Below are 114,212 nucleotides of genomic sequence, written 5' to 3'. Positions count from 1 at the left end.
GGTAAGCCTCACCCTTCAGAACCGGGAAATGGATCAGCCCGCCAAATGGGACGCGACACGAGAGGCCGTCGATACGTTGATGGAAATCATCGCCGCGACGCGCAATGGCACGCGCGGCACCTCATGAGCGAGATCTTCGGGCGCTGGCAAAGCCCCGATCTGTCGCAATGAACCGCTCCAGCATCGGCACAATCAGCCTGACAGGATCGGCAGCGGGCTGGCCGGTTTCGCGAGCCAGCACTTCGGCATAGGCGGCAAGATCGCGGTGCAGCGGCCCCGGCAGTTCCACCGCCACCTTCACGGGTTTGTCTTCGATGAGAGGCCCGAGCTTCAGCTTCGTCATGGTCAGTTCCTATAAGGTTCGAGTACGAGATCGCGGGTAACGATGACCCTGACCGGGTAGCCCGGCCGGATCGTCAGGGTCGGCGCGACCTGCAACTGGCGCTGGACGATCTGTTGTCCTGCCTGATTGATGGTATCCTGCGCTCCGTCGCGGATGGCCCGGATCAGACGATCCTCGTCGTCGGTCGCCAGTTCCGTGCCGATGCCGAGCAGCGTGGACAGCCCCGCCGCCTTCATGAGATCCCACCAGTGGTAATCAACGCCATCTTCCAGCCCGGCATAGCCGGAAGCGTCCGCACCGGGCTGGCGCTCCAGCACGATAGAGCGGCCGTTGGGCAGGATCAGGCGGTTCCAGACCAGCAGCACGCGGCGCTGACCGAACTGCACACCGGCGTCATACTGACCGATGATGCGCGTTCCCTGCGGGATTAGCAGCAGGCTGCCGGTCGGGCTGTCATAGACATTTTCCGTGACCTGCGCGGTGATCTGGCCGGGAAGGTCCGAGCGGATACCGGTAATCATCGCCGCCGGGATTACGGCCCCTGCCTGAAGGATGTAGGGCGAGGCTGGCGCCATGATCCGATCCATGGCAACGGTCTGCCGTTCCACCGGCCCATTCAGAAATGCCGTGTGGCGGTCCTGTGTTGCGGGCTGGCCACCAAGGTCAAGGCCAGCAAGGCCCGGCATATTGGAGCCAGGCGTCGTCGCCACTCTTGGCCCGGACTGGAAGAACACTGTACTGAGACGCGCAGCTTCTTCTTCGGCAAGCCGGCGCTCTTCGGCAGGATCGCGGGCAGGCGTCGCCATGGCGGGCGGCGTGACGGGCTGACCCCGGTTCTGGGCATCCAGGATCGGGCCACCGAGATCGCCCGGCAATGCCGGCCCCAGGACCGGCCCGGTATAATCCTTCGGCAGACCCGCCAGTCCATCTGCCGTGGCGCGATTCTCGGTCGAATAGAGTTCTTCACCGTTTCCGCTCATGTCGCGCGTCTGGAGCGCATAGATCAGCGCCCCGCCGATACCGAGGAGCGCAACAGCCCCGGCACCGGCCAGCATCTTGCGCGACAGGCGCGTGACGCGCGGCGGCTCGGCACGCAGACGCATCGGCGTTGGGTTGGTGGTGGCCTCTTCACTCATGACGGTTGCTCCCCGGTTTTGGCGGGCTGGGCAGCTTGCCTTTGCTCGATGCGAACGATCCTGACCGTCTGCTGCTGCTTGCCGCTACCAAGACGCAGCTCAGCCGCTCCGAACAGCCGATCGACGATCAAGATGTTCTGGTGAACACGGGAATTGACGATCTGGGTCTCGCCCTTGGAACCGATGACGAAGATCGGCGGCATCTCTCCCTGCACGATGCCGCGCGGGAAAACGACATAGACACGGCGGCCATCGTCGAAGACGGAAATCGGCCGCCATGGCGGCGTATCTCCGGTCAGGCCGTAACGATAGTTGCGTGCCGCCTCGACCGGGATGATGGGTGCTGCGGGAACGGTCTGGCGCTGACCGGCAGGCAGCGCCGGATAAGACCAAGATACGGACGGCATATAGAGCGCCTCGCGGGCGCGCAGCTCGATCATATAGGTGCGTCGATCGGTCGTCACCACGAGATTGGTTGAGATGTCGGATCGGGATGGTTTGACGAGAATATGGACCCGGCGCGACGTACCGCTCCCGCTCTCGGTATCGCCAATGATCCAGCGAGCGGTGTCTCCCGCCGCGATCGGTCCCGCGCCGGTCAGGCTTTCGCCCGGCTCCAGCGCGATATTGGTGATCTGTCCTGGTGCTGCATAGACCTGATAGAGCGCGCCTTCCGACCAGGGATAGATCTGGATGGCGTTATAGTAACCCTCGCGGCGCGGTTCGACGCGGGCGGCGGCATTGGCGTTCTCGACCCGGCCTGCCGGTGTTCCCGCTGCGGTCCCACCACGCGCAACCGTCCAGGCTGGCGGCGTGTGAAGCGGTCGGGGCCGATCATCCGTAACGGTGGCCTGCACGGTCGGTAGAGCCGGAACATTGGCATCATAGCTGAACTGCGGCGTCTTGTTGGTGGCGCAGCCTGCCAGCATGGTGGCCGAGAGCATCAAAGCCGCGAGGGCGGGCTTACGGAAAACCGGCAAGGCGGAATTGCGGGGAAACGCGATGGTCATTGGCTCATCTCCCGCGACCATGAAATTGCATTGACGTAGATGCCGAGCGGATTGGCGCGCAGACGCTCGGCATCGCGCGGCGTCTGGATCACGATGGTCAGGATCGCGGTCCAGCGCTCGGTCCTGGAAAGCTGCCCGTTCTCATAGTGACGCTCGGTCCAGGCAACGCGGAAGCTGTCGTTCGAGGCGCGTATGACGCTGGAAACCTCGACTGCGATCTGCTGGCGGCCGACACGGGTGAACGGATCGTTGGCGCGGGCATAGTCGTTGAGCGCGGCCGCTCCCCTATCCGTGGTGAACTCATAGGCGCGCAGCCAGTTCTGGCGCACGATGATGGCGTCCGCCGGGATCGAGCGCGTCTGCTCGATGAAGCGGCCAAGATGGAAGGCGATCTGCGGATCGGTCGGACGGTAATCGGCCGTGGCTGAGGCGACGGTCTGGGCCTGGCCGAGATTATCGACCTGCACCACCCAGGGCACGACGGTCCCTCGCGCCGATTGCAGAACGAGCGCGGCAGCGAAGCCCGCCGAGAGGATCAGCGAGCCGAAGGCCATATAGCGCCAGTTCTTGGCCTGCGCGCGAGCCGTGCCAATACGCTCGTCCCATACTTGCGCGGCTTTCTGGTAAGGCGTCTCGGGTTCGGGCGATTTGCCGTAATGGGTCGCTGGACGTCTGATGATGTTCATGAGCGGTCACTTTCGGAAATGTTGACGGAAGAGCCGCCGCCGTGGCTGTCACCGGAGCGGACGGCATGGGCGGCCATGGTCGTGCCGTGATTGAGCGCCTGGCGGCGGTGCATCTGCTGCGCCCATGCAGGCGGTCCACCCGCCGGTGCGGAGGCGGGTGCGGCACCGGCCACGCTCGCACCACCAATGGTTCCCTGCGAGGACGATCCACCGGTGACGCCGAGCCCGGCGCGCGCGCCATCGGAGAAGCTGGATTTGACGTTTTCCGCTGCTTTCGAGGCCGTCCGTTTCAGGGGCGATGCGGCGGCGGAGCCTGCCGCGCGGGCAACACCGCCGAGGCCGGAGGCAACACCGGCAGCCCCTGACTGGCCGAGCGATCCGACACTATAGGCGGCGCTCGCCGCCCCTGCGGCAGCAGCACCGCCACGGACGGCAGCAGATCCACCCGACAGCGCCGCTGCCCCTCCCTTCGCGGCCATGCCAGCGGCAGCGCCGCCAGCAAGCATCATGCCGCCAGCGGCGAGACCGGTTCCAACTGCTGCACCTGCGCCAAGCTGCGGGCCGCCAGAAACCAGACCGGAAGCGATGCCGGGACCGAAGATGCCGAGGCCGAGAAGGGAAAGGGCCGCAAGCACGATCGCCATGGCGTCGTCGATGGTCGGCGTCACGCCGCCGAAGCCTGCCGTGAATTGGCTAAATAGGGTTGATCCGATGCCGATGATGACGGCCAGGACCAGCACCTTGATGCCGGAGGAAACGACATTGCCAAGAACGCGCTCGGCCATGAAGGCGGTCTTGCCGAAGAGGCCGAAGGGAATGAGGACAAAGCCCGCCAGCGTTGTCAGCTTGAACTCGATCAGCGTGACAAAGAGCTGCACGGCGAGAATGAAGAAGGCCAGCAGTACCAGCGCCCAGGCGAACATCAGGCAGGCGATCTGGATGAAGTTCTCGAAGAACGACCAATAGCCCATCATGTCCGAGATGGATTCGAGCAGCGGGCGACCGGCATCGAGGCCAGTCTGCGCCACCTTGCCGGGCCGCAGCAGATCGGCGGCGGAAAAGCTGGTGCCCGAACCTTTCAGGCCAAGACCGGCGAAGCTGTCGAAGATGATCTGGGCGAGATTGTTCCAGTTGCCGATCAGGTATGCGAAGACCCCGACGAAGAGCGTCTTCTTGACCAGCCGGGCGATGATGTCGTCATCCGCACCCCAGGACCAGAAGAGTGCGGCCAGCGTCACGTCGATGACGATTAGCGTGGTGGCGATGAAGGCGACCTCGCCGCCAAGCAGGCCGAAGCCGCTGTCGATGTAACTGGTGAAAACACCCAGAAAGTTGTCGATGACGCCGGTGCCGCCCATGGTTCACTGTCCCCCGTTCTGATGCGGGGCGGCGGGCACCGGCGTCCGGCCGAGGAACCGGTCGCGGCTCTCGGCCCAGGTGGCGAGGCAGCCGGGATCGTTCACGGCGGCCTCGCCTAACTGCTGGCAGTGGCGCAGGCTCTGGCGCAGCGGATCGGCAGGCGCCTGAAGCGCCGGCGCCGCGCGGGGCTGTGCTGGTTCGTCCTCGCGTGTCATTTCGATCACCGTCGCGGTGATGGCGATGGCCACGAATATGATCGCGCCCAGCCGGGCCAGCATCTTGCCGTCCATGTCGCGCCCCTCTTGTCCGGTCAGTTGTTGCCGTTGCCGAACATCCGGGCATTGCCGGGCTGATAGCCCGATCCCGGCGTCAGAAAGCGCTCGCGCTGGATGCGGCCTTGTTCGGCGGCGGTGGCACGCTCGGCTTCGATCAGGGCTTCGGAGCGACCATTGGCGGACATCAGCGCGATCAGGTCGGAAAGCTGCTGCGACTGGAGCGCGAGAAGCTGATTGCCCGCCTGTGTCGCCTGTAACGCGCCGGTCGCGTTCTGGCTCTGCCCGACAAGGGCGGACATTTCAGCGCGGTTGGTGTCGATATTTCCGACGACACCAGCCTGCACGCGCATGGCGTCCTGCAAACCGCCGACCGTATTCTGCCAGCGGGACCGCGCATCGGCGACGAGCTGGGCGTCGGTCGCGGACAGCGAAACCTTGCCGTATTTCTGTTGGAACATTTGATCGACGTTCTGCACGTCGAAGGCAATGTTCTGCGCCTGGGCCAGAAGCTGCTGCGTGCGCTGGACATTCTGCTGCAAAGTCTGGAGCGAGGAATATGGCAGACTGGCGAGATTCTTCGCCTGATTGATGAGCATCTGCGCTTCATTCTGAAGCGAGGTGATCTGGTGGTTGATCTGCTCCAGCGTACGTGCGGCAGTCAGAAGGTTCTGCGCATAGTTGGTCGGATCATAGACGATGCGGCCGAAGCCAAAAGCGTGAGCGGGGCTTGCCAGCATGGGCGACAGTGCAACAGGCATGGCGAGCGTCAGCGCCAGCACGGATGCACTGACATATCGGGAAACGGGGATACGGATCATGGCAGGGTCTCCTTTTCTTGGCTGTCATCTGGATGGATTTGGTCTGGCGCGACCGGCCGAGCGGGCTCTGTCCGTTCGACAAGATTTGTGAGGTTCGGGATCAGATCGACGGCCCATTCGACGCCGCGATGGCGCAGCCAGGCCGCGAGAAAACCGTCCTGCCCATGCTCGGCGACGAGTTCGGCGATACGGGTCTGATCGGATTTGGATGATGCGGCGCAGAGCGCGAGGCCGACTTCGCTGAGGCCAAGCTCGAACAGGCGATTGCCGCGCCGCGATTGGCAGTAATAGTCCCGCTTTGGCGTGGCCCGCGCGAGGATCTCGATTTGCCGGTCATTGAGGCCGAAGCGGCGGTAGATTGCCGTGATCTGCGGCTCGATGGCGCGTTCATTCGGGAGAAGCAGCCGCGTCGGGCAGCTTTCGATGATGGCGGGCGCGATATTGCTGCCGTCAATGTCCGAGAGCGATTGCGTGGCGAAGATGACGGAAGCGTTCTTCTTCCTGAGTGTCTTCAGCCATTCGCGCAGCTGGTTGGCGAACCCCTCGTCATCGAGCGCCAGCCAGCCTTCGTCGATGATGAGCAGGGTTGGCCGACCGTCGAGCCGGTCGCCGATCCGATGAAACAGATAGGACAGGACGGCAGGCGCAGCCCCAGTGCCGACCAGCCCCTCGATCTCGAAGGCCTGTACATCGGCTGATCCGAGATGTTCGGCCTCGGCGTCGAGCAACCGGCCATAGGCGCCGCCAATGCAGTAAGGGCGCAACGCCTGTTTCAGATCGTTGGATTGCAGCAGCACGGCAAGGCCGGTGATGGTCCGTTCCCCCGCCGGGGCGGATGCCAGCGATGTCAGCGCCGTCCAGATGTGCTCCTTCACCTCCGGCGTGATGATCATGCCTTCACGCATCAGGATCGCGGCGATCCAGTCAGCGGCCCATGACCGTTCATAGGCATCATCGATCCGCGCCAGCGGTTGCAGGGAAACGGAAACCTCCGATCCCTCGGTCAATCCACCGCCGAGATCATGCCAGTCGCCACCCATGGCGAGCGCGGATGCCCGGATCGATCCCCCGAAATCGAAAGCGAAAATCTGGCTGCGATCATAGCGGCGAAATTGCAGCGCCATCAGCGCCAGCAGCACGGACTTGCCCGCGCCGGTCGGGCCGACGACGAGGGTATGGCCCACGTCGCCGACATGAAGGGAAAGCCGGAACGGAGTCGAACCTTCGGTCTTGCCGTACAGCAAGGGGGGCGCTCCGAGATGTTCGTTCCGTTCCGGCCCCGCCCACACGGCCGATAGAGGGATCATGTGGGCGAGGTTGAGCGTCGAGATCGGCGGCTGCCGGACATTGGCGTAGGCATGTCCGGGGATCGAGCCTAGCCAGGCATCGACGGCATTGACAGTTTCCGGCATGGCCGTGAAGTCACGGCCCTGAATGATCTTCTCGACCAGACGCAGCTTCTCGTCGGCGATACGGGGGTCGGCGTCCCAGACGGTGACGGTTGCTGTGACATAGGCCATGCCGGCGACGTCAGCGCCCAGTTCCTGCAAGGCCATGTCGGCATCGAGCGCCTTGTTGGACGCATCGGTGTCCACCAGCGCCGATTGCTCGTTGGTCATCACCTCCTTGAGGATCGCGGCGATGGATTTTCTCTTGGCGAACCATTGACGGCGGATTTTGGTGAGGAGTTTCGTCGCGTCCGTCTTGTCCATCAGGATGGCGCGGGTGGACCAGCGATACGGGAACGCGAGCCGGTTCATCTCGTCGAGCAGGCCGGGCGTGGTCGCTGTCGGAAAGCCGATAATGGTCAGGACGCGCAGATGCTTGTCACCAAGGCGCGGTTCCAACCCGCCAGTCAGCGGCTGATCGGCCAGCAGCGCATCGAGGTGCATGGGCACTTCGGGCACGCGAACACGATGGCGGTTCGTGGAAATCGTGGAATGGAGATAGGTCAGCGTGCCCGCGTCATCGATCCAGTGGCATTCGGGCATGAAGCCGTCGAGCAGCGCCAGCACGCGGTCGGTGCGGTCGATGAAGCCGCGCATCAGCTCCCATGGATTGACGCCGGATTGCTCACGGCCCTCGTAGAGCCAGGTCTCGGCGCGAGCCGCATCTTCGGCGGGTGGCAGCCAGAGGAAGGTCAGGAAGTAGCCTGACACGAAATGCGTGCCCGCTTCCTCGAAGGCAGCTTTGCGCTCGGCATCGAGAAGAGCGGAGGCCGGATCAGGAAATTGGCTGCCGGGATAGGTCGCGGCTTCGCTTCGTTGTGCCTCAACAAAGATCGACCAGCCGGAGCCGAGGCGGCGCACGGCGTTGTTGATACGCCCGGCGACCGCGACCAGTTCGGCGGCAACAGCGGAATCCAGATCCGGCCCGCGAAACTTCGCAGTCCTCTGGAAACTGCCGTCCTTGTTCAGCACGACGCCCGAGCCAACCAGCGCGGCCCAGGGCAGGAAATCCGCGAGGCGGGTAGCGGTACGGCGATATTCGGTGAGGTTCATCATGGCCGCGCCCTCACACTGACAGATGACCGGGTATGCGCAGGTGCCTGCGGCCCACCTCGACAAAAAGCGGATCGCGTTTGGCAGCCCATACCGCGAGGAAATGACCGACCGCCCAGATGGCGATGCCAACCAGCCAGAGACGAAGGCCGAGGCCGACGGCGCCGGCCAGCGTGCCGTTGACGATGGCAATCGAACGCGGTGCGCCGCCGAGCAGGATATGCTCGGTCAGCGCCCGGTGAACCGGGATGGAGAAGCCCGGCACCGCGTCGAGCTGTTCGAGGCCACCCGCCATCAGATGAGCGCCCCGCCGCCGAACGAGAAGAACGACAGGAAGAAGCTCGACGCGGCGAAGGCGATGGACAGGCCGAAGACGATCTGGATCAGGCGGCGGAAGCCGCCGGAGGTATCACCGAAGGCCAGCGCCAGGCCGGTGGCGATGATGACGATGACGGCGATGATCTTGGCGACAGGACCCTCGATCGACTGGAGGATCGACTGAAGCGGGGCCTCCCAGGGCATGGAGGAGCCGGAGGCGTGTGCGGCAGGCGCCAGCATCAGACTGATGGAAACAGTGGCAGCGGCGGTTGCCATGATGCGGCAGCCGCGTGAAATCGTGCGGATCATGAAGGGTTTCCTTTCGGGGTGGTTGCCAAAGTGATGGGATGCGTGATGGCGTAATCGCCGTCCGGCCCCAGCCCATCGACGCGGGCGAGTTCGACCAGCCGGCGGGAAGAGCCGCGTCCGGCAAGAACGGCGACGAGGTCGATTGTCTCGGCAATCAGGGCGCGCGGGACGGTGATGACGGCTTCCTGGATGAGCTGTTCGAGGCGTCGCAGCGCGCCAATGCCGGAACCGGCATGGATGGTGCCGATCCCGCCCGGATGGCCGGTGCCCCAGGCTTTAAGGAGGTCGAGAGCTTCGGACCCGCGCACCTCGCCGACCGGGATGCGATCCGGGCGCAGGCGTAGCGACGAACGCACCAGGTCGGAGAGCGTCGCCACGCCATCTTTGGTGCGCATCGCGACCAGATTGGGCGCGGCGCATTGCAGTTCGCGCGTGTCTTCAATGATCACGACGCGGTCCGAAGTCTTGGCGACTTCTGCCAGCAGCGCGTTGGTCAGCGTGGTTTTTCCGGTCGAGGTGCCGCCCGCGACAAGGATATTGGCGCGCGTGGCGACGTTCAGGCGCAGCACCTCGGCCTGAGCACTGGTCATGATCCCGGCGTTTACATAGTCGTCGAGCGTGAACACCGCGACGGCAGGCTTGCGGATGGCAAAGGTCGGCGCCGTGACGACAGGCGGCAGCAACCCTTCGAAGCGCTCTCCGGTCTCGGGCAGTTCAGCCGACACACGCGGATTGCGGGCATGAACCTCGGCGCCGACATGATGGGCGACCAGCCTGACGATCCGCTCGCCATCGGCAGCCGACAGCCTCTCCCCCGTATCGGCCAGCCCTTCGGAGAGCCGATCCACCCAGATGCGGCCATCGGGATTCAGCATCACCTCGACCACAGCTGGATCTTCCAGAAACCGGGCAATCGATGTACCGAGCGCGGTGCGCAGCATCCGCGCACCACGCGCAATCGTCTCGGGTTTCTGATGTGATGCGGTCATGGCGGCCCCGTTCATGGCGGGACGCGCAAAAGACGGACCCCGGATTGGGGTCGATTAAAAGAACCTGATTTAGGGCCGTTTCAACAGATGTTTACGCGTGTGCGGGCATCGGCGGCGCAGGGCGGTAAATAGGATGGATCGAAAGTTCAGGGCTGGTTTCCATCGGCTTCAGACTGGCCTTGTGACGAAAGATCGTGAAGCGAATCCATATCCCGCGACAACTCTTTCAGGAACCTGTCGCCGGAAGCCAGGCGCTTGCCCAGCGTCTGCATGAAGCCTTCGAAGCGCTCGTTGCCCTTGATGCGCGCCGATTGTTTCGCGCTATCTGACAGCGGCGGCGTCATGGTGAGCCAGAATTGTACGAACAGCGAAAGCGTCTCGCCGAGGATGGCGACATCTTCGTCCAGCATATCGAACTGGCGGCCAAGCTTATCCAGGCGTCGCGACATTGCGGCTTCCAGCCGTTCGGTCGTGTCACCGGACAGGAAGGATGCTACCGCAGCCTCGATCACTGCGGATTTTGAAACATTGCGACGCAGCGCCAGACCCTCGACCTGCTTCAGCAGATCCGGGGAGAAGTAGACATTCATGCGGGTGCGACTCGTCATGCCTGTCTTCCTTCTCAAAGCTCGATGCCGTCATTTGGGTCGAGTGACGCCTGCCGCGCGACCATGCGCATCCGCTGACGCATGGCACGGGCTTTGGCGGCATCGACGTCGGGCTCATCATCGAGAAAATCGAACTCCTGCGATGGCGGCGGTGGCGGCGGGATGATTTCCTCATGCTCGGGAAGCTCCGGCTCACGACGGATACCGGCATTGGCAGGATCGTCGTCGGACGTGTTCGACGTGGGGCCGTGGCCGGCCGCGGCCGCAACAACACGGCTCGTCCAGTCGTCTGGCGCCGATGTTGCCATCTTCACCGACGGCTTGCGCAGATCGGGCGGCGGCAGCACCCGTTCCTGAAGCCGCGCATCGGCATAGTAGCGCGCCTTGGCGGCGCGGATGGGCGGCACACCCGCTACCATGACGATCTCGTCGGTTGGCGGAAGCTGCATGATCTCGCCCGGTGTCAGGAGCGGCCGCGCTGTTTCCTGCCGCGAAACCATGAGATGCCCGAGCCAGGGCGCGAGGCGATGACCGGCATAGTTGGTGGAATCGCGCATTTCTGTCGCCGTGCCGAGCGCGTCGCTAATCCGCTTGGCGGTGCGTTCATCGTTGGCAGCAAAGGCGACACGCACATGGCAGTTGTCGAGAATGGCGTTGTTCTGCCCATAGGCGCGCTCGATCTGGTTGAGCGACTGCGCGATCAGGAACGCTTTGAGGCCGTAGCCGGCCATGAAGGCGAGCGCCGATTCAAAGAAATCAAGCCGCCCGAGCGCGGGGAACTCGTCCAGCATCAACAGGAGACGATGGCGTTTTCCGGTGGTTTCCAGTTCCTCGGTCAGCCGCCGCCCGACCTGATTGAGGATCAGACGGATCAGCGGCTTGGTCCGGTTGATGTCCGAGGGCGGTACGACGAGGTAGAGGCTGACCGGTTCTTTTGCTCCGACCAGATCAGCAATGCGCCAGTCGCAGCGGGCCGTCACGCGGGCCACGACCGGATCTCGGTAGAGACCGAGAAAGGACATCGCCGTGGACAGCACGCCGGAGCGTTCGTTCTCGGACTTGTTAAGCAGTTCGCGTGCCGATGAGGCGATGACGGGATGCACACCGGCTTCGCCCAGATGCGGCGTGTCCATCATGGCGCGCAAGGTCGCCTCGACCGGACGGCGCGGATCGGACAGAAAGCTCGCGACCCCCGCCAGCGTCTTGTCCTTCTCGGCATAGAGAACATGCAGGATGGCGCCGACCAGTAGCGAATGGCTGGTCTTTTCCCAATGGTTGCGCTTGTCGAGACTGCCCTCGGGATCGACCAGAATATCCGCGATGTTCTGGACATCGCGGACTTCCCACTCCCCCTGACGGACTTCCAGCAGCGGGTTGTAAGCTGCGGAATGCACATTGGTCGGATCGAACAGCAGGACGCGGCCGTGATGGGACCGGAAGCCGGCCGTCAGATTCCAGTTCTCACCCTTGATGTCGTGCACGATGCAACTTCCCGGCCAGGTCAGCAGCGTCGGCACAACGAGACCGACGCCTTTGCCTGATCGGGTGGGCGCGAAACAAAGGACATGCTCGGGGCCGTCGTGCCGGAGATAGTCCTTGCTATGCCTGCCAAGGACCACGCCATCGGGACCGAGCAGTCCGGCAGCATGGATTTCCTTGTCCTCGGCCCATCGCGCAGAACCGTAGGTGGCGACGTTGCGCGCCTCGCGCGCCCGGATGATCGACATGAAAAAAGCGGCGGCGATAGCGAACAACGCCCCGGACGTGGCGATGAACGCGCCTTCGGTGAAAATACCGGGCGCATAGGCGTCATAGGAAAACCACCACCAGAAGAAGGCCGGAGGATAATAGACCGGCCATCCCGCAACATCGAACCATGGATTGCCGAGCTGGGGCTGAAAGCCAAGGCGGAAGGCCACCCATTGTGTCGAAGTCCAGACCATCACCAGGACAATGGTGAATACGACAATGATCTGGCCCCAGAGTATTCGGCCACCACGCATACAGGCTCCAATCGGCAAGAGAGTCGGAGCCGATCAAAGAATAGACGTTTTCGAAAGCGGCAACAGGAAAAGCAGGGGTGCCGTGTTGCCGGATACTATCGGCGGCACATCGGACAGGCCCTTTCAGATGCCGATGTCGACAGAACAATTTGCGAGGTGCCAGATCGGCAAAGGCTCAAATCCCGAGTCCTCGTGTTCGCCCCATTTGCCACGATACCGATCCACCCTGCACGATGCCCGCAACCTCGCGGCCGAGCTGGCGGTCGATCACTGGCCGCCATGGGACAAGAGTGAACTCGTGGCTCTTTTCGACAATGGCGAACTTGCCGCTCGATAGATGTGCGGTCCCGGTGAACTTGCCGCTGATATTTTCGCCATCGGCAGCCGCCCGGAACGGCAACGCCTTGCTCTCAGCCATCTCTGCACCGACGCGGGCCACTTCCCGTTCCCGCAGATTGGCGAGCAGGTTGCGCCGATAGAGAATGCGTCCATTCTGCTGCCGCGTGGCATCGCCCTGTGCGATATGATGCTCGCGGCGCTGGTCCATCGCCTCTCGTACCTGTTCCCCGAACCCTGCCGGGGTAATATCCGAGGCGTCCGACGTAACCAGTCGCCGGTCCAGCCAGGTCGCACCATCGGCGCCGATCTGCTTTTCCAGGTCGAAGGTCGAGACGACACGGATGCTGGCCTGCCGGTTGCGACCGGCATCATAGGCAGTGGCGCGGCTTTCGAAGTCTTCCGGGATGCGATACCGGTCGGCGTCGATCCGCTCGGCAATCCCGGCCCGGCGCAACGCCTCCAGCCGCCGGACATGGGCATCGACATAACCCTCGTAATCCCCGCCCGGCACACGCCCCTCGAACTTCGCCTGTTCGAGGTGGCGGCTCGGGCGATAAATGCCATTCTCCGAGATCGCAGCGATGGTGCGATCGGATGGGCGCTGTGCTGTATCGGCGGGACCGACCTCGATGATGCTGCCAATCCGGGCGTCTTCGACGCGGGCCGGATCAATGCCGGGAAGATGGTGTGTTCGCCCGTCGATGCCGTCGACCACGAGGGTCAGGTTCTCGCCCATCTCGTCGGTGAGATATTTGTCCACGACGCGGCCGGTGATGGGCGCCGCGGGTGCGGCATGGTGAAGCTGGAAGGTCATCGGATCACGTTCCTGCCCATCGGCCTTCAGCGCCTTGTGCATGTTGCGGATGATGTCACCGCGCTCACCGAGTTCACGCAGCGCCGGTTCCATCTTCGCGCCAAGCTCCCAGACGCCGGGTGCATGTTCCGTAGCCAGCCCCATCTTTTCCAGCTTGGCGAGACGGCGCAGGCGAAGTGTGCGGTTGAACTGGCGGCGTGCATCTGCCGGTTCGTGGCGCAGATCGAGGAACCTTTCGTCGGCTTCCTCGGTCATGGCGCGGTCGATGCGCGTGAAGCGGTCCTGATCGATTTCGGCAGACAGCTTGCGGCTCTGCTCGATCTCGGTCACGGGGCCGAGTTCCAGCGTGGTCAGTTCGCTCGCCCGCTCACGAATGCCATTGGCGAGATAGTCGCCATTGATGACCAGGTTCTCGCCCAGATCGTCCTTGCCCCGAACGATGACATGGACATGGGGATGGCCGGTATTGTGGTGATTGACAGCCACCCAATCGAGTTTCGTGCCAAGGTCGGCCTCGATGCGGCTCATCAGATCGCGGGTGTGTTCGGTGAGGTCGGAAAGATCGGCGGCATCTTCGGGCGAGACGATGAAGCGGAACTGGTGGCGGTCATCCTTGCCGCGTTCAAGGAACGCATCACCATCGGCGCGGTCCTCGGTCGCCGAATAGAGCTGACCACGCTCGCCATCACGTGAGGTTCCGTCGCGCTGGATGTAGCGCAGATGGGCAGCCCCTTTTCCATTCTTTCCCGCGCTCTGGACATAACGGGTTTTGACGACGACGCGGCGCACGCCGGCCGCACTGTGCCGCCAACCGCCCGACAGGGTTCGGGCGCGGACATAGGCCGCGCCACGGCCACGCTTGACGCCCGGACCTTTGCCAGCGCGCGATGCCTTCCCGCTCTTTCCGGCCGAACCCGATGAGGACGACGAGGACGTCCGTGATGCGAATGACGATGATCTACTAGGGCTGTTGCTAAGCTGACGCGCCAGCTTCTTCGCCTGCGTCAGAAAGCTCTTCGCCTTGCCTGCCTTCGGCACGTCCGACCTGATGCGGCCTGGCTTCGGGCGAAAGCGATTCTCGTCGTCGGCGCTCATGAGCCCATTCCCTGCCGTTTAGACACGGAAACGGCAGATATTAGGCTATAGTGCCGGTCAAAACCCAACAAAGCCAAGGCTTTGCGCCATATCGCGGCACGCGAGACCCAAAAGCAGGGTGCCGTGCGCCGCGCCCCAAAACAATGTGCAGACAAGGGCTTGCCCAGAAACCGGCCCGACAGGGTGCCGGTTTCCTTTATCTTGCCCTCCGCCTTTCCTTCCCTTTTTGCCCTTCCTGCCGGGAATGCTGCCAGGCGCACCCAAGCCTGACTGCACACCGGAAATGGACCGAACGAGCGCGTAAACGCCATGCTCATGGCTTGTCGCCATCGCTCGCAAGGGCCACGAATATGCCGCTGTCCTGCGGCTCCTGAACGGCGGGATCGCGCAGAGAAGCGGTTGCGTGGATGTCGCTCGATGGCTGATTAACCGCCGCTGAAATGCCGCCGGATTGCGCAACGAAGAGCGGGGCTTCGCGCCAATCCGGTGGCGGCGGCGGCACGATCGTCGGCACATCAGGCGCAGTCGCCCTGCCGAGAACAGGTGCGAGCGTGGCGACATAGGCGCGTGTTTCTGCGGGCAAAGTGCGACCTGTCGCCAGATGCTCGTCATAGCGACCGGGACCGGCATTGTAGGCGGCAAGCATGGCCGCGACATTGCCATAGCGGTCCCACATCTCCCGCAGATACGCCGTACCTGCGAGGATGTTGTCACGCGGATCGTAAGGATCGCGCCCGAGGCCATGGCGGCTGCGCAGGCCCGCCCAGGTATCGGGCATGACCTGCATCAGTCCCATCGCGCCCGCCGATGAAATTGCGCGCACATCGCCCGCGCTTTCCACGCGCAGCACGGCTCGAATCCAGTGCTCTGGAATGCCGAAACGCTGTGACGCCTCGGCAATGAACGCAGCATGGGGATGCGCGGTGACAGGCGCAGGTTGCAGCGTGACCTGCGCCATGGCCGGCATCGAGCCGCTGCCAGCCGACAGCAGGGCCGTGAAGAGAAGAAAGGTGCGGGATCGCATGATCTCAGTCGCGATCTTCGCGGGGCCGCGGGCGGCTCCAGTGCAGCGACCATGACGAGCCTGCATCGTCGTCGCGGAACAGGTTGGCGCGGATCGGGTGCGGTAAGGCGGGATCGTCGAGCAGCACCGAGAGATATTCGCCAGCCTTTTCGCCGGTGCGTTTCCATGCAGCACCGACCTCGGGACCGTCATGCTCAATGTAATGGACGCGATAGTCCGGCGCATTCTCCGCATCGGAATGTTCAGCGGGCACGATGACGAGATCGCGCTTCATGGTGAGCGTGACGAGCTGACCGGCGAAGCCGGATGCGTCACGCGCAAATTGACCGATCTGTGGCATGGTATGTCTCCTGTGTTGGTGGGTTTGGCGTGGGTTCAATGCGTGACCGCCCGCCATTCGTAGCGGCCATCGCCTTCCTCATCGGTCCAGAGCGGAAGCGCCCGGCCGATGACGGAACTGGCGGGAACAGGTCCGAAGTAACGGCCGTCGAGGCTGTCCCGGATTTCCCAATTCATGAGGAAGAGTTCGCCGTCGCGGATGATGCGGCAGCCCTGCCAGACCGGCAGATCGCGTCCCATCCGGTCGCGCTCCAGTGCATCGCCCATCTCGACGTTATCGACGGTGATCGTCGCACCGCTGCGACAGACGCGCTGTCCCGGCAAGCCGAGGACGCGTTTCAGCAGCGGCACGCCCCGCCCGATATAGCCGCGCTCGACCATGAACCGCTCCAGCGGTTCGGGCGGCGCGATGACGACGAGTTCAGGAACTTCGACCACATCGGCAGGAACAACTGTGTAGAAGCCGATGGGCGCGCTGGCGGTCGCATTCCAGATCAGCCTGGTTGGCGGATCGGCAACGGCCGTGGCGACAAGCGTACCGACGGCCAACATGGACACGGCGAGGATATGACGGCGGCTCATGGTGCGATCCTCCGGCGGCTGACCCATGCGGCATGGCGTTCCGGCGTGTAGGGGTTGGGGTCCTGACCGGCGATCATGCGGTTGTGGACGTGCCGCCAATGGTCCGGCGCAGCATCCGCAGGATCGACGCCAAGCGCGTCCACGGCGTCGATGGCGGCCAGCGCTTGCTGCACCTTTGGCCAGCCATCAATACGCAGCAGGATCTCGCCGCCGGGGCGAACGAAGGGCACGGTCTGGAACGGCTCGCCACGCCCGACAGCGCGCAGTATGTCGAGCCGCGAGACGATGGTGCCGTAGTCGTTGGAGGCCCAGCGGACGAAGGCGAAGATGCTTTCGGGTGCGAAGCCGACGAGACTGCGGCGGCGGTCGATGATCTGCTCAAAGCTCTTGTGACCGAACCTGATCCAGCGCTCGACCTTCTTCTTCTGGAAGGTCAGTTCGACCAATGTGGTGAACGGAGCTGGTCCGCCCGGCCGCGGATGTTCATGCACTGCACACGCGGTCTTGCCGGTCATGGCTGATCTCCTTCGGTGGGTGGAAACTCGCGGACCAGCAGCTCGCGCAACATCACGGCGACCGTGACGCCGCGCCGGAAGGCAGCGACCTTGATGCGCCCGCGTAGCTCGGGCGTGATGTCGATGGTCAGGCGGGCGGTAAACGCCTCGGTAGCCATCTTTCCGGTTGCCGGCGCATCGGCGGCCCTGACCCAGCTATCGGGATTACCCGGACGCGATGCGAAGCCGGATTTGGCGGGTGGACGTGTCATCGCACAATCCTCCCGAGCCCGAGGCTATCGATCTCGGCCACCAGGGCTGTGACCTCCAGTGCAGCCCGTTCGCCGCCATCGGTCTCTGAGACCAGTCGCCCGGTTTGTGCGGCTTCAGCGAAGGCGACGCGCTGGCCGATGGTCGTGGCCAGCAAGGGTGGATCGTGGTCCGCTAGTGTTTGGGCCGTTTCGCGGGCGATGATGGTGCGCGCACCGCATCGGTTCAGCAGAAAACGGGCGGCAAGCTCGGGACGATAGATGCGTGCTTCGCTCAGAAGCGCCAGCATCTCGGCCGAGGCCCAGCCGTCGAAGGGCGATGGCTGCACCGGGATCAGCGCCAGATCGGCTGCAAGCAGCGCAGAGCGCATCAGACCAGCGACACGGGGCGGACCATCAATGACGACATGATCCGCGTCACGCGCCAGTTCCGGCGCCTCCCTGTGCAGGGTATCGCGGGTAAGTCCGATGACGGTGAACAGCCTTGGCAGCCCTTCATCGCTGCGCCGCTCCGACCAGTCGAGTGCGGAGCCTTGCGGGTCGGCATCGATCAGGATGACGCGCTTGCCTTCCGCGGCCCAGGCTCCGGCGAGATGCAGCGCCAGCGTCGTCTTGCCCACGCCGCCTTTCTGATTGAGGAGCGCGACAATCATCGCCGTCCTCCCGGTTTGCCGAGAGGAAGTTCAGGCGTGCTTGTTGACGCGGGCGATCCTTGCTTTGGGGGTGTCAGCTTGACTTTATGGGCACCCGATCTGAGGGCCGCACCAGCCTTCGCGATGAGCTTTTCCACATCGCGCTGCCGCTCTTCAAAGTTAGATTCTGTGTTAGACTCTAAGTTAAGGGCGCGATTTTCGCTTTTGTTACCGAAGGATAGGAGGTGTTTGGGTTCCCGATAGCACGAGCCTCCGGTTCCTGATGGCACGATAGTCCGGGTTCCCGATAGCACGAGACTATCCACAGGTTTTCCACAGGCCGGGACAGGCTCGAAAGCGAGCAGCATCCGGCCGCCGGTTTCGACCTCGGCGAACAGGGTGTAGCCGGGCAGTGGCTGGCGGCGGATAATGTCGCGCAGCTCGAAGGCGAAGCGCTTGAACGGCGACAGACTGCCCGATTTCTGGTGCAGGTGACGGAAGTCGAACCGCCAACCGTTTTTCTGCCGCCCACCATGCTTGCGCACCAGGCGATAGAGCCATCGATCCAACCCGCCGGTCAGATTGAAATAGGCCCGGTCGATGGTGAGGATCAGGGCGTCATCCAGAACCGCACTGTAGAACCAGTCGGGCACGATCATCTCGATGCCGTCCGGGCGGCCATTGGCATCGGTCCGCTCGTGCCATTCGTTGATCCACGAAAAACGATGTCGCCGTCCATTCGCGCGCTGGCGGATCGAGGTTGCAACCGTGGTCGATTGCAGCCGGTCCAGCGCCGCCTTCAGGCGCTGATAGTCCCTCAGGGAGGTTCCGCGCCCTGTGAATGTCAGGATTTCATAAGGCGTTGCCGCCATCAGGCGCGACGTGCGCAGACCGGCGTCCCGCGCTTCCACGATCTGGCTGGCCGCCCAGATCAGTATATCGGCGTCCCAGATCGTCGCCATACCGTGATCGGGAACAGCTTCGACACGGATCGAGACGTTGCCCAGCGCAAAGTCAATTGGGCGGATACGGTGCGATTTGGAAAGGGAAAAGAAAGGATAAGCCATGAGATCCTGCGCGTCTCGTGGCGCGAGTTCACCGGGAAGCGCCCGAAACAGATCGAGTTGCCCGCGTTCCGAGGCGGATGGGTGCTGCGCTGCCATAGAGGGCTGACCGCCGTGTTCAGCGCGTAATGCGCTTGGGCGAGGTGAATGCGGTCGGCGGCAGAGGTTTCGCCGGGAGAACCTGTCCGCGTGGGTCCGACGTGGAGGTAACCGATCCGCGTGCAACCCAGGCTGCGAGATCCTCGACCGAATAGACAACGCGGCCGCCGAGCTTGTGATAGGCAGGTCCCGTTCCGTAGGTTCTGTGCTTTTCCAGCGTGCGCGCGGACAGGCTGAGGAAATCGGCAGCTTCCTTGGTGCGCAGGTAGCGTGGCGGCAAGGCGGCGAGATCAGGTCGCATGGGGTGGCCTCCGTGGTTGTGCAGGATGCCGCTGACGATCAACGGCATGACATGCGCACGGTGGCGAAGGCGCGGCGGCAAGGGGGATGAGGAAGATCGAAGGGGTAGAATCCTCACCCTCGATCAGACGTCAGTGTCAGGGTTTGCGACGATGGCGCAAAAGGTCCTGATAACCGCCGTCGATCAGCGCGGCGGCAGATCGGACAAGGGCGATGACAGAGGCGCGCAAAGCCGATGTCTTCCACGGCTCAGCGCGAACGCGCGCCTCTCCGTAGATGGCGATGGCAATCTCACGATAGGTCGCGTGGTTGGCGTTTCCGTCGGCAGCTTGCATCATCAGGCGAAACCGCCGGCGCTGATACGGCGTCATCCTGGGGTCGCGGCGCGCGGGTTTCCCGGCCAGCATGTGCCAGAGCCTGAGAATGGCTTCGAGCCGATCCGGCAGATTTTCGTCAAGTGGCAGAATGATCGCCGGCTGCGAATTGGCATCGGTGTCGGCGAGGATCAGATATTGAACGCCGTCTCTGGCGTCACAGACACCATATACCCCCTCTGGTCCGCAGATGGCATCAGCAAGATCTACCGATAAGGCGGACGGAGAAGGCGGAAGAAAATCGGGCGCTGCCCCGAGCATCAGCATGTCCGGATTGGCAACAGGCGACCAGATGACCGGTTGGTCGAGCGCGGAAAAGCCGGGGTCTGCCGGGAAATCGCAACCCCCAGCGATGTTGGACGTGATCCGCAAGGGGAAGATGCCCGGCGCCTTGCGCTACAAGGTCATCGAAACAGGCCTGATAGGACGCGTTACGGCGCAGGCATTCCCAGGCGACGCCCTCAACGGGCAGCGCATCGTAGAATTCATACTGGTCCTGGTCTCGCCAGCGGGATGTATCCGGCTTCATTGCTCCGCTCCTGGTTGAAACTGCACAGGTGGAGCGTGAAAGAATTGCGGTGCCTCTACCGAGATGGAAGCCAGAACAAGGACATAGGGTGATGCTCTGAAGGCATCACTGGTGCGACGGCGGCGAGGTCAGGTCCGATCTGTCGGATGACGCAGCAGCTGACGATAGCCGCTCTGTGTCATCCAGCGCGCCCGTCCCAGATGGCTGTCATGGACCTGCCGGGCGCGTTCAGGTTCCCGAACAGGATCAATTCCGAACAAAACATTAACGACTTCGGCCCATTCCGCCCCATCATCGGCCGCATCGAGCAGCCGCATATAGAGCTTGATATGCGCGCGGTCATATTCGGTCAGCTCGTCGCTAACAGGCGCGATGTCGTCGAAGGGGGCGACCGCGGACGTCATGTCGATGGTCGCCACAAGCCACAGGCCGCAGCAGCGGATCGATGATGGCGCCTGCGCCGATCAGACGTCGCGGATCTGTCGGTGTCTCTTCTCGTCTTGGTCATGAACCAGCAACACTCCTTGCCCGCGATCCGTGGACAGGAGAACGATCCCTGCTGCTTCAAGCGCCCGGCGCACCTGATCCCGCGTTGTCTCATACACCTCCAGCCGGTTCTCGGACTCGAGGCGCTTCAGGGCAGTTAACGATATTCGGGCCTTGTCAGCGAGCGTCTCCTGCGTCCAACCCAGTAACGCGCGCGCGGCCCGCGACTGTCGAGCGGTGATCATGCATGATCACCTCCCATCGCGACCGGCGCGCATTCCAGAACTACGGCTATTTTAGTCGTCTTCGCCCGATACGCCATACGAAATCGTCGAATCTGGCCAAGGCGTTATTTGCACGGCTGAGCACGCAGTCCGACTGATTCGCCTGTATGCCGCAATTGCAGCACTTGTGCTGGCGGTAGCGCCGACCATCGCAAGATGATCCCCAAACGCTCCATGGAAAATGATAATGATATGTTTGGAGATCATTTTTGTTGCATCCCACACCTGATATGATACCTATCCAGATCAATGCAGCAGAAATGATCCGTAAAGGCATCACATGAAGGCGGAAAAAGAAACACTGGGGCTGATCGGCGACCATTTTCGCCGCGCGCGTCTTGCAGCGGGGTTGACCCAGGAGCAGGTGGCCGATCTTGCGGGCATTTCGCGCCCGCGCTACCGCGACATCGAGACGGGGGCAGCAGCCGCGCGCACCACGACTTTGATCAACATTGCCAGGGCGCTTGGGCTGGAAATGATACTGGTCCCGCAGGCAATGGTGCCCGCCATCGAGACGCTTTTGCGCCCCGATGCCGAGGATGATCATCCGGCCTTCAGCCCGCAACCGGAGAGCGACGATGACAGCCGTCCGCACCGCTGAGACCATTACCGCGCTGGACGTGTTCCTGAACAGTGCGAAGGTTGGCACGATCGTCAGGACGCCGGGTGATTTCAACGCCTTCAGCCTTGATCCGGCCTATCGCGCAACCGGCGGCATTCCGGTTCTGAGCCTGTCGCTGCGCGCGGCATCAGGGGGCCTGCGCAAGGATCCGCGACCTGTCGCAGGCAGCCTGCCGCCCTTCTTTGCCAACCTGCTGCCCGAAGACCGGCTGCGCGAGGCGATGGAAAAACACCATGCGGGTAATGTGCGGCCGGGGAATGATTTCGATCTCCTGGCCACCCTTGGTGCGGATTTGCCGGGGGCCGTTCGGGTGCTGCCCAGTGACGGTCAACCCGGCATCGGGGCGGCGCCAACCCAAGGACGGCCCAAGGCCCGCTTCTCGCTGGCAGGCGTGCAGATGAAGCTCTCGGTGATGAAGAACACCGGCAAGGGCGGCGGGCTGACCTTGCCGCTCGGGGATGATGAGGGCCAATATATTGCGAAATTCCCCTCGACCGCCTTTCCGGGCGTGTCGGAAAACGAGTTCGCGAACCTCGCACTTGCCGAAGCAATCGGCATGGACGTGCCCGAGCGGGAACTGGTCAGACGGGACCAGTTCGAGGGGATTCCCGAAGAGTTCGAAACACTTGCCGAGGGGCTGGTCCTGCTCGTGCGGCGTTTTGATCGCGGGGCAGATGGGCAACGCATCCATATCGAAGATTTCGCGCAGGTTTTCGGCCTGTACCCGGCACGTAAATATGATGGCGCCGCCTCCCACGACATCGCCTCTGTGCTGAATGTGGCAATCTCGCCGTTCGCCGCGCTGGAGTTTGTCCGGCGGCTGACCTTCTCGGTGGTCATGGGCAATGGCGACATGCATCTCAAGAACTGGTCGCTGATCTATCCGGGCGACGGCGACACGCCCACTCTTGCACCGATCTACGACATGCTTTCGACCGTTCCCTACATTCCGGCAGATGGGCTGGCGTTGTCACTGGGCGGCGAGCGGGCCTTCAAGGGCCTGGCCCCGGCCCGCTGGAAGACGTTTGCCAATCGGGCAAGGCTTCCCGAGCCAGCCGTGCTCAAGGCCGTTGTCGAGACGGTGAAACGCATCGATGCGAAATGGTGGACACTACCGGAACGCGAGGTGGTCCCCCCGCCCGTGCTGGAACGGATCGACGCCCATGTGAAAACCATGATCCCGATCCTGACCGGCTGAGCAGTTCCAGCCCGGACAGGTCACCGGGCCTGGCGGCTTTCCCGCGGGCACGGGAAAGGCCCCGACCTTGCGGTCGGAGCCTTTGTTCCGCGCCTCAGTCGCCGCGGCGACCGTTGGGGCGGGACCAGATGAGCGAGAAGGTTTCGCCGTCTTCTTCGTCGAAGAGGTTGGCGTAGATCGGAGCGTTGAAGCTCGGATCGTCCAGCTTGAGGCCCAGATAGTCGCGGCCCTCGTTGGAGCGCTTTGACCAGGCGGCGCCGATTTCGGCGCGGCCGACCAGAACGCGGTGGCTGGGGGCGTTCTCGCCGGTGGCGCGCAGGTCGGGGACGATGCGCACGCCCTTGGCCTGGACGCTGAGGGTGACGATTTCGCCGGTGAATTCGTTCGAGCCGGTCTTCTTGAAGGTGCCGATGGTTGCCATTTTAAGTCTCCGATTTCCGTTTCCGAGCCCGCACCATTGCGGCCTCTATGGCGATCGTCCGGCCGGAGACGAACGCTGGCGCACCCCAAAGGGGCTGGACAGCACAGGAGAAACTTTCTTGTTCCGCGCGGAATGTCGGCTTTGCCGGCAGGGGAAGAAAGTTGTGACGACGCTGTTGCGCTAGGGCGGTCGAAGCGCATCGCGCTGGTCTTCGGCCAGATCAGGCCATTGAAGAGGCCGTTTGGAGCGGTCGAGACACGGGGGCTGAACGGAGATGTGGCAACCTTGAGGCTCCATCAGGATGACCTGACCGGCAACACCGGCCTTTCCTGTCACCATGCGTCTCAGATCATGCGCATCTCTGCTTCCGGCCTGTTCCACCGGCATGCCACCACCCGCGGGTTCCCGTCAGTCTGCACGCGCTGGTGCCGACCGTCCTGCGCTCCTATGGGCCGCGTCTGTGCCCCAGGTTGATCCGGTGATTGGCCGCTGTCTGTCACCATTTTCCTGACGAAGACGGAAAACGATCAGCATCCGCGTCTGGTCGCCATCAACGGATCATTGCGATTCAGGTTCGTGCAAAGCCGCCGTCCGCGTGGTCGGTTGCCGCCATGCCCGTAACGCGCAGGAACGCCGTCACGCCCACCGCAACCGCTCCGATCACCGAGAAGATGAGTTGCCATATCTCCGAGGGCATCATGTGCTTGACAATACCGAGCGTGGCGTAAAATCCGGCCATTCCCGCCGGAGCGACGAAGGCCAGAGCAATCAGCAGACGCGCCCACATCGGGCGGATCAGCATGAGCAGGCCCTGACCAACAGCCAGCGTTAGACCGGCGGCGAGAAGACCAACGACGATGCCGCCGAGCCAACCAGCCCCAGTATCATAGGCCAAGGCGCCTGCATTCAGGCCAATAAAGAATGGCAAAGCGAATACGGCGAGATTGAACAGCAGCCAGCACATGGTGCCGATGGCTGCGATGGAAACGAGGATTCCGAGAACGATCATGGTGGTGTCTCCGTGCAAAAGGTTGGACGGTTGCGCCTTCCACCACCACCACGGCGCAGCCACAGAATAGCAGCATTCCTCTCACCGGGCGAGATGAGATAGTTTGTAAGGTCAAGCCTCTCTGTAAACTTGCCGCTTGAACAAGAAAGCTGATGCGTCTGGTAGACCAGTATCGGCTCTACCTCTACGGTGGTTATATTGTTGGGTGGTGGAAGGCTGCGGGTTAAAGTCTATGGCAGAAATCGATTGGTCAGATCGAGCATTTTACGACGATGGCGAATGGGTAAGCTGGTCAGACATCGATGAGCAGCTTCGTCACAAGGAGTGGGGAGCGAAGTATCCAAACGCCATCCGATCAATGATCCCATATTTTGAGGACCTGATCTCACTCGCTGAGAGCTACCATCTGGAGACTGGCCTGCATTTGTCCGTGTATGGCGACATCGGCGAATTGTTCGGGGCCATCACCTACGGCATCAAGTTGAACAAGACCTACGCGCAGGGTTCGGACGGCAGGCTCGAAAACGATCATGTCGAAATCAAAACCATCACACCTTTCAAGACCAAGGACGTGGTGATGGTGGATACATCGAGGCATTTCAACAAGTTGCTCGTGGTCAAAATAAATGCGGAGTTCCAGGTCTCCGGGCGAATGGTCAGCCGCAAGCAATTGCCAAAGCGCTCAGGCCGTTATCTCCGGATTCGCTGGGAGGACCTGGCGCTCTTGCAGTAGTGCGGAATGGCGTTATGCCGAACCGGCAGCGCTCACGCGCTGCCGGTCCCGAAGCGATAAACTGGGATGCCCATCTTGCGAGCCTTGTCGGCCAGGTTGTCCTGAATACCCGTGCCGGGGAAGATGATGACCCCGATCGGCATGATGCCGAGCATCTGGTCGTTGCGCTTGAACGGTGCTGCCTTGGCATGTTTTGCCCAGTCAGGTTTGAAGGCGACCTGTGCGACCTTGCGGTTATTGGCCCAGGTGGCCGCGATGCGTTCCGCGCCCTTGGGCGATCCGCCGTGCATCAGCACCATGTCCGGGTGCTTGGCGTGGACCTGATCGAGCTTGGCCCAGATCGTCCGGTGATCGGTGGTGTCGCCACCCGAGAAGGCGATCTTTGGCCCGGCGGGCAACAGCACCTCGTTGTCGGCACGGCGCTTTGCGGCGATGAAGTCACGGCTGTCGATCATGGCCGAGGTCATCTGGCGATGGTTGACCCGTGAGCCGGAGCGTTGCGACCAGGGCGTGCCGGTAGTGCGCAGATAGATGTCGGCGGCGGTTTCACGGAAGGTCTCCATGCTGTCGCGGCGTTCGATCAGGCTTTGGCCTGCACCGATCAGGGTTTCGAGCTGGACGGATTTAACTTCGCTGCCGTCCTGTTCGCGTTGAAGGCGTTTCTGCGCCTGCTCGTTATCGTCGAGTTTGTGCTCGATCCGCTCGACAGCGCGGTGGAAGGTGTTGACGGTGGACCAGAGGATTTCGTCGAGGTCGAAATCGAGGCTGGTGTCGGCCATGGTGGAAATCAGGGCGTCGAAGATGTCGGAGACTGCGCCCTGGATGACGTGATCTTCGGGTGTGATCCGGGGATCGGCCTCGTCTTCGGAGGGGCGGTAGCCGTAGAGTTCGAGTTCCTCGATGGCATGGCCGGTCGGGGACGTGCTGTGATCGGGTTCGAAATCGTCGTGCGCGTACATGGGATGCTTCCGTCAGTTGGACCGCGACCGTCGCGGCCTTCATGGCGACGAAAGCGCACGGGCGCTCCGGTCTGGCAGCGCGAGCCTCTGGCGAGTGCCTTGATGGCAAAGCCCGGCTGATTTGTTTCGCGCTGTAAAGGCGGCTCCGCCGCCGACGGAAATCAGTCGGGCGCCGCCATTGCCTGACCGGAGCGTTTGTGGGCCGATCGCCCTCTCGGAAGGCCAAGGCGCGGTCCTCTGCTGATGACAGGATGCAGCCTATGCGCATGACAGGATCGGAACGCCCCGATCACGGATCCGTACCGGCTATGCACTTGAAGCCGTGAAACGGCTGACGTCCTCGGGAGCGATTTGCACCCGGATCTCTGCCCGAACGGCATCCAGCCCGTGAGTTGCGAGATCTTCGTTGAAGTCCCCCATCATGGGCGAGAGCGTGATAGCCTTGATCCCGGCCTCGTGCGCCCGGTTCACCAGGCTATCACGGGCGCTGTCACCTGCCGGATCGTTGTCGCGGACGATATAGAGCGTGCGCAGTTGCGGCGGAAACAGGATGGCAGCGAGATGTCCGGCCGAGAGCGCGGAAACCATCGGCATGGTGGGCAAAGCCTGACGCAGCGACAGGATGGTTTCGATACCTTCCCCCGCTGCCATGGCATCCTTCGCATCCCCGAAACGAACCGCGTGTCCGAGCAGGTCGCCCATTGCCTTCCTCGGCGGATCGACAGGTGCTTTGCCCGAGCCGTCCGAGGCCAGCCATGTGCGGTGTGCGCCGGTGATCCTGCCATCGAGGTCGGTAACGGCGGCGATCATGGCGGGCCAGGTTTGCGTCGGGCCATCGTCCTCGGGGCGCCAGTAGCAGTTGGGATGGAAGCGCAGATTTGCGGTTTGGCGTAAATCCGTAATGCCGCGTCCGCGTAAATACGCTTCTGCGATGCTGCCGATCAGCGGCTGTGTCATGCGCCAGAGGCGACGTGCCGCCTCGGATGATCCCGATGGTGCAGGCGTTCGGGACGGACGGGATGACGGCTGCAGTTCAGGATGCGGCAGGCTGAGGAAGTGCCGGGCTTCTTCGGCAACATCTGCGAAGTCGATGAGACCGAGCGAATCCCGGATCACATCCAGCAGATCGCCATATTCACCCGTGGCCGAGTCCTGCCATTTACCGGCAATGCCTTTCACGCTGTCGTGCAGCCGGACGAACATGGAGCGGCCAGCCGTGTTTCGGACATCGCCAACCTGCCAGTAATTGCCCTGTTTGCGACCATTCGACAGATAGTGACGGCACACCGCCTCGGCCTCTCGGCCGAGACGCTGCGCCAGTTCGGAAGCGTTGAGACGCGCCATTATGCGGCCTCCCGCTCACCGATGCGCTCAACCGGGAAGCGGTCAAGCAGTTTACCGGTGATCTCCGGTCCCGTTGCATCGACAGGCACGAAGAAGCGCAGTTTCCACGAGATGATCTCGCTGAAGAGGCCATAGGCCCGCAACCGGTCGCGCATCGCGTCAGTAAAGCCGGTCAGTTCGATCCGGTTGGCGCCCATGACCCGGACGCGGCGCAGTTGCAGCCCCTCGGCGAGATCAAGGATCGTGCGACCTTCGATCAGCGCGGCATAGGCGGCATCGGGTGTCAGGCTGCTGGTAACGCCACTGGTCGAGGCATTGGCAGCCCATGCCGGCGATACCCGGCGACCGATGATGCGTTCGCCCTCGTCGGTCTGCAGCCGATAGACGCGGGAGGAGTCCTGCGGCAGCCGTTTCCAGATCGGCAGAAGCAGCCCAGTCACCATATGCAGAATGCTGTCGGTGAACTCCGGCACCTCGGCCAGTTCTGCCTTCCAGGCCACGGTGAAGTCGGCACGGTCGGCCTCGATCCAGTGGGTCTCGCCCATCGCCCGAACCGGAATGTTCATCGCCTCCATGGGCCGGATCAGCCGCACGCGCCGTTCGATCTCGCCATCATCCAGCATGACGCTGGTGGTCGGGATCTGCACGGCGGCACGACCGGATCGCTCGTTGATGAGCAGTTTGGCACGCGGATCATCCAGTTCAGCGACGGCCGCATCGAGCGTGACCGGCTGATTGCGTTTGCGCTCGGTGAGCGTCAGGAGCCGGGTTTCCGCGCCGGTGCCCGGATGGGTGTGGATCACTTGCCGGTCGGTGACGATGAAACTTTCGGCCTTCAGCGTTTCCAGCCCCATATCATAGGTGCCGGATGCAATCGCCCCGTCGATACGCGCCTGCAGAAGCTGCTCGAAGGCCGAGAACAGGATGCCCTGCAACTCGATGGTCAGCGCCAGCAGGCGGTTGAGGAAGGTGGTGATCGGCGGCAGGTCGTCCTTGATGCCGGTCGAATCCATCAGCTTCAGGCCGGTGGCGGCTTCAAACCGCTCCAACGAGCAGCCCTCGACCTTGCCGCGCACGATCAGCAGATAGAGCTGGCGCAGCGCATCGCGGGCATAGGCGGATTCCAGATTATCCTCGGGACGGAACAGCCCCTGACCGCCGGTCTGACGCTGGCCGCGTGTGATCGCGCCCAGCGTGTCGAGGCGGCGGGCGATGGTCGAGAGAAAGCGCTTCTCGGCTTTGACATCCGTGGCGATGGGTCTGAACAGCGGCGGCTGCGCCTGATTGGTGCGATTGGTGCGGCCCAGCCCCTGAATGGCGGCATCGGCCTTCCAGCCAGGTTCCAGCAGGTAATGCACGCGCAGCCGCTGGTTTTTCGCAGAGAGTTCGGCGTGATAGCTGCGCCCCGTGCCACCGGCATCAGAGAAGACCAGAACGCGCTTCTGGTCATCCATGAAGGCCGAGGTCTCGGCAAGGTTGGCAGAAGGCGCACGGTTCTCGACCGCAAGACGTGCCGATACCCCGTCACCCTTGCGCACGATCCGGCGTGAGCGGCCTGTGACCTCGGCCACCATATCCGTGCCGAAGCGCTGCACGATCTGGTCGAGCGCTCCGGGGACAGGCGGAAGCGAACCCAGCTGCTCCAGCATCTCGTCGCGCCGCGCCACGGCTTCGCGGCATTCCACCGGCTGACCATCGCGGAAGACGGGGCGTGACGACAGGTTGCCCTCGCCATCGGTGAAGGGTTCATAGAGCTGCACCGGGAAGGAATGCTGCAAATACGAGCCGACATACTCCCTCGGCGTGACATCGACGGAAATATCGTTCCATTCCTCGGTCGGGATCTCGGACAGCCGCCGTTCCATCAGGGCTTCGCCAGTCGAGACGATCTGGATGACGGCGGCATGGCCCGCTTCCAGATCGGCCTCGATGGACCGGATCAGGGTCGGGGTTTTCATGGAGGTCAGCAGATGGCCGAAGAAGCGCTGCTTCGTGCTTTCAAAGGCCGAACGGGCAGCAGACTTCGCCTGCCGGTTCAGCGTCCCCTCGCTGCCGGTGATGTTGGCGGCTTCCATCGCCGCGTCCAGATTCCCATGAATGACGGCGAAGGCGGCAGCATATGAGTCGTAGATGTGCCGCTGTTCGTCCGTGAGCTGATGCTCGATCAGTTCATATTCGACGCCATCATAGGAGAGTGAGCGGGCGGTATAGAGGCCGAGAGATCGCAGGTCGCGGGCCAGCACTTCCATGGCCGCAACGCCGCCAGCTTCGATCGCCTCGACGAACTCGGCACGCGTCTGGAACGGAAAATCCTCACCACCCCAGAGGCCGAGGCGCTGCGCATAGGCGAGATTGTGGACGGTGGTGGCGCCGGTTGCCGAGACATAAACCACGCGGGCGTCGGGCAGCGCATGTTGGAGCCGCAGGCCCGCACGTCCCTGCTGCGAAGCGGCGACATCGCCGCGTTCTCCTTTTCCGCCACCGGCATTCTGCATGGAATGGCTCTCGTCGAATATAATGGCTCCATCGAAATCGGAGCCCAACCATTCGACGATCTGCTTGACGCGGGAAACCTTCTCGCCCCGGTCGTCGGAGCGTAGCGTGGCATAGGTGGTAAAAAGGATGCCTTCCGACAGCGTGATCGGCTTGCCCTGCGGGAAGCGTGACAGAGGCGTGACAAGCAGCCGTTCCATGCCAAGCGCCGACCAGTCGCGCTGCGCGTCCTCGATCAGCTTGTCGGATTTGGAGATCCAGATCGCCTTGCGCCGACCGCGCAGCCAGTTGTCGAGAATGATGGCGGCGGACTGGCGGCCTTTGCCAGCGCCGGTTCCGTCACCGAGCATGAAGCCCCGGCGAAAGCGGATCGATCCGGCAGCATCCTCGGGTGCAGCGCTCACATTGTCGAAATGCTCGTCCACGGTCCATGCACCCGCGAGATGATCGGCATGGGCTTCACCAGCATAGATCACCGTTTCAAGCTGGGCGTCCGACAGACGCGCGCAGATGTCAGCGGGCAGCATGGGCCGGTAGGAAGGCTTCGGCGGTGCGACCGAGGCCATGGCGGCGGATTGCACCAGCTTGGTCGGATGCGGCTGCGCGCCAGCAATGCGCAGCGATTGCAGCGCATACTCCTCATAGATCGCGTCGGACAGGCGAGTGCCTTCCGGTGGCGACCAGTCCACGGTTTCATAGGCAAGTTCGACGCCCTCGATATCGTTATCCGGAGCAGCGGCAGGCCGCGGTGCTGTCACACGGGCCAGATAGCCGCGCACGGTTTTCGGAGCGGCGGTCAGAGCGGGTGCCACGATCTTCGGCAATGATACCGGCGAACGCTGCGGGACATGCGCCTCGATCCATCCGATCAGCGTGGCAACATCAGGCGCGATCCCCGGTGAGGCCGGAAAACTCGCCGGATCCTCGGCGGGCAGTTTGTCGATCACGGTCAGCCGCGTGTCGATCGTGGTGCCGTGCTTTGCATAGACCGCACCATCAACGGCAGCGCTGAACACCACGCGACCACGGGCCTGCAAGCAGATGAAAGCCTCCCGCCATGCCGGAGCTTCGGGGCCGAAGCCAGAGCCGGTGATCGTCACCAGCCGGCCGCCCGGAGCAAGACGGGCCAGTGCCGAGGCAACATGGCGATAGGCCGCATCAGCGACACGCCCGCTGACATTGGCCATGACCGAGAATGGCGGGTTCATCAGCACCACGGACGGCACCGCATCCGGGGCCAGATGGTCGTCGATCTGGGCGGCGTCGAACCGGGTGACGGCAAAGGCCGGAAAGAGTTGAGCAAGCAGATCGGCGCGGGTCTCGGCGAGTTCATTGAGGATCAGCGAGCCGCCGATCGTCTGCGCCAGGATCGCCAGAAGGCCGGTGCCTGCGGACGGTTCCAGCACCCTGTCATCAGGCGTGATCGCGGCAGCGGTCAGAGCGGCAAGGCCGAGGGGGATCGGCGTCGAAAATTGCTGGAAGTTCTGGCTTTCCTCGGAACGCCGGGTCTGCGTGGGCAATAGTCCCGCGATCTTTGCCAGCACGGAAACCCGTGTAGCCGGAGACGCGGCTTTACGGAAAAGCGCCTTTCCGTATTTGCGCAGGAAGAGAACGGTAGCGACTTCGCAGGCCTCATAGGCCAGCTTCCAGTCCCAGGCGCCTGTGGCATCGGACGCGCCGAAGGCCGTTTCCATAGCACCGCGCAATGTCACGGCATCGATGCGCTGGCCGCGTTCGAGATGGGGGAGCAGAAGACTGGCCGCAGCCAGGATCGCGGGCGCAACCGCCAGCGGCGTGACCGGATCGGCCACGGGAAACACCATGTTCATGTCGGAAACCTCAGGAGAGCAGAAATGGAAGAGCCCGGACAGCGCGCTCTCTTGACCGCCCGGACTCAACCCGTTCCGGCCCGCCTCTGACTCTCAAAGCGCAGCATGCAAAAAGCGCCCCGACCGGATGGCGGGGCGCTTGTCGTCATCAGCCGAAGCGGCGACCGGCTTCGGTGAAAGTGTATTCGTTGGCGGCGATGGTTTCATCGACCGCCTCGTCCGAAGACAGATGATCATATTCGCGCTCAAGCTGGCGGTAGAGCCAGCGGGCCAGATCGCGCAGCGCCTCGATGATCGTCTCCTCGGCATCGCCGGTCATGTCCTGGTATGTCGGACTATCGCGCTCGACCGAGATCGACATGCAGTATTCGTGGTAATAATGGCCGCGATGGCTGGCATCGGCGCGAAGCTGATAGAAGTTGCGGCGCTGGACCGCCTGAAGGGCATCGGCGATACGATGCAATTCGGTGTCCTGCGGTGCGTGCTCCCGGATAAGGCGCGGAGCATGTTTCCGGTAGGAATACCACGATTCAAAGCACGCACCGTCACCTTGCGACCAGAAGCCCCGGAACCAGATGCAGGGTTCCTGCCGGGTGCCGCCGCCCATCAATCGGACGGTGCGGGTCTTGAGGTTCAACCCGAGGATTTCCGCGATGCGCTGGAAATCCTCATAGACGGCATCGTACCAGTCATAGTCGAAGCCGCCCTCACGATACCAGGCACGGGCCTTGTCCTTTGCCGCATCAGACAATTCGTTGAGGCGATAGACGGTGGTTTCGATGACCTCAGGCATAGGGGTCTCTCCCTTCCAGAACCGAGGAAAGCCAGCCATCGGTATAGATCCAGTCCACTGTCTCGCCGGTGGCGAGATCAAGGACATGCGCCCCACCACCAAATCCGTCGATGCGCGGTTTCGAGCAGCTATTTGCGTACTGGAAACCCCACAATCCACTCAGGCCAAATTCGGCAGCGCAGCGTTTGACGAATTGGATGACATGCTCAGGGTCACCCGTGACATCATCGCGCATCCAGAGTTGCGTACCGCCATGCTCTGGCTGGATGGAGAGCAGGAAGCCATCCGAGGGCGGATCTTCGGCGGCATTGTCATCCGCCAGAGCGTTGTAGAGATTGAGCGCGCGGGCAGCGTTTTCGGGGGTGCCTACGTCGAGGAGGCAGGAAAAGTGCGTGTAATAGTCGGCCATGACGGTCTCCGAACATGACATGGCCCGGCGTATGGCCGAGCCGAATGTGATGGAAAGGGTGAAGCTCAGGCGGCCTGCGGCAGGCGGAGCAGATCGGCCGAGGTTTCGCGCCAGAAGGGATCGACCAACCGGGCCTCCAGCGCAGCGGCGCGGTAACGCAGCCGTCTCGCATCACCGGGGTCCGAGGCCCGGAATGCCATACCGCGCAGGCGGCTGGCCTCGGTCACGATCCTGCGTGCCTCGGCATCGGATGCGACCGGTTGTTGCCAGAGGATAATGCCGGCGCGGATTTCACCGGCGAGGACCAGGCGCTGATCTCGGTCCTGAATGAGCATGATGCGCGGCTGAAAATACGGGAAGCTGTCCGGCCCCGTGCAAATATCACCGCGCGCCACGCGCAAGGCTGCGGCCTGGATGGCCTCTTCCGGTGACGGGCATTCCCCAAGCGGGATCATGCGGTCGAAGCTGTTCGCCGCGTCACTGGCGTCATAGTTGGCGACGCCCAGGCAAGAGATGCGCAGCGGCAGCTTTTGCGCTCGATAAAGCGCGGGCAGAACATCGGCAGCCAGAATCTGACCGATGGAACGGAAGGTTTCGGAACGGACAAAGGTCATCGGGATCACTCCATGACGGGCGCCGGTGAGCCTCTCTCTCCGACCCTCAACCCGTCACGGCCGAACGGCCCGCACTCTTCCTCTCTGACCGGGGCAGCCCGGTTCCGCCGTCGGCGATGGGCAACCATCGCGACGCGCTGAAGGCCCGGTCGCGGGCTTGTCGCGGCCAGGCCGTCGGGGATGAGGCGCGGTCGCGCCTTACCCCCAAGGATCCAGCTCCAGCTTCACCATGTCGTCGTCGCCGTCGAACTCGGCGGCGGGACAAGCGGCGTGGGTGCCGTCCCCGGCCTGGAACACGACGATCTCGACCATCAGCGTGGCGGCGAGGCTGGCGGCGAAGGCGGTGGCATCTGCATAGGACATGGGTTCCGGCTCCTGTCTTTGGAGGCGGGGGACCATCCCCCGCGCGACAGGCGCCCGAAGTGTCTGACCGGATCTGCAATCACCCTCGGGCGTTCGGACTTTTTCCGAATCCCCGAGGGCGGCACGCTCGCGTAAGCCGACCCTTTACGGGTTGATTGTCAAAGAGACGGATCGGACCAAGGTTTGCGAATGGAAGCGGGGGTGGTGCTTTGCATCTGACAGGATGCCGGATACCCGCCCGCAGATGCTCTGCCGCGCCAGCCTTGCCGCCATGCGGGCATCAGGATCGTGTTCCCATCAGGCTGGAAATGGCCGTCGCTTGCCCATGTGCAGGGATGGCCGGGTTTTGTGGTGAAGCTGGAGGTGGACCTGTGGGGTGAACAGCTATCATCCTCACGGCCCGACACCCCGCGATCGGGTCTTCAGGTCCAAAGCCCATCGGCGATCTCACGCGCGATCATAACGCGGGCCTTCATCATCAGATCGTCGCCTGATGTGTCGACATGACCGAAGAAACGGGCACGAGCGCCATGAGCCGTCCAGTCGGCGTAGCGGCAATATTCACGCGCACTAAGCCGAAAAACCCGCATGTCTTCGGCCCAATGGGGCTTTGGCTCCACAACCACGGTGATGCCGTCGCGGGTTTCCTCCCACGGCAAGCTGCGCTCCGATGGGGGATGTTCGTGATCCTCAAGAAAGATTTGATTGACGTCGATGATGGCGGGCATGGAAGCGCTCCAATGAAAAAGCCCGATCACAAGGACCGGGCGCGTTGCGGAAACGGAGGGTGCAAACGGGGCAGCCGAAGCCGCCCCGCCTGAGAACTATTCAGCAGCGACGATATGCTGTTCTTCCTCTTCGTCAGCCGGGTCGTCATCGCCATCGCCGGAGAGGAAGTCGGGCAGATCGTCGGCTTCTACGTCAGCGCCCGTGGCCGAATCTGTCCCGATTCCGTCATCCACCATGCGCAGCGGCTCGGGCAGCCAGCCGGTTTCGGCCAGCAGGCGTTCGGCCTCTTTCGCCATGTCGCCCTTCTTCAGATGCCCGATCAGATCGGCGGCCCGATCACCGGCCCCTTCGCGCACGGCTTCAAGGATACGGGGCTTGGTCACGCGACCGAGATAATTGCCAACCGTCGGCCGCCAGCCCACGGCTACCATGTCAAGGTCGGTCGAACGGGCGAGCCGGTCAGCCTGCGACAGGCGGATGTCCAGCCCGTGCTGACTAACGCCCGCGCCGCTGTAAGGGTTGGGCTTTTCATAGAGCGCGTTGACACCGAAGCTGACGCAATGGGCGAGCAGATCCATGCGCGAACCGTCGTCCAGATCGGTCAGCCAATCCCAGAGGGCGGCATCGTCTGCCGGGACATGATCGCCCCAGCGTTCGTGGCGGTCAGCGATGGCCTTGGCCGAAGCGCTATCGCGCAGATCCTCGGCCTGAGCGGGCAGATGAACCTCCCGGACCTGGGCTTCGAGGCATCCCTTGCTGGAATGCGGCATGAAGCAATCCATGACCAGCCTGTGCAGCAGTGCCGTCATAGCGACATGCGGGTTTACTGCCACCGCATCCCGCAGCGCCAGCGTCCGATGCGCGGTCAGCTCGCTGACCAGGCGATCGGGCAGCGGCTTGATGATGTCGGCCTCGTCTTCCTCCTCAGTTTCGACCGCCTGGCCGCCCAGCGTGATAACTGCACCCATGCGGCTTACCTCCGGTTCTGCCCGCTGGATCACCTCGCCGGTTTCCGGGTCAACGATTTCAGCTTCCGGTTCCGCAGGCGTTTCATCCTCGGCGCGAACATAGCCGCGCTCGATCAGCAATGCGCCATCGGCGTCGATGCTGATGAAGACACCCGCCATGCTGATCTGGTCCGGCTCGAAGGTCATCGGACGGCGCTCGAAGGTTTCCAGAGCCAGTTCGATCTCACCCAGGCGGGCGTCGATCTCGTCAGGCAGCTCGTCCGCCTCGCCATATTCGACTTCAAGCCGGTCATACTCGTCGCGCAATGCTTCGCGGGTGGCGCGTTCCTCTTCGCTCAGATCGACCGTGGTGCCGACAATCTGGCGTAGGCCATGGTCGTGACCATAGGGGAAGGTGATGGCGACCTCGATCCATTTCCAGCCCTCGGCGGCGATGGCTTCGCCCTCGGCCTTCAGTTTTTCGCCCACCAACCGGTCGAGCAGCACCGGATCTTGCAGCCAGCCACCATCGTCCTGCTGAAAGAGATCACGCAGCACGCAGCCGCCAGCCTCTTCATAGGCATCGATACCAACGAACACCGCCCGTTTGTCGGCGGCGCGGACTGTGGTTTCGGTCAGCAGGCGGCGGATGTGGTAGGGTTCCTTCTGCCAGCCATCCCTGATCGCTTCCCAGACCTGCTCCTGACGGGCATGGTCAGAACTGACGCTGAAGGCCATGAGTTGTTCCAGCGTCATGCCGTCCTCGGCATAGACGTCGAGCAATGCCGGTGAGACGGAAACCAGACGCAGGCGCTGTTTCACCACCTTGGAGTCCACGAAGAAGGCTGCAGCGATTGTTTCCTCGGTCATGCCCTTTTCGCGCATGGCCTGGAAGGCGCGGAATTGGTCGAGCGGATGCAGCGGTGCGCGCTCGATATTCTCGGCGAGCGATACCTCGTCGATCAGCACATCGGCGCTGGCCTCCGACACCACGCACGGGACCGGCGCGATCTTGGCGAGGCGCTTCTGCTTGACCAGCAGTTCCAGCGCCCGGAAGCGGCGACCGCCGGCGGGCACCTCGAACATGCCGGTTTCCTTGCCCTCGGCATCCACGACCGGGCGGACATGCAGGGACTGGATCAGGCCGCGACGGGCGATAGACTCGGCCAGCTCCTCAACAGAGATCCCGGCCTTGACGCGCCGGACGTTGGACTGGCTGAGCACCAGTTTGTTGAAGGGAATGTCGCGCGAGGATGACAGGGTGATCTTTTGAACGGCAGTGGCCATGTCAGTTGCTCCATGACGGACGCCGGTGAGCCTCTCTCTCCGGCTATCAGCCCGTCACGAAGCGAAGCGCCGCCCTCTTCCTCTGAAGAGAGCGACGCCAGCCGCAGAACCTGAAACCCGGAAATCAGGCACTCCGGTTTTCCGTATCGGCGGATGTACGGGAAAAGCTCGCGCCGACGCGGTAGAGCAGACGTTCGGCGGCGCGGATGCTTCCGGTCTCGCGAGCCGCCTCGGCCCAGACCGAGATCGGGAAATCGCCGGTGAACAGCAGATCGCGCTCGATGCCCATGCCGAAGGGCAGCCGGACTGACTGCATCTCGCCAAGGCTCCACGAACCCAGTTCGGGATAGCCGAGATCAGCCAGGCCGAACATGATGTCGCCATCCTCATCCAGTTCGGTAGCGAGCCAGACGCCTTCACCGAGGGGATTGAAGAACTTCACGACCGGGATGTGATCCTGATCGCGCTGGCGACCATTCACCAGCAGGCGGTCTCGCTGTGCGCCGGTCAGGAGGATCATGCCGCAGCCCTCCGCTCAGTTACGCTCGCATCCGGCTCTCCGGTGTCCTCGGCAGGCAGATACGACAGCAGCCAGTCCGCCGCCTTGCTGGCCTGCGAGGCCGCGCGGACAATGGCGCGGGAATCCTCGCGCATGACCTCCAGCCACGATCCGATGTAATCGGCATGGCGGACGGTCGGCACGATCCCGAGCGCGGCGCAACTGAAAGCTGCGGTCTGTTCGGCAATCATCTCCTCGAAGGCGTATTTCTTCGAGCCGAACGAGCCGGTCAGATCGCGGTTGAGACGGCTATGATGGCCGCTGGCGTGACCCAGCTCGTGCAGGGCTGTGCGGTGCCAGTTGATCGGCTCGAAATAGGCTTGCGGAGGCGGCACCTGCACATAGTCGAGGGACGGCATATAGAAGGCGCGATTGCCACCGATACGAAAGTCGATGCCGGTGGCCCGGATCAGCGCCTCGACCCGAGGCTCGATCAGGCCCGGCGGCGGTGGCGGCGCGACTGCCGTGATGTCATCGGGCAGGCCATCGCATTGTGCGGCATTGAAGACCGTGAACCGCTTCAGGAACGGTATGGCATGCGCATCCTCACCCGTCTCACGGGCACGGCGTTTTTCGTCCTCGGGGGTGAAACGGTCGGCATAAACGACGGTCGTGCCGCGTTCGCCCTTCCTGACATTGCCGCCAAGCGAAAGCGCCTGGCGGAACGTCAGCCACGCCTGAGCGGGGAAACCATGCTGGATGACAGCCCCCCAGAGGATGAGAATATTGATGCCGGAATAGGACCGGCCGGTTGAAGCATTTCTCGGCAGGCCCAGCGGGGCGGTATCAGGCGACGCACCCCAAGGCTGGACCCATGGCAACCGCCCTTGCTCCAGCTCGGCGATGATCTTGTTGGTGATGTCGTCGTAAAGGTTGCTGCGCGCGCCACCTTCCGCGAGGTTACGACCCTGTCTGGCCATCGGGATGATCTCCGCGACGGGCGCCGGAAGCCTCTCCTCCAGCCCTCAACCCGTCACGGAAAATCCGTCCGTACTCTCACTCTGAAGGGGGCGTTGCGGGGATCTCCCCGCAGAAGGGGTAGGCAGAGACCAAGGCTCGGCCGCAGGGGAAGGCGTTCCCCTATCCGGACTTCCTTGAAAACTGTCAGAAACTCGCGTATATTTCCAACAGGAGAAAGACGATGACACGGCTGACCGAACAGATTCTGGCACATACGACGGGACTTCCCGAAGGGATGCCCGTGTCCGCCAAGGGCTTGCTCCACCTCGGAAACCGGGCGGCCGTGGATCAGGCATTGTCGCGTCTGTCCGAGCGCGGGCAGCTCATCCGCGCCGGTCGTGGCGTCTATCTGCGTCCCATCGCCAGTCGGTTCGGCACGCGCACGCCTTCGGTCGAGCAGGCTGTCGAGGCTCTTGCAACCCAAAAAGGGGAGATCATCGTTTCGAACGGAGCCGCCGCGGCGAACGCGCTTGGCTTGACGACGCAGGTGCCCGTCCGCTCGGTCTATCTGACCTCCGGACGCAGCCGAAAGATGCACCTCGGCAAGCAGGTCGTCGAATTGCGGCACGCGCCGCGCTGGCAACTGGCCCTGGCCAACCGCCCCGCAGGGGAGGCCGTGCGGGCGCTGGCTTGGCTCGGCCCCGAAAGGGCGGAGGCCGCGCTCACGACATTGAAACGGAAGATGCCGCCCGGCGTGTTCGGCGAACTGGTCGCCGCCGCGCCGCAGTTTCCGACATGGCTCGCACAGAGCGTCGGAAAGGCGGCCTATGGCTGACGTTTTCCTCCAGCTTTCGGCCGAGGATCGGCGTGATGCACTGGGCGTCGCTGCCGACCGTTCGGGTCGCCCCACCCATCTTCTCGAAAAGGATGTGTGGGTGGTGTGGGCGCTGGCGACCCTCTACGCGGCACCGCTCGGCGAGCATCTGGTGTTCAAGGGCGGCACGTCGCTGTCGAAAGCCTATCAGGTCATTCGCCGGTTTTCGGAGGACGTGGATCTGACCTACGACATTCGGGCGATTGCGCCCGATCTGGTTGGGGACAATGGCGAGGGTCTGCCGAAGACACGAAGCGAGGAAAAGCGCTGGTCCAGCGAGGTCCGTCGGCGGTTACCGGCATGGGTCGCGGAAACCGTGCAGCCTGTGATCGAGACCGCACTGGCCGTCGAAGGTCTGGCGGCGGCCGTCCGGGTCGAGGATGAGAAGCTCTTCATCGACTATGAGGCGACCGCAGCCGGGTCCGGCTATGTGGCTCCAAGCGTCATGCTGGAGTTCGGCGCGCGCTCGACGGGCGAACCCGCGAGCTTGCGCGACGTCGTCTGCGACGCGGCCGGCCTGATCGACGGCCTGGTGTTTCCGACGGCGCGGCCGCGCGTCATGCACGCGGAGCGGACCTTCTGGGAGAAGGCGACCGCCATCCACGTCTTTTGCCTCCAGGAGCGGCTGCGCGGCGACCGCTTCGCGCGACATTGGCACGATGTTGTCCGACTGGACGAAGTCGGCTTTGCGGAAGCCGCTTTTGCCGATCGCGACCTGGCCAACGCTGTCGCCCGGCACAAGTCGATGTTCTTCGCAGAGAAGGCTGCCGACCGCACGCCGATCGACTATGCAGCGGCTGTCAGCGGCGGCTTGCAACTCGTGCCGGTCGGCGATGGCGCGAAGGCGTTGGAGGATGACTATGCCCGCATGGTTGAGGATGGACTGCTCTTCGCCGACGAGGAGCCGTTCGAAGCGCTCATGGCGCGGTGCGCTGATATAGCCGCGCGCGCGAACAGAGCAGCCAAGTAAGAAACTGGGAGGACCGGGGGTATATGAGCGAAGTCGAAGAAGAGCGAAAATTCCAGTTTCTGCGGGACGGCGATGCCGAGCCATCTGAACTGGACTGGAACAAGGGGATCGAGAGCGCCCGCAAGGCGATTTCTGAGGCCATGAACGCCAAAAATATCGCATTTCTGCTCGGCGCCGGATGTTCTTCCCTGATGAAGGACAAAAAGGAACTCGGCATTGCGACCATGGCGCCGCTGGCCAAGGAGTTTTGCGGCGAAACCATCGAGGCACGCGCGGCGGGATTCTACAGCGATCCGCCAACAGCCGGCGCTGTACCGGCGCCGTGGCGGCTAACCAAAGACGAACTCGACTATCTCGATGCGCTCGGGGTCGACCTGGCGAAGGATTACAGCCGTAACCTGGAACGCTTGATGGAGGTGCTGTTCGCGCAACGGTTCGTGCTGCGCCAGAGCGAGAATCCCGATCTTCACCCCTATCGCGCTGTTCTCGACGGCATCATCAAGAAGGTCCAGGACTTCCTATGGACCCGTGTCACCCAAGGGGCCTTCGCCACGGAGGGCGACACGACCGTGCGCGACCTCTACGAGCGTTTCTACAAGAAACTGGTCCTACGCGATCGGTCCTTGCCCCGGCCCTGGGTGTTCACGACCAACTACGATCATTTCAGCGAATTGGCGATGGATCGCCTGGGCATTCCCTATGCCAACGGTTTTTCCGGCGTCGTAGAACGCCGCTTCAACCCGGCGATCTTCCGCTATGCTCTGGCCGAGCAGCTCGACGTCGCCAGCCGCAAATGGACCGCCGTCGACGCCTTCGTCTATCTCTGCAAATTGCATGGTTCGGTCACTTGGACCGAGGACGATCATGGCCTGTTCCCGATCAAGGAGGTCTGGCCGCCGGAATCCTCAAACCAGATGCTGATCTATCCGACGCCGGCGAAGCAGAACTCTTCGCTCGGCTCGCCCTACGCAGACCTGTTCCGGGAATTTCAGTCCCGGATCGTGCGCGAGCAGAGCGTTCTCATCACGGCCGGCTACGCCTTCGGCGACGAGCACCTGAACAACATCATCTATCAGGCTCTGACGATCCCGACCTTCCGCTTGGTGATCTTTGCGGCGCCCGACACGGAGGGAGAGATCGCCAAGCTGCGGGCGCTGCGTGATCCGCGCATTTGGATCATTGGAGGCAATGGCCCTGCCGACGGGACGAGGGCGCACTACTTCGACATGATCGTCGAGCATTTCATGCCCCAGCGCCCCAGCGACAGGATTGATGATGCCGTCCGCAAGGTGTTGTCGGAGCTGGCGCCGAAAAGGGACGACGAGACGAAGGATGGCGAGGCATGAGCCACGACGATCGCAAGCGGGCGATCGGCAAGGTGGTCTCGGTTGCGGCCGACCGCTTTGTCGTCGAGATGCACGTCGGCACCGATAACTTCACGGTCGTCGGCTTCGACGACGTGCATTATGTGGCGCGACTGGGATCATTCCTGATGATTCCGTCGCAGTCGGAATATGTCGTGGTCGAGGTTGTCGGCCTGCGTGAGCGCGACGCGAGCACGCCTTCCGAGCGGGGCGATTTCGACCGGGCCGGCTCCTCGAAATATCTGGACGTGGTGCCCGTCGGCATGTTGCCGATGCGCGGCGGCGCGTTCCGCTTCGGTGTGTCGGTTTTCCCGTCTCTGTATGCGGACGCACTGTATGCGCTGGATGGCGAGCTCGATCGCATCTTTGAGACCGAGGCCGCCGTCGAGCCGTCAGTCGGCCCGGATGGCGGCGCCTGCCAACCCGAAGGGGCCACGCGCTATCGGGTTCTACCGATCGGCAAGTCGGTGGTGTTCGAGGACTACGACGTCAAAGTTCGTCTGAACGAGTTCTTCGGCGGTCATGTCGCCGTCCTGGGCAATACCGGCAGCGGTAAATCCTGCACGGTCGCCTCGGTCTTGCAGTCCCTTTTCAGCAAGCCGGACGAACATCACGCTCGCGGAGCGACGTTTATCGTCTTCGACGTGAATGGCGAGTATCACGAGGCGCTTTCTCCTTTGGCAAAAGACGGCGGCATCGGCGTCCATCGCGTAATCCTTGATGGGACAACCGCTGGCTTTCGGATGCCGCATTGGTTCCTGGAAATGGCAGAGTGGGAACTGCTTTTGCAGGCGAGCGAGCGAACGCAACTGCCGGTCCTTCGGACGGCGTTAGGTCTGACAAGTCTCTTTCATGCCAACACGCCAGACGCTCTGGCTCTGCGCGAGCACTTTGTCGCCACTTGCATCATCGAGTGCTTTCGAGGTGCGGATGGCGACTCCCCAGTGTCGAAGTTTCAGCGCGTCGTTTCTCTTCTTCAGAAGTATCCGACGAACGATCTGAATATGGCGTTGTTGAACCGCTTCAATCCGAATTTTCAATACGGAAATTTTTCTGGCAACAACCAATCGGCATTTCTGGATGAAGTAAGGAAGAAGCTCCGGGAGGATGCTCCCTTACCAGCCTACAATCGGACGCCGTTCTCTTTCGATGAGCTGCACGAATGTCTGGATTTCGCGATCCTTTATGAGGAGGCTCACGGCAACCGCCAAATCCGAGATTACTGCTCTTCCATGGTCACGCGGCTCAGATCTCTCCAGGAGAGGGCCGAATATGCCTTTTTACGTCACGAAGGAGCTGACGTTGGTGCGGCTGTAAGCGATCTGGAATTCTTGACCAACATCGTCGGTCTGGGAAGGGTTGTTGGCGAAGCGTTCACCAAACGCAATCAAGTCATTATCATTGATCTGAACTCCGTCGAAGATGAAATCGTTGAGTTGGTCAGTGCGGTCATCGCACGCATGCTTTTTCGGTTCCTTCGCCATGCGGAACCAAGAAACCGTTTCCCGATACATCTGCTCCTCGAAGAGGCTCACAGGTACGTTGCCTCAACGCCCTCCCGGTTTTCCATCGACGCAACCAAGATATTCGAACGCATCGCCAAGGAAGGGCGCAAGTACGGCATGTTCGTGCTCTTGGCATCGCAACGCCCGAGTGAACTGTCCAAGACGGTTCTCAGCCAGTGCTCCAATTTCCTGGTTCACCGCATCCAGAACCCCGACGATCTTTCTCAGATTCGGCAGATGACGCCGTTCATCTCGGATTCGGTCTTGAAGCGGTTGCCGTCATTGCCTCGGCAGCACGCGCTGGTGTTCGGAACATCGGTCAATCTCCCGACGACATTCAAGGTGCGGGAGGCATCACCGCGGCCGCGCAGCGACGATACCGCCGTGGTCGATTTGTGGTTCCACGAAGAAGGTCGAGCCGCCGACATTCGAATCGCTCCGGCCGATACCGCTGGAGGGGAGCCGATGGCAGTAAACGAAGCGTCAGACGATGACATCTTCTGACCATCTGGAGACCCTGGCGCAGACGCTGGAGGCCACGGGAGACTACCGGGTCGTCCGGCGTCTCAAACCGCGCCCTCGCATCGTTCCTCCGCCAGGCACGCCGCTGCGCCTCGGCCTGGTGGTCGATGTGGAGACCACGGGGCTCGACCATCAGCGCGACGAGATCATCGAACTCGCCATGACGCCATTCAACTATGGCTTGGATGGCACCATTTTCAGCGTGGGTGACAGCTTCCAAGGGCTGCGTCAGCCGAGCGAGCCTATCGCCCCGGAAATCACCGCGATCACGGGTATCACCAACGAGATGGTGGCCGGCCAGATTATTGATCCCGCAGCGGTAGCCACATTCGCAGCGCCGGCTTCACTCGTCATCGCGCACAACGCGGCGTTCGACCGCCGTTTCCTTGAACGATTCAGCGAGATATTCTCGACCAAACCATGGGCCTGCTCGCTCAGCCAGATCGATTGGGCAGCGGAGGGGTTCGAGGGCACGAAACTCGCCTATCTCGCTCAAGCCGCAGGCTTCTTCTACGACCGTCACCGCGCAATGCACGACTGTCTTGCTACGGTCGAGTTGCTGGCAATGTGGCTGCCCCGATCTGGCGTTACAGGTCTCAGCCGTCTCCTGGACGGCGCTCGTGCCGTTTCTTGGCGAATCTGGGCGGAGAACGCACCCTTTGACCTCAAGGATGTCCTTAAAGCGCGGGGGTACCGCTGGAACGGCGATCCCGGCCCGCAGCCGCGCGCATGGCATATTGACGTTCCCGAGGCTCAGCTCGAGGCCGAGCTACGGTTCTTGAGAACGGAAATCTATCGGTATGAGGTCGATCCCCCGGTTCGGCGGATCGATGCCTATGATCGGTTTTCAGACCGGATCTGAGTACCGTCGAAGGCCGGGCTATTGCATGCCCTCCGGCGCTTGCCGACACTTCTTGGCAAGCGTGGCGCAGACGAACCTGTCCCGTTTCGTCATGCCGGCGCGCTTTTCCACTATGTAGTGTCTCGCGGTCTTGGTTCTCGCAGCTGGCATCCTGCAACGCATGGTTCTGGAGGCGGAAGCGGATTTCCTTCGAGATCCTCGCCTTGCCGGTCACCGTCTTGAATGTCCGGCGCAGGTCCTTGCCTCAAATTTAGCAAGGAAGACGTCCACGAAACATCGGGCCATTCACCTTCCAGCCTCACGGAGCGACGCAGCAATATCGCTGATCGAGCGAAACAGGACCAGTCCATCATCTCTGGCAGGCTCAAATCCTCGGCGCTGCCAGAATTCGGCAGCCTCCCCGTCGACGGCGTTGACCATCAATGCTCGCCCACCGATCAGCGATGCGGCCTGAACGCAGCGTTGGAGGGCATGCTTCACAAGGCCAGTCCCGATGCCCAACCCGGCCGAGCCGATGTCGGTCGCGAGCTGGCCAAGCAGCATGCAGGGAACTGGATTAGGCGGCTGCCCCGTCCGGATGGAGCGCGGTAGCACCGATGGCACAACGGCTGTTGGTGCAAGGCCGTAATATCCCACCACACGCCCTGCCTCATGCACGACGAGAACGGCGGTAAAGCCCTTCTGCTGATTGGAGAGCGCGCGGGTTTTCAGCCAGTGGTCGAGCGTCGGCTTGCCACAGGAAAACTGGGAAACATCGTGGGCGGCGGAAAGCGGCTCGGGTCCTGAAAGCAGCAAGGGGTTACCGCTTCGCCGCGTAGCCGGGCTCCCACGGCGCAGGCCGCTTCAGCACTTCAACCATCTCCGGAACAGGAGCGGCCGGGCGCGACAGCACATCCATGAACTGAGCAAAGCCTTCCGGGCTCATCCGGATCAGGCCCTGCTCCATGACGACCTCCTCGGCCGCGCGCACAGCGGCATCTCGCACGAAATCGGTGCGCGAACGGCCGCGCAGGCTGGCGGCACGATCGATCATGGCAACATCGGCCTCGGGCAGACGCATTGAGATCGGATATTCCTTGCGTTCGGCAGTGTTGGCCATGGCGATTCTCCTTGGTCGGAAGATGGCATCTTGTATCTCTAAATACAATACGATAAAGTCGCATCCACAAGCAACAGCTTCCGATGGGGTAGTATCGAGGCGAAAGATGACGGCGACAGCGATCGATTCCGACAGGTCATTTCACTATGCCACGGCACGCCAGATCACGCCGCCGCACGCCATGACACGCGTCGGCATACTGATCGCCGCCAAATGTTCGCCCGTAAATTCCATTGCTTATACCGGGCACGGGACGAATGCTGTCAGTTATGACCTTGCGAGCCTCACAAAACACAGCAAAGATGACAGGAGCCGAGCGCGAAGCGCTGCTCGAATCTTTGCTGCTGGACGCGCCGGAGTTGACGTTTACGCCGCGCGGCAGTCCCGACCCTCGCCTTCTGCGTCTGGTCGGCATCCTGGCAAAGCAGGCGGCACGGGAATGCTTTGCCGAGGAAGTGAAGTTATCCAGGCAAAGGAGGAAGCGCACCTCCTGATGCGGATGGGAGCAATGTTTTGAAAGTCGCGATCTACGCCCGTTATTCTTCTGACAATCAACGCGACGCTTCCATCGCCGACCAACTTCGCATGTGCCGCCTCCATGCCGAAAAGCAAGGCTGGCACGTCATCGAAGAATATACCGACCACGCAATCTCCGGCGCTTCGCTGATCCGTCCGGGCATCCAGGCTCTGATGACCGACGCCATGGCTGGTCGCTTCGACGTGATCCTCTCAGAGGCTATGGATCGCCTCTCGCGTGATCAGGAAGACATCGCCGGAATCTTCAAACGCGTGTCCTATGCGGATGTGAAGATATTCACCCTGTCGGAGGGCGAGGTCAGCCATCTGCATGTCGGCCTCAAGGGCACAATGAATGCCCTCTTCCTCAAGGATCTTGCCGACAAGACCCGCCGCGGCCAGCGCGGCCGTGTCGAGGCTGGCAAATCGGGTGGCGGCAATTCCTATGGCTACGATGTGGTCAAGAAGCTGGATGCCAATGGCGAACCCATTCGCGGCGACCGCACCATCAACGAAGACCAGGCCGCCGTCGTTCGCCGCATTTTCCGCGACTACGCGGCCGGCAAGTCGGCCAAGACCATAGCCTTTGCACTGAACAAGGACGGCATTCCGGCCCCTTCGGGCGGCGACTGGGGTTTCAGCACGATCAACGGCAACCCGAAGCGTGGCAACGGCATCCTCAATAATGAGATGTATGTCGGCAAGATCGTCTGGAACCGGCAGCGCTTCGTAAAGGACCCGAACACCGGAAAGCGGCAGGCGCGCCCCAACCCGGAATCGGAATGGGTCATCCAGGAGACACCAGAGCTCCGGATCCTCGACGATGATCTCTGGAATGCTGTGAAGGCACGGCAGGAGAAGAACAAGCTCACCCGCGACGACAACGGCTGCACGGATGTCCGCACTGTCAATCATCGGCGGCGCCCAAAATACCTCTTCTCGGGCCTCACCAAATGTTCATGCTGTGGTGGCGGGTACTCCGCGATCTCGGCAACGCTGATCGGATGCTCTACAGCTCGCAATAAGGGCACCTGTAACAACCGCGTCAATATCCGTCGCGACGAGTTGGAATCGCGCGTGCTGAATGCGCTGCGCACCCGACTCGTTGACCCTGAGCTGTTTGCCCATTTCTGCGAGGTGTTCACGCAAGAGATGAACCGCCTACGAATGGAAGGCCGCGCCGGTATTGCCTCAGCGGAAGCCGAGATCGCGAAGATTGATCGGGAACTCGAAACCCTGCTCAACCTGATCCTTAAAGGCGGCGCTGCCGACGCTCTCAATGCGAAGATGGTGAGCTTGGAAAAGCGGAAGAAGGAACTGGAACTGTTCCTGGCCGAAGCTGACGAGCCGCCGGCCCTGTTGCACCCGAGCATGGCGCTGCAATACCGCAAGCGCATCCAGCAGCTCTACGACTCGCTTCAGGATGAAGAAGAGGGCAAGCGGGTAGAGGCAGCCGACACCATTCGCTCGTTGGTAGATCAGATCGTGCTGACGCCTGTTGAGGGCAAGGTGGAGATCGACGTTCAAGGCGATCTTGCTGGAATCCTTACGATTTCCGCACAAACGAAAAACCCCGCCTCGGGGGCGGGGTCTTCGCAAGTAAAGATGGTTGCGGGGGCAGGATTTGAACCTGCGACCTTCAGGTTATGAGCCTGACGAGCTACCGGGCTGCTCCACCCCGCGCCAGTGAGGGGGTAGGTATAGCGCCTGACCGGGAACTGCAAGGGGGCATCCGGCGCTTTGTAAAAGTTTTTCGAACTTCCGGATCTTTCCTCAAGACGCCGCTTCGTCGCCCGCGGGGAGCGGGGTGCAAGCGCCGCCTTGGTTGGGGTTCGGTCAGAGGTTCGGCAGCCCCACCGCACGTTCCAGATCGCGTTTCACGTCGTTCAGCAGCGTGCTGAGCTGGGTGCGCAGGGCATCCGTGCGCATGGCGGTCGGGTAGGAGAGCGCAACGCCCAGAACCTCGCCGGTGTCCGGGTCGCGCAGGGCGATTCCCTGAGAGGACACGCCTTCGTGCAGCTCGTCCGAAGAACTCGAGATGCCGGTGCGGCGGATCTCGTCGATCACCACTTGCAGGGCGGCGTGGTCCGCCGGGGTCTTGGGAGAGACATAGCTCATCGGTTCGGGCACCCGTGCGCGCCATTCCTCGTCGGGCAGCAGGGCCAGCATCGCGCGGCCGTTGGAATTGCAATGCGCCGGCACGCGGAACCCCGGCGTCGACGAGATCGCCACCGGACTCGTGCCGCGAATCATCTGGATGACCACGAGGTCCGGCCCGTCGAAGGTGGTGATATAGGCCGAGTGACCGCCGACTTCGCAGGCGACCTGCAACCGTTTCTGAAGCAGATCGAGGAAATTGCGCCGCGCGCGAAAGATCTGCCCCAGTTCGAAAAGCCGGACGCCGGGGGAATAGAGCCGCGTTTTGGGATCGTAATAGAGCAGTGAGCCGTCGCGCATCGTGCGCATGACGCGCGACATCGTGGCCTTGGGGCGCCCGAGCCGGCGAGTGATCTCGGCCTGTGAAAGCTCTGATTCCTTTAGAGAAAAACAGCCGAGAACGGCGATGGCATCGTCTAGGGAACTCATGGGGGCAACAATCTCCTTAAAGGCGAACGCCTGAGAATTCATCGGCGAGACACTATATTTGTTCCACTATTGGAACCTAATGTCAATTATGGAACTTTTTACTCGACAAGGTTTTTCCCCTCTCCTAGCCTCCGGTCTTGCAGGTGCCCTCTTCGGCACCGCGAGACGCGAACAGGACAGAGCGGCAGGCCGGCCCGTGGGGCAGGCGGGTCGCCCTTTGGGACAGACCGCAATGCCGCACGCCTGACAGCGTGCGCGGGCAAGGGCGCGCCGGATGCTCCGGACGCGAGCGGTCGCTCTGTGCCGGGATAAAGGAAGGGAACCGATGAGCGCTCAGCGCAAAGGGTACAGGGCCGGGATCGACATCGGCGGCACGTTTACCGATTTCATCCTGCTTGATGAAGGGGCGGCAGAGATCCGTCTGCACAAGCGGCTGACCACGCCCGAAGATCCGTCGAGCGGGGCGCTTGGCGGGCTGGACGACCTGATGCAGATGGCCGGGATCGGCATTTCCGATCTGGACGAGATCGTGCATGGCACGACACTGGTCACCAACGCGGTGATCGAGCGCAAGGGCGCCCGGCTGGGGATGATCACCACGCAGGGGTTCCGCGATGTGATCGAGATCGGGACCGAGCAGCGCTATGACATCTACGACCTGACGCTCACCTTTCCCGAGCCGCTGGTGCCGCGCGCGCGCCGTCTCGAGATCGCCGAACGGATGGGCGCCGATGGCGATGTGATCGCGCCGCTCGACGAGGCCGGTGTCGCCGCCATGGCCGACAAGCTGGCGGCGGATGGTGTCGAGGCCATCGCGGTCTGCCTGATGCACGCCTATCGCAACAATGCGCATGAGCGGCGGGTCCGTGAGATCATCGCCGAGCGTCACCCCGGGATCGCGGTGTCGATCTCGTCCGAGGTCGTTGCCGAAATCTCCGAATATCAGCGGTTCGTGACGACCTGCGCCAATGCCTATGTGCAGCCGCTGATGGCGCAATACCTGGCGAAACTTCAGGCCGCACTGGCCGAGAAGGGCTTTCACGGGGCCTTCCGGCTGATGCATTCCGCGGGCGGGCTGGTGTCGGTCGATGAGGCGCGCGCCTTCCCGATCCGGCTGCTGGAATCCGGCCCGGCCGGCGGGGCGCTCGCCACCGCCTGGTTCGGCAAGAAGGCCGGGCATGAGAATGTCATCGCCTTCGATATGGGCGGCACCACCGCCAAGACCTGTCTCATCGAGAACGGCATGGCGCATATCGCGTCCTATCTCGAAGCGGGCCGCGTGGCGCGCTTCCGGGCCGGTTCGGGTCTGCCGATCAAGGCGCCGGTGGTGGACATGATCGAGATCGGTGCCGGTGGCGGTTCCATCGCCTCGATCGACAAGGTGGGGCTCCTGCAAGTGGGGCCGCGCTCGGCAGGGGCAAGCCCGGGCCCGGCCTGCTATGGCAAGGGCGGCACCGATGCGACGGTGACCGACGCCTCGGTGGCGCTTGGCTATTACGATCCGGGGTTCTTCCTCGGCGGGCGCATGACGCTCGATCTGGAGGCGGCGGAGACCGCCCTCGATGCGCTGGCCCGACCGCTGGGCCTCAGCTCGGTCGAGGCGGCCTGGGGCATTCATCAGGTCGTGGGCGAGAACATGGCCTCGGCGACGCGCATCCATCTGGTGGAAAAGGGCAAGGACCCGCGCGGCTACGCGATGATCGGTTTCGGCGGCGCCGGTCCGGCCTTTGCCGCCCGTGTGGCGCGGATTCTCGGCATCCGCGAGGTCATCATCCCGCAGGCCAGCGGTGCCGCCTCGGCCTTCGGCTTCCTGACCGCGCCGCTGTCTTTCGATCTGGTGCAGTCGCGTCCCATGGCGGTGTCGCAGGAAGTGCAGGATCTGGCGAGCGATGCCGGGTTCGAGGAGCTGGTCGCCGATGGCTGCGCGCGGCTCGTCGCCTCGGGCGTGGCGCCCGAAGACATCACCGTCGAGCGCAGCGCCGACATGCGGCTGATCGGCCAGGTGCACGAAATCACCGTGCCGGTGCCGCAAAGCGGCGGCTACGACGCGATCCGCAAGGCGTTCGAAGAGGTTTACGAGGCGCGCTACACGCAGGTTCCGGGCGAGGCCGAGCTGGAAATCCTGTCCTTCCGCGTGCGGGTCAGTGGCCCGGTGCCCGAGCCGACGATTGCGCAGGCGGGCAGCGACGGGGCGGCAGGGCCGGCGCTGAAAGGCACCCGGCAGGCCTATTTCGACGAGGGGTTCGTGGAAACGCGGATCTATGACCGCAAGGCGCTGCGCGGCGGCGACCGCTTCGAGGGGCCGGCGATCATCGAAGAGCCGGAATCCACCACCATCGTGCCGCCGGGCGACGAGGTGTTCATCGACGGCGCCGGCAATATCTGCATCACCATCGGCGCGGCTGCCAAGGCCCGGACGGCCATTGCTCCGGACACGCCGCAGGCGCAGGCGATGGCCCAGATCGAGGCCGACCCGATTTCGCTGGAAATCATGTGGTCGCGTCTGGTGACGGTGGCCGAGGAGATGTGGCAGACCGTCTGCCGCACGGCCTATTCTCTGATCATCTCGGAAAGCCAGGATTTCGGCTGTTCGATCCTCGATGCCAATGGCGACAACCTCGCGCATTCGGCGCGGGTGATGCCGGTCTTCAACCTCACGCTGCCGCTGGTGGCGAAGGCGATCCTCGAACGCTACCCCGCCGACACGCTGCAACCGGGCGATGTGCTGGTCTGCAACGACCCCTGGCTCTGCGCCGGGCATCTCTTCGATGTGGCGGTGATCACTCCGGTGTTCAAGCAGGGTCGGGTGGTCGCGTTGATGGGCACCGTTGGTCATGTGGGCGACATCGGCGGCACGCGCAACGGCATGAAGGCGACCGAGCTTTACGAGGAAGGGTTGCAGATCCCGCCGATGAAGCTGGTGCGGGCGGGTATCGAGAACGAGGATCTGTTCCGCATCATGGGCGAGAACATCCGCGACTCGCAGCAGGTGCTGGGCGACATCCGCTCTCTCATCGCGGCGAATGCCACCGGGGCGAAGCGGCTCGAGGGGTTCCTCGACGAATACGGGCTGCCGGATCTGACCGCGCTCGCCGGGGTGATCCAGAGCCGTTCGGAAAAGGCCATGCGCGATGCGATCTCGGCGCTGCCCGACGGGCGCTACGAGGCGATGGTCAGCTACAACCCGCTCGGCACCACGATGGATGTTCCCGTTGCGGTGACCATCGACGGCGACGCCTGCGAGATCGACTTCGAAGGCGCGCCGGCGGAGGTGCCGTTGGGCGGCATCAACTGCACCATGTCCTACACCACGGCGCATTCGACCTATCCGCTGAAATGCATGCTCACCCCCGGGGTGCGCGGCAATGCGGGCTGCTTCCGGCCCTTCACGGTGAAGGCGCCGCAGGGGTCGGTTCTGAACTGCAACAAGCCCGCGCCGGTCAGCCTGCGCACGCGGACCGGCTGGTATACCTCGCCGAACCTGTTCCGGGCGCTGTCGGATGCGGCGCCGGACAAGGTGATCGCTCATACCGGCCTGCCCAGCCTGATGACCGTCTACGGCAAGACCTCCGATGGGGCGCTGTTCTACGATCACCTGCTCTCGGGCGGCGGGCAGGGCGCAAGCCAGGCGCAGGACGGCAAGTCCTCGTTGCTCTGGCCCACCTCGGCGGCGACCTCTTCGGTCGAGCTTCTGGAAAGCCGTTCGCCCGTGGTGGTGCATGAAAAAGCCTTTGTCCGCGACAGCGGCGGTGCGGGAGCGCATCGCGGCGGGCTGGGCGCAAGAATCCGGCTGGCCAAGCGATATGACGACGGTTCCCCCGTGACCGTTTTCGTGTCGCCCGAAGGGGTGAACGCTCCCATCACTGGTCTCTTTGGCGGCCAGCCGGGCCTTATGGCGCATGGCTATCTCTGCGATCCGGACGGGACGGTCGTCGAGGATTGCGGGTCCGGCGGGCTGTTCGTGATCGACCGCGCCGACCGTGTGGTCGAGTTGCAGCTCGGCGGCGGATCGGGGTTCGGCGATCCGCTGGAGCGCCCCGTCGCGGCGGTCGAGCGCGATCTGGCCGAGGATTACATCAGCGCCGAGGCCGCCGAGGAGGTCTATCGCCTGTCCGAGCGGCGCGTCGGTGCCGCCGCAGAGGAGGCGCTGACCGACGTCATGGACCGTTGATCCGTTTCCCCGGGCCTGTCTGCAAGGGCGGGCCCGGGCCCAGAATAAAAACCACAAAGATCCAGCAAGGGAGACCAACATGTTGAAACTGAACAAGCGGCAATTCCTTCAGGGCGGCCTCGCGGCGGCGGCCTTCGGCGGTGCGCTGCCGATGCCCGTGCGCGCCGCCGGGCGGAACATCCTCGTGCTTGCAAGCACCGTGGACATCCCGAATTTCGACCCGCACACCGCCACCGGCTATGCGCCGCAATGGCTGTTCCGCAATACCTATGATCCGCTCGTGCGCGTCGTGGGCACGCCGCCGACCCCGACGCCGGGTCTGGCGAAAAGCTGGGCGCAGTCCGAAGACGGGCTGACCTACACCTTCGAGCTGGACCCTGCCGCGAAATTCCACGACGGCACCCCGGTCACCGCCAGGGATGTGGCCTACAGCTTCGCCCGCCTGCTGCGGCTCAAGCAGGGTCCGGCCTGGATGCTCAGCGGGATTCTCGACGAAGAGAGCGTCGCTGCCGATGGCGAGGGCACCGTTGTGATGACGCTGCGCAAACCCTTCGCGCCGCTGCTCTCGGTGCTGCCCTGGATGTTCGTCGTCAATGCCGCCGAGGTCGAAGCCAATCTGGGCAGCGACGACGGTCAGTCCTACCTGATGAGCAACATCGCGGGGTCCGGCGCCTTCAAGATGGGGCGGGTGCTGCCCGGCGACCGCTACGAGCTGATGCGCGTCGAGGACGACTGGCATCAGGGCGGCAACCTGGATGCGGCGATCTGGAAGATCGTGCGCGAAAGCTCGACCGCGCGGCTGATGCTGGGCCGGGGCGAGATCCATATCGCGCTGGACATGTTCGCCGAGGATATGGAGGCGATCAAGGACACGCCCAATGTGGTGCGCATCATGGAGCCGGATTACCGCAGCTTCACCATCAAGATGAACACCGCGCACGGGCCGCTGATGGACAAGAATCTGCGCAAGGCGGTGTCCTATGCCTATAACTACCAGGCGATGCTGGAAAGCTCGGGCCCGGCCGAACTGATGCACGGCCCGCTGCCGCAGGGCATGTTCGGCCATGCCGGCGATCTGCCCGTCTACCGGCAGGATCTGGACAAGGCCAAGGAATATCTTGCGCAGTCGGCCTATCCCGAGGGCGGGCTGACGCTGTCGATGCACCACGCCTCCGGCTACGAGAACCAGCGTCGCTGGGCGCTGATCATGCTGGAATCGCTCAAGCCGCTGAACATCGAGGTGGACATCCGCGCCATGGTCTGGCCCGATGTGGTGGCGATGGTGAAATCGCCCGAGACCACGACCGATTTCTTCTCGATCTTCCAGTCGCCCAACTACGGCGACCCGGACAACACCGCCTTTGCCGCCTATCACAGCTCGCGCAACGGTCAGTGGCAGAACCCGACCTATGCGAATCCCGAGGTGGATGCGGTGATCGAGGCGGCGCGGTCCGAGGTCGATCCGGAGGCGCGCAAGGCGCTTTATCGCAGCTTCCAGGAGCTGGTGATCGACGACGCGCCGGATGTGTTCGGCGTCATGGAGTTGCGCAAGTTCGCCATGCGCGACAATGTCGAAGGCTACGAGTTCTGCCCGGTCTCTGCCAACACCATGGAGATCTGGCCGCTGTCGCTCGGCTAAGACATCGGGGCGGGTGCGGATCTGCCGCGCCCGCCGTCCGGGACATCCGCGAGGGGTCATGCTTTTCTACTTTATCCGCCGCGTGGCAATGCTGGTGCCCATGCTTCTGGGGTTGTCGCTGCTGCTTTTCGTGGTCGCCCGGCTGCTGCCCGGCGATCCGGTGGGGCTGGCCGCCGGTCCCAATGCCACGCCCGAACTCATCGAACGCCTGCGCGCGGAATTCGGGCTCGATCAGTCGTTGCCCATGCAATACTGGACCTATCTCACCGGTCTGGTTCAAGGCGACTGGGGACAGTCGGTCTTTACCCGCCGCCCGGTCTTCGAAGACCTCATGACCTATCTGCCCGCGACGCTGGAACTGGTCATCGCGGCGCTGGTGATTGCCATCGTCCTCGGCATCCCGCTGGGGCTGCTGACCGCGGTCTACCGCAACGGCGTGCTGGATTACGTGACCCGCACCGTGGCGCTGGGCGGCATCGCCATGCCGCGCTTTTTCCTCGGGCTGCTGCTGCAACTGGGTTTCGCGGCCTGGCTGGGCTGGCTGCCGCTGGCGGGGCGCTTTCCGCTGATCGGGTTCCCGCCCGAGCATGTCACCGGGTTCTATACCGTCGATGCGGTGCTCTCCGGAGACTGGGAGGGCCTTCGCCTTGCGCTTGCGCATCTGGCGATGCCGGCCTTTGCCATGTCGCTGTCGCCGCTGGCGACGATCATGCGCATGATGCGTGCCTCGACCATCGAGGTGCTGCAACAGGATTATGTGCTGACCGAACGCGCGCTCGGCCTGTCGAGCCGGCTCATCCTGTTCAAATACGTGCTCAAGAACGCCATGACCTCGACACTCACCATCATCGGGCTTTACGTCTCGTGGCTGCTGGGCGGCACGGTGCTGGTCGAAACCGTGTTCGACTGGCCGGGCCTCGGGCTCTATGCGACACAGGCCATTCTGACGCAGGATTTCATGCCGGTGATCGGCGTGACCATGGTCATCGCGATGATCTATCTCGTGACCATGCTGCTGGTCGATCTGCTCTATGGCGTCTTCAATCCCAAGGTGCGCTACTCATGAGCGATCTGACCCAGACCACCGCGGTTCCCAAACGCGACCGCTCCGCCCGGGCGGAAAACTGGGCCCGCGCCTTCTATCGCTTCCGCCAGAGCTGGCTGTCGCTCATCGGGCTGGCCATCGTCGTGACGCTGATCGTGCTTGCGGTGATCGCGCCCTGGATCGTGCCGCATCCCGATCATGTGGCCGGCACCACCAATACCGGCTTTCGCTTTCAGCCGCCTTCCGCTGCGGCCTGGTTCGGCACCAACGAGCTGGGGCAGGACGTGTTCTCGCTGGTGCTGGTGGGCGCACGGGTCTCGCTGTTCTCGGCCATGGTGGTGATCGCGCTGGCAATCGTCATCGGCACGCTGGTGGGCGCCATCGCGGGGTATTTCGGCGGCTGGATCGACGAGATCCTGATGCGGTTCACCGATCTGCTGCTGACCATCCCGAGCCTGATCCTTGCCATGGCGGTGGCGGCGGCGCTGGGCACCGGTGTGTGGAACATGATCATCGCGATCACCGTGACATGGTGGCCGGCCTATGCCCGGCTCGTGCGCGGCGAGGTTCTGGTGAAGAAGCAAGAGCAGTTCGTTGTCGCCTCGGTGGCGTTGGGGGCCGGCTGGCCGCGCATCCTGGGGCTGCATATCCTGCCCAACATCGTTTCGCCGCTGGTGGTCAAAGCCTCGCTCGACATGGGCTTTGCCATTCTCACGGTGGCGTCGCTCGGCTTTGTCGGCATCGGGGTCAAGCCGCCGACCCCCGAATGGGGCACGCTGCTGTCCGGTGCGCGGGCCTATATGCCCGATTACTGGTGGACCGCCGTGGCGCCGGGCACCGCGATCTTTCTGGCCGTGCTGGCCTTCAACCTGCTGGGCGACGGGCTGCGCGACGTGCTCGACCCCAAGGCGCGCCGGTAGGGAGGGGATCATGGCACTGCTCGACATCGAGAATCTCGGCCTGGCGATGACCAGCTTCGAGGGCGAGACGCAGATCCTGCACGGCATCGACCTGACCATCGAACGCGGCGAGATCTGGGGCATGGTGGGCGAGACCGGCTCGGGCAAGTCGCTGACCGGCCTGTCGGTCTCGCGGCTGATCCCGTCGCCGCCGGGGCGTTATACCTCGGGCGCCATCCGCTTCGAGGGGCAGGATCTGTTGCAGGCGGACGAGCCCGCCATGCGCCGGCTGCGCGGGCGGCGGATCGGGATGATCTTTCAGGACCCGACGACCAACCTCAATCCGGCGTTCCGCGTCGGCACCCAGCTTGTCGATGTCGCGCTGCATGCCGGCCGCGCCGATCCTTCGGTGCTCGGGCTCGCGCCCGGGGCCTCGGCGCGCGCGCTGAAGGCCGCGGCGAAGGCACGCGCGGTCGAGATGCTGGACCATGTGGGCATCACCAACCCCGCCGAGCGTATCCGCTCCTACCCGCACGAGCTGTCGGGCGGGATGAAGCAGCGGGTGCTGATCGCCATGGCGATGATCGGCAAGCCCGATCTGCTGATCGCCGACGAACCGACCACCGCGCTCGACGTATCGGTACAGGCCCAGATCCTGCGGCTGATGCACGCGCTGGTGCACGAGCGCGACATCGGCGTGCTGCTGATCACCCACAACCTTGGGGTGGTGGCGCAGATCTGCACCCATGTCGCGGTGATGTTCCGGGGCCGCATCCTCGAGAAAGGGCCGGTGCGCGCGGTGCTGAAACATCCCTCCCACGCCTATACCAAAGCTCTGCTCGATGCGGTGCCGCGCGCCCATACCAAACGCGGAGAGCTGCGCGGTCTCGGCGGCATCGACATGGAGGCGGCGGAATGAGCTTTCTGCGGATCGAGAACGTTTCGAAGGTGTTTCCCGGCGCCCGCCAGGGGCTGTTCGGCCGGGCCGAGGGGTTTCGCGCGCTTGATGACGTGAGCCTGTCGATCCCTCGGGGCGCGAGCTTTGGGCTGGTGGGCGAATCCGGATCGGGCAAGACCACGCTCACCCGCTGCATCCTGCGGCTCGAAACGCTGAGCGCGGGCAAGATCTGGTTCGACGGCACCGATCTTCACCAGCTTCCGCCGCAGGCGATGCGGCGCCTGCGCTCGCGCTTGCAGATCGTGTTTCAGGATCCCTACGCCTCGCTCGATCCGCGCATGACGATCCATGACATTATCGCGGAACCGATGGTGATCCATGCCGACACCATGCCGCTTTCCGCCCGCCAGCGCACCGAGCGCGTGCTCGAACTGCTGCTCCAGGTGGGGCTGCGCTCCGAACATCTGTTCCGCTATCCCCACGAGTTTTCCGGCGGTCAGCGCCAGCGCATCGGGATCGCCCGTGCCCTGGCGGCAAAGCCCGAATTCCTGATCCTCGACGAGCCGACCTCGGCGCTGGACGTGTCGGTTCAGGCGGATGTGCTGAACCTGCTGCATCGCTTGCAGGACGAGCTGGGGCTGACCTATTTCTTTATCAGCCACGACCTTGGCGTCGTCCGCTATGTCTGCGACGATGTCGCGGTGATCTGGCGGGGCAAGCTGGTCGAACAGGGGCCTGTCGAACGCATCTTCGACAGCCCGCAGAACGACTATACGCGCATGTTGCTCGATGCGATGCCCGACCCGGATCCGGACCTTTCGCCCTTTCGCCGGGCGCAGACCACAGGAGAAATCGCTTGACCGCCGCCGACGACCTCACCCGCATCGCCCAGGACGCCACAGGCTGGCGGCGGGCGCTGCACGAACAGCCCGAACTGCTCTACGATCTGCCGAAGACCTCTGCCTTCGTGGCCGGGAAGCTCCGGGCGTTTGGCGTGGACGAGGTGGCGACGGGCATTGCCGGGACAGGGGTTGTCGGGCTGATCCGGGGGGCGAAGGGCGCCGGCCCGGTGATCGGGCTGCGCGCCGACATGGACGCGCTGCCGATGGATGAAAAGACCAACCTGCCCTATGCGTCCAAGGTGCCGGGCATGATGCATGCCTGCGGTCACGACGGCCATACCGCGACCCTGCTGGGCGCGGCGCAGCACCTTGCCGCGACCCGCGATTTCGCCGGCACGGTGGCGCTGATCTTCCAGCCGGCGGAAGAGGGCGGCGCCGGCGCGCGCGCGATGATCGAGGAAGGGCTGCTCGAACGCTTCGGGATCGAAAGCGTCTATGCCATGCACAACCAGCCCGGCCTGCCCGTGGGGGCCTTTGCCACGCGTCCCGGGGCGCTTCTGGCCGGCGGCGACCGCTTTGTCGTGACGGTGTCGGGACGGGGCGGTCATGCCTCGGCGCCGACCAAATCCATCGACCCGGTGGTTGCGGCAAGCCATCTGATCGCCGCCTGCCAGACGCTGGTGTCGCGTTTTTCCGACCCGTTCGACCAGGTCGTGGTCTCGATCACCTATCTCGACGCGGGGTCGGCGGGGGCGCTCAACGTGATCCCCGATAGCGCGGTCTTCGGCGGCACCATCCGCACCATGAACAACGAGACGCGCAAGGCCATCGAGGCGCATCTGCGGCGGATTCTCAAATCCGGCGCAGAGCAGTTTTCCTGCGAGGCAGAGCTCGACTGGCGGCCGGGCTATCCGGTGACGGTGAACGATCCGGGCAAGACCGCGCTTGCGGTCGAGGCCGCGCAGGCCGTGGCCGGCGCGGCGCAGGTCGAGACAGCCTGCGACCGGCAGATGGGATCGGAGGATTTCTCCTACATGCTGGAACAGCGCCCGGGGGCGATGGTCTGGTTCGGCAACGGCGAGTCCGCCGAGCTGCACAACCCGGCCTATAACTTCAACGACGACGCGATCCTGCCGGGCATGCGCTATTGGGTGACGCTGGTCGCGCGCGAGCTGGGGGCGGCGGCATGAGTGAGGTGCGGATGCCCTTCGCCGAACTGGTGGCGCTGCTGACGCGGATCTTTCTGGGCCAGGGTCTGCCCGAGCGGACCGCGCAGGTTCTGGCGACGAATTGCGCCACCTGCCAGCGCGACGGCGGCTTCAGTCATGGGGTGTTCCGCATCCCGGCCTATGTCTCGACGCTGCAAAGCGGCTGGGGCAACCCGCAGGCATTGCCGGTGATCGAGGACGATGGCGGCACGCTGATCCGGGTCGATGCGCAGGGCGGCTTTGCCCAGGTTGCGCTGGACGAGGCGCGGCCGCTCTTGCGCGCGCGCGTCGAGGCGCAGGGCGTGGCCGTACTCGCCATTCGCAACTCGCAACATTTCAGCGCGCTCTGGCCGGATGTGGAACCCTTCGCCGAAGAGGGGCTGGTGGCGCTGAGCGTGGTCAACTCCATGGCGGTGGTGGTGCCGCCGGGCGGCAAGACACCGGTGTTCGGCACCAACCCGATGGCCTTTGCCTGTCCGCGCGCGGGGCAGGCGCCCTATGTCTGGGATCAGGCGTCGAGCGCGCTGGCGCATGGCGATGTGCAGATCGCGGCGCGCGAAGGGCACCGGCTGGCGCCGGGCACCGGCGTCGATGCCGAGGGCCGGCCCACCGACGACCCGGGTGCGATCCTGAACGGCGGGGCTCTGCTGCCCTTCGGCGGCCACAAGGGCGCGTCGATTGCGATGACCATCGAGATCCTCTCGGCCGCCTTCACCGGCGGCGCCTTTTCGACCGAGGTCGACTGGTCGCAGCATCCCGGCGCCAAGATCCCCCTGACCGGACAGTTCCTGCTGGTGGCGGACCCGGACCGGGGCGGGGATCTGGGCTTTGCGCAGCGCGTTGCGGCGCTTTCGGACACGGTGCGCGACGCGGGGCAGGATCGCCTGCCCGGCGACCGCCGCCAGCGCCTGCGGGCCGAGTCGGCGGCGAAAGGCGTGCCGCTGAGCCAGGCCGATCTCGACATGCTCAACGGCTATCTGTGATGCGCAGCAGCAAGGTCATCCATGTGGTGGGCTGCCATGCGGAGGGCGAGGTCGGCGATGTCATCGTCGGTGGCGTGGCGCCGCCGCCGGGAGAGACGATCTGGGAGCAATCCCGCTTCATCGCCAGCGATGAAACGCTGCGCAACTTCGTGCTGAACGAGCCGCGCGGCGGGGTGTTCCGGCATGTGAACCTGCTGGTCCCGCCCAAGGATCCGCGCGCCGATATGGGCTGGATCGTCATGGAGCCCGCCGACACGCCGCCGATGTCGGGCTCGAATGCCATCTGCGTTGCCACGGTGCTGCTCGACAGCGGCATCCTTCCCATGACCGAGCCGGTCACCCGGCTGGTGCTGGAGCCGCCCGGCGGCGTGATCGAGGTCGAGGCGGAGTGCCGCAATGGCAAGGCCGAACGGATCCGCGTCAGGAACGTGCCCTCCTTTGCCGACCGGCTGGATGCGCCGCTCGAGGTCGCAGGGCTGGGAACGCTTCGCGTCGACACGGCCTATGGCGGGGACAGCTTTGTCATCGTGGATGCGGCGGCGCTTGGCTTTGCCATCGCGCCGGACGAGGCGCGCGACATCGTCGATCTGGGCATCCGGATCACGGCGGCGGCCAATGAGCAGATCGGGTTTCGCCATCCCGAGAATGCCGGCTGGGATCACATCTCGTTCTGCCAGTTCGCGGCGCCGGTGAGTACCGGGGACGGCCCGGCGGTGGGCGCCAATGCTGTGGTGATCCGGCCCGGCAAGATCGACCGCTCGCCCTGCGGCACCGGGGTTTCGGCGCGTCTGGCGGTGATGCACGCGAAGGGCCAGATCGGCGTCGGGGCGCCGTTTCTCGGCCGGTCGATCATCGGCTCGGAATTCCTCTGCCGGATCGTCGAAGAGACCCGCGTGGCAGACCGCCCCGCGATCCGCCCCGAGATTTCGGGACGGGCCTGGATCACCGGCACCCGGCAATTGATGCTCGATCCCGAGGATCCCTGGCCGCAGGGCTATCGTGTCGCCGATACCTGGCCCACCGCGCTCTGAGCGATCGCTCTATTCCACGCTGCGGGTTGCGATGCGGGCGCCGTCGCTCAAATCGGCGGTCGGGTAGAGCACGACACTGTCGCCCTCGGCCAGACCGGACAGCACCTGCGCCATGGTGCCGTTGCCCGGACCCAGCTCGACCGGGACCTGCACGGCGCGCCCGTCCTGCATGCGGAACGCGGCCCAGCCGTCGCCGCTGCGGAACAGCGCGCTTTGCGGGATGCGCAGCGTATCCTCGGCGTCCCAGGTCACGATCCGGGTCACCACGCGATAGCCATGCCCCAGCGCCGCGCGCTCTGCGACGGGCCCGGTAAAGCGGATGGTGACGCCGACACGCTGCTCCTCGACCCCCAGCGCCGACACTTTCGTTTCGCCCAGCGGGGCGATCCGGGCGACTTCCCCGTCCAGCAGGCTGTCGCCGCCCCAATCGTCGATCATCACCCGGTCGCCGAGCCGGACCTGCACGGCGTCCGACGAGATCAGGTCCACCTCGATTTCCAGATCATGCGCGATGTCGCCGATTTCCAGCACGGCGGTGCCCGCGGTGAGGATCGTCTCGCTTTGTTGCAGCACCTGAAGGATCCGTCCCGACACCGGCGCGACCAGCGAGATGTCGGAGGCATGATCGCCGGCCACCGCCGCCGCCAGCCCCAGATCGTCGAAACTGATCAATTGCGCGCGGGCATTGGCCAGCTCCGCCTCGCGCATCGACACCGCCGCCTTGGCGGTCTCCAGCCGTGCGGCGGCGGCGCGTGTCTCGGAGCGCGACCGGTCGAGCGTCGCCGCGCTGACCGTGCCGCGCTTGGCGAGGGTCTGGTTCCGTTCGTATTCCGATTGCGCCAGATCGGCATCGGCGGCGGCGACATTGACTTCCGCCTCGGCGACCTTGAGCGCGGCGCGCGCCGCATCCACCGCCGCCGAGGCCTGTTCGCGGGTGCGGATGTCCAGGGCGTCGGGGTTGGTCGGGCGCATATGCGCCACCGTTTCGCCTTGCGCGACGGTATCGCCCGCCAGCGCCCGCACGCGCAGCAGGCGGCCCGCGACGGGGGTCGAGACCACATAGACATCATGCACCTGCGTGCGGCCCTCTTCGTCGATGGTCACGGTGAGCGGGCCGCGGGTGACCGTGCCCAGATCGACCAGCGTGGCGCGCGGCCAGAAGGCGACGACCAGCGCGCCGCCCAGCAGCAGCGCGGCGAGGCTCCAGAGAAGCAGGCGGGTGCGGTTGCGGGGGTCTGCCATATCGTCAATCCCGTGTCTTGAGCGCCGCGACCAGATCGGTCCGGTCGACATCGCGTTTCACCAGAAGCCCGGAAATCGCCGCCCCGGCAAGCACCACCAGCGCGGCGCTGCCAAAGGTGGCAGGCTGGAAGATCACCGGGACCGTGTAGAGTTCCGAGGAATAGGCGGCGGCCAGCACATGCGCAAACCCCGCGCCAAGCGCCGCGCCGAAGGGCAGGGCAAGCAGCGTCACCACTCCCAGCTCGCCCAGCAGCACATAGGCCGCCTCGCCGCGCGAAAAGCCGATGACGCGCAGCGAGGCGAGATCGCGGGACCGTTCTGCCAGGGCGATGCGGGCGGCGTTGTAGACGATGCCGAAGGTGATGACGAAGGCGATGGCCGACATGATGAACCGGGTCCAGCCGGCGCCCTGATTCATCATCCGCTCAAAGGCCGCGCGGCTTTCGCGTTTGAGCGTGACTCCCGCCACCGTGGGCAACCCCTTCAGCCAGACATAGATTTCTTCTGCCCGCGCCTCGTCGAGCCGCAGCGCCGCGCCGGTGACGCGCCCGGGTTCGCCAAGCGCGCGGTTCAGGCCCTCCAGCTCCATATAGGCGGGCGCGCCCATCACCGTGTCCGAGATCCCCAGCACCGGCAGCTCCAGCACCGGCTGTGCCCCCTCGCGCACCTCGGCGAGCAGGGTCTGGCCGGTTTCCAGCTTGAGCTTTGCGGCCAGCGCGCTGCTGAGAATAAGCCCTTCGCGGCGCATGTGGATCGGCTCCAGATCCGGGGTCAGCGCGCGGTTCAGCACCGGGTTCTCCGGCAGGCCGGTGATGCTGCCGCGATGGATCTGCCGCCCGTTGCTGAGGATCACCGCCACGTCGCGCCGCCCTTCCACCCGCTCGATGCCGGGGTGGCGGGCCAGTTCGAACAGCACCTTGTCGGACACCGCATGGGTGAAGCTCACCGACGCCTCGGAGCGGTCCATCACCTCGAAATTCAACGCGATGGCGTAATTGAAGCCGCTCTGGATGGTGATCACCCCCACCGACAGGGCCATGCCGAAGGTGATGCCGACGATGGCGCCCGCCATGCGGAACGGCGTGCGGGTGAAGCGGCGCAGCACCATGCGGCTGGGTTGGTCGAGCCAGCGGGTGAGCCCGCGCCAGCGCCCGGCGCGGGAATAATCGGCGGGGGCGGGCGGGCGCATCGCCTCCGCCGGGTCGAGCGCGAAGATCCGCCGCAGCACGATGGCGCCGCCCGCCGTGGCCGCCAGCACGCTGACCGCGATGCCGATGGCGAAGGAAGCGGGGTCGAGCCGGAAGACGAGGAAGGGGAATTTGAAGTAGTTGAGGTAGAGCTGCACCATGGCCCGGCCCGCGAGGATACCGAAAAGACAGCCCATCAGCGCGCCCAGCAGGGCGATGGCCAGCACCAGTTTCAGGTAATGCCCGCCGATCTCACCCGACCGGTAACCGAAGGCCTTGAGCAGCCCGATCTCTTCGCGCTCGGCCTGCACCATGCGGGCGATCACGATGTTCAGCAGGAAGGCCGCGACGGCCATGAAGATCGGCGGGATCGAGGTGGCGCTGTCGCGCAGCCCGTCGATCTCCTCAGACACGAAGCGGTTGGAGAACATATCCTCGCGCCCATAGGCGCCGGTGGAGCCGTAAGGTTCCAGCACCCGGTCCACCGCATCCGTCACCGGCTGCGCGCCCGCGCCGCGCGCCAGCCCGATCAGCAACTCGTTAAAGGCGCCGTCCATGTCGAAGGCCGCCGCCATTGCCGCCGGCGACAGCCAGAGCACGCCGAACCGCGCGTCGTCGGGAATGCCCTCGCCGGGGGCGGCGCTGTAGAGGAATTCCGGCGCGCGGGCGAGCCCGGTGATGCGGAAGCTGTGCCGCGCGCCGTTCATCGTCGCCTTCAGCGTATCGCCGGGGCGGAGCCCGTGGGCGGCGGCGAAACTGTCGAGCAGCACGGCCTCCTCGGGTTTGCCGCGCTCGAAGAGCCGCCCCGCCTCCAGCCGGATCGCGTTCAGCGCCGGATCGCCGTCATAGGGCAGGGAGAGCGCCTGCGCCTGCACCGGCACCGCGCGGTCGGGCAGGTCGATGAGCGCCGCGCCGCTGACCCGCCCCTCCACCGCCTGCACCCCCGGCAGCGCGGCGATCCGGTGCAAGAGGTGATCGGGCGCGCGCACCACCGAGGCGGCGAGATCGGCCAGCCGGTAACGCTCGTAATAGCTGCGGCGGGTTTCGTCGAGCGAGGTCACCAGCCCCGACATCATCACCTGCATCATCACGCCAAGCGCCATGACCACGGCAATCGCCAGCGCCTGACCCTTCATCCGCCACAGATCGCGGGTGAGTTTGCGGTCGAGCGGGCTCACCACTCGATCTCCCCGGCGGGCAGCTTGTGGCTGTTGCGCTCCTCGGACCGGATCGCGCCATCGGCAAAGCGGATCACCCGGTCGGCCATGGCGGCGGTGGCGGCGGCGTGGGTGACGATCAAAACCGTGGTCCCCAGCGTCTGGTTGAGATGCTGGAGCACCCCCAGAACCTCACGCCCGGTGGTGCTGTCGAGCGCGCCGGTGGGCTCGTCGCAAAGCAGCACATCCGGTTTCTTGGCCACCGCGCGGGCGATGGCCACGCGCTGCTGTTCGCCGCCCGACATCTGGCTCGGGAAATGCCCCAGCCGCTCCTCAAGCCCCACCAGCGCCAGCGCCTCGGCGGGGGTCATTGGATCGCGGGCGATTTCGGTCACCAGCTCGACATTCTCCTCCGCCGTGAGCGAGGGCATGAGGTTGTAGAACTGGAAGATGAAGCCCAGATGATCGCGCCGGTAGCGGGTGAGCTGCCGGTCGGTCATGGCGGTCAGCTCGCGGTCGCGGAACCAGGCGCGCCCGGTGCTGGGCCGGTCGAGCCCGCCGAGGATGTTGAGCAGAGTGGATTTGCCGCTGCCCGAGGGGCCGAGCAACACTACGATCTCACCGGCGGGCAGATCGAGATCGACCCCGCGCAGCGCATGCACTGCCGAGGCGCCCTCGCCATAGGTGCGTGTCAGACCTTCCGCCCGATAGGCGCTTTCCGCCATGGATCTCCCTCCATGGCCGCAACCCTAAAGCGTTTTTGCGACGCTTGTCTTGCGCGGGATCAAGCTTTTTCGGAGGGCGCGTGGATATGCGCCGCCGCAGCAGCGGCCAGCGGATGCAGTCCCTCGCCGCCCTGCGCCACGTAATCGAGATACTGCGCCCGCATCCGGGGTTCCCAGAAATCGTTGATATGCGCGGCCACATCCTCGGCGCCGGTCTCGCCGGGCTGGGTGGCAAAGAAGGTGGCGATCTGGTTGGCCATCATGACCATCTTTTCAGGCGACATGCGTCTCTCCATCGACGATCCGCTCGGGCGCGGCGTAAAGGTCGAACCCGCCGGAGCGGGCAAAGGCGGCAAGCGTAAGCCCCGCCTCTTCGGCCATCCGCAGCGCCAGCGCGGTGGGGGCCGAAACGGCGATCAGGATCGGGCAGCGCGCCAGCACGGTTTTCTGCACCATGTCGACCGAGACCCGGCTGGTCAGCACAAAGGCGCCTTCGGCCGGGTCCATATCCTGCCGCGCCATGGCGCCGATTAGCTTGTCGAGCGCGTTGTGCCGCCCGACATCCTCACGCGCCAGAACGATGCCCTTGCCGGGCCGCAGGAACCCCGCCGCGTGCACTGCGCGGGTCTGGTCGTGCAGCGGCTGGTGGGCGCGCAGCGCGTCGGTCGCGCGCGCCACCTCGGCACGGGTGAGGCTCGGCCCGCCTTCGGGCAGCGGCGGCAGGGCGCGCAGCGCCTGATCGAGCGAGTCGATGCCGCAGAGCCCGCAGCCGGTTGGCCCCAGCAGGCTGCGCTGCCGCTCCTTGAGTGCGGCGCCGCGATCCTCATGCAGCCAGAACCGCGCTTCGATGCCCTGCGGATGGGTCACCGCATCGAACTCGGCCACCTCGCGCGGATGTGCGATGATGCCCTCGCTCAGCGCGAAGCCATAGGCGAAATCGGCGATGTCGCCGGGGGTCGCCATCATCACGGCCTGCGTGGTGCCGTCGAAGACCAGCGCCACCGGCACCTCTTCGGGCAGCGAGCGCACGACAGAGCGCGTGCCCTCGCGATGCACGGCGAGGCCGGGGCGGCTGTGGCTCTGGCGCGGCGCCATGGCTTACTCCGCCGCCGGCAGGATGCGCCGCGCGCGCTCGGCCTGCGCAGCGTAGTCTTCCTGCCAGTCGGACGGCCCGTTCGAGGGCGCGACCTGCACCGCCGTCACCTTGTATTCCGGGCAGTTTGTGGCCCAGTCCGAGAAATCGGTGGTGACCACATTGGCCTGCGTGTCCGGGTGGTGGAAGGTGGTATAGACCACGCCGGGCGACACCCGGTCGGTGATCTTGGCGCGCAGCGTCGTCTCGCCCGAGCGGCTGGCGAGTTTCACCCAGTCGCCCTCTTTCAGTCCGCGGTTCTCGGCATCGTGCGGGTGGATCTCCAGCAGATCCTGCTCGTGCCAGACGCTGTTCGCGGTGCGCCGTGTCTGCGCGCCGACGTTGTACTGCGACAGGATCCGCCCGGTGGTGAGCAGCAGCGGGAAGCGCGGGCCGGTCTTTTCATCCGTCGCCACATATTCGGTGACGATGAACCGCCCCTTGCCGCGCACGAACCCGTCCACATGCATGAGCGGCGTGCCCTCGGGATGCTCTTCGTTGCAGGGCCACTGCACCGAGCCCTTCTCCTCCAGCAGATCGTAGGTCACGCCGGCAAAGCTCGGCGTGGTGGCCGCGATCTCGGCCATGATCTGTTCGGGATGGGTATAGGCCCAGCCGGCACCCATGGCATTGGCGAGAAGCTGGGTGACTTCCCAGTCCTCATAGCCGTTCTTCGGCGCCATGACCTTGCGCACGCGGTTGATGCGGCGCTCGGCATTGGTGAAGGTGCCGTTCTTCTCCAGAAAGGACGAGCCGGGCAGGAAGACATGCGCGTAGTTCGCGGTCTCGTTCAGGAAGAGGTCATGCACGATGACACAGTCCATCGCCGCCAGACCCGCTGCCACATGCTTGGTGTCCGGGTCCGATTGCAGGATGTCCTCACCCTGGCAGTAGAGCCCCCTGAACGTCCCGTCCACGGCGGCATCCAGCATGTTCGGGATGCGCAGCCCCGGCTCCGGGTCGATCGGCACGCCCCAGGCGTCTTCAAAGACCTTGCGCACCTCGGGCAGCTTCACATGGCGGTAGCCCGGCAGCTCATGGGGGAAGGAGCCCATGTCGCAGGAGCCCTGCACGTTGTTTTGCCCGCGCAGCGGGTTCACGCCCACACCCTCGCGACCGATATTGCCGGTCATCATGGCGAGGTTGGCAAGCCCCATGACCGTGGTCGAGCCCTGCGAATGCTCGGTCACACCCAGCCCGTAATAGATCGCCCCGTTGCCGCCCTGCGCATAAAGTCGCGCGGCCGCGCGCAGCTCCTGCGCGTTCACGCCGGTGAGCAGCGCCGTGCTCTCGGGCGCATGGCGTTTTTCAGAGACGAACTCCGCATAGGCCATGAACTCGTCCCAGTCGCAGCGCGCGCGGATGAAGGCCTCGTCATAGAGCTTTTCGGTCACGATCACATGCGCCAGCGCGGTCACCACGGCGACGTTGGTGCCCGGCGTCAGCGGCAGGTGATGCGCCGCCGCGATATGGGCCGATTTCACCAGGTCGATGCGGCGCGGGTCGATGACGATGAGCTTGGCGCCCTGACGTAGCCGTTTCTTCAGCCGCGAGGCAAAGACCGGGTGGCCGTCGGTCGGGTTGGCGCCGATCACCACCGCCACATCCACCTGCTCGACCGAGTCGAAATCCTGCGTGCCGGCAGAGGTGCCATAGGTCTGCCCCAGCCCGTAGCCGGTGGGCGAATGGCAGACCCGCGCGCAGGTGTCGGTGTTGTTGTTCATGAACACCGCGCGGGTGAGCTTCTGCACCAGATAGGTTTCCTCGTTGGTGCAGCGGCTGGAGGTGATCACGCCGACGCTCTTGCGCCCGTGTTTCTCCTGAATGGCTTTCAGACGGTCCGCCGCAAAGGACAGCGCCTCCTCCCAGCTCACCTCGCGCCACGGATCCTCGATGCGTTCGCGGATCATCGGGTTGAGGATGCGGTCGGGATGCTCGGTATAGCCATAGGCAAAGCGGCCCTTGACGCAGCTATGGCCCCGGTTCGCCTTGCCGTGTTTCCACGGCGTCATGCGCACCAGCTCGTCGCCGTTGAGCTCCGCCTTGAAGGAACAGCCGACGCCGCAATAGGCGCAGGTGGTCACCAGCTCGCGGTCGGGCGTGCCGAGCTCGGCCACGCTTTTTTCCTGAAGCGTCGCGGTGGGGCAGGCCTGCACACAGGCGCCGCAGCTCACGCAGTCGGAGCTCAGGAAATCATCGCCTGCCGCGCCCGCCGACACGCGGCTCTCAAAGCCTCGGCCTTCGATGGTCAGCGCAAAAGTGCCCTGCACCTCCTCGCAGGCCCGCACGCAGCGCGAGCAGACGATGCATTTGCCGGGATCGTAGGTGAAATACGGGTTGCTCTCATCCTTGGGCGTATAGCGCGGATTGGCCTCGCCCTCGGGCATCCGCAGCCGCGCCTCGGATTGCGAGCGCGCGCCGCTGCCCGACGGGTCGAAATGGTTGTCGCCGGGCGTGTAGCGCACGTCGCGCAGCCCGACCATGCCGGCCATGTCCTGCAATTCGCAATCGCCATTGGCGGCGCAGGTCAGGCAGTCCAGCGGGTGGTCGGAGACGTAAAGCTCCATCACCCCCTTGCGGATCTTCTTCACCTTCGGGGATTGCGTGTGCACCACCATCCCCTCATGCACCGGCGTGGTGCAGGAGGCGGGCGTGCCGCGCCGCCCCTCGATCTCGACCACGCAGAGCCGGCAGGAGCCGAAAGCGTCCAGGCTGTCGGTGGCGCAAAGCTTCGGCACCGTCACCCCGGCCTCTGCCGCCGCCCGCATCACCGAGGTGCCCGCAGGCACCGTCACCGCGATGCCGTCCACGGTCAGATGCACCGGCTTGCCCGATTTCGCGGGCGTTCCCATGTCCCGGTCGTCCCAAGGAATGATGAAATCCTTCATCGCAGGTCCTCCCGCTTCTTCTCTTTGCAAATACGCACCCGATCCGGGGACGCAGTCCCCGGACGGTCGCCTCGCGCCAGCGAGGCGAAACCCCTCGTCACAGGCCCCGCGCCGCTCATTCCGCCGCTTCCTTCACCGCGCCGAACTCTTCCGGGAAAAGCCGCAGCGCGGACATCACCGGATAAGGCGTGAAGCCGCCAAGCGCGCAGAGCGATCCGTCCTTCATGGTCTCGCAGAGATCGGTCAGCAGCGGGATCGCCGCCGCGTCACCCGCCGCGATCCGGTCCAGCGTCTCGACGCCGCGCACCGCGCCAATCCGGCAGGGCGTGCATTTGCCACAGCTCTCCACCGCGCAGAATTCCATGGCGAACCGCGCCATGCCCAGCATGTCGGCGGTATCGTCGAAGACCACGAGCCCGGCATGGCCGATCAGCGCGCCCTGGCCGTCGAATTCCTCATAGCCGAAGGGCGTGTCGAACTGATCCGGGCTCAGATAGGCGCCCAGCGGCCCGCCCACCTGCACCGCCTTGACCGCGCGGCCCGAGGCGGTGCCGCCGCCCAGATCCTCGACGATCTGGCCCAGCGACATGCCGAAGGCGGTCTCGAAGAGCCCGCCATGGCGCACATTGCCGGCGATCTGCAACGGGATCGTGCCTTTCGAGCGGCCCAGCCCGAAATGCGCGTAGTGCTCGGCGCCTTTTTCGAAAATCACTGGCACGGTGGCCAGCGAGATCACGTTGTTCACCACCGTGGGCTTGCCAAAGGCGCCTTCCAGCGCGGGCAGCGGCGGCTTGGCGCGGACCACGCCGCGCTTGCCTTCGAGCGAGTTCAAAAGCGAGGTCTCCTCGCCGCAGACATAGGCGCCCGCGCCGGTGCGGACCTCCATGTCGAACGTCTTGCCGGAGCCCAGCACGCTGTCGCCCAGTACACCCACCTCGCGCGCGATTTCGATGGCGCGGGTCAGCACCGCGATGGCATCGGGGTATTCCGAGCGCAGATAGACATAGCCCTGCACCGCGCCGCAGCCGATCCCGGCGATCGCCATGCCTTCGATGAGGCAGAAGGGATCGCCCTCGATGATCATGCGGTCGGCAAAGGTGCCGCTGTCGCCCTCGTCGGCGTTGCAGACGATGTATTTGCGGTCCGCATGCGCCATGCGCACCGTGTCCCACTTGATTCCCGTCGGGAAGCCCGCGCCGCCACGTCCGCGCAGGCCCGAGAGCTTGACCTCGTCCACGATCTGCTCGCCGCTCATGTCGAGCGCCCGGCGCAGCCCGGCGAGACCGCCATTGGCCTCATACTCCGCCAGCGACAGCGGGTCGGTCACGCCGCAGCGGGCGAAGGTGAGGCGCGTCTGGCGCTTCATCCAGTCGAGCTCTTCGGTCAGCCCCAGCGCCTTGGGGTGGGTCTCCTCGAAAAGCGCCGGCACATCGGCGGGGCTCATCGGGCCAAAGGCCATGCGGCCCTCGGGCGTTTCCACCTCGACCAGCGGTTCCAGCCAGATCATGCCGCGCGTGCCGTTGCGGACAAGCTCGACCTCCACACCGCGTTTTTCGGCCTCGATACGGATCGCCTCGGCGACCTCATCCGAACCCAGCGCCTTGGCGGCGCTGTCCATGGGCACCCAGATCTTCATGCCGCGCCCTCCAGTTCCGCCGCCAGCCGTGCCGCGTCGGCCCGGCCGATCAGCTTGCCGTCGACCATCGCCGCCGGTGCGCAGGCGCAGAGCCCCAGGCAATAGACCGGCTCGACCGTCACCGACCCGTCCGCCGTGGTGCCGCCCCAGTCCAGCCCGAGCTTGTCCAGAACCGCCTGGCTGAGCGCATTGGCGCCCATCGACTGGCAGGCCTCGGCCCGGCAGATCTTGACCACATGCCGCCCGGCGGGGGCCTTGCGGAAGTCGTGGTAGAAGGACATCACCCCGTGCACCTCGGCGCGGGTCAGGTTGAGCGCCTCGGCAATCAGCGGCAGCGCCATCTCGGGCACATGGTCATAGGCGTGCTGAATCGCGTGCAGGATCGGCAGGAGCGGCCCTTCGCGGTGCAGCTCGGCGTCGATCAGGGCGCGGATCTCGTCCGGCGTGGGGTTTGAGTGGCGCATGCGGGCTTCTCTCCCAGAAATGTGCCCCCTTGTGCCAGACCCGCGATTGTTGATTCAATATCGTTGTTCCGTCAAACGATAGAGATCTTCAATCAATCTTTCTCCGCCGTCAGCCCCTCCGCCTCGCTCAAAAGCGCTTGCAGCACGGGGGTATAAGGCTCTTGGTGCGGCGCGATGAGCCCCACGGAGGGCGCCGCGCCGCTCTCGCGCAGCGGCACCACCGCCAGCGGCTTGCCCTCGCAGAGAAACCGCGCCAGATCGTCGGGCAGGATCGTGACCCAGTCGCCGTGCAGAACATTGGCGGCCAGCATCACCGTGGAGTTCGATTCGATGAGCGCGGCGGGCCCCACGCCCGCCTCCATGAAATGCCGGTTGATGATGCGGCGGTTCTGCATGTCCGGCGTCAGCAGGCAAAGCCGGGCATCCCCCAGCGCGTCCCAGCCGATGGCCTCGCCCTCGGCGAAGGGATGATCGGGGCGGCAGACCAGCGTGTAGGATTCGCGGTAGAGCAGCCGCGTGGTCACCCGGCCCAGCGGTTCGTTGTCGAGATAGGAAATCCCTGCGTCGATCTCGAGATCGTCGAGCATCGACAGGATCTCGGCGGAGGCGCGCGACAGCACGGTGAAGCTCACATTCGGGTGCCGTGCGGCAAAGCCGGTGACCAGCCGCGAGGCCCAGGTCAGCGCCGTGGGGATGACCGCGAGCCGCAGATGCCCCGCCAGCCCCTCGCGCGAGGCGCGCATTTCCTCGCGCAGCCGCCGCGTGTCGCCGACGATCTGCCGCGCCCGGATCAGCGCGCGCTGGCCCTCGGGCGTCAGCCCGCCAAAGCGCGAGCCGCGGCTCACCAGCTTGACGCCGAGCTGCTCCTCGAGCTGCCGGATTCCGGTCGAGAGCGTGGGCTGCGTGATGCCGAGGCTTTCGGCAGCGCGGCCGAAATGCCGTTCCCGTGCCAGCGCGATAAGCATTTCCAGTTTTGCGATCATGATTTTCTATCGAAAATGGTCCTGACGATCTGTAACAGGAAAGTCACATCCGGGCCAATGCACTGACATGTTAATAGGGGGCAAAACGAGACAGCGCCGTGATCGCTAACGAAGGACGGTTTTCCGGGCGCGAATATTGAAGAATCTTTCAGAATACATAGTAACTCCTTAACAAGACGATACCGGGACAACTTCCGCCCCTCGGCCCCCGGTCAGGCGCAGGCGGACAAGACGAAGGAACAGGGATGGTGTCAGGCAGCGGACTTCTGCCCGTAATGGTCTTATTGCCCTTCATCGGCGCGCTGGTGCCGGGGCTGATGATCCGGGCGGGGCGCAACGCATGCGCCACCTTCACCGCGGTTCCGACCGTCCTCGCCCTCGTGTTCCTCGGTGTCATGGCGCCCGGCGTGCTGGACGGCGGCACCGTCACCGCAAAGATCGACTGGCTGCCGGCGCTGGGGCTGAACGCCAATTTCATGCTCGACGGGCTGGGGCTGCTGTTTGCGGGTATGATCCTCGGCATGGGCCTGCTGATCACGCTTTACGCGCGGTTCTACCTCTCGGGCGACGATCCGATGGGGCAGTTCTACACCTATCTGCTGCTGTTTCAGGGCGCGATGCTGGGCATCGTGGTGTCCGACAATATCCTGCTGCTGCTGGTGTTCTGGGAGCTGACCTCGCTGTCCTCCTTCCTGCTCATCGGCTATTGGAAGCACCTGCCCGAAGGCCGTCAGGGCGCCCGGATGGCGCTGACCGTGACCGGAGCAGGGGGGCTTGCGATGATCGCGGGCATGCTGATCCTCGGCAATATCGCGGGCAGCTACGACCTGTCGGTGATCCTTGAGCACCGCGAGGCGATCCAGGCGTCGGAGTACTATCTCCCCGCGCTGATCCTGATCCTGCTCGGCGCCTTCACCAAATCGGCGCAGTTCCCGTTCCATTTCTGGCTGCCGCATGCCATGGCCGCGCCGACCCCGGTGTCTGCCTATCTGCACTCGGCCACCATGGTGAAGGCGGGCATCTTCCTGATGGCGCGCATGTGGCCGGTGCTGGCGGGGACCGAGGAGTGGTTCTACATCGTCTCGACCGTGGGCCTGATCACCATGGTGATCGGCGCGCTGATCGCGCTCTTCAAGGACGATCTCAAGGCGCTGCTGGCCTTCTCGACGGTCAGTCACCTCGGGCTGCTGACCATGCTGCTGGGGCTCGGCTCCAAGATGGCCGCGGTGGTGGCGGTGTTCCACATCCTCAACCACCTGACCTTCAAGGCGGCGCTCTTCATGAGCGCGGGCATCGTCGACCACGAGACCCACACCCGCGACATCAAGCGGCTGGGCGGGCTGGCGAGCCTGATGCCGGTGACCGCGCTGATCGCCGTGGTGGCGGCGCTGTCGATGGCGGGGATCCCGCCGCTCAACGGGTTCATGTCGAAGGAGATGATGCTGGAAGAGGTCGCTCACACCCATTGGTGGGGGGGCGAATGGCCGATCATCATTCTCGCGACGCTGGGCGCGCTCTTGTCGGTGGCCTATTCCTTCCGCTTCATCGGCCACACCTTCTTTGGGCCGGTGCGCGACGACTATCCGCATCACCCGCATGATCCGCCCGTGGGCATGCTGCTGGCGCCGGGTTTCCTCGCGGTGCTGGTGGTGCTGATCGGCCTCGCGCCGATGACCTTCGCGGCACCCATCGTCGAGGCGGCGGGCCTGGCCGTCACTGGCTCCGAGCCGCATGTGCACCTGAAGCTCTGGCACGGCGTCACCCCGGCGCTCTTCATGTCGATGGTTGCCGTGGGCGGCGGTGCGGTGCTGCTCTGGCTGCACCGCCCGCTCGACCGGATCTGGCTGTCGACACCGCGCCCCGAGGCGAAGGTGATGTTCGACGCGCTGATGCGCCGGGTGGTGCTGGGGTCGCGCTTTATCACCGAAGTCGCGCATAACGGCGCGATCAGCCGCTATCTCGCGATCTTCACCGTGGCGACGATCCTGCTGGGCTATGCGGCCTTCCAGGGCGGCGGCATGCCCGCGCCGACGCGGGGCCTGTTGCCGGTGCCGCCGCTGGTGGGAGTCGGCTTTGTGCTGCTGATGGTGGCGACGGCGGCGACGGTCACCATGCATCGCAGCCGTTTCCGGGCGCTGATCCTGACGAGCGTGGTGGGGCTTATGGTCTCGGCGGGCTTTGTCTATCTCTCGGCGCCGGACCTCGCGCTGACGCAGATCTCGGTGGATACGGTCACCGTCATGCTGATGCTGCTGGCGCTGCACTTTCTGCCCAAGGAGACCCCGCGCGAAAGCCCGATCGGCCTGCACATCCGCGACGGCGCCATCGCCATCGCGGCGGGGGTGGCCGTGGCGTCGCTGGCCTATGCCTTCCTGCTGCGCGACATCGACACGATCTCGGGCTACCACCTTGCGAACTCCTACAAGGGCGGTGGCGGCAACAACGTGGTGAACGTGATCCTCGTGGACTTCCGGGGCTACGACACCTACGGCGAGATCATCGTGCTGGGCATCGCGGGGCTGACGCTCTACGCGCTGATGGAGGCGCTGCTGAACGGCCCCGCCTCGCGCCGCCTGCGCAACTGGACCTTCCCGCCCGACCGCTCGCGCGACCGGCACCCGCTGATGATGGTGGTCGCCACCCGCGTGATGATGCCCATCGCGGCGCTGGTCGGTGTCTATATCTTCCTGCGCGGTCACAACCTGCCCGGCGGTGGCTTTGTCGCGGGCCTCGTGATCTCCATCGCGCTGCTGATGCAATACATGGCCTCGGGCTTTGCCTGGGCGCAGGACCGCAAGCGGTTCGAGTATCACTCGATGATCGGCTGGGGCGTGGTGGTTGCGGGTCTGACCGGGGCGGGCGCCTGGCTGGCGGGCCAGCCCTTCCTGACCAGCGCCTTCGGCTATTTCCGCATCTGGCCCTTCGAGGAATTCGAGCTGGCGACCGCGGCGCTCTTCGATCTCGGCGTGTTTCTGACGGTGCTGGGGGCGGTGATGCTGATGCTCTATTCGCTGTCGCGGCTGGCGCGCTATGCGGGCGAGACCGTGAACGTCGACCCGATGGATTACGACCCGTCCCGGCGCGAGGTCGCCGACTCCGAGCAGAAGGACGCGCGCTGATATGGAACTGATCGTGGCAACCTCGCTGGGCGGGCTGACCGCCGCCGGGATTTACCTGGTCCTGCGGCTGCGCGCCTTTCCGGTGATCCTCGGGCTGACTCTGCTGTCCTACGCGGTGAACGTCTTTGTCTTCGCCACCGGGCGGCTGACCGTGGGTCTACCGCCGGTGCTGAACGACGATGCCAGCGCCTATACCGATCCGCTGCCGCAGGCGCTGGTGCTGACCGCCATCGTGATCTCCTTCGGGATGACGGCGGTGCTGGTGCTGATCTCGCTCGGCGCCTTTCTCGAGGCCGGGGACGACCGCGTGAACATCAAAGACGAGACGACCGGGGAGAGCGACGCGTGAACCACTGGATCATCGCCCCCGTCGTGCTGCCGGCCATGGTGGCACCGCTCATCGCCTATGTGATGCGCCATGACATCGTGCTTCAGCGCACCGCGTCGCTGCTGGGCGCGGTGCTGCTGACCGCCGTCGCAACCGGGCTTTTCGTGCTGTCGGCCGATGGCAGCGTGCATGTCTACCGCCTTGGCGACTGGCCCGCGCCCTTCGGCATCGTGCTGGTGCTCGACCGGCTGTCGGCGCTGCTGATCCTGCTGACCTCGGTGCTGGGGCTGATCGTGCTGATCCATTCGGTCGCCAGCGGCTGGGACACGCGGGGCAGGCATTTCCACGCGCTGATGCAGTTCCAGCTCATGGGGATCTGCGGCGCCTTCCTGACCGGCGACGCCTTCAACCTCTTCGTGCTGTTCGAGATCCTGCTCATCGCCTCCTACGGGCTCACGATCCACAGCGGCGGCAAGGCGCGGCTGCAATCGGGTCTGCAATATGTGATCATGAACCTCGCGGGCTCGACCCTGTTCCTGATCGCGCTCGGCACGCTTTACGCCACCACGGGCACGCTCAACATCGCCGATCTGTCGGTGAAAGTGCGCGAGATCCCGGTGGAGGACGCGGCGCTGGTCCGGGTCGCCGCCATGCTGCTCATGATCGTCTTTGCGGTGAAGGCGGCGCTGTTTCCGGTGCAGTTCTGGCTGCCCGGCACCTATGCCAACGCGCCCGCGCCGGTGGCGGCGCTGTTTGCGATCATGACCAAGGTCGGCGCCTATGCGATCCTGCGCATGCACACCATCGTTTTCGGCCCGGATGCCGCCGCCATCGGCACGCTGTCGCAGGACTGGCTGATGCCCGCCGCGCTGATCACCATCGCCATCGGCGCCTTTGGCGTGATGGGCGCGCGGCGTCTGATGCCGCTCATCGCCTTCGCGGTGCTGAGCTCCACCGGCACGCTGATGCTGGCGGTCTCGGCCTTCACGCCCTATTCCGCGCAGGCGGCGCTTTACTATCTGCTGCACTCCACCTTCGCCGCAGCGGCGCTGTTCCTCTTCGCCGATCTGCTGCTGGCGAAGCGCCGGACCGGCGATCTGCTCAAGGTCGCGCCTGCCACGGTTCAGAACGGGCTTCTGGCCTCTCTCTTCTTCGCGGGCGCCATCGGCATCGCGGGCATGCCGCCGCTCAGCGGGTTCCTCGGCAAGCTGCTGGTGCTCGATGCGCTGCGGGTGTCGGATTACACCTGGCTGGTCTGGACGGTGGTCCTTGCGGGCTCGCTGCTGACCATCGTCGGCTTTGTCCGGGCGGGCAGCCTGCTGTTCTGGAAATCCACCTCGGCGGATCTCGCCGGCCCGATCGAACCCGAGCCGGAGGACGAGGCGCCGCCGGTGACCAAGCTTGGCCCGCTGGTGGTGGCGCCCACGATGATCATGCTGGCGATGCTGGGTCTGCTGACCGTCTTCGCCGGGCCGGTCTCGCGCCATATGGAAGCGACGGCGGGGCAGCTTTTCGACCCCTCGGCCTATATCGGCGCCGTGCTGGAGGACCAGCCCGACACCAAGGATCTGTCCGCGCATGGGGAGGCGCATTAAGCCATGCTGAAACGCCTTTTTCCCCACCCGCTGCTGAGCGTCACGCTGACCATCGTCTGGCTGATGCTGGTCAACAAGGTGACGTCGGGCAATCTGGCGCTCGGCATTCTGCTGGGCATCGTGATCCCGGTGATGACCGCGCCCTACTGGCCCAACCGGCCAAAGCTGCGGGCGCCGCTGATGGCGGCGGAATACGCGCTGGTCGTGCTCTGGGACATCATCGTCGCCAATATCGTCGTCGCGGGCATCGTGATGTTCAAGCGCAACGCCGACATCCATTCGCAATGGGTGGTGGTGCCGCTGGAACTGACCTCGCCCGAGGCGATCACCGTGCTTGCGGGCACCATCACCATGACACCCGGCACCGTGTCGGCGACACTGTCGGCGGATGGCGGCTCGCTGCTGGTGCATTGCCTGCACACCGACGATCCCGATGGCATCCGCGATGACATCAAGACCCGCTACGAGCGGCGGCTGAAGGAGATTTTCCGATGATCACCTACGCCCTGATCTTTGCCTTCGCCTGTTTCGGCTTTGGCCTTCTGGCGACGCTCTGGCGGCTGCTGGCGGGGCCGACCGCGGCGGACCGTATCCTGGCGCTCGACACGATGGTGATCAACTTCATCGCGCTGCTGATCCTCTACGGGATCTGGCGCGGCACCGCGATCTATTTCGAGGCCTCCATGCTGATCGCCATGGTGGGTTTTGTTTCGACCGTCGCCTTCTGCCGCTTCATCCTGCGCGGCGACATCATCGAATAAGGAGACCGGAATGGACCAGGACATGACCTTGCTTTCCGAACTCCTCGTATCGGTCTTTTTGATCGTCGGCGGGATTTTCGGGCTGGTGGGCTCTTTCGGGCTGCTGAAGCTGAAGCAGACGATGCAGCGCCTGCACGCCCCCACCAAGGCGACGACGCTGGGGGTGGGCGGTGCGCTCATTGCCTCGATGCTCTATTTCCTGATGATCGAGGGTTCGGTTTCGTTCCACGAACTGCTGATCACGCTGTTCCTCTTCCTCACCGCGCCGATCACCGCGAATTTCATCGCCAAGACCTTCATGCAGGGCGATGTGCCGGAAAACGAACTGCCGCAGACCGGGCGCGAGTTCGGCTGGGCGGTCTATGACGATCCGCCCTCGGAAGAGGATGAGGAGAAGTAGCGCGGCTCAGGCCTCGCTTTCCTCAAGCAATTCGCGCGGAATGACAAAGGCGCGCGGCAGGCCAGTGCCCGGCCGCAGCTCCGGCCAATCGGCAATGTCGAACTCTGCCACCAGCGTGGCGCCTGTGGGGTAGTCGGCGAACCTCGCATGTCGCGGCGGTGTGGCGAGGATCTCCTGCGCAAATTCCGCGATGCCGGGGTTGTGCCCCACCATGAGCACCGTCTCGCCCTCCGCCTCGCTGAGCGTGTTCAGCATGGCGACAGGCCCGGCGTGATAGAGCCGGTCCTCGTAGCGCGTGGGGATGTCGAAGCCCAGCAGAGCCAGGGTTTCGCGCGTGCGGGTGGCGCTGGAGCAGAGAGCCTGATCGGGCAGCAGGTTCTCGCGCCGCAGCCAGTCCCCCAGCGCCTTGGCGCTGCGCCGGCCGCGCTTGTTGAGCGGGCGATGGTGATCGACCGTGCCCATCGTCCAGTCGGATTTGGCATGGCGCATGAGTATCAGCCGTTTCACGCGGATCCTCCCTCTCTGCCGGACCAGTTTTTCATGAAGGAGGCCATGTGAAAAGCCGCCTGTGCGCTTTGCCGCCGCATTCCCTGCGAGCGCGGGCAGGCGCGCCGCGCGCGGCAGCCGTTGTCGCGGCAGTCCTGTCCCGCGTCGCTGCGCAGGAAGCTCTGGCAGGTGGCGACGTCATAAGGCTCCCCGGCATGGAGCGCACCCACAGGGCAGGCGGTGGTGCAGGGCTGTGCCTCGCAGGACCGGCAGGGCGATTCCGGCGCAGGTGGCAGGTCGATGTGCCGGGGCAGGGCGATGGCGCCGCGGTAGCTGACGAGGAGCCCCGCCGTATCATGCACCAAGAGGCCGAGCGGGGAGGGAAAGGCGCGGCCCGAACGCTGGGCCCAGAGCAGGAACGGCGGCCAGGGCGGCCCGTCGGAGGGAAAATGCGCCGAGCCTCCCCAGCGGCTGGCCAGCGCACCGATGACGCGTTTCGACCAGCGGTCGAGCGGGTCGGGCGCGCCGTCCTGCGCTTCTCTCGAGGCGTGGAACGCGGGCCAGAATTGCGGCTCGTCGGGCCCGATCAGCAGAAGCGTGCCTGTCCCCTCGGGCGCGCCGTCGTCAGGAGAAGGATGAAAGGCGCCGCGCAGGGCCAGGGCCTGCGCCCTGGCCTCGGCTGCCAGCGCCGCGAGACTCACGCGGGGACGGGGGGCAGGTCGGCGGAGCGGATCAGCGAGCCTGCACCGTGCTCGGTGAAAAGCTCCAGCAGGCAGGCATTGGGCACCCGCCCGTCGAGGATCACCACGGCGCGGACGCCCTCCTCGATGGCCTTGAGTGCGGTTTCCGTCTTGGGGATCATCCCGCCCGCGATGGTGCCGTCCTCGATCATGTCGCGCACGTCTTCCGGGGTCATCGCTGTGACGACCTCTCCGGCGGCGTTCTTGACGCCGGTGACATCGGTCAGCAGCAGCAGCCGGTCGGCCTTGAGCGCACCCGCCAGCGCGCCAGCGGCGGTGTCGCCGTTGACGTTATAGGTTTCGGTCACGTTGCGCCCGGTGGCGACCGGGGCGACCACGGGAATGATGCCCGCGGCAAAGAGATCGCGCAGCACCTGAACGTTCATCTCGACCGGACGGCCGACAAAGCCCAGCTCGGGATCGTCGGGCTCGCAGACGATGAGATCGTCGTCCTTGCCCGAGAGCCCCACGGCGCGGCCGCCCTCGTCCATGATCGCCTGCACGATGCGCTTGTTCACAAGCCCGGTCAGCACCATCTCGACCACTTCCACCGTGGCCTTGTCGGTGACCCGTTTGCCGCGCACGAAGCTGCTTTCGATGTTCAGCCGTTTCAGCATGTCGTTGATCATCGGACCGCCGCCATGCACCACGACCGGGTTAACGCCGACCTGGCGCATCAGCACGATGTCGCGGGCGAATTCCGCCATGGCCTCGTCATCGCCCATGGCGTTGCCGCCGAATTTCACCACCACGACGGCGCCGGTGTAGCGCTGCATGTAGGGGAGGGCTTCGTTGAGGGTGCGGGCGGTGGCGATCCAGTCTCGGTTCATCTTCTGCTGCTTCATCTCTGGAGGCATCCTTCCGATGCGGTCGGGGTTGCCCCTTTGTTTTTCGGAAGGCCACGCAGGACGCAAGATTTTTCGTGCGAAAAATCTTGGCGGTGGCGGATGCGCGCCCGGAAAAATCTTCGTGAGAAGATTTTTCTCAGCCGAGCCCGGCGATGATGGCGCGCAGCGTGGCGATGCCATCGCCCTTTTCAGAGCTTGTCAGCACGATCTCGGGATAGGCGGCGGGGTGTTTGGCGAGCGCCCCGCGCACCTGCGTCAGAATTTTCTCACGGTCCTGCGCCTTGACCTTGTCGGCCTTGGTCAGCACCGCCTGAAAGGTCACCGCCGCGCGGTCGAGCAGGGTCATGATCTCTTCGTCCACCGGCTTGACGCCGTGGCGCGTGTCGATCAGCACAAAGGCCCGGCGCAGCGACACCCGGCCGGACAGGTACTGCTTCAGCAGCCGTTGCCATTTCTCGACCACCGCCACCGGTGCGTTGGCAAAGCCATAGCCCGGCAGGTCGACCAGATAGCTCGTGTCGCCCAGGGTGAAGAAGTTGATCTCCTGCGTGCGGCCGGGGGTGTTCGAGGCACGTGCTAGACCCTTGCGCCCGGTCAGCGCGTTGATCAGGCTGGATTTGCCCACGTTGGAGCGCCCGGCGAAACAGACCTCGACCCGGTCGTCCGGGGGCAGCCCGTCCATGGCCACCACGCCCTTGAGGAAATCGACCTCGCCGGCGAAGAGCTTGCGCCCGTGTTCGCGCGCGTCGTCATCGGGCTCTTCGGCAAGCGGAAAGGGAAGCGCATTCATGTCAGGGACACCTTGTTGTCTTGGGTGACCATGCCACCGGTTTCCACACGCGCATAGACCCCGAAGTCGCGATGGCGCCAGCGGGTGTGAAGCGCGCGGACGGGCTGCACATCGCGCAGGCCGGTCTTGGGGTTTGCTTCGGTCGCGCGGCAGCGCTCGATCCGCGCCGTTACTTCCAGTGTGACGGCCCCGATGCAAAGGCTTTTGCCGACCCACTCGAACTCTTCCCAGGGCGCCAGCCCGTCCAGGATCAGATTCCCACGGAACCGCTCGATCTCGAGCGGCTGGCCGATGACATCCGACAGGGCGCGCAGGCTGGCAAGATTGAGGATGGCAAGCTCGGCCCTGCCATTGTCTCCCATGCCCTGAGGCGGCGCGGCGACAAGGGTACGCGGCGCCGGCGCGGTTTCCGGCCAGAGCGGGCGGACCCAGTCGATCAGCGCGGGGCCGTCCTTCGCGGGGGCAAGCGAAAGCGCGGGCCGGTCCGGGTGTGACAGGGTCAGCCTGCCGTCCGGTTCCGTGATCGCGCGCACCTGGGCAAGCCGGGGGCCGTTTGCGACCACGAGAAAATTCTTGCGGGGTTGCCAGTCTGTCGTCTGCGCGGCGCCATCATGCTGAAGCGCCCATGCCCGGTCTCCGGGCATGGGCGCGTCCTTGGCCAGCGTCACCGTTTCAAGGGGTTCGGAACCGATCCCCTTGATCGGGTGCCGCCAGATCTGGGCGAGGTGGGCGCTCATTTCTCTGCCGCGTCACTCTCGGCTTTCTGCTTGCGCCGGAAGCTGGCCTTGATGTTCCCGAACACGTCCGGCTTGAAGCCCTGGCTACGCATGATCAGGTACTGCTGGGTGAAGGTGATCGTGTTGTTGGTGATCCAGTAGAGCACCAGACCGCTTGCGAACCCGCCGAGCATGAACATGAAGACCCAGGGCATCCAGGCAAAGATCATCGCCTGCGTCGGATCGGTGGGTGCCGGGTTCAGCTTCTGTTGCAGCCACATCGAGATGCCCAGAAGCAGCGGCAGGATGCCGATGAAGACCAGCGCCAGCGTCGTGCCCGCCTCGGGGGCTGCCCAGGGCAGCGCGCCGAACAGGTTGTAAAGCGAGGTCGGATCGGGCGTGGAGAGGTCCTGGAACGGGCCGAGCCAGGGGGCCTGACGCAGTTCGAAGGCGACGAAGATCACCTTGTAGAGCGAGAAGAAGATCGGGATTTGCAGCAGGATCGGCAGGCAGCCCGAGGCGGGGTTGACCTTTTCACGCTTGTAGAGCGCCATCATCTCCTGCTGGAGCTTCTGGCGGTCGTCGCCCGCGGCCTCCTTGAGCTTCTCCATCTGCGGCTGGAGTTCCTTCATCTTCGCCATGGAGACGTAGGACTTGAACGCCAGCGGGAAGAGCAGCGCCTTGAGGATCAGCGTCAGCGCGATGATCGACCAGCCCATGTTGCCGATGAGCTGGTGCAGGTGGTGCAGCAGCCAGAAGATCGGCTTGGTCAGGAAGAAGAACCAGCCCCAGTCGATGGAATCGATGAAGCGGTCCACGCCCTGCTGTTCGTATTCACGGATGGTTTCCCATTCCTTGGCTCCGACGAAAAGCTGGGTGGTCACCTGCTGGGTGCCGCCGGGGGCCAGCGTCATGGTCGGCAGCACCGCCTCTGTCTGGTAGATGTCGCGCCCGTCGTCGTATTTCGCCACCTGCTTGAAAGCGCTGCCGGGGGCGGGGATGAGCGTGGTCATCCAGTAGTGGTCGGTAAAGCCGATCCAGCCGTTCTCGGCCACCTGCGTGACCTTGGAGCGGGCGCCTTCGCTCGCCACCATGTCGAGGTCGGGCATGTCGGTATAGTCGATCTCGTCGAGCTTGCCGTCGGCCATGGCGACGACGCCTTCGTGCAGCACGAAGAACTTCTTGCGGTCCACGGGCTCGCCATGGCGGGCGATGATGCCATAGGGCGCCGCCGAGACGGTGCCGGAGCCGGTGTTCTCGACCGACTGGGTCACGGTGAACATGAAGTTCTCGTCCACCTCGAGCGTGCGGCGGAAGATCAGGCCCGAGGGGCTGTCCCAGCGCAGGACCACGGGGCTGTCCGAGCCGAGCGTTTCGCCGGCTTCGATCTGCCATTCCGTGTTGGCGCCGGGAACGTCGGCCTGCGTCAGCCCGGCGCCCGGTGCCCAGCCGTAGAGCGCGTAATAGGCGTGGCCGCTGCCCACCGGTTCGAGCACCTGCACATTGCCGGACTCCGGGTCGGTGGTGACGGTGTAATCCTTGAGCTTCAGTTCGTCGAGGCGCCCGCCGGAGAGCGAAATGGACCCCGCGAGGCGCGTCGTGTCGATGGCAAGACGCGGCGCGTCGGCGGCCTCGACCTGGGGCGCCGAGGGTCCACCGTCGGCCACCGCCGAGGGAGCGGCGGTCGGCGTGGCGGCGGCATCGCCGGCCACGGGCGCGGTTGCGACCGGTTGGGTCTGGTCCTGAGCGGGCTCTTCCGGGGGCGGGAATAGCAGGAACCAGATGAGGATCACGACAAAGCTCAGCCCAGTTGCGATGAGCAGGTTCTTGTTCTGATCGTCCATGCGAAGCCGCCGCCCTGTCCTTGGAAAGTCACCGCCGGGTTCAACAGGCAGGACCTGCAAAGGTCAAGCCGATTCCGGGCGAACAGGGGGTTTTGTGACCATTTGGAGCAGCCGCAGGGCCGGCGCTATCCGGTGCTCCGGCCGACGTTCTGGGCGGCGGCAACCCGCTGAGCATGGCTGCGCGCCCAGTCGGTCAGCTTGTCGGCGGGCATCGGGCGGGCGATGCCGAAGCCCTGGACATGGTCGCATCCGAGCTGGGCAAGCAGGGCGTGTTCGGCCACGCTCTCGACCCCTTCGGCGACGGTTTCCAACCCCAGCCGGTCGGCAAGCCCCAGCACCGCCGCCAGCATGCGGCGCTGTTCCTCGTCGCGGTCCACGCGGGTGACGAAGCTGCGGTCGATCTTGAGCCGATGCACGGTGAACCGCCGCAGCGCGGTGATCGAGGCGTGACCGGTGCCGAAATCGTCGAGGTCGATCTGGCAGCCGAGCTGCGACAGCGAGACGATGTTGCGCGCCACGATCCCCTCGGGGGAATCCGCGATCACCGTTTCCAGCACCTCGACCCCCAGCCGCGAGGCGGGCATTCCAAAGCGGTCGAGTTCCCATTTGATGCGCTCGACGAGCTGCGGGCCGCACAGCTCGACATCCGAGAAGTTCACGCTGACGCGCGGGATCTCGATCCCGGCCTCGTCCCAGCCGCGCAGGGCGGTCAGGCTGTGCTGGAGGACGACCTCGCTCAGCCGGTCCATCTGGCCGGCCTCTTCCAGCGCGGTGAGAAATTCCATCGGCGGCACGATCCCGCGTTCCGGATGCAGCCAGCGCGCCAGCGCCTCGACACCGCTGATCTGTCCGGTCGAGGTGCAAAGCTGCGGCTGGAACCAGGGCTGGATCTGCCCCTTGGCCAGCGCGCGCTCGACCTCGCCCAGCAGGGTTTTCCGCGCCCGCCGTTCAGCGCGCATGCTGTCCGACCAGGAGCGAATCGCCGAGGGGCCGTTGGCCAGCGCCTCGGTCAGCGCGGTTTGCGCGGCCTCGACAAGCTGCGCCCCGCTGCCCTGGCCGCGCAGCCGGACCGAGCCGCAAAAGCCGATGGCCATGGAAAGATAATGCGTCCCGGTCTCGGTCGCGGCCGGCTCCTCGAGCCCGCGCTGGATGCGGTCGGCGAGTGTCAGCAGCGTTTCGAGGTCGAGCCGCAGCGACGGCCCGAGCAGCACCATGAAGCGCGAATCCCCCACGCGCACCACCCGGTCGCCGCGCCGCATCAGCTTGCGCAGGCGCGCCAGCAGGGTGTCGCGCAGGCTTTGCACCGAATCGTCGCCGCTGCGGCGCGCCACCTCGTCGAGCCCCTCGGCCTCGATCATGAAGCAGGCGGTGGCGAGATGGGCCGCCCGGGCGCGGGTCAGCATCTGCTCCGCCAGCTCCTGTGCGGTGGCGGTATCGACCAGATCGGGCAGCGGACGCTCTGCCGGGGCGGCGCCGGGCCTGCCGTCGGAGAAAAGCGCGTAGAGCGCCGGCAGCCCCAGCGCCACGGAGATCAGCGCGACCTCTCCCCCAAGCCAGAACCCGGCGAGCGACAGCGCGGGGAGGAAGGCGAGCATATGCGCGCCGTGGATCCATCTCGACAGTGTTTTCGACAGTGTTGCGCGGTGCCGGATCAGATCGGCCCTCAGCCTCGATGTCATCGTCCCGCCCCTTCTTGCTGATGCGGACGGGAACAGGACTAGAACAAGGAGGTAACCCGAGACTTAACGCAGGTCGGGGATGTCGGAGTTTTTTCCCTCCGCGCCGCGCATCAGCCCCGCGAAATCAAACAGTTTCGGGTCGAGCATATGCGAGGGCCGGATATTCATCAGCGCCCGGAACATCACCTGCCGGCGGCCGGGGCTGTTCTTTTCCCAACCGTCGAGGATCTGCTTCACCTGCTGGCGCTGCAACCCGTCTTGCGACCCGCAGAGATCGCAGGGAATGATCGGGTAATTCATCGCGCGGGCGAATTTCTCGCAATCGGCCTCGGCCACATGGGCGAGCGGGCGGTAGACGAAGAGATCGCCCTCTTCGTTCACCAGCTTCGGCGGCATGGTCGCCAGCCGCCCGCCGTGAAAGAGGTTCATGAAGAAGGTTTCGAGAATGTCGTCGCGGTGATGGCCCAGCACCACCGCCGAGCAGCCCTCTTCCCGGGCGATCCGGTAGAGGTTGCCGCGCCGCAGCCGCGAGCAGAGCGCGCAAAAAGTGCGGCCCTGCGGAACCTTGTCCATCACCACCGAATAGGTGTCCTGATACTCGATCCGGTGCGGCACCTGCATCTTGTCCAGAAACTCGGGCAGTACCGTCGCGGGAAAGCCCGGCTGGCCCTGATCGAGATTGCAGGCCAGCAGATCGACCGGCAGCATGCCGCGCCATTTCAGCTCGTGCAGCACGGCGAGCAGGGTGTAGCTGTCCTTGCCGCCGGACAGGCAGACCAGCCATTTCGGCGTGCTGCCGTCCTCGCGCCGTTCGACCATGCCATACTGCTCCACCGCCTCGCGCACGTTCTGCACGATGCGCTTGCGCAGCTTCTTGAACTCGGTGCTCTTGGGAGCGCCGTAGAACAGCGGGTGGATATCGTCGGCGGTGTCGAACATGGGGTCAGCACATAGCGCGGGCCGGGCGCCTTGACCAGCGGCGATGCGGGCGATTGACAGCCGCCGGGCCGTTGTCGGAAACCGGGCTGGAGGGAAGAGAGGGGCGCGGATGCTGGCGCTGGTGCATATGCTTCATCTGGTCACGGCGGTCGTCTGGGGCGGCGGGCTGGTGTATCTGTCGGCCGTGGTCTACCCGGCGCTGGCGCGGCTGCCCGCCGCCGAGGCGCGCCGGGTCTTTGCCGCGCTGGCGCCGTTCTCAAGCACACTGATGGGCATGGCCGGCGTGCTGGCGATTCTCAGCGGTATCGCGCGGGCCTGGCTGGCGGGGGTACAGCGCTGGGGAGATCTGACCGGGGGCTACGGGCTTGCGGTGCTGAGCGCGTTTCTTCTGGCGTTTTTCTATCTCGGGGCGGTTGACGGGTTTTTCCGGCGCCGGTTCCGCAAGATGATGCTCGCGCCGGAGATCTTTGCGCAGCAGGCGAGGAGGATCGCGCGGCGCAATGCGCTACTGATCGTTGCCGGAGTGATGGCCGTCGTGATGCTGATGGCGGCACTGCGCCTTGGTCTTGTCTGACTCGGGCACGTTGTCGATGCCCGAGCCGCCCCAGGGGTGGCAGCGCAGGATCCGGTGGGCGGCAAGATAGCTGCCCTTGATGGCGCCGTGTTTCTCCAGCGCTTCCAGCGCGTAGGCGGAACAGGTGGGCTGAAAGCGGCAGCCGTGGCCGACCCAGGCGGAGAAGAAGAGCCGATAGAACCGGACAGGCAGGGCGACGATATGGGCGAGCGGGCTCATGTCTCGGGTCCGTGCAGCTTGCGCAGGGCGTGTTCGAAATCGCGCTGGAGCAGCGGGAAGGGGCGGTCGGCGGTCGCGTCGCGGCGGCCGATCAGCACGTAATCCCAGCCGGGCCGGCCCAGAGTTGGCAGCGCCAGGCGCGCAACCTCGCGCAGCCGCCGCTTGGCACGGTTGCGGGCGACGGCGTTACCGACCTTCTTCGAGCAGGTAAAGCCCACGCGGATCGACGGATCGTCGTCGTTCCGGCGCCGGGCCTGCACCAGCATGGAGCCGACGGGCTGACGCCGGGCACGCGCGGCGGCGAGAAAATCGGCCCGCTTGCGCAGCGTCGCGATTTTCGGCTTGGCACTCAACGGATCACGCACAAGGGCCGCTTCGGTCATTTCCGAAGCGGCCCCGGTGTGTCGATGCGTGTCCCGCTCCGCCATGGGCAGAGCGCGCGGCTCAGGCGCTGAGCTGCTTGCGGCCGCGGGCGCGGCGCGCGTTCAGGACCTTGCGGCCCGCTTTGGTGGCCATGCGGGCGCGGAAGCCGTGACGGCGCTTGCGAACCAGGTTCGACGGCTGAAAGGTGCGTTTCATCGCGCTCTACTCCGTTTTCGGGCAGCCCGGGGCGGATTCGCCGGGCCGGTGTCATTCGAAGCCCGTGCTATAGGGAGGCGCGCTGCACATGTCAAACCTCTATCGCGCGAAAGCTGCAACATTTCGCCCGGCCCCATGCCGCGCAAATGTTACAGCCCCGGGGCCCGGCCCTGCAAACGCGGCACGCGGGCCTCACTCCGCATCAAGGCGGCGTGAAGGGGCTGTTGCCGTGCCGCGCCCTGCCGCATCTTGAGCACATGACCGAGACCAGCTCCGACCCCGAGACCGCCATGGCCGTTCGACAGAAACGCCGACTCGCCCGCCACATGCCGCTGGCGATCATCCTGATCGCCGCCGTGCTGGGGTTTCTGACGCTGCGCGACTACATCAGCTTTGACACGCTGCGCGACAACCGCGAGGCGCTTCTGGCGCTGCGGGATGCGCAATATCTGCTGATGGCGGGGGGCTTTCTGCTTGCCTATGTGACGATTGTCGCCTTTTCGCTGCCCGGGGCCGCGGTGGCGTCGGTCACCGGCGGGTTTCTCTTCGGCCTTGCAGCGGGCACCGTGCTGAACGTGGTGGCGGCGACGGCGGGGGCGGTGCTGATCTTTCTGGCCGCACGGGCCGGGCTGGGCCGCGCGCTCGCGGCGCGGATGGACGCCTCGGAGGGGACGCTGGGCCGGGTGAAGGCAGGGCTGCGCGACAACGAGGTGAGCGTGCTGTTCCTGCTGCGGCTGGTGCCGGCGGTGCCGTTCTTCGTGGCGAATCTGCTGCCCGCGCTGGTGGGGGTGAAGCTCTGGAACTTCACCTGGACCACGGCGCTGGGAATTATCCCCGGCGCGCTGGTCTTCACCTCGATCGGCGTCGGTGTCGGCGAGGTCTTCGACCGGGGCGAGGCGCCGGATCTCAGCCTGCTCTGGGCGCCGCATGTGATCGGGCCGCTTCTGGGGCTCGCGGCGCTGGCGGCGCTGCCCATGGTGATCCGCGCCCTGCGCGGCCGGAAGGGAATCTGAGCCATGCAACGGATCAAGACGGATCTTCTGGTGATCGGCGCGGGGTCGGGCGGGCTTTCGGTGGCGGCGGGCGCGGCGCAGATGGGCGCCGATGTGGTGCTGCTCGAGCGCGGCGAGATGGGCGGGGACTGTCTCAACTATGGCTGCGTGCCGTCGAAGGCGCTGATCGCAAGCGCGCAGCGTGCCTTCGGGATGGCCCATGCCGCACCCTTCGGCATCGCGCCGGCCGTGCCGCAGGTCGATTACGCGGCCGCTCAGGGACATGTGGCCGAAACCGTCGCCCGTATCGCGCCGATGGACAGCCAGGAGCGGTTCGAAGGATTCGGTGTGCGGGTGATCCGCGAAGAGGGCCGGTTCATTTCGCCGCGTGAGGTGCAGGCCGGGGAACATGTGCTGACCGCGCGGCGCATCGTGATCGCGACGGGGTCCTCTCCCTTCGTGCCGCCGATTCCGGGGCTCGCGGATGTGCCCTATCTGACCAACGAGACGCTGTGGCGGCTGCGCGAGCGGCCGCGCCACCTGCTGGTGATCGGCGGCGGGCCCATCGGGCTCGAGATGGCGCAGGCGCACCGGCGGCTGGGCAGCGAGGTGACGGTGATCGAGGCGCAGCGGGCGCTCGGGCGGGAAGACCCTGAACTGGCGGCCATCGTGCTGCAGGAGCTGCGCGCCGAGGGCATCGACATCGTCGAGGAGACCCAGGCGCAGGCGGTGCGCGGAGGGGCCGGTGCCATCGAGGTCGAAACCGCCGCCGGCCAGGTGTTTCGCGGCAGCCATCTTCTGGTTGCTGTGGGGCGGCGGGCGAATATCGAGGCGCTTGGGCTCGAGGCGGCCGGCATCGCCGCCACCCGGGCGGGCATCACCGTGGATGAGGGGCTGCGGAGCACGAATCGCCGGGTCTACGCGATCGGCGACGTGGCGGGCGGGGCGCAATTCACCCATGTGGCCGGCTATCACGCCGGGCTGGTGGTGCGGAACGCGCTCTTCGGCCTGCCCGTCTCGGCAAAGCCGCTGATCCTGCCGCGCGCCACCTATACCGCGCCCGAGCTGGCGCAGGTCGGGCTGACCGAGGCCGAGGCGCGGCAGCGCCACGGCGACCGGCTGGAGGTCTTGCGCCTGCCCTATCAGCACAACGACCGGGCCATCGCGCAGCGTCAGACAACGGGTCTGCTCAAGGTGATGGTGGTCAAGGGGCGCCCGGTCGGCGCCTCTATCGCGGGCGCGCAGGCGGGCGAATTGATCGGCACCTGGGCGCTGGCGCTGTCGGCGGGGCTCAAGATGAGCGATGTCGCAGGGATGGTTGTGCCCTATCCCACCATCGGAGAGCTTAACAAACGCGTTGCGGGCGCCTATTTCTCTCCACGACTGTTTGAAAACGAAACAGTGAAGACAGTTGTGAGACTGGTGCAGCGCTGGCTGCCCTGACGGGACCAAGACCCTTTATGCTCAATTCGCTCTCCGGCCGTTTCCTGATCCTCACGACGGTGTTCGTGATGCTGGCCGAAGTGCTGATCTTCGTCCCCTCGGTGGCGCGCTTTCGCGAGGATTACCTGATCGACCGGCTGGAGCGCGCGCAGATCGCCTCGCTGGCGCTGCTCGCCGACGACATGATCGACCCGGATCTCGAACGCGAGCTGCTGGCCAATGCCGAGGTTTACAACGTCGCCCTGCAGCGCAATGCCACGCGCGAGCTGATGCTCGCCTCGCCGGTGCCGGGCCCGGTGTCGCAGACCTACGATCTGCGCGAGGCGGGGCCGGTGGCGCTGATGCGCGACGCCATCATCCGGCTGGCCGACCCCGAGCCGCGGCTGATCCGGGTCGTCGGCTACCCCTCGCGCGAGGCCGGCCAGCTCATCGAGGTCACCATGGACAGCGCACCGCTGCGCCATGCGATGATCGACTACGGGCTGCGAATCCTGCTGCTGTCCGCGGTGATCTCGGTGATCACCGCGCTGCTGCTGTTCCTTGCGGTGCGCCGGTTGCTGGTGAAGCCGATCAAGGGCGTGGTGGCGCATATGCAGCGTTATGCGGAGGCGCCGGAGGACGCGCGCCGCATCATCAAACCCTCTGCCGGCGTCGTCGAGCTGCGGGAGGCCGAAGAGGCGCTGCAATCGTTGCAGACCCAGCTTTCGGCGAGCTTGCGGCAGAAGGAACGCCTTGCGCAGCTTGGCGGCGCGGTGGCGCGGGTGAGCCACGACCTGCGCAACATCCTCACCTCGGCGCAGCTTTTCACCGACCGGATCGAGATGTCGGAGGACCCGTCGGTCAAGCGCATGGCGCCCAAGCTGGTGGGGTCGATCACCCGCGCCGTGTCGCTCTGCGAGAACACGCTGGCCTTCGGCAAGGCCGAGGAGCCGGCGCCGGTTCTGACGCAGTTCAACCTGGCGGAACTGGTCAACGAGGTGCTCGAGGCCGAGCGGCTGGCCATCGGCGAGCATGACGTGAGCCTGTCCGAAGGCATTCCGGGATCCTTGCAGATGCGCGGCGATCCCGAGCAGATCTATCGCGTGATCAGCAATCTCGTGCGCAATGCGCGGCAGGCGATCACCGGTTCGGGCCGTCCGGGCGAGATCAGCGTTGCCGCCCATGCGGAGGACGACGCCTGGGTGATCGAGGTGACGGATACCGGGCCGGGCCTTCCGCCCAAGGCGCGCGATCACCTGTTCCAGCCATTTCAGGGCGGCGTGCGCAAGGGCGGGGCGGGCCTCGGGCTTGCCATCGTGGCGGAGCTGGTGCGCAACCACGGCGGCACGCTGCGGTTGGCGCGGTCGGACGAGACCGGAACCTGTTTCGAAATCCGCCTTCCGATGGGAGATGTGGGATAAGCGGAAATTCTTGCCGAAAGCCCCTTGCAAAGCCGGGCGGGTGAGTCTAAATCCGGCCTCCACGGACCGATAGCTCAGCTGGATAGAGTACTTGACTACGAATCAAGGGGTCGGGGGTTCGAATCCTCCTCGGTCCGCCAGAATTCCAGAGGCCCGATGCCCAGCGCATCGGGCCTTTTCCTTATGGAACAGCAGGTTGGTTGTGCGCCGACAATCTCCGACCAGCCTTGCGCGGGCACATCCCGCAACAGAATCCGCACCATTGTTGCATTTGCCGTGAGCGTCGGGATCATCCCGGTTCCCACCTGTACCCTGCTCGGAACCTCTCAGAACCGCCGCCGGATCGCCCGGCACGGTCCTGGCAAGTCCCATGCGTGGCACGTCGAGATGGCGGCGCTTCTCACAGTTGCGATCACGGGAACCCTAGCGCTTTGCGCTATGCAATTTTCCGCGGGGCCCAAGCTCATCTCTACCGAGCGTTCAGAAAATCCGGATCGAGTCTTCTCGCAGGCCGGAGGACGTTGGGGCTCGGGCGGAGGTCGCTCAGGCGCCGAGCGTGGGATATTTCAGGTCCGATGGTGACAAGCGTTGGGGAAGCGGATGTGATCTGAGCGCCCATTGCCGCCCGCAGTCTCTGGGTCGAACCGAGGTGCGGTCGCCATATTGGTGGTGACCCGGTACAGTCCATGTCGTCCTCAATGGCATTTCGGCTCAATCCGAACCGGACCGAACCACGGCGGCATATTCCTGCCTCTGACGCCCGACCGGTTCACGACGCCCGGCAAGAGCGTCTCGGTTCGGCTTCGCGCGTATTTTGATCGGATCGTGACCTCGCGGCCGCTTCCCGCCGTTCGCGTACTCTCGGACGAGGGGGCGTCCCAGAGGGGCGTGACTGCGACGGGCGGGACAGACCTCTCAAAGCCGTCCTTTCGGAGACCGCTCCGCGACAACCGGGATCCCGTGGCTGCGACCCCCGAGCCAAAACGGAGACGCTCTGCACGGCTATCTGTCCAGGACCCTTGGAAAACGCCGGTTGGTGGAGGGCGATGCGCCCCTTCACACGTCTCGCGCGGCAGAACCCAGAAACGCCACTTTCCGCCACGCCAGCCACCCGCCTGGATGTCGGAAATCGTGCTCGTCTGCGGCTGAATGCCGAACTCGCATGAGCCATCAGAAAACAGCATTTGCTTCGCCGTGCCCGAGTTCCCCAATGTAGCGGCAGGCAGCGTTCTACAGCGGGCCGACTTCTGGATTTTCCTGGCATGTAAATGCGTGTGGCATTTGCATTTTGGCGGGCAAGCGAAGGCTTGGCGCGGCCTTCCGGTGCAATATGGAGATACGTCTTGGACTATAAAATATCGAATTCTCTGGTGGATATGGATGTCGCCAGCATGTTGCATCCGCAAACCAATGCCAGGGTGCATCTTGAAAAAGGCCCGATCATCATCTCCGGAGCCGAAGGCACGCGCATTTTCGACGAAGCGGGAAGAGACTTTATCGACTGTATTTCGGGGATGTGGTGCTGCCCACTCGGCTTCAAGAGCGAGAGGCTGGCAAAGGTCGCCTACGATCAGATGAGCGCGCTTGGATATTATCATCTCTACAAGCACCATTCCCACGAGCCCGCCATCCGGCTGGCCGACAAGATCATGGAAACCGCGCCTTCGTTCATGTCGCGGGTGATCTTCCAGAACTCCGGCACCGAGGCGAACGAGGCCGCGCTCAAGCTCTGCTGGTATTACCAGCACGCGGTCGGACGGCCCGAGCGGACAAAGGTCATCGGCCGCAAGGGCGGGTTCCACGGCCAGTCGACCGCCATGTCGAGCCTGTCGGGGCGCTCGGACTATCAGGTGGGCTTCGGCCTGCCGATGAGCGACCGCTTCCTGCTGACCGAAATGCCGCATTACTACCGCAACCACGAGGCGGGCGAGACCGAGGAGCAGTTCTCCGACCGCATGGCCGCCGCGCTCGAGGAGCTGATCCTGCGCGAAGGGCCGGAGACCATCGCAGCCATGTTCGCCGAACCCATCATGGGCGCGGGCGGCGGTCTGATGCCGCCCGAGGGCTATTTCGCCAAGATCCAGGCGGTGCTGCGCAAATACGACATCCTCTTCGTGGCCGACGAGGTGATCACCGGCGTCGGGCGGACTGGCAACTGGTGGGCCACGCAATCGTTCGATCTGCAACCCGACATCATCACCTCGGCCAAGGGGCTGGGCTCGGGTCTGGTGCCGATCGGCGCCGCCATCGTCGGGCCGCGCATCTTCGACGCGGTTCTGACCATGAGCGACCGGCTCGGCAATTACTCGCAGGGCTCGACCTTCGGCGGCAACCCGGTCTGCACCGCAGTTGCGCTCGAGACGCTGACGATCATCGAGGAAGAAGGGCTGATCGCGCATGGCAGCGCGCTTGGCGATTTCTTCCACTCTCATGTGACCGGCGACAACAGTCACCCGATGCTGGCCGATGTCCGCAAGATGGGTGCGATGGTCAGCATGGAGCTCATGGCGGATCAGGAGACGCGCAAGCCGTTCGATCCTTCTGTCAACATCATGGGGCTGATCGGCAAACACTGCAAAGAGCACGGGGTCGCCGTTCGTCTCAACAGCAACCGGCTCGTCTTTGCCCCGGCACTGAACATGTCGATGGCGGATGCGGAGCAGGCGGCGGAACGGTTCCACCGCGGCATCGCGGCGGCCTGGGACGAGGCACGGTCCATATAGATCCCGAACCGGGACGACGACCTCATAACAACAGGGGAACGCAATGACTGACAGACAGGATCTTATGAACCCGCGGCCCAGCCGCCGGCGGCTGCTCAAGCTGGGGGCGGCGGCGCTTGCCGCGCCGCTCGTCTCCAGGGCAGGCCCGGCGCTTGCCCAGGCCGAGCCGCTGGCCGGCAGCGGCGAGGTTGTGGTCTTCACCTATGGCGGCTCGATGACCGAGGGGCTGCGCAACCATGTGTTCAACCCCTTCACCGAGGCCACCGGCATCGAGGTGGTCGACGTGACGGCGGATCTGGCGGAATCGCAGGTTCAGGCCATGTTCCAGTCCGGCAAGGTGGAATGGGACACGGCGCTGATCCGCGCCATGCTCTACCCGCAGATGTCCGCCGAAGGCATGTTCGCCGACATCGACTACGGGCTCTGGGATGCCGAGGCGCTGCAGGGCGTTCCCGAGGACCGGCGCCCGAAGGATGCGGTTGTCGCCTTCTCGCCCGCGACGCTCTTTGCCTATGACACGCGCGTGTTTTCCGGCGAGGTTCCGCAGACCTGGGCGGATTTCTGGGATGTCGAGAAATTCCCCGGCCCGAGGGGGCTCTACGCCCAGGAGAGCAAGCAGAACATCGAGGCCGCGCTTCAGGCCGACGGTATGGCCAGCAGCGACATCTATCCGCTGACCGATGACAAGCTGGCGCGCGCCTATGCCAAGCTGGACGAGATCCGCCCGCATGTCAGCCGCTGGTGGGCCGCCGGAGGCGAGGGGCCGCAGCTGATCGCCAACCGCGAATACGTCATGAGCAGCTGCCCCGACGGGCGGGCAATCGCGGCGATCAACAACGGCGCGCCGCTGGGTCTGAGCTGGAAGGGCGCGCATATCCACCACAACTACATGACCATTCTCGAAGGCGGCCCCAACACCACCAATGCGCAAAAGCTCCTGGCCTATATCAACCGTGCAAAGGTTGCGGCGGCCTGGACGCAGGGCACCGGCTTTGCCAGCTCGAACCGGAACCAGCTGGAGTATCTGCCCGCCGAGCTGAGCGCGATGCTCGGGATCAGCCCGGAAAACGCCTCGGATCTGGTGATCGAGGATTCCGCCTGGATGGCGTCGATGCGGGCCGACGGCAAGACCAACGCCGACTACCTGCAGGAGCGCTGGCTCGAATGGCGCAGCGCCTGATGTTCGGGCCGTGGCGCATCGCATGATGAGCAAGACAACGGAGCGGAGCCGCTTTTCGGGAAAAAGCGGCTCCGAAATGACCGGCTGGGCCTGGCTTGCCCTGCCCGGCATCGCATTCGTGGTGGTGCTGTTCCTCGTGCCGCTGGGCGGAATGGTCCTCGTCAGTCTGGGGATGCCGGACTGGACGGTGTTCCACTACGCACGGCTGCTGGACACCACGGCCTATCTGTCGATCATGAAGACCACGCTGGCGATCAGCGTGACGGTGACCGCGCTGGCCGTCGTCATCGGCTATCCGTTCGCCTATGTGCTGACCACCTCGGGCAAGGCCTTGCGGACCTTCCTGCTGATCTGCGTCGTGCTGCCCTATTTCACCAGCGTGCTGGTCCGCACCTTCGCCTGGCTCGTGCTGCTGGGGCGCGGCGGGGTGCTGAACGAGATCATGCTTGGCCTCGGGCTGACCAGCATGCCGATCCAGATGCTCTATAACCGCTTCGGGGTGATCGTGGGCATGGTCCATATCGTGCTGCCGATGATCATCCTGCCGCTCTACACCGTCATGTCCGGGATCGACGGGCGGCTGGTGCGCGCGGCCCGTGCCTGTGGCGCAAGCCCCGCCGGGGCTTTTGTCTCGGTGTTCTTTCCGCTCAGCGTGCCCGGCGTCGTGGCCGGGGTCATGCTGGTCTTTATCTACTGCCTGGGGTTCTACATCACGCCCGCGCTGATGGGCGGGCTGTCGGACACGATGATCACCATGGCGATCAGCAGCCAGGTGGTCGATCAGCTCAACTGGGCCTTCGGTTCGGCGCTGTCGGTGGTGCTGCTGGCCTCGGTCGTCGCGCTGCTCTGGATCGGCTCGCGGTTCTTTCCGCTCGACCGGCTGCTGGGGCTGAAACGCGGGCTCTCCACGGCCTCGGGCGAGGGGCACCATGTGTCGAGCCTCTGGCTCACCGGCCTCGCCGCCGCGGTGAACCGGCTGGGGGATACGGGTCCGGCGTTCGGGGCGCGGCTGCTGCCGGTCTTCGCCTTTGTCGTCGGGCTGATGCTGCTCGCCCCCGGCGCCGTCATCACCTATCTGTCGTTCAGTTCCGCGAAATACCTCGTGTTTCCCGCACCGGGCTTTTCGCTGCACAACTATCAGGCCTATCTTTCCGACCCGACCTGGCTGCGGGCGACCTTTGTCAGCCTGCGGGTCGCGGTGCTGGCGGGGCTGATCGCAACGATCCTCGGGACGCTGCTGTCGCTCGGGCTGATGCGCGGGAACCTTCCGGGCCGGAACGGGCTTTTGATCCTTTTGCTGACGCCGATCATCATGCCCACCGTGGTGGTGGCCGTGGCGATCTATTTCCTCTTCGTCCAGTTCGGGTTGCAGGGCACCGAGATCGGTCTGGCCATCGCCCATGCGGTCTATGCCATGCCGTTCGTCGTGGTCATCGTGCTGACCAGCCTGCAATCGCTGAACCCGTCGCTGGAGAAGGCCGGGCTCAGCCTCGGGGCAAATCCGGTGGCGGCGTTCCGGACGATCACCTTCCCGCTGATCCGCCCGACCCTCATCGTCGCGGGGTTCTTCGCCTTTCTCAATTCCTTCGACGATGTGGTCTATGCGCTGTTTCTCGGTGCCGGAAAGCTCAACACCCTGCCCATGCGCATGTGGGAGGGGATCAAGCAGGACGTGAGCCCGACGATCTCCGCCGTGGCCACCCTGCAGATGCTGCTCGCGGCGCTGGCGATCACGCTGGGCAGCCTGATGACGCCGAGGGCAAAATGACGGACGGCCCGCGCGTTTCCGCAAGACCGGCCGTTTGCCGCGGCCAAGGAGTTTGCCTTCCATGACGACAGACACCCCCGCCCTGCTGGGGCAGGTTTCGCTGAAGGGCGTGAGCCGCCACTATGGCACCTTCGTTGCCGTCGATGACGTGTCGATGGACATCGCGCCGGGCGAGTTCATCTCTTTCCTCGGGCCCAGCGGTTCGGGCAAGACGACCACGCTGATGATGGTCGCGGGCTTCGAGATCCCCGACCGGGGGGCGATCACGCTCGACGGCAAGGACATCACCCGCCTGCCCGCGCACCGGCGCGAGCTGGGGATCATCTTTCAGAACTACGCGCTCTTCCCGCATATGACCGTCGCCGAAAACGTCGCCTACCCGTTGCGCATGCGCCGGGCCGGGCGGTCGGCGATCGCCGAGCGTGTCGCCCGGATGCTGGATCTGGTCCAGCTTGCGCCCTTCGCCGACCGCTATCCCTCGCAGCTCTCCGGCGGGCAGCAGCAGCGGGTGGCGATTGCGCGCGCGCTGGTTTTCGATCCGCCCGTCCTGCTGCTCGACGAGCCGCTGGGGGCGCTGGACAAGAAGCTGCGGCAGCACCTTCAGGAAGAGATCCGTTTCCTGCACCGCCGGATGGGCAAGACGATGATCTACGTCACCCACGATCAGGACGAGGCGCTTGCGATGTCCGACCGCATCGCCGTGATGTCGGCGGGCCGGGTGCATCAGCTTGCCGCGCCGGAGGAGATCTACCGGCACCCGACGGACCGTTTCGTCGCGAGCTTCATGGGCGAGTCCAACTTCATCCGCGTGACACGGGCAGACGGCGGCTTCCGCAATGCGCAGGGTCAGCCCGTGCCGGTTGCCGCCGGGGCCGATACGGCGGGCGATCCGGTCGTCTTCGTCCGGCCCGAGAACATCCGTATCGAGCCGCCGGAGGGGGCGGGTGGTCCGGGCCGGCTCGACGGCCGGATCGAGGATCTGACCTATGTCGGGGACAGCTCGATGCTGTCGGTCGGCATCGGCTCCGAACGTCTGAGCGTGAAGGTGCTGAACCGCTCGGGATCCACCGCCTGGCAGATCGGCGACCGATGCCGTGTCTTCTGGGACCCGGACGACGCGCTGCTGCTGCCGGACGGCTGAGACACCACGGGCAGGCAGAGCGATGACAGTCTGCGCCCTTGGCACCGAATGCGGTTTCATCTGAGAAAAAGGACCGAACTCATGACTGCTCCTGTTCCCGCGGCTTTGGGCAATCCCGCGAAGCAGCACTTTATCGGCGGTGCCTGGCATCCGTCCGTGTCGGGAGAGACGCTCGACACCTGGAACCCCGCGACGGGCACGGTTCTGGCGACGCTGGCGCGCGGAGGCCCGGAGGACATCGACCGCGCCGTGGCGTCGGCGCGCCGGGCGTTCGAGGGGCCATGGAGCCGGTTCACGCCCAATCAGCGCATGATGCTGCTGATGCGCGCGGCCGAGGTGCTCGAGAGCAATTACGACGAGCTTGCCATGCTCGAGTCGATGGACATGGGGGCGCCGCATGCCCGCGTGCTGGGCATGAAGGGCAGCCTGGTCCAGCTGGTCCAGTATTTCGGCAGCCAGGCGGTCAACTGGACCGGCACGACCATTCCGAACTCGCTCAAGGGCAGCTTCACCACGCTGACGCTCAAGGCGCCGGTGGGGGTGGTCGGCGGGATCATCCCCTGGAACGCGCCGCTGCTGAGCATGTGGTGGATCATGGGGGGCGCTCTGGCGACCGGCTGCACGGCGGTGATCAAACCGGCGGAGGATGCCTCGCTCACCACGCTGCGCACCGCCGAGCTGCTGATGGAGGCCGGGGTGCCCGAAGGGGTGATCAACGTCGTGACCGGCTACGGCACCGAGGCGGGGGCCGCGCTCGCCGCGCATATGGATGTGGACCGCATCGCCTTTACCGGCTCCACCCAGACCGGGCGCGAGATCATCCGGGCCTCGGCCGGAAACATGAAGCGCATTCAGGTCGAGCTGGGCGGCAAGTCGCCCGACATCGTCTTTGCGGATGCCGATCTCGACCGCGCGGTGCCGGGCGCCGCGATGGGGGTGTTTACAAACTCCGGCCAGATCTGCTCCGCGGGCACGCGGGTGTTCGTCCAGCGCGGGATTCAGGAGGCGTTCCTGGAGGCCATGGCCGCCTATACCAAGACCATCCGCGTCGGCGATCCCTTCGATTCGGAAACCCAGCTCGGGCCGCTGGTCTCGGAACGGCAGCTCGAACGCGTCATGGGCTATGTCGAGAGCGGCCATCAGGAAGGCGCGAGGCTGAGCGCAGGCGGCCATCGCGTCGGAGGCGCGCTGGCGCAGGGCTATTTCATGGAGCCCACGATTTTCGGCGGCGTGACCAATGATATGACCATCGCGCGCGAAGAGATCTTCGGGCCGGTCGCCTCGGTGATCCCCTTCGATACCGAGGAGGAGGCGCTGCGTCTGGCCAATGACACGAGCTACGGGCTTGCCGGTGCGGTCTGGACAAGCAGCCTCGGCACCGCGACCCGGATGATCCACGGCATGAAGGCCGGGAAGCTCTGGGTCAACGCCTACGGGCTTGCGGATCCGGCGGTGGGCTTCAGCGGTTACAAGCAAAGCGGTTACGGCATGAAGGGCGGGCGCGATCACATCGAGGCCTTCCTCTACGAGAAGAGCGTCTACATCAACAATCTCTGATCCCGGAGCCGGGCCTGCGATGCAGGCAGTTCGCAGCGCGCGACCGGCCCGTTTGACAGGGCCGGTCCGTCTTTGGTGGCAAGTTGATTTTCCGTGCAGTAGCATCGGGGGCGGCTTGCGCGATCTTGGAGACATGTGACCGGATGGAATTGAAATGGCTTGAGGATTTCGTTGAGCTGGCGGCCACGCGCAACTTCTCGATGGCGGCGGCGGCGCGTCACGTCACCCAGCCCGCGTTCAGCCGCCGTATTCAGGCGCTGGAAAACTGGGTCGGTACGGAACTGGTCGACCGCAACGAATACCCCATCAAGCTGACCGCCGCCGGAGAGACCTTTCTCGAGGTCGGGCGCGATCTTATCCGCGACATGTACCGCGTGCGCGACGATTGCCGGCAGCAGTCCGGCAATGACGAATATACGCTGTCCATCAGCGCGTTTCACACCATCGCCCTGAACATTCTGCCCGACATTCTTGCCACGCCGACCAAGGCAAAGACCGAGCTGCGCACAAGGATGCACGAGACGGATTTTCACGGCTGCATCGAGACGCTTGTGTCCGGGCGCTGCGATGTCGCCTTTTGCTATTCCCATGCCTTCGGCCCGCCGGTGCCGCAGAACGGGCAGATCGTCTGCAAGACCATCGAGCTGGAAAAGCTCTGCTTCGTCTGCGCGCCCGACAGCTATACCGAGCTGACGACCGGACGGACCTGGCAGGGCAAGGCCGAGGTGCCGCTGATCTCCTATTCTCCCGAATGCTTTCTGGCCAAGCTTCAGACCCGTCTGATGGCGGGCATGGCCGAGCAGGGGATGACGCTGGTGACCGCCTATGAAAGCACCTTCACCGAAGGCATCAAGCGGATGATCCTGGCGGGACGGGGCGTCGGCTGGCTGCCGATGAGCGTCATCCGGCACGAGGTCGAAAGCGGCCAGCTGCGCATTCTGTCATTCAATTCGAAAGACGTGGATCTGAAGGTTCTGGCGCTGCGGCGCCGGAGCATCGGCATCTCGTCCTTCGAACAGTTCTGGGCGGGTCTGCCGGACCACGACGAAACCGGGGCCGCGGCGCGCGGCTGAGCGCGTCAGGTCCGCGCGTGGCGTCCAGGCTCCCGCGCCGCCTTCTGCACGGCGCGGACGATCTTGTCGTAGCCGGTGCAGCGGCAGAGATTCCCGGCCAGCCAGTAGCGGATCTCGGTTTCGCTGGGGTCCGGGTTGCGCGCCAGCAGATCCTTGGCCGCGACCATAAACCCCGGCGTGCAGAAGCCGCATTGCAGCGCCGCCGTCTCGATAAAGGCCCGCTGGACCGGGTGCATCCCCGCCTCCCCGGCCAGCCCCTCGACGGTTTCGATCGTGGCGCCCTCGGCCTCGGGCGCGAGGACGAGGCAGGCGCAGACGACGCGCCCGTTCATGTTCACCGAGCAGGCGCCGCAGTCGCCCGACCCGCAGCCCTCTTTCGTGCCGGTGAGGCCCAGCGTGTCGCGCAGCACCGACAGCAGCGTGTGATGCGCCTCGCAGAGAAATTCGGTCTCGCCGCCGTTGACGGTCGTGGTGACGTGGATCTTTGGCATGGCTGTCTCCTCAGGCCGCCGCGCGGGTTTGGGCCAGCGCCACGGCGCGGCGCGCGAGCACCGGCGCGATGGCGGTCCGGTAGGTTGCGGTGCCGCGCTTGTCGTCGATGGGGGCGCAGGCGGCGGTGACGGCGGCGGCCATCCGCCGAAGCGCGTCGCTTTCGAGCATGGTGCCGACCAGCGCCGCCCCCGCCTCGGGCACGAGAAGCGCTTTCGGGGCCACCGCGCCGAGCGCGACGCGCGCGAAGGTGCAGCGCCCGCTGTCATCGAGCGTCAGGTTCACGGCGGCGCCAGCCACGGCGATGTCCATTTCGGCGCGCGGCGTAAAGCGCAGATAGGCATCCGCCGACCGCGCCGCCCGGCGGGGCAGGGTGACCGAGGTCACAAGCTCTCCGGCGCGCAGCGAGGTCTTGCCCGGCCCCTGCGCCACCTCTTCCACGGGGATCTTGCGCATCCCGTTCGGCCCCAGCACATAGACCGTCGCCCCGGCGGCGATCATGGCGGGCACGGAATCCGCCGCAGGAGAGGCGTTGCAGAGATTGCCCACAGGGGTCGCGCGGCTTTGCACCTGCATCGAGCCGATCAGCCCCACGCCCTCGACCAGACCGGGCCAGTCGGCGCAAAGCCCCGCATGGGCGGAGATCTCGGCGCCGGAGACCGCCGCGCCGATGCGCCAGCCGCCCTCTTCCGTGCGGGTGATTTCCGACAGCGGGGCGATGCGCTTGATGTCCATCACCGCCTCGGGCGCCCGCAGCCCCGCGCGGATCTGCACGACAAGGTCGGTGCCGCCGGCCAGGATCGTCACGCCGGGGCCGTGTGCCCGCAGATGCGCCACCGCGTCCTCGAGCGTGGTTGGTCTGAAATACTGCATGGCGGATTCGGTGTCCTTGAACGAGTGGGGCAGGGCGGGTCAGCGGAAGGCGGGCTTCAGCGACGGATCTTTGGCGGCGCGGGCCCCGGCGATGCGTGCCAGAACGCGGGGCGGCGACATCGGGATCTCGAAAAAGCGCAGCCCGGTCGCATCCTTGACCGCATTGGCGACGGCGGCGACGCTCGGGACGATGGAGACCTCGCCCACGCCGCGCACGCCGAACGGGTGGTTCGGGTTGGGCACCTCGACCAGCGTGCAGCCGATCATCGGCAGATCGGGCGCCACCGGCATGCGGTAGTCGAGAAACCCGGTGTTCTGCAGGCGCCCGTCGGCGCCATAGACATATTCCTCGTTCAGCGCCCAGCCGATGCCCTGCGCGGCACCGCCCTGGTTCTGGCCCTCCACGTAGTCAGGATGGATGGCGCGGCCCACATCGACGACGATGGAATAGCGCAGCACCGTGACGCCGCCGGTCTCGGGGTCGACCTCGACATCGGCGATATGAGTGGCAAAGTTCGGCCCCGCGCCGGGGCCGTCGGTGGTGAATTTTCCCATGATCGGGCCGCCGCTTTTGGCGAAACCGGCGGCGATGGTGGCAAGTGGCACCGGATCGTGCGCGCCGGCATTGGGACCGGCGGGGCGCAGCATGCCATCGGCGTAATCCACCGCCTCGGGCGGAAGATCCCACATCTTCGCGGCGCGTTCGCAGACCTGCGCGATCAGGTCTTTGGAGGCGCCGACCACGGCAAGCCCCACCGCATAGGCGGTGCGGCTTCCGGCGGTGAAGGAGTTGAACCCAAGCTGCGAGGTGTCGGCGATTGTGGTGGTGACCTTGTCGTAGGGCACGCCCATCGTTTCGGCGACCATCATCGAGACCGAGGCGCGCAGCCCGCCGATGTCGGGCGTGCCGATGCCGACATTCACCGTGCCGTCCTCGTTGAGAATGGCCGATACCGAGGTCTGCCCGCCGCCGTTTTTCCAGTAAGAGGTGGCGATGCCGCGCCCCTGCGTCGGGCCGAGCGGCGTTTTCAGATGCTCCAGCGCCTCCGCCGCGTCGAGCACCTGTGCCAGCCCGAGATTTTCGAGCGGAAAGCCCGCCAGGCTGACCGTGCCTTCGCGCACCGCGTTCTTTCGGATGAGCGCGAAGGGGGAGATGCCCAGTTTTTCAGCCATCTCGTCCATGACGCTTTCCTGCGCATAGCAGGTGATCGGCCCGCCCGGCGCGCGGTAGGCCTGCACGCTGGGGCGATTCGAGACCACCTCGGCCGAGGACAGGCGGAGATTCGGGATGTCGAGATGGGTGAAGGCGATGGCGCGGGCGGTGCCGAGCGGAGAACCGGGAAAGGCGCCGGTCTCGAGGATCATCTCGCAATCCGCCGCCACCAGCGTGCCGTCGGATTTTGCACCAAGCCGGACGCGGTAGAGCGACCCGGAGGTCGGGCCGGTGCGCCGCAGCACCTCGCTGCGGGTCATGACCATGCGGACGGGTTTACGAGTGAGCTGCGACAGCCGCAGCGCGATGGGTTCGTCATAGACGGTGAGCTTGCCGCCGAAGCCGCCGCCGATCTCGGTCGCGACGACCTTGAGATCGGACATTTCCCAGCCGAGAATCCCGGCGCAGAAGGCGCGGTCGATCCACGGGCCCTGCGTGCAGGTCCAGAGCTCGGCGCGCCCGTCCTCGGCCACGCTGGCGATGCAGGCATGCGGCTCGATATAGCCCTGATGCACGGGTTTGCTGCGGAATTCGCGTTCGACGACGATGTCCGCGGCCTCGAACCCGGCGTCGATATTGCCGCGCTCAAGCATGGTGCGGGCCACGATGTTCGAGGGTGCCGCCGGTCCGGGCGCGACGCCCGTGGTGATCATGGTTTCGTGCAGCAGCGGCGCATCGGGCGCCATCGCCGCCTCCAGATCGGTCACATGGGGGAGGATCTCGTATGCGACCTCGATCAGCGCCAGCGCCTGTTGGGCCACATCCTCGGTGGTCGCGGCGACGGCGGCGACGGGGTGACCGTCGAACAGCACCTTGTCGCGCGCCATCAGCGTGCGCGCCTGATCCCAGAGGTTGAAGGCGTAGTCGGCCACCGGCGTCGGCCTGTCCTCCAGCACCGGGAAATCCGCGCCGGTCACCACCGCCTTGACCCCCGGCAGGGCGCGGGCCTTTCCGGTGTCGATGCGCAGGATGCGGGCATGGGGATGCGGCGACAGGAGGCATTTTCCGACAAGCTCGCCGGGCAGGTGGATGTCGGCGCCGAAACGCGCCCGCCCGGTCACCTTGTCCGCGCCGTCGGGGCGGTCGAGCCGCTTTCCGACCCAGCGGTAGTCTGCGGGTTGAGAGTCGTCTTTCACCGGCACCGGTCTCCCCGTTCGCGGCCCGCCACCGTTGTGGCTCGCCTTTGGTCACCGCTTGCGGCGCACCCTGCGGAGCGCACCTGTGGCGGTGAGTGGAAACCCGATTTTACAATTCCGATGCGCGCGACACCCAATGCCAATTACGCATAACTCATCAGAAATTGGTATTAGCGCTCTACCGCCTTCGTAGCGCAGGCTGAGTCTCACAGAGTTCCGCTGGAGGCCGAGTCCCCATGAATGAACCGCGATACCTGGCCCGTAGTCAGGGCGTCTGCCTGCCCGGAGGCTTTGCCCGGGAGGTCGGGATACCGTCTGTCTGGCGGTCTGTCGAGAGGGGGTGCCGGTCGAGTGCGGTCTGGGCAGGGATCCGGCATCTCGGATCGTTTCGGCGGGCGCTGGGAGCGACCGGCAGACGGCGGTTCAGCGCCGCGGCACCGGAGGCGACCCCATGGTCGCGCCCGCGCTGACCATGGCGCCCGCGCCCAAGCAAGATACGGAGAGGAAGACAGCGTCGTGACGCATATCCTGGAACATGTGATGGCCCCGAAATCGGGATATGCGCTTGTTGTGCGCAAGGGGCAGCGGCTGCGCGTCACCGATCTGGAAGGCCAGCAGGTCGTCGATATGGCGGTCTTCAACAATGACAATTACCGCGAAAAGCTATCGACCGCCTATTCGCGCTCGCGATACCGGCCAAAGCCGGGCGCGACATGGTATCCGCGCGACCGGGTGAGCGAGGGCGACACGCTGATGTCGACGATCTGCCGGCCGCTGATGACCATCGTCCGGGACACGCCCGAGCCGAAGGGCATTCACGGGATGCACAGCCGGAGTTGCAACCGCTTCTTCTACGAGGTGAACGGGATCGAGGGGCAGGACGGTTGCCTCGAGATCATCGGAAAGGCGCTGGCGCCCTACGGGCTGCTGCCCGAGGACGTTCCCGACACCATGGATCTGTTCATGAACTATCAACACGACTGCGGGGAGGGGCGCTGGCGGTTGTATCCGCCGGTGTCGAGGGCAGGCGATTATATCGAGTTCCGGGCCGAGATGGACTGTCTGGTCGGCCTGTCCAACTGCCCGGAGTCAGACGTTACCGACTGCAACGCGGGGCGCTGCACCCCGATGAAAGTCAACGTCTTCCAGTGAGTCATCGTCCTTGTGGGCCGATCAATCGAAGACGCTCCGGAACCGCGCAGCGCGTGGTTTCCGGGCCAGAAGGTGAAATATGGATGGCACTACACGAGACATTTCCGGGTACTCCCGCCCGGTTCCCGTACCTGACGGCCGGGCGGCAGGCATGATCGGCGCGCCGAAAGAGGTTCACGTCAGCCTGAGCGGCGTTCTGAAGACCTATGACGGCCAGCATTATGTCGTCCGGGATCTCGATCTCGAGGTCTACAAGGGCGAATTCCTGACCCTGCTGGGGCCGTCCGGCTCGGGCAAGACCACGACGCTGATGATGCTCGCGGGGTTCGAGCATCCGACCGACGGCGCGATCCTGCTCGACGGGCGCCCGGTGCACAATATTCCGCCGGAGAAGCGGAATTTCGGCGTCGTGTTTCAGAGCTACGCCCTGTTCCCGCACATGACGGTGGCCGAGAATGTCGGCTATTCCCTGCGCGTCCGGGGCACCGCGAAGGACGAGACCGCGCGCCGGGTTGCCGGGACGCTCGAGGCGATGCGGCTTTCGGATTTCGCGCAACGCTATCCCACGGCGCTGTCGGGCGGGCAGCAGCAGCGTGTGGCGCTGGCCCGCGCGCTGGTCTTCGAACCCGATCTGGTGCTGATGGACGAACCGCTGGGCGCGCTCGACAAGCGGCTGCGCGAGGAGCTTCAGCTCGAGATCCGCTCGATTGCCGAGCGCTTCGGTCTGACGGTGATCTATGTCACCCACGACCAGGAAGAAGCGCTGACCATGTCCGACCGGATCGCGGTCTTCAACAACGGCTATATCCAGCAGATCGGGCCCGCCGAAGAGATCTACAGCCGCCCGGTGAACCGCTTTGTCGCCGGGTTCGTCGGGGATAACAACGGGCTCGATGCCACGGTCACCTCGGTCGAGGGCGATCTTGCACAGGCGCGGCTGCGCGGCGGGGCGGAGGTCGTGGCGCGCACCACATCGCATACCCGTGCCGGGGCGCCCGCGACGATCTCGATCCGGCCGGAACTGATCGTACCGCTGAAAGAGGCGCGCCCCGGTGCGCTCAGCGGCACCGTCAGCAATGTCGTCTATACGGGCGATCAGCTCCGTATCTACGCCACCCTTCCGGGGGGCGACGAGGTCGTGGTCAAACGGCCGACCTCCGCGACGGATGTCCCGACCGAAATCGGCGCGCCGGTGCATCTCTACTGGGACCCGACAAGCGCCTGGGCGCTCGACGGACAATAAAAAACCAAAGCAACAGGGAAAGAAACGCACATGTCATGGACAAGACTTTTTGATAGCGGAAAACTTTTCGGGGTCTCCTGCCTTGCGGCGCTGGCCTGCGCGCAGCCCGCGCTGTCGCGGGATCTGACGGTCGTCTCCTATGGCGGGGTCACCAACGAGACCTTCGAGAAGGTCTGGCTTGGCCCCTTCACCGAGGAAACCGGCATTTCGGCGGTCATGGACACCTGGAGCGGCGATCTTGCCAAGGTCCGCGCCATGGTCGAAAGCGGCAACATCGTCTGGGACGTGATGGACGCCACCGCCGAACCCATCGAGATCGGCTGCGAACAGGGCCTGTTCGAAAAGGTCGGCGACGATCCGCTGTTCACCGAGGCGGGTCTCATCAAGGGCGGGCTCACGGAATGCGGCATCGGCTCGATGACCTATGCCACGATCCTCGCCTATAAAAACGGCATCTTCCCCGAAGGCCCGACGGCGGTCACCGACATTTTCGACACCGAGACCTATCCGGGCAAGCGCGGGCTGCGCAAAAGCCCCGTCGATGCGCTGGAGCTGGCGCTGATCGCCGACGGAGTGGCGGTGGACGATGTCTATGCCACGCTTTCCACGCCCGAGGGGGTGGACCGCGCCTTTGCCAAGCTCGACACGATCAAGGACGACATCATCTGGTGGGAAGCCTCGGCGCAGCCACCGCAGCTGCTGATGTCGGGGCAGGTGGTGATGTCCACCTCCTATAACGCGCGCGCGGCGCTGGCGATTTCCAACGACAACGCCGACCTCACCATGGTCTGGGCGAACAACGTGACCGCGATCGGGTTCTTCGGCATTCCGAAAGGCACCGAGAATCTGGAAGAGGCGAAAAAGTTCATCGCCTTCACGCTGCTGCCGCAGGTCAATGCCGCGTTCAGCGATTACCAGCCCTACGGGCCGACGGTGACGGCGGCGGGCGCGTTCGTCAAACCGGATGTGCTGCCGAACCTGCCCGCCGGGCACATCGACGAGGACTCGCTCGTCTTCGACGGCGGTTTCTGGGCGACGCAGGGCGACGCCCTGATCGCGCGCTTCTCGAGCTGGGTCGCGCAGTAAGCGCGGACGACACGGCAGATCGTGACATCAAGCGAAGGCGAGGGACCTGACACCATGTCCTATGGAGACGTGTCTCGTGACATCACCCCTGCGCGGAGCCGCGATCTGCGCGTGAGCGGCGCGATCCGGAAAAAGGCGGTGGGCGGAGCGGCGAAAGCCGCGCTGCCCGCGGCACCGCTGCTGCTGTTCCTGCTGCTGTTCCTGGTGGTGCCGCTTCTGACGATCCTGCACAGCTCGGTGTCGGACGAGCAGATCGCGGCGACCCTGCCCGAGACCACGGCGGCGCTGCAATCCTGGGACGGCACAGGTGTTCCGGCGGCGGCGGTGTATGGCACGCTTGCGGGCGAGCTGCGCGCGGCGGACGAGGCCGGAACGCTGCGCCGGCTGGGGCGGCGCGTGCAATACGAGCTGGAAGGCGGGCTTGGGATCCTCCTGAACGCCAGCCGGGCGCTGCCCGAAGAGGCGTTGCCGGGCGACGCGCAGGCGATCAGGGAGCTGATGGTCGGGGCCGATCCGGCCTGGGGAAAGCCCGGCGTCTGGCGCATTCTCCAGCGCTACGACACCCCCTACAGCAGCTTCTATCTGCGGTGGGCGCTCGGGCTGCCGACGGTGCTCGATGCCGACGGGGCCGTCTCGGACGGGCCCGGCTACGATTTCCCGACGATCTATCTGCGGACGGTGCTGATCAGCCTCGCGGTGACGGTGCTGACCGTGCTGATCGGCTACCCGGTCGCCTATGTCATCGCCACCTCGGCCGGGCGCACGGGGGCGATCCTGCTGTTCCTGATCCTGCTGCCGTTCTGGACCTCGCTTCTGGTGCGGGTGATGTCGCTGATCGTCGTCCTTCAGACCAACGGCGTGGTCAACCAGTTGCTGACGGGAATGGGCCTGCTGGGCGATCCGCTGTCGTTTCTCTACACACGCCCGGCCACGATCTTTGCGATGACGCAGATCCAGCTCTCCTTCACGGTGCTGCCGATGCTCAGCGTCATGCGGACGATCCCCGCCGACCAGCTACGCGGCGCCCGCAGCCTCGGGGCGGGGCCGATCAGGGCGCATGCCACGATCTTTCTGCCGCAGGCGGTGCCGGGCATCGCGGCGGGCAGCCTGCTGACCTTCGTGATGTGCCTGGGCTTCTACATCACCCCGGAGCTGGTCGGCAGCCCGTCCGACCAGATGGTCGGCAGTTTCATCGCGCAGTTCACCAGTGAAGATCTGAACTGGGGGCTCGCCGCCGCGCTGAGTGTCGTGCTCTGCGCCGGGGCCGCGATCCTGACGCTGCCGCTCGCCCGGCGCGTCCGGCGCCACGCATAGGAGGGCTGTCTCATGCGGCATTATCACGATCTTCCGCTCTGGGTCCGGCTGCCCCTTTATGCCTTCGTGGCACTTGCGCTGGCGATGATGGTGCTGCCGCTGGCGGCGGCCCTGCCGATCTCGCTCAACGTGGACCCCTGGTTCGTCTACCCGTTCCGCGAATTTTCGCTGCGCTGGTTCGAGGCGCTGCTGTCGCCGCGCTGGACGGGCGCCATCGTCAACAGCGTGCTGATCGCGGTCGCGACGACGCTGCTGGCCACCGGCCTCGGCACGCTGGCCGCGATCGGGCTTGCCAATCCGCGTTTTCCGTTCCGCAATCTGGTCATGGTGCTGGGGCTCGCGCCGCTGATCGTGCCGGTCGTGGTGCTGGCGCTGGGGCTCTATATCTTTTTCGGCCAGCTGTCGCTCAACTACACCTTCATCGGCGTGGTGATCGCGCATACGCTTCTGGCCTCGCCCTTCGTGGTCATCACCGTGACCGCGACGCTGACGCGCTTCGATTTCACGCTGATGCGCGCGGCGGCGAGCCTCGGGGCGGGGCGCGTCTTTGCCTTTCGCACGGTGATGCTGCCGGTGATCGCGCCGGGCGTGGGGGCGGGCGCGATCCTCGCCTTTGCCGCCTCCTTCGACGAGGTGGTGATGATGCTCTTCATCTCCGGCCCGCAGCAGCAGACCGTCCCCAAGCTCATGTATCTGGGCATGCGGGAGAACATCAATCCGACCATCATCGCCGCGGCCGTGGTCACCATCGCCTTCACCTCGGTGCTGATGGCGGCCACCTACCGGCTCAACAGGGGTAAATGAAGACATGTCCACAAGTGCCTTGCCGCAAGCGCAGCTGAGCGGTTCCGGGATTTTCGCCGACGATTTCGTGGCCGAACCCTATTGGTGGATGGCGGCACCGCCGCTCGACCCGGACGCGACCGAGATGCCGGATTTCAGCCGTGGCACGGATGTCGCCGTGGTCGGCGGCGGCATCACCGGGATCGTCGCGGCGCTGCATCTGGCGCGGGCGGGCACGCAGGTGACCGTGCTCGATTCCCAGCGCATCGGCGAGGGCGCCGCCCGGCGCAGCGCGGGGTTTCTCGTGCGCACTTGCCGCCGCTCGGTCGAGACGCTGACCAAGGACGGCGGGCGCGAGTATGCGCTCGGGGTCTACGGCGAATACAACGAGGCGCTGACCTCGCTGATCGACTTCATCCAGGCCGAGGAGATCCGCTGTCACATGCAGGTCTGCGGCCGGGTGACGGTGGCCAACTCGAAGCGCCATCTCGATGCGGTGATCGAAGAATACGAGCAGAAGCGGCAGGCGCTCGGCTATCCCTATTCGGTTCTGAACAAGGACCAGGCCCGCGCCGAGCTGAACTCGGACGCCTATTGCGGCGGGGTCTACGTACCCGATCTCGGCGCGATCCATCCCGGCCTCTATCATGACGCGCTTGTGCAAAAGGCCATTGCGGCGGGGGTGCGCTTTGCGCCGCTCACCGCCGTCAGCCGGATCGAGAGCAAGGGTGCGAAGAAGATCGTCCACAGTTCGCGCGGCCCGCTGGAAGCGGGTCAGGTGATCATGGCGACCAACGGCTACACCACCCGCGATTTCGGCTGGATGGCGCGCCGGGTCATTCCCTTCCGCGGCTACATGATCGCGACCGAGGAACTGCCCGCCGAGCTGATCGAGAAGGTCATGCCGCACCGGCGCACCTACAGCGACGCGGCGATGAACGTCGATTTCGCCCGCCCGGCGCCCGACACCAGCCGCATCCTGCTGGGCGGCAAAACCGGCTCGACCGCGGATGCGGCGACGATCGCCCAAGAGCTGTACGCAAAGTTCACACGGCTCTTCCCGGACCTCAGGGGCGTGCGCCTCAGCCGGGCGTGGCACGGCAATTGTGCGGCGACCTTCGACTTCCTGCCGCATATCGGGACGCGGGACGGGATCCACTACGCGCTGGGGTACAATTTCACCGGCATTTCGCTGTCGACCCATTTCGGGCGCAAGCTTGCCGCGCGGGCGCTTGGCACGGGCGGCCACGAGTCGATCTTCGACGCCGCGTCGCACCGCTTCCCGACAACGCCGCTTTATACCGGCTCGCCGTGGTTCGTGCCCTGGGTGATGCGCTATTACGACTGGCAGGACCGCCGGCTGGCCAAACGCTGACCGGCCCGCACAGCGCCTCTGAAACGCAGAAGGGTGGGCCGGTCCGGCCCACCCTTCCTTTTTGTCACGCCGCTGACGGGCCTATTCGATGCCGAAGACCTCGACATCCAGCTTGTCGGTGAGATGTTCCTTGAACACCGCCGTGAGCGCGTCTTCGTCGCGCAGGTTCTCGACCCCGGCCAGAATGGGTTCCCATTTGTCGATATAGCCCTGGAACCGCTCGAAAAGCGCCTCGGGGTCGGCGATGCCATGGGTCGTGCGCGCGGTCTCGAGCGCGACGGGGCGATAATTCGCCACCCACTCACGGATCACGGCCTTCACCTCCTCGTCGGGCTCCACGACCTCGATGCCCATCTCCGGCGCATCGTTCAGGGTGGTTTCATACTGCCGGGCGTATTCCCCCTGCGCCTTGGCCATCGTGCGGGCGAGCGTATCGAGATAGATCCGCCGCTGTTCCGGCGTGATCCGCGCCCACATATCGGCGTTCAGGATCATGAAGGGCGAGGCGAAGGTGAGCCCGGTCGCAAGATGCGTGACGCTCTTGGTGATGTCGTCCATCGGCACGGCAATGATCATGCCGGGCCGCATCGACGAGCAATCGACCTGGCCGGTCTGCTGGGCCTGATAGGCTTCGGAGGACGGGATGTTGACCGGGATCATCCCCAGCGCCGTGCCGAACTGCGACATGGGGCCGCCGGGAAAGCGGACCTTGCGGCCCTTGAGATCGGCGAGCGACCGCAGCGGGTCCGTGTTGCAGAGCAGATCGTATTTCGGCGTCGCGAAACCGCCGAAGGGGATGACCCCGTGCCGGCGCCAGTCGTTGTAGCCCTCGGGGTCGTTCATGATGAAATCGGCATAGGCCGCCGCAAGCACGATATAGGGCGCGTCCGAGAACGAGAACCCCGCGATGGCTTCGGTCACCGGGGTTTCCGACGGGGTGTAGCCGGAATAGGCGAACCCGGCATGGGCGACGCCGTCACCCACCGACTGCAGCACCGATTTCGCCGGGACGAGCGAGCCGCTGCTGAAAAACTGGAAGTCCAGCGCGCCGCCGGTGGCGGGGCCGATCTCGTCCGCCCACCAGGCGAAGGCGATGGCAAGGGCCTCGCCCGGCGGCATGTAGGTGGCCGCGCGGAACGTTTCCGCCCGGCCGGGTCCGGCCAGGGCCAGGCACGCGAAGCCCGCGGCGATCAGCGTTTTGGGGTAGTTCATTTGGTTTCAACCTCCTGTTGGTCGTCAGACCGGGCCATATTTTGCTTTGATGTCATACACATTGCACTCTTTCCATCGGACATGCATGCCTCAAGCCGCTGCACGGCTGTGGTGTTTCGAGGCGTCGCTTCCGAGGACGTGAACTGGACTGCACTGCAGCGCGGCTGGCGGCATCCCAGCCCGTCGACCGGTAACTGATCGTGCTTGGCCCGACACGATCATGTCTCTTGGTCTGTAACAACTCTATTGGCCTGCGAAACCCTGGCAAATGCCAATTCCCCATGGGTCATGCAGAGACTGTATGATCCGCTCCCCGCCGGTGCCGGCAAGACCATGTTGTCCGCGTATGCAGGATAGGTATGACTTATCAGCAATCGGCATTTGCTTTCAACGGGCCGGTGCTTTCACTGAAATGGTGAAGAGCGGGCGGGCTCGGGCCGGAAGCGGCGGGGTCTGCGGAACACGGACAGGGGAGCCGACGGCGCCGCGAAACGGGCGCATATCGCAAGACAACGAACCAGAACGCATTGCGCCGGTCCTTCTGCCGTAAGGGTGTGCAGGCCAGCGCTCAGGACCAACGGGATGCAGCATTGAAGATAGAGAATGAGCCGGTCGCGGCCGACGAAGTTGATGTTTTGGAAGGTCTGAAAAACCTCGCGCTCTGAGGGGTTTGGTATAGACTTTGCGGGACGAAGAAGGAAGCCCCATCATGCCCAAGCAGCCCGC

The 114,212-nt window shown here is 64.9% G+C and carries 107 protein-coding genes, 2 tRNA genes and 2 pseudogenes (1 of these 111 running past the window's edge); 43 read left to right on the top strand and 68 right to left on the bottom strand.

Annotated elements, in window-relative coordinates; genetic code table 11:
* Positions 1–127: the 3' portion of a TetR/AcrR family transcriptional regulator gene (locus M4578_RS10435; RefSeq protein ID WP_024899168.1), read on the top strand. Its footprint begins 503 nt before the window's first position; the window shows 127 of its 630 coding nt (coding positions 504–630); the start codon falls outside the window, past its left edge; it ends in the stop codon at positions 125–127.
* Here the strand turns inward: M4578_RS10435 and M4578_RS10430 are convergent.
* The 26 genes and pseudogenes from M4578_RS10430 to M4578_RS10310 all read right to left on the bottom strand — a co-directional run bounded on the left by M4578_RS10430 (position 122) and on the right by M4578_RS10310 (position 21,040).
* The gene (locus M4578_RS10430; protein WP_015740172.1) at positions 122–343 is read right to left on the bottom strand and encodes a DUF2274 domain-containing protein; all 222 of its coding nucleotides are present in this window, start codon (positions 341–343) and stop codon (positions 122–124) included. The two genes, M4578_RS10435 and M4578_RS10430, sit on opposite strands and share 6 nt — an antisense overlap.
* 2 nt (positions 344–345) lie before the next feature.
* The gene (locus M4578_RS10425) at positions 346–1,479 is read right to left on the bottom strand and encodes a TraB/TrbI/VirB10 family type IV secretion system protein (protein WP_015740171.1); all 1,134 of its coding nucleotides are present in this window, start codon (positions 1,477–1,479) and stop codon (positions 346–348) included.
* A complete protein-coding gene (trbG, locus tag M4578_RS10420; protein ID WP_015740170.1) occupies positions 1,476–2,489 on the bottom strand; it encodes a P-type conjugative transfer protein TrbG in 1,014 nt (337 codons plus the stop codon). The genes M4578_RS10425 and trbG overlap by 4 nt, the downstream gene beginning before the upstream one ends.
* Positions 2,486–3,175, bottom strand: coding sequence for a conjugal transfer protein TrbF (gene trbF / locus M4578_RS10415; protein WP_024899167.1), 690 nt, complete (start codon positions 3,173–3,175; stop codon positions 2,486–2,488). Before trbF ends, trbG begins: the two co-directional genes overlap by 4 nt.
* Positions 3,172–4,533, bottom strand: coding sequence for a P-type conjugative transfer protein TrbL (gene trbL / locus M4578_RS10410; protein WP_024899166.1), 1,362 nt, complete (start codon positions 4,531–4,533; stop codon positions 3,172–3,174). The genes trbF and trbL overlap by 4 nt, the downstream gene beginning before the upstream one ends.
* A 3-nt stretch (positions 4,534–4,536) precedes the next feature.
* Complete coding sequence (gene trbK-alt, locus M4578_RS10405; RefSeq protein WP_015740167.1) at positions 4,537–4,824, bottom strand: putative entry exclusion protein TrbK-alt; 288 nt, start codon at positions 4,822–4,824, stop codon at positions 4,537–4,539.
* Between the two features lie 20 nt (positions 4,825–4,844).
* The gene (trbJ, locus tag M4578_RS10400; RefSeq protein WP_009450535.1) at positions 4,845–5,627 is read right to left on the bottom strand and encodes a P-type conjugative transfer protein TrbJ; all 783 of its coding nucleotides are present in this window, start codon (positions 5,625–5,627) and stop codon (positions 4,845–4,847) included.
* Positions 5,624–8,131, bottom strand: a complete 2,508-nt coding sequence (gene trbE / locus M4578_RS10395) for a conjugal transfer protein TrbE (protein ID WP_015740166.1) — start codon at positions 8,129–8,131, stop codon at positions 5,624–5,626. The genes trbJ and trbE overlap by 4 nt, the downstream gene beginning before the upstream one ends.
* A gap of 10 nt (positions 8,132–8,141) precedes the next feature.
* On the bottom strand, positions 8,142–8,423 hold the full coding sequence (locus M4578_RS10390) for a VirB3 family type IV secretion system protein (RefSeq protein WP_015740165.1): 282 nt from the start codon (positions 8,421–8,423) through the stop codon (positions 8,142–8,144).
* Entirely contained in the window at positions 8,423–8,755 is a 333-nt protein-coding gene (locus tag M4578_RS10385) for a TrbC/VirB2 family type IV secretion system protein (RefSeq protein WP_009450539.1), read from the bottom strand. The genes M4578_RS10390 and M4578_RS10385 overlap by 1 nt, the downstream gene beginning before the upstream one ends.
* Positions 8,752–9,696 (bottom strand): P-type conjugative transfer ATPase TrbB, encoded by a 945-nt coding sequence (gene trbB / locus M4578_RS10380; RefSeq protein ID WP_425319666.1) that lies wholly within the window; start codon positions 9,694–9,696, stop codon positions 8,752–8,754. Before trbB ends, M4578_RS10385 begins: the two co-directional genes overlap by 4 nt.
* A 194-nt stretch (positions 9,697–9,890) precedes the next feature.
* Complete coding sequence (locus M4578_RS10375; protein WP_258093366.1) at positions 9,891–10,352, bottom strand: ribbon-helix-helix domain-containing protein; 462 nt, start codon at positions 10,350–10,352, stop codon at positions 9,891–9,893.
* Positions 10,353–10,366: 14 nt separating this feature from the next.
* The gene (locus M4578_RS10370; protein WP_024899160.1) at positions 10,367–12,355 is read right to left on the bottom strand and encodes a conjugal transfer protein TraG; all 1,989 of its coding nucleotides are present in this window, start codon (positions 12,353–12,355) and stop codon (positions 10,367–10,369) included.
* 175 nt (positions 12,356–12,530) lie between these two features.
* A complete protein-coding gene (locus M4578_RS25785; RefSeq protein ID WP_024899159.1) occupies positions 12,531–14,603 on the bottom strand; it encodes a relaxase/mobilization nuclease domain-containing protein in 2,073 nt (690 codons plus the stop codon).
* Positions 14,604–14,916: 313 nt separating this feature from the next.
* Positions 14,917–15,627, bottom strand: coding sequence for a lytic transglycosylase domain-containing protein (locus tag M4578_RS10360; protein ID WP_258093365.1), 711 nt, complete (start codon positions 15,625–15,627; stop codon positions 14,917–14,919).
* 4 nt (positions 15,628–15,631) lie between these two features.
* A complete protein-coding gene (locus M4578_RS10355; protein WP_009450545.1) occupies positions 15,632–15,967 on the bottom strand; it encodes a DUF736 domain-containing protein in 336 nt (111 codons plus the stop codon).
* A gap of 35 nt (positions 15,968–16,002) precedes the next feature.
* A complete protein-coding gene (locus tag M4578_RS10350; protein WP_009450546.1) occupies positions 16,003–16,548 on the bottom strand; it encodes a S26 family signal peptidase in 546 nt (181 codons plus the stop codon).
* Positions 16,545–17,063, bottom strand: a complete 519-nt coding sequence (locus tag M4578_RS10345) for a DUF2840 domain-containing protein (protein ID WP_258093364.1) — start codon at positions 17,061–17,063, stop codon at positions 16,545–16,547. Before M4578_RS10345 ends, M4578_RS10350 begins: the two co-directional genes overlap by 4 nt.
* Complete coding sequence (locus M4578_RS10340) at positions 17,060–17,314, bottom strand: hypothetical protein (RefSeq protein ID WP_258093363.1); 255 nt, start codon at positions 17,312–17,314, stop codon at positions 17,060–17,062. The genes M4578_RS10345 and M4578_RS10340 overlap by 4 nt, the downstream gene beginning before the upstream one ends.
* Complete coding sequence (gene parA / locus M4578_RS10335) at positions 17,311–17,964, bottom strand: ParA family partition ATPase (RefSeq protein ID WP_066700619.1); 654 nt, start codon at positions 17,962–17,964, stop codon at positions 17,311–17,313. Before parA ends, M4578_RS10340 begins: the two co-directional genes overlap by 4 nt.
* A complete protein-coding gene (locus tag M4578_RS10330) occupies positions 17,961–19,106 on the bottom strand; it encodes a replication initiator protein A (protein ID WP_258093362.1) in 1,146 nt (381 codons plus the stop codon). Before M4578_RS10330 ends, parA begins: the two co-directional genes overlap by 4 nt.
* Positions 19,107–19,125: 19 nt before the next feature.
* A complete protein-coding gene (locus M4578_RS10325) occupies positions 19,126–19,407 on the bottom strand; it encodes a helix-turn-helix transcriptional regulator (RefSeq protein ID WP_010336149.1) in 282 nt (93 codons plus the stop codon).
* Between the two features lie 136 nt (positions 19,408–19,543).
* Entirely contained in the window at positions 19,544–20,152 is a 609-nt protein-coding gene (locus tag M4578_RS10320) for a DUF2285 domain-containing protein (protein ID WP_258093361.1), read from the bottom strand.
* Between the two features lie 19 nt (positions 20,153–20,171).
* Positions 20,172–20,309, bottom strand: a pseudogene (locus M4578_RS25780) (transcriptional regulator domain-containing protein); the annotation flags it as partial.
* Between the two features lie 128 nt (positions 20,310–20,437).
* Positions 20,438–20,728, bottom strand: a complete 291-nt coding sequence (locus M4578_RS10315) for a DNA -binding domain-containing protein (protein ID WP_462949809.1) — start codon at positions 20,726–20,728, stop codon at positions 20,438–20,440.
* 45 nt (positions 20,729–20,773) lie between these two features.
* Entirely contained in the window at positions 20,774–21,040 is a 267-nt protein-coding gene (locus M4578_RS10310; RefSeq protein ID WP_024899154.1) for a helix-turn-helix domain-containing protein, read from the bottom strand.
* Between the two features lie 319 nt (positions 21,041–21,359).
* Here M4578_RS10310 and M4578_RS10305 point away from each other — a divergent pair, with 319 nt between their 5' ends.
* Together M4578_RS10305 and M4578_RS10300 are read left to right on the top strand one after the other, a co-directional pair.
* Positions 21,360–21,680, top strand: coding sequence for a helix-turn-helix domain-containing protein (locus M4578_RS10305; RefSeq protein ID WP_258093360.1), 321 nt, complete (start codon positions 21,360–21,362; stop codon positions 21,678–21,680).
* The gene (locus M4578_RS10300; RefSeq protein ID WP_258093359.1) at positions 21,658–22,899 is read left to right on the top strand and encodes a type II toxin-antitoxin system HipA family toxin; all 1,242 of its coding nucleotides are present in this window, start codon (positions 21,658–21,660) and stop codon (positions 22,897–22,899) included. The genes M4578_RS10305 and M4578_RS10300 overlap by 23 nt, the downstream gene beginning before the upstream one ends.
* Before the next feature lie 94 nt (positions 22,900–22,993).
* Here M4578_RS10300 and M4578_RS10295 read toward each other — a convergent pair whose 3' ends face one another.
* Positions 22,994–23,320 carry a DUF736 domain-containing protein gene (locus tag M4578_RS10295; RefSeq protein ID WP_024708792.1) on the bottom strand — a complete coding sequence of 109 codons (327 nt, stop codon included), beginning with the start codon at positions 23,318–23,320 and terminating at the stop codon, positions 22,994–22,996.
* A gap of 568 nt (positions 23,321–23,888) precedes the next feature.
* Positions 23,889–24,329, bottom strand: coding sequence for a hypothetical protein (locus M4578_RS10290; RefSeq protein WP_112830899.1), 441 nt, complete (start codon positions 24,327–24,329; stop codon positions 23,889–23,891).
* A 232-nt stretch (positions 24,330–24,561) separates the two neighbouring features.
* On the opposite strand from M4578_RS10290, the gene M4578_RS10285 reads away from it, so the two are divergent.
* Complete coding sequence (locus M4578_RS10285) at positions 24,562–25,062, top strand: hypothetical protein (RefSeq protein WP_015740143.1); 501 nt, start codon at positions 24,562–24,564, stop codon at positions 25,060–25,062.
* Between the two features lie 32 nt (positions 25,063–25,094).
* Here M4578_RS10285 and M4578_RS10280 read toward each other — a convergent pair whose 3' ends face one another.
* The 11 genes from M4578_RS10280 to M4578_RS10230 form a co-directional block, all read right to left on the bottom strand.
* A complete protein-coding gene (locus tag M4578_RS10280) occupies positions 25,095–26,021 on the bottom strand; it encodes a DUF2493 domain-containing protein (protein ID WP_024707710.1) in 927 nt (308 codons plus the stop codon).
* A gap of 306 nt (positions 26,022–26,327) precedes the next feature.
* Complete coding sequence (locus tag M4578_RS10275; RefSeq protein WP_258093358.1) at positions 26,328–27,365, bottom strand: DUF7146 domain-containing protein; 1,038 nt, start codon at positions 27,363–27,365, stop codon at positions 26,328–26,330.
* Entirely contained in the window at positions 27,365–31,687 is a 4,323-nt protein-coding gene (locus M4578_RS10270; RefSeq protein WP_258093357.1) for a strawberry notch family protein, read from the bottom strand. The genes M4578_RS10275 and M4578_RS10270 overlap by 1 nt, the downstream gene beginning before the upstream one ends.
* Before the next feature lie 148 nt (positions 31,688–31,835).
* Positions 31,836–32,480 carry a hypothetical protein gene (locus M4578_RS10265; RefSeq protein ID WP_015740135.1) on the bottom strand — a complete coding sequence of 215 codons (645 nt, stop codon included), beginning with the start codon at positions 32,478–32,480 and terminating at the stop codon, positions 31,836–31,838.
* Complete coding sequence (locus M4578_RS10260) at positions 32,473–32,889, bottom strand: hypothetical protein (RefSeq protein WP_015740134.1); 417 nt, start codon at positions 32,887–32,889, stop codon at positions 32,473–32,475. The genes M4578_RS10265 and M4578_RS10260 overlap by 8 nt, the downstream gene beginning before the upstream one ends.
* A gap of 65 nt (positions 32,890–32,954) precedes the next feature.
* Positions 32,955–33,503, bottom strand: coding sequence for a hypothetical protein (locus M4578_RS10255; RefSeq protein ID WP_015740133.1), 549 nt, complete (start codon positions 33,501–33,503; stop codon positions 32,955–32,957).
* A 198-nt stretch (positions 33,504–33,701) separates the two neighbouring features.
* On the bottom strand, positions 33,702–33,866 hold the full coding sequence (locus M4578_RS10250; RefSeq protein WP_015740132.1) for a hypothetical protein: 165 nt from the start codon (positions 33,864–33,866) through the stop codon (positions 33,702–33,704).
* 422 nt (positions 33,867–34,288) lie between these two features.
* Positions 34,289–34,594, bottom strand: coding sequence for a hypothetical protein (locus tag M4578_RS10245; protein WP_258093356.1), 306 nt, complete (start codon positions 34,592–34,594; stop codon positions 34,289–34,291).
* A gap of 96 nt (positions 34,595–34,690) precedes the next feature.
* Positions 34,691–36,829: a ParB/RepB/Spo0J family partition protein gene (locus M4578_RS10240; protein WP_258093355.1), complete on the bottom strand. Its 2,139-nt coding sequence runs from the start codon at positions 36,827–36,829 to the stop codon at positions 34,691–34,693.
* Between the two features lie 124 nt (positions 36,830–36,953).
* Positions 36,954–37,349 carry a DUF2958 domain-containing protein gene (locus M4578_RS10235; RefSeq protein WP_024707719.1) on the bottom strand — a complete coding sequence of 132 codons (396 nt, stop codon included), beginning with the start codon at positions 37,347–37,349 and terminating at the stop codon, positions 36,954–36,956.
* On the bottom strand, positions 37,346–38,308 hold the full coding sequence (locus tag M4578_RS10230; protein WP_258093354.1) for an ArdC family protein: 963 nt from the start codon (positions 38,306–38,308) through the stop codon (positions 37,346–37,348). The genes M4578_RS10235 and M4578_RS10230 overlap by 4 nt, the downstream gene beginning before the upstream one ends.
* Before the next feature lie 221 nt (positions 38,309–38,529).
* On the opposite strand from M4578_RS10230, the gene M4578_RS10225 reads away from it, so the two are divergent.
* The 5 genes from M4578_RS10225 to M4578_RS10205 are packed head-to-tail and all read left to right on the top strand — an operon-like array spanning position 38,530 to position 44,385.
* Positions 38,530–39,123 (top strand): DUF6088 family protein, encoded by a 594-nt coding sequence (locus M4578_RS10225; protein ID WP_258093353.1) that lies wholly within the window; start codon positions 38,530–38,532, stop codon positions 39,121–39,123.
* On the top strand, positions 39,116–40,132 hold the full coding sequence (locus tag M4578_RS10220; protein ID WP_258093352.1) for a nucleotidyl transferase AbiEii/AbiGii toxin family protein: 1,017 nt from the start codon (positions 39,116–39,118) through the stop codon (positions 40,130–40,132). The genes M4578_RS10225 and M4578_RS10220 overlap by 8 nt, the downstream gene beginning before the upstream one ends.
* A 23-nt stretch (positions 40,133–40,155) precedes the next feature.
* Entirely contained in the window at positions 40,156–41,478 is a 1,323-nt protein-coding gene (locus M4578_RS10215; RefSeq protein ID WP_131389676.1) for an SIR2 family protein, read from the top strand.
* On the top strand, positions 41,475–43,505 hold the full coding sequence (locus M4578_RS10210; protein ID WP_258093351.1) for an ATP-binding protein: 2,031 nt from the start codon (positions 41,475–41,477) through the stop codon (positions 43,503–43,505). The genes M4578_RS10215 and M4578_RS10210 overlap by 4 nt, the downstream gene beginning before the upstream one ends.
* Positions 43,492–44,385, top strand: coding sequence for a 3'-5' exonuclease (locus M4578_RS10205; protein WP_142174210.1), 894 nt, complete (start codon positions 43,492–43,494; stop codon positions 44,383–44,385). Before M4578_RS10210 ends, M4578_RS10205 begins: the two co-directional genes overlap by 14 nt.
* Before the next feature lie 285 nt (positions 44,386–44,670).
* Here the strand turns inward: M4578_RS10205 and M4578_RS10200 are convergent, their stop codons facing one another.
* Both M4578_RS10200 and M4578_RS10195 read right to left on the bottom strand, forming a co-directional pair.
* Positions 44,671–45,180 (bottom strand): GNAT family N-acetyltransferase, encoded by a 510-nt coding sequence (locus M4578_RS10200; RefSeq protein ID WP_258093350.1) that lies wholly within the window; start codon positions 45,178–45,180, stop codon positions 44,671–44,673.
* 4 nt (positions 45,181–45,184) lie between these two features.
* Positions 45,185–45,484, bottom strand: coding sequence for a type II toxin-antitoxin system TacA family antitoxin (locus M4578_RS10195; RefSeq protein ID WP_024707726.1), 300 nt, complete (start codon positions 45,482–45,484; stop codon positions 45,185–45,187).
* Positions 45,485–45,786: 302 nt separating this feature from the next.
* Here M4578_RS10195 and M4578_RS10190 point away from each other — a divergent pair, with 302 nt between their 5' ends.
* Both M4578_RS10190 and M4578_RS10185 read left to right on the top strand, forming a co-directional pair.
* Positions 45,787–45,978, top strand: a complete 192-nt coding sequence (locus tag M4578_RS10190) for a hypothetical protein (protein WP_024707727.1) — start codon at positions 45,787–45,789, stop codon at positions 45,976–45,978.
* A 19-nt stretch (positions 45,979–45,997) separates the two neighbouring features.
* Positions 45,998–47,083: pseudogene (locus M4578_RS10185) on the top strand (recombinase family protein); the annotation flags it as partial.
* Positions 47,084–47,191: 108 nt separating this feature from the next.
* Here the strand turns inward: M4578_RS10185 and M4578_RS25740 are convergent.
* The 3 genes from M4578_RS25740 to M4578_RS10175 all read right to left on the bottom strand — a co-directional run bounded on the left by M4578_RS25740 (position 47,192) and on the right by M4578_RS10175 (position 48,586).
* Positions 47,192–47,527 carry a hypothetical protein gene (locus M4578_RS25740; RefSeq protein ID WP_024707729.1) on the bottom strand — a complete coding sequence of 112 codons (336 nt, stop codon included), beginning with the start codon at positions 47,525–47,527 and terminating at the stop codon, positions 47,192–47,194.
* A 79-nt stretch (positions 47,528–47,606) separates the two neighbouring features.
* Positions 47,607–47,683, bottom strand: a tRNA-Met gene (locus M4578_RS10180).
* Positions 47,684–47,836: 153 nt separating this feature from the next.
* Positions 47,837–48,586: an IclR family transcriptional regulator gene (locus tag M4578_RS10175; protein WP_258093349.1), complete on the bottom strand. Its 750-nt coding sequence runs from the start codon at positions 48,584–48,586 to the stop codon at positions 47,837–47,839.
* Positions 48,587–48,911: 325 nt separating this feature from the next.
* Here M4578_RS10175 and M4578_RS10170 point away from each other — a divergent pair, with 325 nt between their 5' ends.
* The 9 genes from M4578_RS10170 to M4578_RS10130 all read left to right on the top strand — a co-directional run bounded on the left by M4578_RS10170 (position 48,912) and on the right by M4578_RS10130 (position 61,302).
* Complete coding sequence (locus M4578_RS10170) at positions 48,912–52,757, top strand: hydantoinase B/oxoprolinase family protein (protein WP_258093348.1); 3,846 nt, start codon at positions 48,912–48,914, stop codon at positions 52,755–52,757.
* A gap of 79 nt (positions 52,758–52,836) precedes the next feature.
* Positions 52,837–54,396, top strand: coding sequence for an ABC transporter substrate-binding protein (locus M4578_RS10165; RefSeq protein WP_258093347.1), 1,560 nt, complete (start codon positions 52,837–52,839; stop codon positions 54,394–54,396).
* A 58-nt stretch (positions 54,397–54,454) separates the two neighbouring features.
* Positions 54,455–55,462 carry an ABC transporter permease gene (locus tag M4578_RS10160; protein ID WP_258093346.1) on the top strand — a complete coding sequence of 336 codons (1,008 nt, stop codon included), beginning with the start codon at positions 54,455–54,457 and terminating at the stop codon, positions 55,460–55,462.
* Entirely contained in the window at positions 55,459–56,361 is a 903-nt protein-coding gene (locus tag M4578_RS10155) for an ABC transporter permease (RefSeq protein ID WP_258093345.1), read from the top strand. The genes M4578_RS10160 and M4578_RS10155 overlap by 4 nt, the downstream gene beginning before the upstream one ends.
* A 10-nt stretch (positions 56,362–56,371) precedes the next feature.
* A complete protein-coding gene (locus M4578_RS10150; protein ID WP_258093344.1) occupies positions 56,372–57,259 on the top strand; it encodes an ABC transporter ATP-binding protein in 888 nt (295 codons plus the stop codon).
* Entirely contained in the window at positions 57,256–58,098 is an 843-nt protein-coding gene (locus tag M4578_RS10145) for an ABC transporter ATP-binding protein (RefSeq protein ID WP_258093343.1), read from the top strand. Before M4578_RS10150 ends, M4578_RS10145 begins: the two co-directional genes overlap by 4 nt.
* Positions 58,095–59,270, top strand: a complete 1,176-nt coding sequence (locus tag M4578_RS10140) for a M20 aminoacylase family protein (RefSeq protein WP_258093342.1) — start codon at positions 58,095–58,097, stop codon at positions 59,268–59,270. Before M4578_RS10145 ends, M4578_RS10140 begins: the two co-directional genes overlap by 4 nt.
* Positions 59,267–60,271 (top strand): Ldh family oxidoreductase, encoded by a 1,005-nt coding sequence (locus tag M4578_RS10135; RefSeq protein WP_258093341.1) that lies wholly within the window; start codon positions 59,267–59,269, stop codon positions 60,269–60,271. The genes M4578_RS10140 and M4578_RS10135 overlap by 4 nt, the downstream gene beginning before the upstream one ends.
* A complete protein-coding gene (locus M4578_RS10130) occupies positions 60,271–61,302 on the top strand; it encodes a trans-3-hydroxy-L-proline dehydratase (protein ID WP_258093340.1) in 1,032 nt (343 codons plus the stop codon). Before M4578_RS10135 ends, M4578_RS10130 begins: the two co-directional genes overlap by 1 nt.
* Before the next feature lie 9 nt (positions 61,303–61,311).
* Here M4578_RS10130 and M4578_RS10125 read toward each other — a convergent pair whose 3' ends face one another.
* From M4578_RS10125 to M4578_RS10085, 9 genes are all read right to left on the bottom strand, one after another.
* A complete protein-coding gene (locus M4578_RS10125) occupies positions 61,312–62,544 on the bottom strand; it encodes an efflux RND transporter periplasmic adaptor subunit (RefSeq protein ID WP_258093339.1) in 1,233 nt (410 codons plus the stop codon).
* A 4-nt stretch (positions 62,545–62,548) separates the two neighbouring features.
* Positions 62,549–64,909, bottom strand: coding sequence for an ABC transporter permease (locus M4578_RS10120; RefSeq protein WP_258093338.1), 2,361 nt, complete (start codon positions 64,907–64,909; stop codon positions 62,549–62,551).
* A complete protein-coding gene (locus M4578_RS10115) occupies positions 64,906–65,613 on the bottom strand; it encodes an ABC transporter ATP-binding protein (protein WP_258093337.1) in 708 nt (235 codons plus the stop codon). Before M4578_RS10115 ends, M4578_RS10120 begins: the two co-directional genes overlap by 4 nt.
* 59 nt (positions 65,614–65,672) lie before the next feature.
* Complete coding sequence (locus M4578_RS10110) at positions 65,673–65,897, bottom strand: formate dehydrogenase subunit delta (protein ID WP_076701224.1); 225 nt, start codon at positions 65,895–65,897, stop codon at positions 65,673–65,675.
* Entirely contained in the window at positions 65,887–66,708 is an 822-nt protein-coding gene (gene fdhD / locus M4578_RS10105) for a formate dehydrogenase accessory sulfurtransferase FdhD (protein WP_258093336.1), read from the bottom strand. Before fdhD ends, M4578_RS10110 begins: the two co-directional genes overlap by 11 nt.
* A gap of 3 nt (positions 66,709–66,711) precedes the next feature.
* Positions 66,712–69,633, bottom strand: coding sequence for a formate dehydrogenase subunit alpha (gene fdhF / locus M4578_RS10100; RefSeq protein WP_258093335.1), 2,922 nt, complete (start codon positions 69,631–69,633; stop codon positions 66,712–66,714).
* A 115-nt stretch (positions 69,634–69,748) separates the two neighbouring features.
* Positions 69,749–71,269, bottom strand: a complete 1,521-nt coding sequence (locus M4578_RS10095; protein WP_258093334.1) for a formate dehydrogenase beta subunit — start codon at positions 71,267–71,269, stop codon at positions 69,749–69,751.
* Entirely contained in the window at positions 71,266–71,733 is a 468-nt protein-coding gene (locus M4578_RS10090) for a formate dehydrogenase subunit gamma (RefSeq protein WP_258093333.1), read from the bottom strand. Before M4578_RS10090 ends, M4578_RS10095 begins: the two co-directional genes overlap by 4 nt.
* A 92-nt stretch (positions 71,734–71,825) precedes the next feature.
* Entirely contained in the window at positions 71,826–72,716 is an 891-nt protein-coding gene (locus M4578_RS10085) for a LysR family transcriptional regulator (protein WP_258093332.1), read from the bottom strand.
* A 245-nt stretch (positions 72,717–72,961) separates the two neighbouring features.
* Here M4578_RS10085 and M4578_RS10080 point away from each other — a divergent pair, with 245 nt between their 5' ends.
* From M4578_RS10080 to M4578_RS10055, 6 genes are read left to right on the top strand one after another with little or no spacing between them, the layout of a single operon-like run.
* Positions 72,962–75,835 carry a monovalent cation/H+ antiporter subunit A gene (locus M4578_RS10080; protein WP_258093331.1) on the top strand — a complete coding sequence of 958 codons (2,874 nt, stop codon included), beginning with the start codon at positions 72,962–72,964 and terminating at the stop codon, positions 75,833–75,835.
* A gap of 1 nt (position 75,836) precedes the next feature.
* Entirely contained in the window at positions 75,837–76,184 is a 348-nt protein-coding gene (locus tag M4578_RS10075; protein ID WP_258093330.1) for a Na+/H+ antiporter subunit C, read from the top strand.
* Complete coding sequence (locus tag M4578_RS10070; RefSeq protein WP_258093329.1) at positions 76,181–77,758, top strand: monovalent cation/H+ antiporter subunit D; 1,578 nt, start codon at positions 76,181–76,183, stop codon at positions 77,756–77,758. The genes M4578_RS10075 and M4578_RS10070 overlap by 4 nt, the downstream gene beginning before the upstream one ends.
* Before the next feature lie 3 nt (positions 77,759–77,761).
* On the top strand, positions 77,762–78,253 hold the full coding sequence (locus M4578_RS10065; RefSeq protein WP_258093328.1) for a Na+/H+ antiporter subunit E: 492 nt from the start codon (positions 77,762–77,764) through the stop codon (positions 78,251–78,253).
* Complete coding sequence (locus tag M4578_RS10060; protein WP_258093327.1) at positions 78,250–78,519, top strand: K+/H+ antiporter subunit F; 270 nt, start codon at positions 78,250–78,252, stop codon at positions 78,517–78,519. Before M4578_RS10065 ends, M4578_RS10060 begins: the two co-directional genes overlap by 4 nt.
* Positions 78,520–78,529: 10 nt before the next feature.
* The gene (locus tag M4578_RS10055) at positions 78,530–78,919 is read left to right on the top strand and encodes a Na+/H+ antiporter subunit G (RefSeq protein WP_258093326.1); all 390 of its coding nucleotides are present in this window, start codon (positions 78,530–78,532) and stop codon (positions 78,917–78,919) included.
* Positions 78,920–78,925: 6 nt separating this feature from the next.
* On the opposite strand, the gene M4578_RS10050 is transcribed toward M4578_RS10055, so the two are convergent.
* The 8 genes from M4578_RS10050 to ttcA form a co-directional block, all read right to left on the bottom strand.
* Entirely contained in the window at positions 78,926–79,426 is a 501-nt protein-coding gene (locus M4578_RS10050; RefSeq protein WP_258093325.1) for a SixA phosphatase family protein, read from the bottom strand.
* Complete coding sequence (locus M4578_RS10045; protein ID WP_258093324.1) at positions 79,423–80,106, bottom strand: 4Fe-4S dicluster domain-containing protein; 684 nt, start codon at positions 80,104–80,106, stop codon at positions 79,423–79,425. The genes M4578_RS10050 and M4578_RS10045 overlap by 4 nt, the downstream gene beginning before the upstream one ends.
* Positions 80,103–80,990, bottom strand: a complete 888-nt coding sequence (argB, locus tag M4578_RS10040) for an acetylglutamate kinase (RefSeq protein WP_258093323.1) — start codon at positions 80,988–80,990, stop codon at positions 80,103–80,105. The genes M4578_RS10045 and argB overlap by 4 nt, the downstream gene beginning before the upstream one ends.
* 139 nt (positions 80,991–81,129) lie before the next feature.
* A complete protein-coding gene (gene yihA / locus M4578_RS10035; RefSeq protein WP_258093322.1) occupies positions 81,130–81,783 on the bottom strand; it encodes a ribosome biogenesis GTP-binding protein YihA/YsxC in 654 nt (217 codons plus the stop codon).
* Positions 81,780–82,520, bottom strand: a complete 741-nt coding sequence (locus tag M4578_RS10030) for an MOSC domain-containing protein (RefSeq protein WP_258093321.1) — start codon at positions 82,518–82,520, stop codon at positions 81,780–81,782. The genes yihA and M4578_RS10030 overlap by 4 nt, the downstream gene beginning before the upstream one ends.
* A complete protein-coding gene (gene yidC / locus M4578_RS10025; RefSeq protein WP_258093320.1) occupies positions 82,517–84,343 on the bottom strand; it encodes a membrane protein insertase YidC in 1,827 nt (608 codons plus the stop codon). The genes M4578_RS10030 and yidC overlap by 4 nt, the downstream gene beginning before the upstream one ends.
* A 125-nt stretch (positions 84,344–84,468) precedes the next feature.
* Entirely contained in the window at positions 84,469–86,022 is a 1,554-nt protein-coding gene (locus M4578_RS10020; protein WP_258093319.1) for a putative bifunctional diguanylate cyclase/phosphodiesterase, read from the bottom strand.
* Positions 86,023–86,085: 63 nt separating this feature from the next.
* Entirely contained in the window at positions 86,086–86,961 is an 876-nt protein-coding gene (gene ttcA, locus M4578_RS10015; RefSeq protein ID WP_258093318.1) for a tRNA 2-thiocytidine(32) synthetase TtcA, read from the bottom strand.
* Positions 86,962–87,070: 109 nt separating this feature from the next.
* On the opposite strand from ttcA, the gene M4578_RS10010 reads away from it, so the two are divergent.
* Positions 87,071–87,535, top strand: coding sequence for a hypothetical protein (locus tag M4578_RS10010; protein ID WP_258093317.1), 465 nt, complete (start codon positions 87,071–87,073; stop codon positions 87,533–87,535).
* Here M4578_RS10010 and yidD read toward each other — a convergent pair.
* The 3 genes from yidD to rpmH form a co-directional block, all read right to left on the bottom strand.
* A complete protein-coding gene (gene yidD / locus M4578_RS10005; protein ID WP_258093316.1) occupies positions 87,467–87,754 on the bottom strand; it encodes a membrane protein insertion efficiency factor YidD in 288 nt (95 codons plus the stop codon). The genes M4578_RS10010 and yidD overlap by 69 nt on opposite strands.
* Positions 87,751–88,137 carry a ribonuclease P protein component gene (gene rnpA / locus M4578_RS10000; protein WP_258093315.1) on the bottom strand — a complete coding sequence of 129 codons (387 nt, stop codon included), beginning with the start codon at positions 88,135–88,137 and terminating at the stop codon, positions 87,751–87,753. The genes yidD and rnpA overlap by 4 nt, the downstream gene beginning before the upstream one ends.
* 61 nt (positions 88,138–88,198) lie before the next feature.
* Positions 88,199–88,333, bottom strand: a complete 135-nt coding sequence (gene rpmH / locus M4578_RS09995) for a 50S ribosomal protein L34 (protein ID WP_076623372.1) — start codon at positions 88,331–88,333, stop codon at positions 88,199–88,201.
* A 257-nt stretch (positions 88,334–88,590) separates the two neighbouring features.
* Here rpmH and M4578_RS09990 point away from each other — a divergent pair, with 257 nt between their 5' ends.
* The 10 genes from M4578_RS09990 (at position 88,591) to M4578_RS09945 (ending at position 101,610) form a co-directional block, all read left to right on the top strand.
* Positions 88,591–89,346, top strand: coding sequence for a TVP38/TMEM64 family protein (locus M4578_RS09990; RefSeq protein ID WP_258093314.1), 756 nt, complete (start codon positions 88,591–88,593; stop codon positions 89,344–89,346).
* A 3-nt stretch (positions 89,347–89,349) separates the two neighbouring features.
* Complete coding sequence (locus M4578_RS09985; protein ID WP_258093313.1) at positions 89,350–90,768, top strand: dihydrolipoyl dehydrogenase family protein; 1,419 nt, start codon at positions 89,350–89,352, stop codon at positions 90,766–90,768.
* 17 nt (positions 90,769–90,785) lie between these two features.
* Positions 90,786–92,168, top strand: a complete 1,383-nt coding sequence (locus M4578_RS09980; RefSeq protein WP_258093312.1) for a sensor histidine kinase — start codon at positions 90,786–90,788, stop codon at positions 92,166–92,168.
* Positions 92,169–92,231: 63 nt separating this feature from the next.
* Positions 92,232–92,308: transfer RNA gene (locus M4578_RS09975), tRNA-Arg, on the top strand.
* Between the two features lie 1,203 nt (positions 92,309–93,511).
* Positions 93,512–94,891: an aminotransferase class III-fold pyridoxal phosphate-dependent enzyme gene (locus tag M4578_RS09970; RefSeq protein WP_258093311.1), complete on the top strand. Its 1,380-nt coding sequence runs from the start codon at positions 93,512–93,514 to the stop codon at positions 94,889–94,891.
* Between the two features lie 43 nt (positions 94,892–94,934).
* Entirely contained in the window at positions 94,935–96,071 is a 1,137-nt protein-coding gene (locus M4578_RS09965; RefSeq protein WP_258093310.1) for an extracellular solute-binding protein, read from the top strand.
* A gap of 22 nt (positions 96,072–96,093) precedes the next feature.
* Positions 96,094–97,839, top strand: a complete 1,746-nt coding sequence (locus tag M4578_RS09960) for an ABC transporter permease subunit (RefSeq protein WP_258093309.1) — start codon at positions 96,094–96,096, stop codon at positions 97,837–97,839.
* Positions 97,840–97,900: 61 nt separating this feature from the next.
* A complete protein-coding gene (locus M4578_RS09955; protein WP_258093308.1) occupies positions 97,901–98,980 on the top strand; it encodes an ABC transporter ATP-binding protein in 1,080 nt (359 codons plus the stop codon).
* Between the two features lie 81 nt (positions 98,981–99,061).
* On the top strand, positions 99,062–100,537 hold the full coding sequence (locus M4578_RS09950) for an aldehyde dehydrogenase family protein (RefSeq protein ID WP_258093307.1): 1,476 nt from the start codon (positions 99,062–99,064) through the stop codon (positions 100,535–100,537).
* Positions 100,538–100,680: 143 nt separating this feature from the next.
* A complete protein-coding gene (locus tag M4578_RS09945) occupies positions 100,681–101,610 on the top strand; it encodes a LysR family transcriptional regulator (protein ID WP_258093306.1) in 930 nt (309 codons plus the stop codon).
* Positions 101,611–101,615: 5 nt separating this feature from the next.
* Here the strand turns inward: M4578_RS09945 and M4578_RS09940 are convergent, their stop codons facing one another.
* From M4578_RS09940 to M4578_RS09930, 3 genes are read right to left on the bottom strand one after another with little or no spacing between them, the layout of a single operon-like run.
* The gene (locus tag M4578_RS09940; RefSeq protein WP_258093305.1) at positions 101,616–102,101 is read right to left on the bottom strand and encodes a (2Fe-2S)-binding protein; all 486 of its coding nucleotides are present in this window, start codon (positions 102,099–102,101) and stop codon (positions 101,616–101,618) included.
* Positions 102,102–102,111: 10 nt separating this feature from the next.
* The gene (locus M4578_RS09935) at positions 102,112–102,972 is read right to left on the bottom strand and encodes an FAD binding domain-containing protein (protein ID WP_258093304.1); all 861 of its coding nucleotides are present in this window, start codon (positions 102,970–102,972) and stop codon (positions 102,112–102,114) included.
* Positions 102,973–103,011: 39 nt separating this feature from the next.
* Entirely contained in the window at positions 103,012–105,321 is a 2,310-nt protein-coding gene (locus M4578_RS09930; RefSeq protein ID WP_258093303.1) for a xanthine dehydrogenase family protein molybdopterin-binding subunit, read from the bottom strand.
* A 516-nt stretch (positions 105,322–105,837) separates the two neighbouring features.
* On the opposite strand from M4578_RS09930, the gene M4578_RS09925 reads away from it, so the two are divergent.
* The 6 genes from M4578_RS09925 (at position 105,838) to M4578_RS09900 (ending at position 112,274) form a co-directional block, all read left to right on the top strand.
* Positions 105,838–106,473, top strand: a complete 636-nt coding sequence (locus tag M4578_RS09925; RefSeq protein ID WP_258093302.1) for an urea carboxylase-associated family protein — start codon at positions 105,838–105,840, stop codon at positions 106,471–106,473.
* 151 nt (positions 106,474–106,624) lie between these two features.
* Positions 106,625–107,716, top strand: coding sequence for an ABC transporter ATP-binding protein (locus M4578_RS09920; RefSeq protein WP_258093301.1), 1,092 nt, complete (start codon positions 106,625–106,627; stop codon positions 107,714–107,716).
* 30 nt (positions 107,717–107,746) lie between these two features.
* Positions 107,747–108,802 (top strand): ABC transporter substrate-binding protein, encoded by a 1,056-nt coding sequence (locus M4578_RS09915; RefSeq protein WP_258093300.1) that lies wholly within the window; start codon positions 107,747–107,749, stop codon positions 108,800–108,802.
* A gap of 54 nt (positions 108,803–108,856) precedes the next feature.
* The gene (locus M4578_RS09910) at positions 108,857–110,116 is read left to right on the top strand and encodes an ABC transporter permease (protein ID WP_258093299.1); all 1,260 of its coding nucleotides are present in this window, start codon (positions 108,857–108,859) and stop codon (positions 110,114–110,116) included.
* 12 nt (positions 110,117–110,128) lie between these two features.
* A complete protein-coding gene (locus tag M4578_RS09905) occupies positions 110,129–110,920 on the top strand; it encodes an ABC transporter permease (RefSeq protein ID WP_258093298.1) in 792 nt (263 codons plus the stop codon).
* A gap of 4 nt (positions 110,921–110,924) precedes the next feature.
* Positions 110,925–112,274, top strand: a complete 1,350-nt coding sequence (locus M4578_RS09900) for an NAD(P)/FAD-dependent oxidoreductase (RefSeq protein ID WP_258093297.1) — start codon at positions 110,925–110,927, stop codon at positions 112,272–112,274.
* Positions 112,275–112,355: 81 nt separating this feature from the next.
* Here the strand turns inward: M4578_RS09900 and dctP are convergent, their stop codons facing one another.
* Positions 112,356–113,486, bottom strand: a complete 1,131-nt coding sequence (gene dctP / locus M4578_RS09895; protein ID WP_258093296.1) for a TRAP transporter substrate-binding protein DctP — start codon at positions 113,484–113,486, stop codon at positions 112,356–112,358.
* Between the last annotated feature and the right edge of the window lie 726 nt (positions 113,487–114,212).

Source organism: Salipiger pentaromativorans (genome assembly GCF_024721115.1).
Lineage (GTDB): Bacteria > Pseudomonadota > Alphaproteobacteria > Rhodobacterales > Rhodobacteraceae > Salipiger > Salipiger pentaromativorans.
Note: the sequence above shows the minus strand (reverse complement) of the source record. Positions and strands in the feature narration are given on the sequence as shown.

Bases quoted from the DNA above. Each gene is read 5' to 3' on its own strand.
- M4578_RS10030 (WP_258093321.1), bottom strand. From the start codon at position 82,520: ATGAGCGCCCACCTCGCCCAGATCTGGCGGCACCCGATCAAGGGGATC.
- M4578_RS10265 (WP_015740135.1), bottom strand. From the start codon at position 32,480: ATGCCTGAGGTCATCGAAACCACCGTCTATCGCCTCAACGAATTGTCT.
- M4578_RS10155 (WP_258093345.1), top strand. From the start codon at position 55,459: ATGAGCGATCTGACCCAGACCACCGCGGTTCCCAAACGCGACCGCTCC.
- M4578_RS10430 (WP_015740172.1), bottom strand. From the start codon at position 343: ATGACGAAGCTGAAGCTCGGGCCTCTCATCGAAGACAAACCCGTGAAG.
- M4578_RS09920 (WP_258093301.1), top strand. From the start codon at position 106,625: ATGATCGGCGCGCCGAAAGAGGTTCACGTCAGCCTGAGCGGCGTTCTG.
- M4578_RS10325 (WP_010336149.1), bottom strand. From the start codon at position 19,407: ATGCGACCTGATCTCGCCGCCTTGCCGCCACGCTACCTGCGCACCAAG.
- M4578_RS10250 (WP_015740132.1), bottom strand. From the start codon at position 33,866: ATGTCCTATGCAGATGCCACCGCCTTCGCCGCCAGCCTCGCCGCCACG.
- M4578_RS09950 (WP_258093307.1), top strand. From the start codon at position 99,062: ATGACTGCTCCTGTTCCCGCGGCTTTGGGCAATCCCGCGAAGCAGCAC.
- M4578_RS10055 (WP_258093326.1), top strand. From the start codon at position 78,530: ATGGACCAGGACATGACCTTGCTTTCCGAACTCCTCGTATCGGTCTTT.
- M4578_RS10235 (WP_024707719.1), bottom strand. From the start codon at position 37,349: ATGATCCTCCTGACCGGCGCACAGCGAGACCGCCTGCTGGTGAATGGT.
- M4578_RS10125 (WP_258093339.1), bottom strand. From the start codon at position 62,544: ATGGCAGACCCCCGCAACCGCACCCGCCTGCTTCTCTGGAGCCTCGCC.
- M4578_RS10240 (WP_258093355.1), bottom strand. From the start codon at position 36,829: ATGGCCACTGCCGTTCAAAAGATCACCCTGTCATCCTCGCGCGACATT.
- M4578_RS10170 (WP_258093348.1), top strand. From the start codon at position 48,912: ATGAGCGCTCAGCGCAAAGGGTACAGGGCCGGGATCGACATCGGCGGC.
- M4578_RS10255 (WP_015740133.1), bottom strand. From the start codon at position 33,503: ATGACCTTTGTCCGTTCCGAAACCTTCCGTTCCATCGGTCAGATTCTG.
- M4578_RS09990 (WP_258093314.1), top strand. From the start codon at position 88,591: ATGACCGAGACCAGCTCCGACCCCGAGACCGCCATGGCCGTTCGACAG.
- yidD (WP_258093316.1), bottom strand. From the start codon at position 87,754: ATGAGCCCGCTCGCCCATATCGTCGCCCTGCCTGTCCGGTTCTATCGG.
- M4578_RS09910 (WP_258093299.1), top strand. From the start codon at position 108,857: ATGTCCTATGGAGACGTGTCTCGTGACATCACCCCTGCGCGGAGCCGC.
- yidC (WP_258093320.1), bottom strand. From the start codon at position 84,343: ATGGACGATCAGAACAAGAACCTGCTCATCGCAACTGGGCTGAGCTTT.
- M4578_RS10095 (WP_258093334.1), bottom strand. From the start codon at position 71,269: ATGAAGATCTGGGTGCCCATGGACAGCGCCGCCAAGGCGCTGGGTTCG.
- M4578_RS09955 (WP_258093308.1), top strand. From the start codon at position 97,901: ATGACGACAGACACCCCCGCCCTGCTGGGGCAGGTTTCGCTGAAGGGC.
- ttcA (WP_258093318.1), bottom strand. From the start codon at position 86,961: ATGTTCGACACCGCCGACGATATCCACCCGCTGTTCTACGGCGCTCCC.
- M4578_RS10350 (WP_009450546.1), bottom strand. From the start codon at position 16,548: ATGAGCCGCCGTCATATCCTCGCCGTGTCCATGTTGGCCGTCGGTACG.
- M4578_RS10090 (WP_258093333.1), bottom strand. From the start codon at position 71,733: ATGCGCCACTCAAACCCCACGCCGGACGAGATCCGCGCCCTGATCGAC.
- M4578_RS10300 (WP_258093359.1), top strand. From the start codon at position 21,658: ATGACAGCCGTCCGCACCGCTGAGACCATTACCGCGCTGGACGTGTTC.
- M4578_RS09940 (WP_258093305.1), bottom strand. From the start codon at position 102,101: ATGCCAAAGATCCACGTCACCACGACCGTCAACGGCGGCGAGACCGAA.
- M4578_RS10340 (WP_258093363.1), bottom strand. From the start codon at position 17,314: ATGACACGTCCACCCGCCAAATCCGGCTTCGCATCGCGTCCGGGTAAT.
- trbK-alt (WP_015740167.1), bottom strand. From the start codon at position 4,824: ATGGACGGCAAGATGCTGGCCCGGCTGGGCGCGATCATATTCGTGGCC.
- M4578_RS10305 (WP_258093360.1), top strand. From the start codon at position 21,360: ATGAAGGCGGAAAAAGAAACACTGGGGCTGATCGGCGACCATTTTCGC.
- rnpA (WP_258093315.1), bottom strand. From the start codon at position 88,137: ATGACCGAAGCGGCCCTTGTGCGTGATCCGTTGAGTGCCAAGCCGAAA.
- dctP (WP_258093296.1), bottom strand. From the start codon at position 113,486: ATGAACTACCCCAAAACGCTGATCGCCGCGGGCTTCGCGTGCCTGGCC.
- M4578_RS10360 (WP_258093365.1), bottom strand. From the start codon at position 15,627: ATGCGATCCCGCACCTTTCTTCTCTTCACGGCCCTGCTGTCGGCTGGC.
- M4578_RS10425 (WP_015740171.1), bottom strand. From the start codon at position 1,479: ATGAGTGAAGAGGCCACCACCAACCCAACGCCGATGCGTCTGCGTGCC.
- M4578_RS10210 (WP_258093351.1), top strand. From the start codon at position 41,475: ATGAGCCACGACGATCGCAAGCGGGCGATCGGCAAGGTGGTCTCGGTT.
- M4578_RS10370 (WP_024899160.1), bottom strand. From the start codon at position 12,355: ATGCGTGGTGGCCGAATACTCTGGGGCCAGATCATTGTCGTATTCACC.
- M4578_RS10160 (WP_258093346.1), top strand. From the start codon at position 54,455: ATGCTTTTCTACTTTATCCGCCGCGTGGCAATGCTGGTGCCCATGCTT.
- M4578_RS10115 (WP_258093337.1), bottom strand. From the start codon at position 65,613: ATGGCGGAAAGCGCCTATCGGGCGGAAGGTCTGACACGCACCTATGGC.
- M4578_RS09985 (WP_258093313.1), top strand. From the start codon at position 89,350: ATGCAACGGATCAAGACGGATCTTCTGGTGATCGGCGCGGGGTCGGGC.
- M4578_RS10205 (WP_142174210.1), top strand. From the start codon at position 43,492: ATGACATCTTCTGACCATCTGGAGACCCTGGCGCAGACGCTGGAGGCC.
- M4578_RS09900 (WP_258093297.1), top strand. From the start codon at position 110,925: ATGTCCACAAGTGCCTTGCCGCAAGCGCAGCTGAGCGGTTCCGGGATT.
- M4578_RS10150 (WP_258093344.1), top strand. From the start codon at position 56,372: ATGGCACTGCTCGACATCGAGAATCTCGGCCTGGCGATGACCAGCTTC.
- M4578_RS10385 (WP_009450539.1), bottom strand. From the start codon at position 8,755: ATGATCCGCACGATTTCACGCGGCTGCCGCATCATGGCAACCGCCGCT.
- yihA (WP_258093322.1), bottom strand. From the start codon at position 81,783: ATGAATGCGCTTCCCTTTCCGCTTGCCGAAGAGCCCGATGACGACGCG.
- M4578_RS09980 (WP_258093312.1), top strand. From the start codon at position 90,786: ATGCTCAATTCGCTCTCCGGCCGTTTCCTGATCCTCACGACGGTGTTC.
- M4578_RS10310 (WP_024899154.1), bottom strand. From the start codon at position 21,040: ATGATCACCGCTCGACAGTCGCGGGCCGCGCGCGCGTTACTGGGTTGG.
- M4578_RS09935 (WP_258093304.1), bottom strand. From the start codon at position 102,972: ATGCAGTATTTCAGACCAACCACGCTCGAGGACGCGGTGGCGCATCTG.
- M4578_RS10345 (WP_258093364.1), bottom strand. From the start codon at position 17,063: ATGACCGGCAAGACCGCGTGTGCAGTGCATGAACATCCGCGGCCGGGC.
- M4578_RS09905 (WP_258093298.1), top strand. From the start codon at position 110,129: ATGCGGCATTATCACGATCTTCCGCTCTGGGTCCGGCTGCCCCTTTAT.
- M4578_RS10290 (WP_112830899.1), bottom strand. From the start codon at position 24,329: ATGATCGTTCTCGGAATCCTCGTTTCCATCGCAGCCATCGGCACCATG.
- M4578_RS10275 (WP_258093358.1), bottom strand. From the start codon at position 27,365: ATGGCGCGTCTCAACGCTTCCGAACTGGCGCAGCGTCTCGGCCGAGAG.
- M4578_RS09960 (WP_258093309.1), top strand. From the start codon at position 96,094: ATGATGAGCAAGACAACGGAGCGGAGCCGCTTTTCGGGAAAAAGCGGC.
- trbL (WP_024899166.1), bottom strand. From the start codon at position 4,533: ATGGGCGGCACCGGCGTCATCGACAACTTTCTGGGTGTTTTCACCAGT.
- M4578_RS10230 (WP_258093354.1), bottom strand. From the start codon at position 38,308: ATGGCCAGACAGGGTCGTAACCTCGCGGAAGGTGGCGCGCGCAGCAAC.
- trbJ (WP_009450535.1), bottom strand. From the start codon at position 5,627: ATGATCCGTATCCCCGTTTCCCGATATGTCAGTGCATCCGTGCTGGCG.
- M4578_RS10390 (WP_015740165.1), bottom strand. From the start codon at position 8,423: ATGGCGGGTGGCCTCGAACAGCTCGACGCGGTGCCGGGCTTCTCCATC.
- M4578_RS10175 (WP_258093349.1), bottom strand. From the start codon at position 48,586: ATGAGTTCCCTAGACGATGCCATCGCCGTTCTCGGCTGTTTTTCTCTA.
- trbE (WP_015740166.1), bottom strand. From the start codon at position 8,131: ATGATGAACCTCACCGAATATCGCCGTACCGCTACCCGCCTCGCGGAT.
- M4578_RS10020 (WP_258093319.1), bottom strand. From the start codon at position 86,022: ATGACATCGAGGCTGAGGGCCGATCTGATCCGGCACCGCGCAACACTG.
- rpmH (WP_076623372.1), bottom strand. From the start codon at position 88,333: ATGAAACGCACCTTTCAGCCGTCGAACCTGGTTCGCAAGCGCCGTCAC.
- M4578_RS09965 (WP_258093310.1), top strand. From the start codon at position 94,935: ATGACTGACAGACAGGATCTTATGAACCCGCGGCCCAGCCGCCGGCGG.
- M4578_RS10080 (WP_258093331.1), top strand. From the start codon at position 72,962: ATGGTGTCAGGCAGCGGACTTCTGCCCGTAATGGTCTTATTGCCCTTC.
- M4578_RS10165 (WP_258093347.1), top strand. From the start codon at position 52,837: ATGTTGAAACTGAACAAGCGGCAATTCCTTCAGGGCGGCCTCGCGGCG.
- M4578_RS10285 (WP_015740143.1), top strand. From the start codon at position 24,562: ATGGCAGAAATCGATTGGTCAGATCGAGCATTTTACGACGATGGCGAA.
- M4578_RS10220 (WP_258093352.1), top strand. From the start codon at position 39,116: ATGGCTGACGTTTTCCTCCAGCTTTCGGCCGAGGATCGGCGTGATGCA.
- M4578_RS10145 (WP_258093343.1), top strand. From the start codon at position 57,256: ATGAGCTTTCTGCGGATCGAGAACGTTTCGAAGGTGTTTCCCGGCGCC.
- M4578_RS10330 (WP_258093362.1), bottom strand. From the start codon at position 19,106: ATGGCAGCGCAGCACCCATCCGCCTCGGAACGCGGGCAACTCGATCTG.
- M4578_RS10010 (WP_258093317.1), top strand. From the start codon at position 87,071: ATGCTGGCGCTGGTGCATATGCTTCATCTGGTCACGGCGGTCGTCTGG.
- fdhD (WP_258093336.1), bottom strand. From the start codon at position 66,708: ATGGCGCCGCGCCAGAGCCACAGCCGCCCCGGCCTCGCCGTGCATCGC.
- M4578_RS10245 (WP_258093356.1), bottom strand. From the start codon at position 34,594: ATGCCCGCCATCATCGACGTCAATCAAATCTTTCTTGAGGATCACGAA.
- M4578_RS10375 (WP_258093366.1), bottom strand. From the start codon at position 10,352: ATGACGAGTCGCACCCGCATGAATGTCTACTTCTCCCCGGATCTGCTG.
- M4578_RS10280 (WP_024707710.1), bottom strand. From the start codon at position 26,021: ATGTACGCGCACGACGATTTCGAACCCGATCACAGCACGTCCCCGACC.
- M4578_RS10295 (WP_024708792.1), bottom strand. From the start codon at position 23,320: ATGGCAACCATCGGCACCTTCAAGAAGACCGGCTCGAACGAATTCACC.
- M4578_RS10135 (WP_258093341.1), top strand. From the start codon at position 59,267: ATGAGTGAGGTGCGGATGCCCTTCGCCGAACTGGTGGCGCTGCTGACG.
- M4578_RS25785 (WP_024899159.1), bottom strand. From the start codon at position 14,603: ATGAGCGCCGACGACGAGAATCGCTTTCGCCCGAAGCCAGGCCGCATC.
- M4578_RS10195 (WP_024707726.1), bottom strand. From the start codon at position 45,484: ATGGCCAACACTGCCGAACGCAAGGAATATCCGATCTCAATGCGTCTG.
- M4578_RS10190 (WP_024707727.1), top strand. From the start codon at position 45,787: ATGACAGGAGCCGAGCGCGAAGCGCTGCTCGAATCTTTGCTGCTGGAC.
- trbB (WP_425319666.1), bottom strand. From the start codon at position 9,696: ATGCTGCGCACCGCGCTCGGTACATCGATTGCCCGGTTTCTGGAAGAT.
- trbG (WP_015740170.1), bottom strand. From the start codon at position 2,489: ATGACCATCGCGTTTCCCCGCAATTCCGCCTTGCCGGTTTTCCGTAAG.
- M4578_RS09915 (WP_258093300.1), top strand. From the start codon at position 107,747: ATGTCATGGACAAGACTTTTTGATAGCGGAAAACTTTTCGGGGTCTCC.
- fdhF (WP_258093335.1), bottom strand. From the start codon at position 69,633: ATGAAGGATTTCATCATTCCTTGGGACGACCGGGACATGGGAACGCCC.
- M4578_RS10085 (WP_258093332.1), bottom strand. From the start codon at position 72,716: ATGATCGCAAAACTGGAAATGCTTATCGCGCTGGCACGGGAACGGCAT.
- M4578_RS10110 (WP_076701224.1), bottom strand. From the start codon at position 65,897: ATGTCGCCTGAAAAGATGGTCATGATGGCCAACCAGATCGCCACCTTC.
- M4578_RS10355 (WP_009450545.1), bottom strand. From the start codon at position 15,967: ATGCCACAGATCGGTCAATTTGCGCGTGACGCATCCGGCTTCGCCGGT.
- M4578_RS10260 (WP_015740134.1), bottom strand. From the start codon at position 32,889: ATGGCCGACTATTACACGCACTTTTCCTGCCTCCTCGACGTAGGCACC.
- trbF (WP_024899167.1), bottom strand. From the start codon at position 3,175: ATGAACATCATCAGACGTCCAGCGACCCATTACGGCAAATCGCCCGAA.
- parA (WP_066700619.1), bottom strand. From the start codon at position 17,964: ATGATTGTCGCGCTCCTCAATCAGAAAGGCGGCGTGGGCAAGACGACG.
- M4578_RS10225 (WP_258093353.1), top strand. From the start codon at position 38,530: ATGACACGGCTGACCGAACAGATTCTGGCACATACGACGGGACTTCCC.
- M4578_RS09945 (WP_258093306.1), top strand. From the start codon at position 100,681: ATGGAATTGAAATGGCTTGAGGATTTCGTTGAGCTGGCGGCCACGCGC.
- M4578_RS10215 (WP_131389676.1), top strand. From the start codon at position 40,156: ATGAGCGAAGTCGAAGAAGAGCGAAAATTCCAGTTTCTGCGGGACGGC.
- M4578_RS10075 (WP_258093330.1), top strand. From the start codon at position 75,837: ATGGAACTGATCGTGGCAACCTCGCTGGGCGGGCTGACCGCCGCCGGG.
- M4578_RS10130 (WP_258093340.1), top strand. From the start codon at position 60,271: ATGCGCAGCAGCAAGGTCATCCATGTGGTGGGCTGCCATGCGGAGGGC.
- M4578_RS10060 (WP_258093327.1), top strand. From the start codon at position 78,250: ATGATCACCTACGCCCTGATCTTTGCCTTCGCCTGTTTCGGCTTTGGC.
- M4578_RS10065 (WP_258093328.1), top strand. From the start codon at position 77,762: ATGCTGAAACGCCTTTTTCCCCACCCGCTGCTGAGCGTCACGCTGACC.
- argB (WP_258093323.1), bottom strand. From the start codon at position 80,990: ATGAAGCAGCAGAAGATGAACCGAGACTGGATCGCCACCGCCCGCACC.
- M4578_RS10270 (WP_258093357.1), bottom strand. From the start codon at position 31,687: ATGAACATGGTGTTTCCCGTGGCCGATCCGGTCACGCCGCTGGCGGTT.